We start from the raw sequence: 115343 nt of genomic DNA, 5'->3' as shown, positions 1-115343 counted from the left end.
GGCCCTGCTCTACGCCTCGGTCAGCGTGAGCACGATCGTGGTGAGTGCCGCCGCGGCGCTCGTCGTCGGCCTGGTGTTCGGCACCTACCCCGCCCTGCGGGCGGCACGCCTCTCGCCGATCGAGGCGATCGTCCGCGAGTGAGACGCGCCGCCGGCAATCGCCGGCGATCAGAACGAGAAATAGAAGACGAGATCGACGCCGTAGCGCTCGATGCGCTGCGTGAGCGAGCGGTTGCCGGCACTGAGGCCGTCGCCCTCCGCGACGTTGCCCTGCAGGCGCAGGAAGTCGGCCAGACGGTACTCGAGCAGGAACTGCGACACCTGCTGGTTGCCGAACTGCTGACGGAAGCGCAGGAAGAGATCCTGCGTGACCTGCTGGCCGATCACCACCGCGGGGTTGACGCGGCCCGTCGGATCGGTCGTCTCCACGTCGAACTGGTCGAGGTCGAGCGTGCTGCCGATCGCCTCGGCCAGCGGCGACACCACGAAACCGGCGGCGATGCCACCGGCGCGCTGGGCCAGCGAGTTCTGCTGGCCGGTGCCCAGCTGGTTGAGCGGCTGGTTGAACACGATCAGCGCCAGGATGTCGCCCTCGTCGAGCGGCGGCGTGGACGACAGGGAGAGTTCCGGCTTGCGCGCCGTGCCCTGGATGCGGACGCGCGCCTCGACGCCCTGGATGACTCGCTGCGCGGTCAGGTCGAGGCGCGGGTCGATCTCCTCGTTGCCGCGGAACAGGATCTGGCCGTCGCGCACCAGGTCGAACCGCCGCCCCTGGTACGAGTAGATGCCGCGCACGGTGTTCACCGACCCCAACAGCACGAGCGGCTTGCCCGCCGTCTTGGCGACCCGGAAGTTGCCGCCCAGCGTGGCGTTCAGGTCGCCCACCGAGGCCCGGGCCGCCTCGATGCTCTGCCCCCGCACCACGAGGTTGTCGGGGATGCGCACCTGGATGTTGAGGGCCGTGTCCGCGAACACACTGCTGGCGTCGGCGGCTGCCGCCTTCGCAGCGGCGGCTGGAGCAGCGGCTGGCGCGGCGGCGGGCGCCGCGGGTGATGCGGCGGATGGCGCGGTGGCTGGTGCGGCAGCGGGCGCCGAACCCTCGGCCGCCGGCGGCACGGGCGTGCTGGCCACCGGCCGTCCGGTCGACGGATCGCCAAGTGGGCCGGGCGGCGGCGCGCCGGGCGTTCCCGGCGCCGGCGGTGGCGAGGCCGGCACGGTACCCACGACGAAGGTGTTCTGCCCGTCGACCAGTTGCGGGATGCGATCGTCCTCGCCGAGCAGGTCCGGCACGATCTCGCCGCGCAGGCGCGCGGTGGGAATGCCCTGGTACTCGGCCTGCGTCGCGTAGGCCGAGTCGGTGAACTGCGGCAGGATCTCGTCGAGTTCGAGGCGCCCGTCGGACACCTCGAGGGTGCCCTCGACGACCGGCGCCAGCAGCGTGCCGCTGATGGTGAGATCGGTGTGCAGGTCGAGCAGGCCGAACTCGTTGTCCAGGACGCGGAAGTCCTTGCCCTGCATGCGCAACTTGACGGTGCGCGCCTGCTCGCGACTGAGCCCCAGTTCCCCCTGGACGGTCAGCAGGTCGCCGTTGTCGGTCTCGACCCCGAGTTCGCTGATAACGACGCGCTCCTCCTCGAACGACAGGACGGCATCGAGGTTCTTGTAGGTCACGCCGGTGAGCGGCAGCACGAACGTGCCCTTCATCAGGAACAGCGCGCCCTCGATGTGCGGGTCGCGCCCCGATCCGGTCACGCGGACGTCGATTTGCGCCTGCCCGCCCAGCCTGGTGACCTGCGGTGTGATGCCTTCCGCCAGGGCGAGGTCGATCGGCGTCGAGACGATGGCCACGTCGAGCCGGTCGGCGGCCGTCGACGCGACGTGCTCGTCCGAACGCCCCTCGAGAATGGTGCGAGGGACGACGCCCTTGGCCGTGAGGCGCGCAAAGCCGTCCTTGACGAGTTCGACGTCGACGAGCGCCAGCATGCCGTCGAAGGTCACGCGGCCGCCGACACGCTGCACGTCGATGTTGCGGATGCGTCCCTGCGTGAGGGCGAACGTGCCGTCGGCGAGCGGCCGCTCGCGGGTGCCACCGAGCGTCGCCGTGCCCTCGAGGATCCCGTCGGCCGGCGTGTCCACGGCGGCCAGCAGGAGCACGTCGCCCACGTCCACCGCGGTGGCCTGCACCCGCAGCGACGACTCCGCGTCGTCCTGCAGGCCCACCGTGCCCTCGACGGCGAGACGCTGCGCCCCATTGGCGAGCTCGAGCGCGCCGATCGTCGCCTGCCGCGTCGTGAACACGGCCCGAGCCGTGGTGCCGGGCGCCAGCCCCCAGCGCACGCCATTGCGCGCGATGTCGAGCCGCTCGAGTTGCAGCCGCTGGCGGCTGGCCTCGAGGGCGAGCGCGCCCCTGGCGGCGAGGTCGCGGAGGCCGTCGCTCCCGGTGACGTCGAACCGGACCTGATCCTGCGTGTAGCCGACCGTGCCGTTGGCGACCGGCCACACCTGCCCGGCCACCTGCACCTGCTGCGCGTCCACCGACGCCTGGACGTCGATGCGCTCGACATCGAAGTCGGGCAGGCGCACGGCGTACTGCGCGGTCACCGTGCCCGCGGCGGCCGTATCGCCGTAGGCGACCTGGTCGCCGGCGACGGTGCCGGTGACGAGGAAGTCGGCGCGCGTCCCGGTGATGCGCCCTTCCGTCGTGGCCGCTCCCGTCAACGGCAGGTCGGCGATCCTGGCGAGGTCGACCAGTGAGGTCGCCTCGACCCGGTACGTGAAGTCCGAGGCGTCGTCGGTCCCGATGCCCACGCGGCCACGGCCCGACAGCGTGAACCCGTCGCCGGCGCCCTCGAGACGTGACAGATCGAGCCGTCCCTGGTCGAGCACGACGTCGGCCGAGAGATCGCGGAACGGCACCTTGAAGAGCGTGGGGTGGTCGAGGCTCACCGTTCCGGTCAGGCCCAGCGTGTCGAGCGAGACGGCGCCGACATCGGGCACCGTGACGCGCGCATCGACCGTGCCGTCGAGCGTCCCCGTGGCCGAGGGGGTACCCGTCACGGTTTCGAGCTCGAAGCCCTGCACGCGACCCTTCGCCGCCAGCTCGAGGCGGTCACCGTCCAGGGTGACGTCGTAGGCCATCTCGGGGAGCGACCCGCCGTAGATGGTCGTGTCGGAGAGCGTGCCGGTCGCGGTCACGCGCAGGCCGGCGGCCCCGCGCTGCTCACCGGCCGCGTCGAAGGTGCCGTTGACGACGCCGGCCAGGCGAGCCTCGGTCATGGCCGGCACCTGCAGCGCCGCCCCCAGCCGCTGCACGTCGAGGCCGGCGACGGTGCCGGTCGCCCCGAAGGTGAAGCCGGCCGGCGTGCGCGCGAAGCGCCCCGTGGTGCCGTCGGCGAGCGTGGCGCCCTCGATCGTCGAGGGTGCGAGCGTGACGTCGGCAACCACCGCCGACAGCGGCCCCTTCACGGCATATCGCCCGGCGATCGCGGTCTGCAGCCGGGGCACGCGCAGGGCGGCTGGCAGGTTGCGCAGGTCGACGCCGGCGACACGCCCCGCGAGGTCGAGCGCGAGCTCGCGCTGGCCGCTCCCCGCGACGGCGATGGTCCCGGTGGTGGTCGCGGTCCCCCCGTAGGCGTTGGCTGACGCATCCAGGGTGATGGTGCGGCCGTCGATCCGGCCCTTCGCACGGACGTTGGTCGCCGCGTACCCGTAGGCGCCAGCGCGCGAGCCGCGGAACTCGAACGAGCCGTCGGTCGGGAAGCCCTCGGCGGCCGAGGGGAAGCGCAGGTCGAAGGTCGCCTCGCCGGTGATGCGGCCTGCCGCGTCGCGACTCTTGAGGATCGGCGCGAGCGTGAGGTCGGCCACCGCGAGCTTGCCGGCGACGCCGCGCGTCGGCCCGGTGGTGTCGATCGTGATCGCGCCCCTGGCGGTCCCGGCTTCCGACTGCGTGATGTCCACGTCCAGGCCGAGCGCGTCGAGCGTGCCGGTGACGCCGACGCGCAATCGCGGGTGCAGCGCGAAGTTGGCCGCCGGGACGAGCCTGGCGATCTCGGGCAGCGACACCGGCTGCCCGGCGACCTGCAGGTCGAAGGCCCACGGCGCCGACGGCTGGGCACGGGTCAGCGTGCCGTTCACGCCCAGGGTGGACTCGCCGGTCCGGACCGACAGATCCTGGAAGCGCCAGCCGGTCGGGACGCTGACGAAACGCCCGGCGAGTGCCCGCATGTCGAGGTCGGGCTGACCGGCGCGAAACGTCAGCCGGCGGACGTCGACGCTCAGCTCACGAGGGCTGCTGGCGATGCTGCCCTCGAAGGCGAGCCCCTCGATCCGGCGCGGGATGGCCTGCGACCGCGGCACGCCCACTTCGCGGACGGTGACGCGCCCGTCGGTGACGCGGACGTCGGGGAGCGAGAACGTGGCGCGGGGCTTGTTCGGGTCGGCTGGCGGACGCGGCTTCAGCAGGTGCGCGACGTTCCACCCTTGCGGCGTACGGACGGCGTCGATCTCGGGACGCTCGATGTCGATCCGCTGCACCACCCGGCCCTTCGACAGCAGGTCCCCGAGGCCGTACGAGAGCCGGACCCGGCCGACACGCACGACGGTCGCGCCCTGCTGGTCGAGGGCGACGTCGCGCAACGTGATGCCGCGATAGAGATCTCCCTCGACCGCGCCGATCACGAGGTGGCCCTCGAGTGCCTGGTCGGCCTGGCGCATCGCCAGTCGCCGCAGCCGCTCGCGGAACCAAGCCGTCTGCGTGAGGACCGCAGCCGCGGCCACCAGACCCACGAGCAGGACGGTCAGGACCGCCAGGGCGCGCAGCGCCCGTCGTCCCCGTGTCATGGTCAGAACGCCTGCCCGATGCTGAAGTGGATCCGCCAGCGGCGGGGCTCGGGCTCGCCGTTGACGAGCAGGCCCTCGATGCGCGTGACCTGGTAGCCGAGATCGACACGCACGGGGCCGATGGGGGTGCGATACCGCAGGCCCGGGCCGACGTCCACGCGCAGGTCGTCGAGGTTGATGTCGAAGCTCTCGTACCAGACGTTGCCGGCATCGACGAAGGCCACGACCGAGAGTTGTCCGAACGCCGGGACGCGGAGTTCCCCCGAGCTCTCGAACATCGAGTGGCCGCCGATCGGGTTGCCACTGAACGTGAGCGGGGCGATCTCGAAGCGCCCCCAGCCGCGCAGGCTGGCCGACCCACCCAGGAAGTACCGCTTGAAGAACGGCACGTTGCGCGCCAGCACGCCGTCGGCCTCGATGGTCCCGACGCGCGCCCGTCCCGCCAGGACGAGCGGGCCGAACGTGTGGTACTTGCGCGCCTCCACGGTGTACTCGCGGTAGTTGTAGTCACCGGGCAGCCACTGCCCTGCCTGCTCGACGTGCGCCTGCAGCAGGTAGCCGCTGCGCGCGTCGATCAGGTTGGGCGTGGTGTTCCTGTTCAGGTCGACGGCGAGCGCGATCAGCTGGCCCTTGGCGCGGCCGGTGTTCGGGTTGAGGCCAAGCGCGATCAGGTCGTCGTAGAACGCCGGATCCTCGAGCGCCTGCTCGGAGACGGTGTAGTCCTCGAACTCGTCCACGAAGGTGACCGACAGCGTGGTCAGCGACTGCTTGCGGCGCACCGGATCGCTCCGCTCGCGCTGCTTGGCGAACGTCACCCGTCCGCCCTTGGTCGTCAGCTCGTAGGCCGGCTCGTTGGCGTACCAGTACTGGGCGCCGACGCTCATCGAGATGCCACGCCGGAACAGCGACGGCTCCTCCACGTTGGCGCGGACGCCGCGATCGAGGGACGACCAGCGCAGCGTCGCCTGCGCCGTGCGGGCGCCGCCGAAGAAGTTCAGGTGGCGCAACGTCGTCGTGATGCGCGCCTTCTCCTCGCTGCCGTAGCCGGGCGTCAACGACAGCCGCCGCGGCTTGGCCTGCGTGAGCACCACTTCCACGGGCACGGGCGCGCCGATCGTCCCGTTCGGCTCGGCGTTGACCGAGACGAACTGGAAGATCTCGCGGTTGTACAGGCGCCGCTGGCTGTCGACGACCCGGCTGATGCGGAACTGCTGCCCTTCCTTCATGGACAGCAGCGACTTCACCCGGCCGTCGCTCACGCCGTCGTTGCCCCGGACGGTGATGCGGCCGAAGGTCGAGACCGGGCCCGGCTCCGCGATGACGTACAGGGAGACGTGCCCCGGCTGCGTGCCCTCGCCCTCGAGTACGTTGACCGACGCATACGCGTATCCCCGCTCCTGCAGGACGGCGAGGGTGGCATTGCGGGTGTTGCGGACGTCGCCCTGCACGCGTCGCTGCCCCGCGGCCAGGGACACCCGGCTGCGTACCGCCTCCTGGTCGCGGGGTGCGAGGACCTCGAACCCGAAGGTCTGGACGCTGTCGATGATGACCGGCGGCCCCTGTTCGACCTGCACCCGCAGGTCGACGGCGCGGGCCTTGACGTCCTTGTCGATGTCGACGCGGGTGACCCGGGCCTGCGGCCAGCCCTGATCGGACAGGAACGCGATGATGCGATAGAGGTCGGCCTGCAGTTGCCGTGCGCTGAAGTAGCGGTCCTTGCCGAGGAATGGAATCAACCCGCCGCTTTCGCGGGTCGCCAGGACGCTCGTGATCTGCTTGACGTCCAGCCCTGACACACCGTGTATGTCGAAGCTACGCACCTTGAGGCGGACCTCGCTGGCGCCCTCCTCCTGCGCCGACGCCGGCCCGCAGGCCACCAGCCACGCCAGGCAGCAGGCGCGCAGGCCCCGCCGCAGTGCTCGTCCCGTCACGCGTTCCATGTTGCCTGCGTTGGTACGGCGCCGACAACGTGAACCACAGAAAAAGAAAGGGCGCCCTCACGGACGCCCCAGGTGGTGCACGAAGTCACGGCCCGGCTTATTCGGCCGTGCCTCCCTCGGGAAGACGGCCGCGCCCGCCACGGCTGGCGCGCCCCCCCTTCCGGCCCGCCGCGCGAGCCTCCTCCGAAGTCCATTCGTGCGCGGTGCCCTTCATGTGTGCCGCGCGCCCGCCCTTGCTGGCGATTTCACGCTGCTTTTCCGGGGACATGGATGCGAATCCCCGCCGTTCCTTGCGTCGCGGTTCGCCCTGCTCGCTCATGTTGTCATTGCTCACGGTGAAGCCTCCCCTCAACGACTCGGACGCTCGCGGAAGTGCCTTGCGACCCTGTCGAAAGTCACCCTCACCTCTACAACAACCGTGCCAGCCTGAGGCGGTTTGTCCCACCCCGTCCGTGCGAGAACAGGCGCACTACCGCAAGTTAGGAATCAACAGGGCCTCCCAGGCTCATCCGTGTCTGAAAACCCAACAGTAATTCCTACACAGCCGTTGGCTTTTGCTCAGGTAGTCCCCCGGGCACCAGCAACGCCGACAGCAGCGCCACGGCCGACACGCCCGCCCCCAGGACGAAGGCCCGGTGCAGGCCGAGTGCGAGCGCGACGGGGGTCTGTCCCCCGACCGGGACGGCCGCCGCCACCACGGCCCCCATCACGGCCACCCCGATGGCGCCGCCGATGCTGCGCGTGAACTGCCCCAGCGAGGTGGCCACGCCGAGTTGCTCGCGCGCCACCGTCCCCTGCACGGCCAACAGCAACGACAGCATCGTCATGCCCATGCCGATGCCCATCAGGCCCAGATCGACGCGCATCTTCCACATCGGGCTGTCCAGCCCCACCATCGCCAGGCCGACGAAGCCGACGGTGACGAAGGACAGGCCGCCGATGATGAAGGGCCGGAACCCGAACCTCGGGATCAGCCGCCCCGTGACGATCGAGGTGAGCACCCAACCGAGGAGCAAGGGCGTGAGCACACTTCCGGCCTCGCGCGCCGATCGGCCCAGCGCCGCCTGCACGTACAGCGGCACGAACGCCAGCGCGCCGAAGATGCCGATGCCGAGCAACGTTCCGGTCAGGGTGGTGGTGGCCACCATGCGCTGGCCGAGGAGCGACACCGGCAGCAGCGGGTGCTCGGTGCGCCGCTCGCGGGCCACGAACACGACACCAAGCAGTACGGCGCCGGCATAGAGGGCGCGCACCACGCCGGGTGACAACGTCGCGTCGCGCACGCCGGTCTGGTTCAGGGCGAGCATCAGCGCCGACACGGCGGCCATGAGCAGGGCCGCGCCCACGTAGTCGACGTCTCCCTTGCGCTCGGCGTGCCGGTCGACGAGGTAGGTGCCCACCAGCCAGGCGGCGACCAGGCCGAACGGCAGGTTCATGAAGAAGATCCACCGCCAGGACGCGCTTTCGGTCAGCACCGCGCCGACCAGCGGGCCGGCCACCGACGAGACGCCCCACACGGCGGCGAAGAGCCCCTGGGCCCGGGCGCGCTCCTCGAGGGTGAACATGTCGCCCATGATGACCATGCCGAGCGGCAGCATCCCGCCCGCGCCGATGCCCTGCAGCGCCCGGTAGGCGATCAGTTGCGTCATCGACGTCGCCGCCCCACACAGCATCGACCCGACGATGAACAAGCCGAGCGCGAGGAGGTACGGTCGGCGCCGTCCGTGGACGTCGGCCAGTCGCCCCCACACCGGGGTCGTCACGGTGGACGTGAGCATGTAGCCGGAGAACACCCAGCTGTAGTGCGCCAGGCCACCGAACTGGTCCACCACCGTGGGCATCGCGGTGGCGACGATCGTCGCTTCCATGGCCGCGAGGAAGCTGCCCCCGAGCACGCCGAGGGTGACCAGGAGTCGGCGCGAGGAGCGCAGGCGATGGAGCAAGGACATGTCTAGGGCTCTGGTACGATCGCCCCATGCGTACCGTGCATTGCGTGAAGCTGGGGCGGGAACTGCCGGCGCTCGAGGAAGCCCCGTGGCCGGGACCGCTCGGACAGCGTATCTACGATAGCGTGTCCCAGGAGGCCTGGGACATGTGGGAAGAGCGGATGAAGATGATCCTGAACGAATATCGCCTGATGCCGTGGCAGAAGGAGGCGCAGGATCTGGTGGCCAAGCACATGGAGGAGTACTTCTTCGGAGAGGGCGCGTCCTTGCCTCCGGGGTACACGCCTAGCTCGACGACGTAGGCGTCCCATCGACCACCACGCGCAGCCGACGCGCCGCCGCCTCCAGGGTCGCGATCACGTCGTCTGGCTGCGCGCCCTGGGCGTACACCACCGCGACGCTGGTGCGGCCGCCTCCGGGCCTCAGCTGTTCCCCTCGCTGCGCCAGGACCTCGAGTCCGGTCACCCACGACATCGCGCCGACCTGGTCGACGCCCTCGATGGCCACGAGGCGTCCGGGCTCGGCCGCGTGCAACGCCAGCATCCCGCTCGCAATGGCCTGATGGCCGTAGCGATCGAGCGGACGCCCCAGCGCGTGCGCCAGCAGCGCGTCCTCGAACGTGCAGCGCGTGCGATCGGGCGCCACGACCGGGAGGGCGCGCGCCAGGCGCGCCGACGGCGGTCGCGGCGCCACCGACAGGACCACGATGTCCTGGCCGTCGACGCGACAGGTCGCATGCACCGGGCCATGGTGCAGGCCCAGCGCGAGCGCGGCACGGGCGACGTGGCCAGCCACCACGTGTTGCTCCTCGGGCGGCATGCGGGCCGGGCTCACGAGCAGGCGGCCGGTCGTCGCCGACGGGCCCGTCACGGTGAGTTCCTCGAAGAGCGCGAACACGCGGAGCGCACCGGCTTCGAGCACACCGTCGACGACGACGCCGCGACCCGGCACGATCCCTTCGACGATCAGGTCGCGGGTGGCCGAACTCCCTGCGTCGGCGCCCTCGCCGTCCAGGACCGCGGCCCATGACCGGCGTGCGTCGAGGAAGGCGTCCCACGAGTCGCAGCGCAGCGCGCCGCCCGGCGCGGCGGTGTCGCTGGCCGACACCAGGCACGGGAAGCGCACGCGGGCCAGCAGGCCGAGATCGTCGTCACCACCAGCGGGGACGCCGACAAACCACGGCGTCGGCAGTCCGGCGGCCAGGAATCGGCCACGCATGCGCAGCCGGTCGGCGCAGAGCGCCACGGCCTCGGGTGCGTGGAAGGGCAGGTTGCGGTCACGGGCGACGTGGGCAGCCAGCCACGCTGGACCCGGCCCGATGACGAGGACGCCGTCGATGGTCGCGCCATCGAGAGCGCGTCGCACACGATCGACCTGCGCCGGATCGCGCGCGAAGGACGCCGCAATCGCCCCGTCGCCCAGGGCCGCGGGAAGGGCGTCGACGCGGTCGGACACGATCCGCACGTCGGCCCCGGCCCGGCTGGCCGCCTCGGCGAATGCCTGCACCTCGGCGCCAGTTCCAGCGGTGAACAGCAGGACGGTGCGGCGAGACGCGATCACGGTCCCAGTGTAGCCGCCCGAACTGTCCGGCAGGCAGGCCTCTCCCCGCGCCAACGCGAAGGGCCCGCCGGCATCCGGCCCCCGCCGGATTACACTAGGGGGTTGTGGCTGACACGATGACCATCGCAGAGCCTGTGCGCGCGCCCCGGGTGCTGGTGACGGGCGGATCCGGCTTCCTCGGCATCAACCTGCTGCGCTACCTGCATGCGCGGGGATACGCGACCTCGTCGCTCGACATCGAGCCCTTCGGATACCCCGACATGACGCCGCACGTGCGCGTGGTGCTCGGCGACATCCGGAAGCGCGCCGACGTGGACACCGCGCTCGAGGGCTGCACGCACGTGGTCCATTGCGCCGCGGCGCTGCCGCTCTACTCGCCCGAGGACATCCACACGACCGACGTCGTCGGCACCCGCATCATGCTGGAGGCGTCGCGCGACCATGGCGTCGCGCGGTTCGTCCACATCTCGTCCACGGCCGTCTACGGCATCCCGGACCACCATCCCCTGAAGGAGGATGACGCGCTGCACGGCGTGGGCCCCTACGGGATCGCCAAGGTCGAGGCCGAGGGGGTCGCCGAGAGCTTCCGGAAGGCGGGCATGGTGGTGCCCGTACTGCGGCCCAAGTCGTTCATCGGACCCGAGCGCCTCGGCGTGTTCGCGCTGCTGTACGACTGGGCGCTCGACCAGCGCAACTTCCCGATGATCGGCAACGGGCGCAACCGCTACCAGTTGCTCGACGTCGAGGACCTGTGCGAGGCGATCGTGCGCTGCCTCGAGTTGCCCGTCGAGGCGGTGAACGACACGTTCAACATCGGCGCCAAGGAATTCCTCACCATGCGCGAGGATTACCAGGTGGTGCTCGATCGCGCCGGGTTCGGCAGGAAGATCGTCGGCTTCCCGGCGGCCCCGGCCATCTGGGGCCTGCGGTTCCTCGAGGCGCTCGGGGTATCGCCGCTGTACAAGTGGGTCTACGAGACGGCGTCGAAGGACTCGTTCGTCTCGATCGAGAAGGCCGAGCGCCAGTTGCAGTTCACGCCGAAGTACTCGAACCGCGACGCGCTGCTGCGGAACTTCGAGTGGTACATCGCGCACAAGGATTCGTTCGCGCAGGCCTCGGGCATCTCGCACCGGGTGCCGTGGAAGCAGGGCGCGATCGGGCTGTTGAAGAAGTTCTTCTAGGGATTCGCGGATCGGGTTCCGCGGATCGCGGATCGGAATGCCGGGCGATCGACGCCGCGGCCAGAGGGATACAGATGCCGAAACTGACGATCGAGGGAGTGGGGACGTACGACGTGCCGCAGGGGCAGCGGCTGGTGCTGGCCATCGAGCAGCAGGGCGTGGACATCCTCCACGCCTGCGGCGGCAATGCCCGCTGCACCACCTGCCGCGTCGAGTTCATCGAGGGCGAGCCCTCGACGATGACGCGCGCCGAGAAGGAGAAGCTCGAGCAGAAGGGGCTCACGGGCGTGCGCCTCTCGTGCCAGATCGCCTGCGACCACGACATGACCGTGCGCGCGATCAGCCGCCTGGAAGGCTCCGGCCGCGCCGACGCCGGCGGCCCGCCGGATCCGGCGATCCAGCCGCCGCCGGAGTGGGTGTGAGGCTGGCGGCTCGGTCGTGAGTCATCAGTCATGAGTCATGAGTCATGACCGGCAAGGACTGAAGGGGCAAGGGGCAAGGTAGAAGGACAAAGGAGCCGGATGGCAGTTTCTGCCTCCGGCTCCTCGTCGTTGTGATGGCAGGTCTTGACTCGCCGCCGTAGGTCGGCGACCGGCAGATGGCGTTTTGTGAGGTGGCGCGTTGGCACACGCGCTGCAGAAGGTCTGCGACATGCGACATGACATCCATGATCGCGCCTTCGTGTTTGCCGTGCGCGTCTGCGCACTCAGCGACGATCCGTGGTTCAAGGACATCGTTCGCCGGGCCATCAGCCGACAGCTCGTGGCGTCGGCGACGTCGGTAGGCGCAAACCTGTCGGAAGCCACGGCGGCGCAGTCGAAGCCCGACTTCGTTGCCAAGGTGGCCATCTCGAAAAAGGAAATCGGCGAGGCGCAGTGGTGGCTGCGCCTCGCCGAAGCCGTCGGGGTGTTCGAGAAGCCTGTCCTGCAGGAGCTGCGAGTCGAAGCCACGTCGGTCGGGCAGGTGATCTCCGCGATCTCCCGATCAGCGCGCAGATGACAGCCGGCACCGCCCCTGGGTCTTCTCCCCTTCTCCCCTTGTCCCTTGCCCCTTTCCCCTTTGCTCGTCATGAGTCATGACTCATGAGTCATGACTGTGGCTCCCGCTACTTCACCCCGTGCATCAACCGGTTCAGCACCGGCGACACCGCCAGCAGGATCACGCCCGAGATCACCAGGGCCCAGAAGCCGAACGTGTACCCGCCCAGTGCCGAGGCCGTCGTCATGCCGGTCTCGCCGCTCACGTACCCGGCGAAGATGCCCGACAGGTTGTTGCCGATCCCGGTCGAGAGGAACCACCCGCCCATGCCGAAGCCCACCAGGCGCACCGGCGCGAGCTTGGTGACCATCGAGAGGCCGATCGGCGACAGGCAGAGCTCGCCCACCGACTGGATCACGTAGACCATGAAGAGCGTCCAGAACGGGATCTTGCCGGCAGCGTCGACCAGGCTCGAGAGCGCGAACATCAGCAGCAGGAACGCCAGGCCGTTGAACACCAGGCCGAGGCCGAACTTGCGCGGGATCGACGGGTTCCACTCCCCCAGCTTCACCCACACCCAGGCCACCACCGGCGCCAGGCCGATGATCGCGATCGAGTTGACCGACTGGAACCAGGCGACCGGGAACGTCCAGTCGCCGAACTGCCGGTCGACGATCTTGTCGGCCAGGAAGGTGAACGAGCTGCCCGCCTGCTCGAAGAACATCCAGAACATCACGTTGAAGGCGAAGATGATCAGCATCGCGATCGCCTTGTCGCGCGCCACCGGCCCGTTGCGCACGCCCTCGGCCAGCAGCAGCGCGCACAACCCGACGAACATCGCGGTGAGCACGTACTGCAGCGTCGTGGCGCCCAGTTGCGCCAGCAGCACCCACATCACCGGGATGGCCACCAGGCACCCGACCGCCACGTAGGCCACCGTCTGCACGCCCTCGAGGCCGACGACCGGCGCGCCGATGCCCTGCAACTGCCGGCGCCCGAACCAGAACCACACCAGGCTCACCAGCATGCCCAGGCCCGAGGCGATGAACACGTACTTGTAGGCCGGCATCGCCGCCGTGCCGAACACCTGCTCGGCCAGCCAGCCGGTCAGGACGGGCGCGAGGAAGGCCCCCGCGTTGATGCCCATGTAGAAGATGGTGAAGCCGGAGTCGCGCCGCCCATCCGATTGCGCGTAGAGCTTGCCGACCATCGCGGAGATGTTCGGCTTGAACAGGCCGTTGCCGACGATCACCGTGGCGAGGCCGAACTCGAAGATCCGCGGGTCGGGCACCGCGATCATGAAGAGCCCGCACGCCATGATCACCGCACCGAGCAGGATCGACCGCTGGTAGCCGAGGATCTTGTCGGCCACGTAGCCGCCGAAGATCGCCGCCGCGTAGACCAGTGCGAGGTACGCGCCGTACAGCTGGCTGGCCGGCTCCTCGCCCGTCGGGCTGCCGGCATGGAACTGCGCGACGATGTAGAGGACCAGCGCCCAGCGGATGCCGTAGAAGGCGAAGCGCTCCCAGAACTCCGTCATGAACAGCATCCACAGCGGTCGTGGATGCCCCAGCACCTCGCCGAACGCCGGAATCGGCGCTTCGGCCGAGGTCGAACCCGTGCCTCCGCTCATGCAGGCTCCTTCGTCGCGGCGCAGGTGCCGGTCCGGGCCCGCTCGTATCGCGACATAAGCGACACAAATAGCACAGGTACGCGCGCCATGCCGCCTAGAATGAGCGGATGCCCGTGGCGCCGCCGCCCGCTCCCGATTCGCAGGGTCCCCTTCGTCGCGACGTCCGCCTGCTCGGCGAGTTGCTCGGACACGTCATCCTCGAGCAGGAGGGCCAGGCCCTCTACGACGCCGAAGAGCGCGTGCGCCAGACCTCGCGCGCCGGCGACTTCGACGCCGTCAAGGACCTCGTGGCCGATCTGCCGATCGACGAGCAGGGCCGGCTGGTGCGCGCCTTCTCGCTGTACTTCCAGTTGGCCAACCTCGCCGAGCAGCACCACCGGATCCGTCGGCGCCGGCAGTACGCCGTCGAGCGCCGGGTGGCCGCCGAGTCGCTCGACGCCGCCTTCCAGCAGTTGCAGGCCGCCGGCGTCACGAGCGGGCAGCTGCGCGACGCCTCGCGGCGCGTGTCGCTCGAACTGGTCCTCACCGCGCACCCCACCGAGGCGACGCGGCGCACGGTGCTGACCGCGCAGTTGCAGATCAGCGCGTTGCTGCACCGCCTCGACGACCCGCAGCTGTCCGATCCGGGCCGCCGCGACATCGAGGACGCGCTCGCCGAGCAGATCACGACGCTGTGGCAGACCGACGAGACCCGCGCCAAGCGGCCGCGCGTCGTCGACGAGATCCGCCACGGCCTGTGGTTCTTCGAGCAGAGCCTGTTCGACGTCGCGCCGGCACTGGTCGGCGACTACCGGCGCCGGATCCCGGGCGCGCCCCTGCCGCTCCGCTTCGGCAGCTGGATCGGCGGTGACCAGGACGGCAACCCCAACGCCGGCCCGGCGACACTCCGAGCCGCGGCGCACCGTGCGCGAGAGCTCGTGCTCCGCCGCTACGCCGACGAGGTGCGCGAGCTCGCGCGCACGATGGGTGTCTCGCGCACGCTGGTGGAGGTCAACGAGGCCCTGCTCACCTCCATTGCCGCCGACGAGCAGCGCCTCCCCGGCCTCGGCACCGGCGAGAGCACCGCTTCGGCCGACGACGAGCCGTACCGACGCAAGCTGTGGCTGATGCACCACCGCCTGCTGGCGACGGCGGAGAACCAGCCGGGCGGCTACGGCCACGTCCACGAGTTCGTCGCCGACCTCGAGGTCATCGACGCGTCGCTGCGCGCACATCGCGGCGAGCGCATCGCCAACGGGCGCCTGGCCGCGCTCCGCCGGCGCGTCGAGCTCTTCGGCTTCCACGTCGCCAAGCTCGACGTGCGCGTGCATTGCCGCGACCTGACGGCGCAGGCCGATCGCGTCAAGGAGACCTTGCAGGTGGTGGCCGACCTGCAGCGACAGCACGGCCCCGCGGCGTGCGACACGCTGATCCTGTCGGGCACGACAGGCGCCGAGCCGGTGCTGCAGGCCGTGGAGCTCGCGCGCGGCGCGGGCCTCACGATGTCGATCGTGCCGCTGTTCGAATCCATCGACGACCTGCAGCGCGCCGGCAGCATCGTCGAGGCGCTGGCGACCTCGCCGGAGTACGGCGCGGTACTCGAGGCCAGGCGACGCCGGATGGAGGTGATGGTCGGCTACTCGGACTCGGCCAAGGACGGCGGCTACCTCGCCGCGCAGTGGGAGATCTACCGCGCGCAGGAAGACCTGTCGGCCGTTGCGGCCAGGCATCGCCTCGAGCTGACGATCTTCCACGGTCGCGGCGGCAGCACCGGGCGCGGCGGCGGCCCCACCCACGCCGCGATTCTCGCGCAGCCTGGCGGCCACGCCCGCGGGCGCCTCAAGCTGACCGAACAGGGCGAGACCATCTCGTTCAAGTACGGCCTGCCCGGCCTGGCGTATCGCAACCTCGAGGCGGCGCTCTCGGCGACGCTGCTGTCGGTCTTCCCGAACGTCACGGGGTCGAGTGCGCCCGCCTACGGCCGCGAGCTGATGGCGCAGGCGGCGCGCGCCTCGGAACAGGCGTTCCGCGCGTTCGTATGGCAGAACCCGGCCTTCGTGCCGTTCTTCCGGTCGTTCACGCCCGTCGACGAACTGGCGCTGCTCGAGATCGGTTCGCGGCCGGCACGCCGGCCGTCGGCCGATGCCGAGTACCTGCAGTCGTTGCGGGCGATTCCCTGGGTGTTCTCGTGGACGCAGAACCGGTCGCTGCTGCCGGCGTGGTTCGGGTGCGGGAGCGGCCTGGCGCCGCTGCTGGAGACGCCGCAAGGCCTCGAGCAACTGCGGCGCCTCTATCGCGACTGGCCGTTCTTCCGCTCGATCGTCGAGAACCTGGAGATGACGCTGGCCAAGTCGAGCCTCGAGATCGCCAAGGCCTACCTCGACCTCGTGCCGGAAAGCGCCGATCCCGACGGCCACTTCGCGCGCATCGCCGACGAACACGCGCGCACCACCGACGTCGTGCTGCGCATCGTTGAAGCGGACCGCCTGCTCGATCGGCACCCGGTCGTGCAGCGCACCATCCGCCTGCGCAACCCCTACGTCAACCCGATCAACGCCATGCAGGTGGCTCTGCTGCGCGCGCACCGGGGCGGCGACCCCGACGCCGCGCGCCCGCTGGTGCGGACGATCGCCGGCATCACGGCGGGGTTGCGGAATTCTGGCTGATGAAGCCGGGATCACTGACCGTCGACGTGAACGTCGACGGCCACGAAACGTGCTGTTCGTGGGCGCCGACGTTTACGTCGGCGCTCCGCCATTGCCGGCGTTCCCGGCATCGCGGCATCACTTCCTGGCCGCGGTCACCTTGTCGCCGTCCTTCAGCGTGCGGAGCACCTGGAAGGGGCCTGAGACGACTTCGGTGCCGGGCTCGACGCCGGCCACCTCGATCAGCAGCCCGCCGATGATGCCGGTCTTCACCGGCACGAACCGCGCCGTGCCGTCCTTGACGACGAAGACGCCGGTCGCGTCGTCTTCCCGCCCGGCGAGCTGACGCAGCACCACCGCCTGCAGCGGCACGACGATGGCGTTGGGCCGCTCGTCGGTGAGGATCTCGGCGTCGCAGGTCAGGCCGGGACGCAGGCCGGTGTCGGCATCGGTGATGCGCACGACGACGCGGAACTCGCGCGCCGCGGCCGTCGCAGCGGCGCCGGTCGGCGGTGGCAGCGCGCCGGTACCGATCTCGATGACCTTGCCGCTGAACGTGCGGCCGGGCACGGCGTCGAGCGAGACGGTCGCCGGCTGCCCGAGCTTCAGGCGCATCACGTCGGCCTCGGCGACCTTGATCTCCGCGTTGATGTCGGTGAGGTCGGAGATGGTCATCAGCGTGGTGCCCGGCTGGTTCTGGATGCCGATCACGACCATCTCGCCCTGCCGGACCTGCATGCGCGACACCACACCGTCGATGGGCGAGGTGATCTCGGTCTTCGAGAGGAGGTCGCCGGCGCCGGCGGCCTGGGCGCGCGCCTGCTGCTGACGGCGCTCGGCGGTCCGGATGCTCTCGTCGGCCCGCGCGACCGCCGCCTGGGCGGCGGCCAGCTGCGCCCGGGCGCCATCGGCGGCGGCCTGGGCGGTGTCACGCTCGGCAGCCGAGACGAGCCGTTCCTTGAACAACGCCTCGACGCGCCGCTGGTTCGCCTCCGTCTCGGCGACGCGGGCGCGGGCGGCCTCGATGTCGGCGCGTGCCGCGCGCGCCTGCTCACGAGCCGCCACCTGCTCGGCAGCGAGGGCCTGGACGCCGGCCGTGGCGGCATCGCGCTGGCTGCGCGCCTGCACCGGGTCGAGCCGCGCGAGCACCTGGCCGGCGCGGACCTGGTCGCCTTCCTTCACGCGCAGGTCGTCGATGCGGCCCATCACGCTCGACCCGATGTCGGCGTAGCGATCGGCCACGATCTCGCCCGAGGCGGTCACGAAGGCCTGCAGGCGGGGACGGCGCGTCACGGCGGCCGTGTCCACCTCGATGCCGGCCGGGCCACGACGGGCGACGAGGGCTGCTGCTGCCACGAGCCCCAGCACCAGGGCTCCGATCACGAGGGTGCGTCGACGCATTGCCGGCTTAGGACGCGCACGAGGTCGGGCGAGTCCCGGACCTGGCGCAATCTCCGGCATGATGATGCACCGGGACGCCCCCGTCGGGCGTCAGAGCAGCCACGTGCCCGCGCCCCGTTCCCTCACCCGCCTGCGCAACGCGCTCACGCAGGCTGCCGCCACCGCCCGTGGCAATCCGCTACGGTCGTCGCTCGCGACGCTGGCCGTCGCGACCGCGGTGGCCACCATGCTTCTCACCACCGCGGGGCTGGAGGGCGTGCGCCAGTACGCGCTCGCCGTCGGCGCCCGGACCGTCGGCAGCAACACGTTCGTGGTCGCGCAGGTCGTCGCCGGTCAGTTGAGTCGGCAGGAAGTGGCGGACCGCCTGCGCCGCAATCCGCCCATCCGGCGCGCCGACGCGCGCTACCTCGATCGAGTGGCTCGCGAGGCAATCCTCGTCGCGCCGACGACGCAGCGAGCCGCCGACATCAGCGCCGGCGGGCGCAAGTACGAGGCGGCCAACGTCAACGGGACGACGGCGGAGCTGTCGCGCATCCGCGACCTCGACATCGGCGAGGGCCGCTTCTTCCTCCCCGCCGAGGACCAGCAGGCGGCGCAGGTGGCCGTGATCGGCAACGAAATCGCGACCACGTTGTTCCCGGCATCCGACCCGCTCGGGCAGGTCGTGCGCCTCGGTGGGCGCGGCTTCCGCGTCATCGGCCTGGTGCGTCCGCAGGGCACGGGCGGCGGCGTCTCGCTCGATCGCTACGTGTACATCCCGCTGACCGCGTTCGAGCGCACCTTCGGCGCACCGGCGACGCTGCAGGTCTTCGCCACCGGGCGCAACATTCCCTCCGAGGAAGCCGAGGGCGCGGCGCGTGCCGGCATGCGGGCCCGCCGGCAGCTGCAACCCGGCAGGCCGGACACGTTCGACATCCTCTCCCCCGAGGCCGCCCGGACGTTCGTCCTCCGGCTGTCCGACCGCATCGGCGCGGCCGCCATCCCCATCGCCTTCATGGCCCTGCTCGCCGCGGTCGTCGTGGTGACCAACACGGTGCTGGTGTCGGTGGCGCAGCGGACGCGCGAGATCGGCATCCGCCGGGCGCTCGGCGCCACACGCAGCGAGGTGACGACCGAAGTGGTGGCCGAGGCACTGCTGACGGCGGTGGTCGGCGGGGCCATCGGGCTGGCGGTGGCCTGGGGCGTGCTCTCGCTGGCCGGCCGGCTCGCCGGTCTCGCCCTGCCGGTGCCGCTGACGACCGCGCTGTGGAGCCTGGCCGCGGCGGGCGGCGCGGGCGTGATCGCCGGCTGGTACCCGGCGCGCATCGCCTCACGCATCGACCCGATCGAGGCCCTGCGACAGGAATGAGTCACGCGCGCATGGGCATGTCGCAGCGGCTCCGGCTGTGGCGCGAGATCGTCGGGCTCGCCTTCTCCTCGGTGCGCGCCAACCTGTCGCGGTCGATCCTGGCCAGCGTCGGGATCGTCATCGGCATCGTCACCGTGGTGCTGGTCGCCTCGGTGCTCGCCAACGTGCGCAATCAGGTCGCGCTCCTGTTCCGGGAGCTGGGCACCGAGAACATCTTCGCGTTCCACCTGACGGGCGACCCGTACGCGGCGGCGTCGGAGCGGGAGGCCCAGCGCAAGCCGCTCCAACCCGAGTTCGCGCCGGTCATCGCGCGGCTCGCCCCGTCGGTCCGGGAAGTGGCGGTGCAGGTGATCGTGCCGACGGTGATCGACGGCCGGCCGCTGGTGGCCCGGGCCGGCGGCGCGGAGTCGGACACCGTGCTGGTCGAGGGCGCCTCGCCGAACCTGTACGAGGTGATCGGCGCCGAGTTCGCCGCCGGGCGGCCGTTCACCGAGCTGGAAGACCGCTCGGGCGCCCGGGTGTGCGTGATCGGCGCGAGCCTGTCGCGCGCGCTCTTCGGCGGACGCACGGCGGTCGGGCGCACGCTGCAGCTCTCGGGCGACACTTACACGGTGGTCGGCGAGATCGCGCCGCGCAGGGGCGGGTTCTTCGGCGAGAACCGGCAGGACTCCGTGCTGGCGCTGCCAACCGGCACGGTGAAGCGCCGGTACCCTGGCGTGGATCGGACCGTGCTCTACATCCGGGCGAAGCCGGGCCTGCGCGAAGCGGCGCGTGCCGAGGCCGATTTCGTCCTGCGGCGGCTCCGCGGCCTCGCGCCCGACGCCCCCAACGACTTCAACCTCTCGTCGGCCGACCAGATCATCCGCACGTTCGACCAGGTGAGCGCCGCCATCGGCGCCGTCACGGTCGCGCTGGCGGCCGTGAGCCTGCTCATCGGCGGCATCGGCATCGCCAACGTGATGGTGATCGCGGTGACCGAGCGGACGCGTGAGATCGGCGTGCGCCTCGCGCTCGGCGCGCCCCGATCCGCGGTGCTGCAGCAGTTCCTGGTGGAAGCCGCCGTGCTCTCGGGCATCGGCGGGCTGGCCGGCGTCCTGCTCGCGGTCGGCCTGGGCCTGCTCGCCTCGTTGTTCGTCAGCGGGTTCTCGGCGGTGCCCCCGGGATGGGCGGTCGCGGCGGGGCTGGGCATGTCGATCGGCACCGGCATCCTGGCCGGGTACCTGCCGGCCCGGCGGGCCGCCCGCCTCGATCCCGTCGAGGCCCTGCGCTACGAGTGATTCACGCGCCGGCGCTCACGGATTGGCCGCCGCGGTCGGGTTCACCAACCGCGCCACGAAGCCGCCCACCTCGGTGCCCACGTCCGACGACCAGGCGTGGCCGCCCACCACCTCGTAGGGCTCGACGACGACGAACCGCCCGGCCAGCATGTCGAGATCGGCCTTGAACTTGTCGGCCGTGTAGTACGCGTCGTCGCGGCCGCGCCCGATCAGCACCGCCGGGCACTGCGTCAGCGGTCGCACATGCAGTTCGGGCGGGACGTCGCCACCGAACACGGCGAGGCCGTCGACCCGTCGCGCCCCGAGCACGGCGGCGCGCCAGGCCATCGCCACCCCCTGCGAGTAGCCGATGTACACGAGCGCCTGCGGCTCCCCGGTGTGGTGGATGGCCTCGGTCACGACGCTGCGCACGTAGCGGAGGTTGTCCTCGATGGCGTCCTCCCGATCCTGCGACGTCATCCAGCTGGCCACGACCTGGCGGGAGCGGTCGTAGAAACGGTGCAGCCCCTGGATGCTGACCAGCGTCCAGTTGGCCAGTTCGGGAATCGCCTCGAGCCGTTCGAGATGGGCCTCCGCCGATTCGCCGTACCCGTGGAAGCCGACCGCCATCGGTGCATTGCGAATCGGCCCCAGGTCGGGCGACTCCGGTACGCGCAGGAGGTAGCGGCCGTGAATCGGAGTGACGATGGCGAGATCGCGTGGCGAGGTGGACATCGGAATCGATCGATGCAATACAAGACGCATGCCGACGACGGTGGGCCTCATTTCCGATACACACGGGCTGGTGCGCGCATCGGCGATGCATGCCTTGAACGGGGTCGCGTTGATTTTGCACGCTGGCGACGTCGGCAGTCGCGACGTCCTGATCGAGCTCGGTGCGCTGGCGCCGGTCCACGCGGTCTTCGGCAACGTGGACGACGCGCACACGCCGGGGCTGGAGGCCCACCAGTGGTTGACCGTCGAGGGCTGGCAGGTCCACGTCAGTCACGGCCACGAGCTGCGCCGCCCGGACCCGGAGGCCCTCCTCCATCGCTACCGGGATGCCGGGATCATCGTCTTCGGTCACACCCACCGCGCCCTGGTGCACCGGGCCGGCGGCCGCCTGGTCATCAATCCCGGCGCGGCCGGGCCGAAGCGCTTCGACGTGGTGCCCAGCGTCGCGCGCCTCACCCTCTCGCCTGGCCAGGCCGACGTGGAGATCATCGAGCTGACGTGAGGGGTCGCTCACGGCTCACGCTCACGGCGGCAGCTCGAGCTCCCAGCGCTGGCCTCGGGCGCCCAGTCGCCGAAGGTCGTCGCCTGGCATAGACTGGCCGCCATCCAGGAGAGGACGCGCACATGGCGCAGGACTACGACGTGATCGTGGTGGGCTCGGGTGCGGGCGGCGCGACCGCCGCGCTGGTGCTGGTGAACGCAGGCGCGCGGGTGCTGATGCTCGAGGCCGGCCGCATGCTGACCCCGGCTGCCGATTTCATGTCCCACCAGATGCCGTGGGACTTGAAGTTCCGCGGCGAGGGGCCGCCGGGCAAGTACGACGGGCTCTGGAAGATCAACGAGTACACCGCGCACCTGTACACCAATCCTCGCGAAGACACCTACGACGCGCCGGATCGCTTCCACTGGACACGGCTGCGGGCGGTCGGCGGTCGCACCAACACCTGGGGCCGCTCCTGCTTCCGTCACGGGCCGCTGGACTTCAAGCCGGCGTCGCGACAGGGGTACGGCGACGACTGGCCGCTCGACTACGAGGACCTCGCGCCCTACTACGACAAGGTGGAGCGGTTGGTGGGCATCGCCGGCGAGGCCGACCGGTACACGAACATGCCCGACGGCATCTATGCCGGGCCACCGCACCCGTGGCGCTGCACCGAGCGCGACCTCAAGGCGGCCTGCGACCGGATTGGCGTGCCGGTGCTCAGCGAGCGGACGGCGGCCCTCAGCGTGCCGCACGACGGCCGACCGAAGTGCCACTACTGCTCCGGGTGCGGCCGTGGCTGCCCCGTCGGCGCGCGGTTCAGCACGCTGGACGCGATCGTGCCGAAGCTGCAGGGCCGACCGAACTTCACCCTGCGAACCCATGCCGTGGCGCGTGAGGTCCTGGTCGACGATCGGGGGCGCGCCCGGGGCGTGGCCTTCATCGACGCCCGCACCCGGCAGGACGAGGAGGTGACGGCGCGGGCCGTGGTGCTGGCGGCGAGCACCGTGGAGACCGGCAGGCTGCTCCTCAACTCGCGGTCGCGGCAACACCCCGACGGCCTGGCCAACTCGAGCGGCCGGTTGGGCCATCACCTGATGGACACGATCAAGAGCGGCCCGATGGTCGGCATCCTGCCGACGTGGCGCAACCGGCCGCGGGTGAACGACGACGGCGCCGGTGGCAGTCACGCCACCATCCCGCGCTTCAACTACGGGCGACGCACCGGGTACCACGGCGGCTACTTCATCCTGCTCGGCACCGGCTTCGGCCGCAGCGCCACGGCGGCGCAGGGCATCCCCGGCTACGGCGCGTCGCTCAAGGACGAGATCTACAGCCGCTACGGCAGCGTGCTCTCGCTGCGCGGCTACGGCGAGTGCCTGTCACGCTACGAGAATCGCTTCGAGATCGACCCGGCCCGCACCGACGCGTTCGGGATCCCGCAAGTCCGGTTCACCTGCGGTCACGGCGACAACGAACGCCGGATGATGGACGACATGTACGGGTGGATGGAGCAGATCCTCCGTGCTTGTGGCGCCGAGATCCTGCCCTACGAGAAGCGACTCGAACCGCTCGGCGACGCCACCCACGAATGCGGCACGGCCCGCATGGGGATCGACCCGAAGACCAGCGTGCTGAACCGCTGGGGCCAGGCCCACGACGTGCCCAACCTGTTCGTGACCGACGCCAGCGGGTTCGTGACCAGTCCCGGCACCCACGGCATCACCACCTGGATCATGGCGCTCGCCTGGCGTGCCAGCGAGTACCTGGCCGAGGGCCTGCGGACGGGAGATGTGGGATGACCGACCTCAACCGACGACTCGTGCTCGCGCTCCTCGGCGCCGGGATCGCCCGGGTGCACCTCGAAGCCGCCGCCGGCGCACTGGCGCGCTGGCAACCGTCGCCAGGGCCGTACCAGCCGACCTTCTTCACCGCGGACGAGCACCGCCTGCTCGAGGCGCTCTCCGAGTGCATCATCCCGACGACGCCGCGGTCGCCCGGCGCACGCGCGGCGCGCGTGGCCGAGTTCATCGACCTCGTGGTGGCGCATGGCCCCGGCGCGACGCAGGACGACTGGCGAACCCAACTCGCGGCGTTCGATGCCACGTGCACGCGCACGGCCGGCGGCCCCTTCGCCACGCTCGACGAGGCGGCACGACGACGCGTGCTCGACGCGGTGAGCGCCCGCGAGCGGGCGCTGGACGGCGACGACGTGCGGGCGTTCGCACGCGTCAAGCAGGCCACCATCGACGCCTACTACACGTCGGAGATCGGCTTGCGGCAGGAGCTCGGCTACCTGGGGCCGCAGATGCTCGCGACGTTCCCGGGCTGCCAGCGGCAGGCCTAGGCGGCCGTCACTCGCCGAACAGCGCGGCGCGATCGACGAACCATGCGACGTCGCCGGGGGCGTCGAGCAGCAGCGTCGCTGGCGCATCGGCCAACGGCGAGTCCTCGCCGAGCACCCGCACGAGGGCCTGGTGCTTGTCGATGCCGGCCACCAGCACCAGGATCGTGCGCGCGGCGCGGATGACGCGTGGCGTGATCGTGAGCCGCCATGTGTCCATCGCCGGCACGTGCACGGCGGCGGCGCAGGGGCCGGCAGCGAGGTCGCCCTCGAGCAGGGGCGAGCCCGGGAACAGCGAGGCCGTGTGGGCGTCGGCGCCCATGCCGAGCAGCAGCAGGTCGAAGGTCGGCGCCGGGCGCTCCTGGCGGGCTGCGAGGGCGCGCAGCGCCTCGTCGTAGGCCGACGCCGCCTCGGCAGGCGAACGCTCCCCTTCGAGGCGATGCACCTGCGACGCGGGGATCGGCACGACGTCGAGCAGCGACTCCCGCGCCATGCGGTAGTTGCTCTCCCGGTCGTCGGGCAGCACCGTCCGTTCGTCGCCGAACCACGCGTGGACGTGCGCCCAGCCGTCGAACGGGAGCGCCGCGAGCGCCTGGTACAGCGCCGCGGGCGTGCGCCCGCCGGCCAGCGCCAGGTGCGCCTCGCCCCGCCACGCCATCGCGGCCTCGATCACCGCCAGCACCTCGCTGGCGGCCGCCGCGGCCAGGGCATCGGGCGTCGCGGCCAGGCGCAGCACGGCTCCACGCGGCATGCCGATCGTCGTCACGGGCGGCGCCACTCGCGGCCGTCGCGCTCCAGCAGTTCGTGGGACTCCTCGGGCCCCCAGCTCCCCGACTCGTAGCAGGGCGGCGCCGGCTGCGACTGCCACGCTTCGAGAATGGGCATCACCACCTGCCAGCCGACCTCGGTGCTGTCGGCGCGGTGGAACAGCGTCTGGTCGCCGGTGAGCGCGTCGTACAGCAGCGTCTCGTAGCCGGTCGACGGCGTCTGCGCGAAGGCATCGTCGTACTTGAAGTCCATCGCGACGGTCTCGAGGTCCAGGGCCTGGCCGGGGACCTTGGCATCGACGTGGAGCGTGATGCCCTCCTCCGGCTGGACGCGGATCACCAGCACGTTGCAGTTCAGGCTGCGGACCCCCGTGTCGCGGAACATCATGAACGGCGGCTGCCGGAAGTGGACGGCGATCTCCGACACGCGGCGCGCCAGCCGCTTGCCGGTGCGGAGGTAGAACGGCACGCCGGCCCAGCGCCAGTTCTCGATCTGCAGGCGCAGGGCCACGAAGGTCTCGGTGGTCGACCCGGCCGCCACCCGGTCCTCCTGTGGGTAGCCCTTGACCGGGACGTCCTTGACGCGACCGCTGGCGTACTGCGCCCGCACCACGTCGCGCTGCACCATCGCCCTGGTGAACGGCGCGATGGCCTGCAGCACCTTGAGTCGCTCGTCACGCACGGCATCGGCGTCGAAGGAGATGGGCGGCTCCATCGCGGTGAGGGCCAGCAGCATGAACAGGTGGTTCTGCACCATGTCGCGCAGCGCGCCGGCCGCGTCGTAGTAGCCGCCGCGCGATCCGATGCCGTCCGACTCGGCGACGGTGATCTGCACGTGATCGACGTACCGGCGGTTCCAGATCGGCTCGAAGATGCTGTTGGCGAACCTGAAGATCATCAGGTTCTGCACGGTCTCCTTGCCGAGGTAGTGATCGATTCGGTAGATCTGCCGCTCGTTCAGCACGGCGGCCAGCGCCCGGTTGAGCGCCTGCGCCGACGCCAGGTCGCTGCCGAACGGCTTCTCCACGATCACGCGCCGCCAGCCGCCGGCGGCGGCCTCGTCGAGCAACCCGGCCTGGCCGAGTCCGGCGGCGATCGGCGCGAACAACTGCGGCGGCGTCGCCAGGTAGAACAACGCATTGCCGCCCGTGCCGTGCTCGGCCTGCAGTTCCGCCAGGCGGGCGGCGATGTCGGCGTAGAGCGCCGGCTGCTCGACGTCGCCGACGACCACGCCGATGCGCCCGAGGAACCAGCCACGTTCTTCATCGGTGAGCGGCGTGTCGAGGTGCTCGTCGGCGGTCCGCAACACGTCCTCGGCGAGCGTGCCACCCACGTCGGCCTGGCGGATCACCGCGAGGAAGGCGAACCCGGCGGGCAGGGCGTCGGCCCGCCGCAGGTTGATCAGCGCCGGTACCAGCTTCCGGCGCGTGAGGTCGCCGGAGGCGCCGAACCCGACGAAGACGGCCGGGTCGGCCGGCGTGATGGGTGCGCGACGCGACGGGCCGGTCGTCGGTGTGCTCACTGGTACGTCGCCTCCACCGCCTGCCGCAGCGCCTGCAGGCCGGCGAACACGTCGGGGCCCAGGTGCACGCGCAGGGCGCGCCTCCCCCGTTCCTCGAGGACGCCGAAGTCGCCGCGCGCCTGCGCCGCCTTGACCACGCCGAACGTGAAGTCACGCCCGGGCACCTCGAGATCCTGCGCGTCGTCGCAGGTGATCTGCAGGAACACGCCGGAGTTGGGGCCGCCCTTGTACGCCTGTCCGGTCGAATGCAGGAAGCGCGGCCCGAAGCCGAGGCAGGTGGCCGCGCCCGACTGCGCACGTATCACCGCGCGAATCTCCTGGAGCGCCGCGACGTTGTCGGTGGTCATGTCGATGTAGGCGAGCAGGGCCACGTAGTCGCCGCCGCCGATCCGCTTCAGGTGCGCAGCGATGGCTTCGCCGGGCGTCGCCACCGGGCCGAGGGCGCGGACGTTGGCCTCGTCGGCGAAGATCGCGAGGTCGGCGTCGAGCACCACCGGCGCCTCGGCGGGCAGCGCCCCCTCCTTCTCGAACGCGTCGGTCAGCGCTCGCGTCTTGATCTTGCTCGCCTCGACGTCGGGCTGGTCGAACGGGTTGATGCCGAGGACCGAGCCGGCCACGGCCGTCGCGATCTCCCAACGGAAGAACTCCTGGCCGAGCGCGTACGCGTCGCGCACGTCGATCTGCACGACCGGCTGGCCGGCGCGGTTGAGTTGCTCGACGAACGCGTCCTGCGCAGCCTCGGGCGCCGAGGCGAGGCGCACGTAGACGAACAGCCGGTCGGCGCCGTACGTCGAGGCGTCGCCCTCGGGCTCGAGGTCGACCGGGATGACCGCCGTGCCGTTCTTGCCAGTGGACTCGGCCACCAGTTGCTCGAGCCACGCACCGAGCGGGGCGATGTCGGGCGAGGCGATGATCGTCAGCTTGTCGCGGCCCGCGAGGGCGGCCTCGCCGATGACGATGCCGAGGGCGACGCCCGGGTTGTTGGCGGCATCCTCGCGACGGCACGCATCGGCCATCTGCGCGGCCTCGCCGAGCAGCCGCGCCACGTCGACCCCACCGAGCGCCGCCGGCACCGTGCCGAACGCCGACAGCACCGAGAAGCGGCCGCCCACCGTCGGCTCGCCGAACGCGATGGCCCGGAACCCGTCGCGCTCGGCCACTTTCTGCATCTGCGATCCCGGATCGGTGATCGCCACCACGTGACGGCCGGCCGCCTCGGCGCCGACCACCTGCACCAGGCGGTGGAAGAAGTACGCGAGGAACACGTTGGGCTCGAGCGTGCTGCCCGACTTGCTGGCCACCAGCACGAGCGTCGTGCTGAGGTCGACGGCCTCGTCGAAGCGCTTCACCTGGGCCGGGTCGGTCGAGTCGAGCACGTGCAGTCGCGGCGCCCCCGGCGCCCCGCCGATCACGCGCGACACCACCTCAGGGCCCAGGCTCGATCCGCCCATGCCGAGCAGGAGCACGTCGGTGAAGCCCTCGTCGCGGATGGCCTGCGCCAGCGCGGCGCGCGCCGGCAGCTCCTTGCGCTGCTGCTCGATGACGTCGAGCCAGCCCAGCCACTTCTCCTCGCCGCTGTTGGTCCAGAGCGACGCGTCCTTGGTCCAGAGCCGGGCCACGCGACGCTCGGCCGTCCAGAGTGCGAGCGTGCGGGCAATCGCCTCGGCCAGCGAGCCGGGCTGCAGGGTAAGCGGGGTGGCAGTCACGGCGACCAGTGTAATCCGGCCCGGACGGGACCTCGGGCACCGGGCACCGGGCACCGGGCGCCGGGCGCAGCGCGCCGGACATCGGGCACCGGGCGTAGCCGTCGCCCCTGGGCGACGGGCAGCCAATGCCGCTGAGGCGGCCTCGCACCTCTCGCGGTAGGCTTGCCCATGGCCCTCGAGGAATATCGGCGCAAGCGCGACTTCACGAAGACGCCCGAGCCGGCAGGCGATACGGGCGCCTCGGCCCGGGACGTGCCCGCCCGGTTCTTCTGCGTGCAGAAGCACCTCGCCACGGCGCTGCACTACGACTTCCGCATCGAGCACGAGGGCGTCCTGCTGTCGTGGGCCGTGCCCAAGGGCCCCTCGCTCGATCCCGCGACCAAGCGGCTGGCGATGCACGTCGAGGACCACCCGCTGGAGTACGGCGAGTTCGAGGGCGTGATCCCCGAGGGCTACGGCGCCGGCGTCGTCATGCTCTGGGACGTCGGCACGTGGGAGCCCGAGACCGACGACGTGGACGCCGCCCTGAAGAAGGGCGACCTCAAGATGAAGCTGAATGGCTACAAGTTGAAGGGGTCGTGGGTCCTGGTACGAACCCGGGGATGGGGCGAGCGGAAGGCCGCCAAGGACGACGGGCGGTCCTGGCTGCTCATCAAGCACAAGGACGAGTGGGCCGGCCAGGTCGACATCACCGAGTTCGCCCCGAAGAGCGTGAAGAGCGGCGGATCGTTCCGCGAGATCCTCGCGCAGGACGCGCCCGACGTATGGCTCAGCAACCGCGGCAACACGGGTGACGCGTCACTCGAAACGCTGGCCGAGGTGCTGCGCAAGCTCGACACGATCGAGCCGCTGCCCGGGGACAAGACTCGAGCCGCCGCCAAGGGCACCGCGAGAAAGAAACGCTAGCCAGGCCGTCCGGCTCGGGCTCAGGGCTCAGAGATCACGCTCAATGGGTTCTGAGCCTTGAGCCTGACGCCTTGAGCCTTGGTTCGGCGGTCAGCGTTCAGCGGTCAGCGGTCAGCAATCGCCACCGAAATCCCCACCTTCTTCTCGCCGACGAAGTGCGGGAACACCGCCACCACGCGTCCCTGCGATGCGTCGATGCCGTTGTAGTCGCCGAACGCCGCATCGGCCGTCGTCGTGAAGGGCGCAAGCGGCACCGGCCCCGACGTCCAGGTGCGGCCGCCATCGGCGCTGCGCGCCAGCACGACGCGCGTCTCGGTGCCCGTCGGCCCGACCCGTTCGTGGTAGACCACGTGAAGGTCGCCCGTCGAGGCGTCGAGCGCCAGCCACACGAAGAACTGCGGCACGCCGTTGCCCTGCGCGTCGGCATTCACGCGCACCGGCGTGGTCCACGTGTGGCCCTTGTCCGAAGACGACGAGACGAACACGTCCGGGTCACCATGGCGCGCGTCGACCCACGCGACGTACACCGTGCCACGACGCGGGCCGTCCGAGCCGTCCACCACCGTCACGGGCATGCCGTTGCTGCGCGACAGCGCCGGGATGTCGATGTCCCACCCGCCCGGGATGGCCGACACGAGGCGCTCCTCGCCGAACGTCACGCCGCCGTCGTCGGACCTGTCGATCACCAGGCCTGCCGGCCCCGACCAGGCCACGTACACCTCGCCGTCCGGTCCTGCCGCCGGTACCGCCCCCTCGACCGTGTCATCGTCGTCGAGGCAGGTGCCCTGCCGGTCGGAGATGCGTAGCGGCACCGCGAACGAACGCCCGCCATCGGTGGAGCGCGAGAAATGGATCTCGCTGCGGCAGTCGGCCCTCGTGGTGTTGTACTCGTCGAACCGCGTCCACGCGACGTACACGCTGCCCCGCCGAGGCGAGCGGGCCCCGCGATCGACCCCGGGCCACGGCTTGTCCTCGAACGGCGCGACGGTGTTGCGGTGATCGATGACCGCGATGGGCGCATCCCATCCGCCCGTCGCCGCATCACGACGGCGGACGAAGATGCCGTTGCGGGCCAGCGTCGGCCGGGCCACCCGCAGCCCGTCGAACGCGATGTAGGAGTGATACAGCGTACCGTCCGGCCCGAACGTCACCGCGTCGTCGCCCTGCGTCGCGCGGCGCTCCGGATTGGCCGCCAGTTCCTCGCGCCACGTGCTCCCGCCATCGCGCGACTCGAAAAGCACGTTGCGCACGCGGGTCCCGCCGGGTCTATTGACCTGGTACGCCGACACGACGATGTGGTCGCGGTTGGTGGGGTCGATGGCCACCGAGACCTCCGCGGTGTTCGGGGCATCGGGCCCGGTGACGCGCACGACGCGCACCGCCGGACCCTGCGCCTCGCCGACGACCAGCGTCAGCGCGGCGAGCGTGGCGAGAGTGAGGGAGTGGACGACGAGCCGCACCGGCGCAGGATAGCCGAGTCGCCCGGGTGGAACCGGCGCGCGCCCGTCGGCCAAGGCCGACGGCTACGCGGCTGTTGATGTCCCCGGCGTCCGACGTCCGGTGCCCACGACCGGTGCCCGGTGGCCAGCGTCCGGTGACCGCCGCCCGGACGACCGGTGCCCGCCGCCCGTGCGACCGGAGCTTCGGTGCCCGGCGCCCGGTGCCCGGTGCCCTGTCTTGTATGCTGCCCCCGTGACGGCGCGTCGCGCGGGACTCGTGGGACTGGGGCTGATGGCAGCCGCCGCGTGCCTGCTCTGGCTCCTCACCCCGGAGCCCCTCGTCCTCACGCCCGTGCCGGGCCAGCCGAGGCTCTGGCGCGGCGCGTACCACGTCCACAGCACGCGCTCCGACGGCAGCGGCTCGCCCGACGCGATCGCGACGGCGGCGGCGCGGGCTGGCCTCGACTTCGTGATCCTCACCGACCACGGCGACGCAACGCGCCTTCCCGACCCGCCGCGGGTCGTGGAGGGCGTGCTCCTCATCGACGGCGTCGAGATCAGCACCGACGACGGGCACTACGTCGCACTCGACCTGCCGCGTGCCCCCTACCCGCTGGCGGGCGAGGGGCGCGCCGTGGCCGAGGACGTGCGTCGACTCGGTGGACTGGGCATCCTCGCGCACCCCGACTCGCCGCGCCCGGCGCTCGCCTGGCATGACCCGTCAGTGGATGGCGACGGGTTCGAGTGGATCAACGCCGACAGCACCTGGCGCTCGGCGCCGACGACGTCGCTGCTCGGGCGCCTGGCGGTGTACCCCTTCAACGGCGCAGTGGCGCTCGTCGGCCTGGCGCACTACCCCACCGCCCTGCTGGCCGACCGCGATCGACCGTCGCGGCCGCCACAGCTTGCGCTCGCCGCCGTCGATGCGCACGCCCGCATCGGCTGGAAGCGCGAGGCCGACCCGATGGACGACGGCCGGACGCTGGCGCGGTTTCCCGGATACGTGGCCAGCTTCGGCACCTTCGGCCTGGTCGTGCCGTGGCTCGACGGCGCCCCGACGGGCGATGCGTCGCGCGATGCCCGCGTCGTGCTCGACGCCATCAGGCACCGTGTGGCGTACAGCGCGGTGTTCGGCCTCGCCGACGCCCCATGGCTCGCCCTCGACCTGCTCGAGCCGGCTGATGCGGCCCTGCCTGGGCCGGATGCCCGTGGCGCGGCCCGCCTCCTCGTGCGGCACAACGGCCCGGCAGGCTCGGTGGTGCGCGTGACGCGCAACGGCACACCCTGGCGAGACGTCGCGCCATCGGCGGAGGGCGTGCCGCTGGGGGCCAACGACCCGCCCGGCATCTATCGCGCCCAACTGTGGCGCGCGCCGTCGGGCGGGGGACCTGCCCTGCCGCTGGCCATCAGCCCGGCACGCGGGCACAACCTCCCGGTCGCTCCGAGCGTGCCCCCCGGTGACCGGGACACCGCAGGCGAAGGGACGGCCGTGGCCCTGCGGGGCTGGCACGGCGAGCACGATGCGGCATCTCGCGTCGACGTCGTGGCAGGCGCTGCCGACGCGGTGGTCGCGGCCCGACTGGCGTTGGCACCAGGCGCACGCACCAGCCAGTTCGCGGCGCTCGTCGGCGACCTGGCGAGTCCGCCGCCGTCCGGTGCCGTGCTCGAGCTCGACGTATCGGCCTCGGGCCCCATGCGGCTGTCGGTCCAACTCCGGGAGCCGCGTCCGGGCGAAGGCCTGCGGTGGCGCCATTCGGCCTACGTGGACAGCACCAGGCGCCTCGTCAGGCTGCCGCTGGAGGACTTCCGGCCGATCCGCCCAGCCACCGGCCCGCCGGCCCTCGACCGCCTCCATGCGCTGCTGCTGGTGATGGACACCGTCAACGCGCGCCCCGGCGACGCACGCGCGCTGACGGTGCATGCGGCCCGCTGGACGCGCGGCCGCTAGAATGGACGGAGCGCCCCGCTCCCGCCGGGCGTCCCACACCTCGTATGGAAAAGATCATCGTCCACTCCCATTTCCACACCGGGCATCGGCAGCTCGGCTACCCCGGCAAGTGCAAGTGGGTCCACGGCCACACGTGGCGCGGCACCGTGACGGTGTCGTGCGAAGCCTTCCCGCGCGACGAGCTCGACATGGCGCTCGACTTCGGCGACCTGAAGGCCGTGATGCGGTTCCTCGACCACAAGATGCTCGTGACCGAGCAGGACTCGACGTTCCTGAACTCCGAGCTGTTCGAGCCCGAGGGCGTGGTCCTGCTGAAGGGCAAGGGTCCCAGCGTGGAGAACGTGGCGCTCTACGTCTGGGAGCACGTCGTCGCCCACATCCAGGACAAGTTCCCGGGGCGCGGCATCACCTACACGGTGGAAGTGCTGATCCAGGAGACCGAGAACAACATCTTCGTCGTCGAGAAGACCGCGACGATCTAGAAGCGCCAAGGTCGGGCGCGGTGGCCTCGCCGCGCCGCTGTCGATCACGGCCGCCTGGGACACGCGGGCCTACCTGAACGCGAAGAAGCGGATCCCGAACTGGCAGAACGCCGCGCCGACGAGCGTCATGGCCAGGCCCCAGGTGAGCATGCGGCGGAACAGGAGTGGCGTCTGCTCGCCGGCGGGAAGCGCGGCGATGCAGAGCGCGCCGATGGTCGAGAGCGGCGACACGTCCACGAGCGCCGCGCCGACGTTGATGCTGAGGGCAATCTGCAACGGATCGCCGCCGCCCAGCTTCGCGACGAGCGACGGGATGGCCGGCAGGAACGTCGGATAGACCACCCCCGACGTCGAGCTGTAGGTCGAGATCGCACCAGTCACGAAGGCGATCACGCCGTTGACGCTGGCCGGCGTCGCGATGCGCGCCAGCGCGCCGCTGAACAGGTCGAGGCCGCCCGTGCCCTCGAGCACGCCGATCAGCACGCTGACGCCGCACACCATCACGATCACCGCCCAGGGCACCTGCCGCAGCATCGCGCCGTCCTCGCACGCGCGCAGCAGCACGAGCACCGACGCGGCCGCGAACGCGGCGAGACCCAGGTTCACCTTGAGCCCCACCACGGCGACGACCCACGCCGCGCCCACCGCGAGCGTCAGCCAGTGCTGACGGGTCAACGGCGGTACCTCACCGACGTCGACGCGCGTGTCGTCGCGCAGCAGGCGCGGACCGCCGAAGGCGAGCCACGCGAGCCCGGCGGCGAGCAGGTGGGCGACGAAGTTGGCCGCAAACACCTGCCAGGCGTGTCCCGGCACCCCCGCCTTCACCATCCCGGCCGCCACGATCACGCCCACCGCGCTGAACGGCGACAGGTTGCCCGCGTTGGCGCCGTTGCCGATCATCAGCGCCGCGAGCAGGGGCGAGAGCCCGGCCTGCACGCCCGCCGCCATGCCGACCGGCGCGAGCAGCGCGGATGCGGCGATCGCGCCCGGCCCCATCGCGCTGACCGTGCACGAGAGGCCGAACAGCATCGCGGGCAACCAGCCGGCGCGTCCGCCACACGCGCGCAAGGCGCGCTGGGTGAGCGCCGCCATCGTGCCGTTGGCCTGCGTGATGCCGAACAGGAGCGTCACGCCGAGCAGCGTCACGAACAGCGAGGCCGGGAACACGGCCATCAGCGCGTCGGGCTTCCAGCCTGCGACGTAGACCGCGATCGGCCAGGCCAGCGCCACGGCGAGCACGCCGACGTTGAGCCGCGTGCCGAAGCTCGCCGCCATCACCAGCACGAGGGCGAGCACGGACAGCGCCGCGGGGCTCATCGGCGCGTGTCCACTGGCGGGAGCAGGTGCTTCTGCACCTTGCCGAGCGCCGTCCGCGGCAAGGCGTCGACAACGACGAACGCTCGCGGCACCTTGAAGGAGGCCACCTGCGCGCGCAGGGCGGCCTCGACGGCCGACGTGTCGATGCCCTGGCCCACCAGGTACGCCACCGGCACCTCGCCACGCACCGCGTCGGGCACGCCGACGACGGCGGCCTCGCGTACGCCGGGGAGGGTCGTGAGCACTTCCTCGATTTCGCGCGGGTAGATGTTGAAGCCGCCGGCGATGATGAGATCGCTGCGGCGGCCCTGCAGCGTGATGTAGCCGTCGGCCGCGCGGCACCCGAGGTCGCCCGTGCGAAACCAGCCGTCGACGAAGGCCGCGGCGGTCGCTTCGGGTCGATTCCAGTACCCCGCGCAGACGTTCGGCCCCTGCACCCAGAGTTCGCCGGTCTCGTCGGTGCCGACCGGCGCGCCGCCGTCGTCGAGGATGCGCACGGCCGTCATCGGCAACGGCAGGCCCACGGTGCCCGGTCGGCGTTCCCCCACCAGCGGGTTGCTGACGTTCATCAGCGTCTCGGTCATGCCGTAACGCTCCAGGATGACGTGACCGAAGCGCGCCGCGAACGCCTCGAGGACCTGCGCAGGCAGTGGCGCCGAGCCCGAGACGAAAAGGCGCATCCGCGCGCCAATGGCCTGCGCCTGCGCCGCCGGCGTCTCGAGCAGCCGCACGTACATGGTCGGCACGCCGAAGAAGAGCGTCGGCCGGTACTCCTCGAACCAGCCGACGGCCTTGTCGTGCTCGAAGCGCTCCACGAGTCGCATGTGACAGCCGCTGGCCAGCCAGCACTGCACGCCGTTGCCGAGGCCGTGGACGTGGAACAGCGGCAGCGCGGCCAGATACCGGTCGGCGTGGGTGATGTCCCAGGCCGCGAGCAGCGCGAGCGCGTTGGCGGCGAAGTTGCCCTGGGTGAGCACCGCGCCCTTGGCGACGCCCGTCGTCCCCGACGTGTAGACGAGCGCCGCCGGCGTCGCCGCGTCGGCACGCACGGCGACTCGCTCGGCGGGATGGGTGCCGGCCTCGGCCTCGACCACATCCACATCCCACACCGGCAGGCCCGCGAAGTCGCCGACGCGATCGGCGGTGGTCACGACGGCGCGCGGCGCCGCGTCGGCGAGGATGTGGCCGATCTCGCGGCCGCGGTAGAGCACGTTGATCGGCACCAGGATGACGCCGCGCTTGATCGCGGCGATCCACAGGTCGATGACCGCGGGTCGATTGGGGAGGCAGAACGCCAGCAGATCGCCAGGGGCCACGCCGCGGGCGGCCAGCAGGTGGGCCCATCGGTTGCTGCGCGCCTCGAGGTCGCCGAACGTGAAGGCGCGTCGGACGCCGCCGGCATCGAACTCGAGAGCCGGCGTGTCGGGGCGTCCGAGGAGCGACAGGTCGTATAGGCTCAGCAGCGACATCGAGACCCGAACGATATCGCTCCCGGCGGCATGGCGTCCACGCACGGCGGTCGGGCACGCGCCTCGGGCGGCGCGGCTCGGGAGGCGGGCCGTCCATGTTTTCGCGCGTCGGTGAGGCGCGCGCGTAACGACGCGCCCGTGCCTGAACGCACAAGGCGGCCTCGTGGATTTGGCTCGTGCATTGCCGATGGTTGAGGCGTACCGTCGTGACTCATCCATGGTCATGCGTCGGCCGGCTCCGCTGCGGCAGCGACGCGTCGTGGCGTGCAGGTCGACGGCGTGGCATCCAGCCGCGTCCCGCCTGATCGTCGCCGCCGTGGACGGGTTCCGAGGAGGAACGATGAACCGACGTCTTGGGCGCCTCTGTGTGCTCGCAGCAGTGGTCGTGGTCGCGCCGATGGCCATGGTGGCGCAGGCCCAGCAACCGGCGGCTTCGCCGTGGACGCCCGCCAAGCTGCTGATCTATCGCGAAGAGGTCAAGCCCGGCCACGCGCCAGCGCACGCCGCGAACGAGGCGGCCTGGTCGGCGGCCTTCAGGCAGGCCGATGCCCCGAGTCGCTGGGTGGCGATGACCTCGATGATGGGCCCGGGCGAGGCGTGGTTCCTCTCGGGCTACGAGAGCTACGAGGCGATGCAGAAGGTCGAGGACGGCATGGACGCCGTCGCGACGCTGCGCGCGGCCGACGACAAGTTCTCCGCCCAGGAGAGCGAGCACCTGTCGCGCACGACCGCCATCATGACCGGCTTCCGGCCGGGCCTGAGCTACCAGCCTGCCGTCGACCTGCCGACCATGCGGTACGTGCAGGTGGACGTGGTGCGGGTGAAGCAGGGACACGACCGCGAGTTCCGCATGGCGTGGCGCGCGATGGCCGAGGCCCACGCGAAGGCCAAGATGGACGAGCACTGGTCGGTGTACGAGGTCGAGGCCGGCACCGACGACCTCACGTTCTTCTTCTTCTACCCGAAGCAGTCCCTGGCCGGGATCGACGCGGCAGGCCCGATGCACGGCAGCGACGCGTTCCGCGACGCGGTCGGCGAGAGTGGCCGCATCCAGATGCGCGAGATGTACCAGGCATCCATCTCGTCTTCGATGACTTACGTGTTCAGGATGCGCCCGTCGATGAGCACGGTCAGCAAGCAGTGGCTCGACGCCGACCCGACGTTCTGGACGGTCAAGGCGCCGGAACCGGTGGCCGCCGCGGCCCCGGCGCGCAAGAAGTAGGCAGGTTCCCCTGGGGCCGGCGCCTGCCGGCCCCAGGGCCCGTCACTTGATCTTGAGGCCCGAGGCGAGCATCTTCACGCGCTCTGCCAGGGCCGCGTCGCTGCCGCCGAGCGCCACCATCTGGTCGAAGTGCGCCTGCATCTTCTGCACCCGCGCCTGGTCGTCGGGACCGCAGGGGCACCCCTTCTTGAAGCCGCCGAAGTAGGCCCAGGCCGCGCCCCATCGCGGCATCCACCACTTGGGCGCCAGTTCCGCGGCCTTCTCGAGCGGCGCAATCGCCTTCTCGAACTCCTTCTTGTCCTTCAGCGCCAGGCCGAGCACGGCATACCCCATCGGGTTGGTATAGCCTGCGGTGGCGGTCGCCTTCTGCAACGTGTCGATGCTGCGATCGACCTGCTTGGACTCGTAGAGCACCGCGCCGAGCTCGGTCAGGATGCCGGGGTCGGCCGCATCGAGGGCCGCGGCCTTCTCCATCGCCGCGAGCGCACCGGGCACGTCCTTCTTCTGCTCGCGCAGAATCCGGCCCTGGCCGTAATGCGCCTGGGCGAGCCTGGCGTCGAGGCGGACGGCGTTGCCGTACGCGGCCAGCGCCTGGTCGTACTGCTTGTCCTGTTCGAGCAGCCGCCCGTGCAGGTACTGGGCCTGCGCGTTGTCGGGCAGCGCGGCCGCCGCGGCGGCCGCCGGCGCCTTCGCGTTCTCGAAGTCGTTGACGCGCACGAGCACGTCGGCCAGGCCGAGCAGTGCCTCCGGTTGCCTGGGGTCGATGGCCAGCACCGCCCGGAACTGCTGCGCGGCCTCGGGGAGGCGGCCCTGCTTCTGCTGGATTCGGCCGAGCGCGAGCAGCAAGGCCTTGTCCTGGGGATTGGCCGCGATGGCCGCATACAGGTCGGGCAGCGCCCTGGCCTCGTCGCCCGTCGCGAGGTAGGCGCGACCGCGCACCGCGTACAGGTCCTTCCGGCCGGGCTCGGCATCGAGCGCCGCGGTGGCGGCGGCGATCGTCCCGGCATGATCGCCCTTGGCGCCGAGCACCTGCGCCAGCTGCGCGCTCGTGGCCGCGCGCTTGGGCTCGAGCTCGAGCGCCTTCTTGAGCGGCGCCTCCGCGTCGGCCTGCCGTCCCGCGGCGATCAGCGCCTCGCCCAAGGCGGCATGGACCGCCGCCTGCCCTGGCACCGCCTTGACGGCGGCTTCGCAGGCCGCCACGGCTTCCGGGCTCTTGAGCTTCACGAGCGACTGCGCCCGGATCACGTGCGCCTCCGGGCGGGCGGGGTCGATGGCCAGCACCGCCGCCGCCTGCTCCGCGGCATCGCCGTAGCGCTGGGCCTCGAAGTGGCCGGTGGCCAGTCCCATGTGCGCTCGCGCCTTCTCGGCGCCGGTGAGCGAGGACACCGCCAGGTTGTAGTTCACGAGCGCGCAGTCCCAGTTCTTCTGCGACTCGCAGACGGTCGCGAGCTTGAAGGCGGCCTGCGCTTGCCTGGGATCCAGTTCGATGATCGCCTTCAGGTAGGCCTCGGCCTTCGGCAGGTCGTTGGCGGCGATGAACTTGTCGGCCTCCTCCATCAGCCGCGGGATGTCCTTCGGCTTGAGCTTCGACTTCTCCTGCGCGTCCATGGTGACCGACAGCCCGGCAAGCAGGACCACGGCGCACGCCGGGGTCCACGCGAACATGCGCATGGCGGAACTCCTCTGGTGGGTTGAGGGCCGCATCCTAGCAGAAATCACGGCCCTGTCCGGCACCACGGCCGGCTGCATGTAGACTCTGTCCATGGTCGATGCCGAACTGCTCGAAATCCTCGTGTGCCCCGAGGACAAGACTCCCGTCACCCTGGCCAGCCCCGACACGCTCGCGACGCTCAACGCCCGCATCGCGGCCGGCGGCGTGAAGACCCGCGGCGGTGCGCCAGTGACCGAAGCGGTCACCGAAGGCCTGGTCCGCGCCGACGGCAAGTACCTGTACCCGGTGCGCGAGGACATTCCCGTGATGCTCATCGACGAGGCCATCGCGCTCTGATGGACCGGCGGCGCTTCGTCGCGACCGCCGCGAGCCTCGGCACGGCGGCCGTCACCCCCTCCGTCCTGCCGGCAGCGGCACACGCACAACCGGCTCCCGCCGACGGCGCCGCCGACCGCGCCGCGTGGCTCGCGCGCGTCGACCGCATCTTCCTGCCGGTGCTGCGCGCCCTCGCGCAGGGGCGCCTGCGTGCCACCATGCCGGTGGAGACGGTGCCCGGCGCCACCGGCCGCGAGGCGGTCACGCACCTCGAGGCCGTGGGCCGCACGCTCATGGGCCTGGCGCCGTGGCTCGCCCTCCCGGCGAGCGCCGACGCCGAGGGACGCACCCGGGCCGCCGCGATCGACCTGATTCGCGCCGGCCTCGATCACGGCACCCGCCCCGGCGGTCCCGACCGGCTCAACTTCAACGAAGGCTCACAACCGCTGGTCGACGCGGCCTTCCTGGCCCAGGCCTTCCTGCGCGCGCCGGCGATCTGGACCGGCCTGCCCGAGGCCACCCGCACGCGGTTGGTCGACGCGTTCCGATCGGCACGCGTGATCCTGCCGGGCTTCAACAACTGGCTGTTGTTCGCCGCGACGGTCGAAGCGTTCCTGAAGAAGGCCGGCGACCCGACGTGGGACCGCATGCGCGTCGACTACGCGCTGCGCCAGCACGAGCAGTGGTACAAGGGCGACGGCATCTACGGCGACGGTCCGCAGTTCCACTTCGACTACTACAACGCCTTCGTCATCCAGCCGATGCTCGTCGACGTGCTCGACGCCTGCGCCGACGACCGGCCGGCCTGGCAGGCGATGCGTGAGCCGGTGCTGACGCGGGCGCGGCGGTTCGCCGCCATCCAGGAACGCCTCATCGCTCCTGACGGCTCGTATCCGCCGGTCGGCCGCTCGCTCGCCTATCGCTGCGGCGCGTTCCAGGGGCTCGCGCAGGCGGCGTTGCGCAAGGATCTTCCCGGGGACGTGACACCCGGCCAGGCCCGCGCCGCGCTGTCGGCGGTCATCGCGCGCACGCTGGATGCGCCCGGCACCGTCGACGCCGGCGGCTGGCTCACGCTGGGCCTGTGCGGCCACCAACCCGGCATCGCCGAGACCTACATCTCCACCGGCAGCCTGTACCTCTGCTCGGCCGCGTTCCTGCCCCTCGGACTCCCGGCCAGTGACCCGTTCTGGACCGAGCCGGCGCGCGCCTGGACGGCCAAGCGCGCCTTCGCCGGCGAGCCGATCCCCATCGACAAGGCCATTTCGTAGACGTCGGCCTTGGCCGACGGTCAACGCGCTGGCGCAATGCGCGTCGAGCAGGCTCGACGCCTACGGCCGCTTTGACCCGAGGCTGATCAGGTTCGCCACGATCCGGTACGCGCCCGGCACGCCGTCGGGCAGTTCGCGGAACCAGCTGTAGGCCGAGTACACGTAGTGCCCCTTGCCCAGCCGCGCGTACACCAGGCCGCCCTTCTGCTCGGTGTCCCAGGGGTCGTGGCTCTCCAGCAGCGGCGTGTACTGCGGATCGAAGGTCTGGAAACCGTAGGCGTTCCGCTCCTGGCGCCAGTTGCGGAAGTCGTCAAGCGTGATGCGGTTCGGCGTCGTGAACACCGGGTGCGTCGGCTCGAGGATCGTGACCGGCGCATCCTCGTCGGTCACGCGTGACCCGATCTCGGCCGGGAACGGCGTCAGCTTCTTCTGCGTGTAGACCTCGTGCTGCTCCTGCACGATGAGCGTGCCGCCGTTGCGCACGTAGTCGAGCAGGCGCCCGTGGTTGGCCACGAAGTCGGGCCGCACCTCGGAGGCGCGGACGCCGACCATGATCGTGTCGTAGCGGGCGAGATCACCCGACGCGACGTCGTTGGGCGTGAGCAGCGTGACCGGCACGCCGAGGCGCTTCAGCCCCTCGGGCACCTCGTCGCCCGTGCCCATGATGTAGCCGACGGTGACGGGCGCCACCGTCACGTCCACCAGTCGCAGGTCGAAGCGCGCCGGCTCGTACATCCGGTGCGTCTGGATGTGCGGGTAGGCGATGGTCCGCAGCCGGTGCGCGTACGTGCGTCCGCCCGACACGGCCCTCGCCGTGAACACGTGACTGCCCTGCGCGACGCCCTTCGGCGGCGCGACGGCAAAGGTCGCCGTGGCGCTCTGGCCCGCCTGCTCGATGGTGAAGGCCGCCCTGGCCGGCGTGGCCGTCCAGCCGGAGGGCATGTCGAGCGACACCTCGCCGCTGATCGCCGCAGGCGCCTGGCTGTCGATGCGCACGGTGACCTGGCGCGACGCACCCACCGACGACAGGGCCACGACGTCCAGGCCGGGGGTGACCTGCACCGACAGCGCCGGCACGACCTCGAGGTTGCGCCGCAGTTCGCCGCGCACCGGATCGACGATGCGGAACTGCACGGGCACGGTGACCTCGACGGGCGTGCCCGCCACGGTGATCGTGGTGCGACCGCTGGCGACCGCGGGCGCGAACGGCATGTGGCGCGGCGCGTCGGCCGGCCAGGCGAACACGTCGCCCCGCGCTGGCGCCTCGAGCCAGTACGGCTGCGTGATGCGCGCATCCGCTGCCGCCGTCACGGCGAACGACGCCTCGACGCTCGGCTGCTCACGAAGGAAGCGCGCCATGAAGCCGCGTCCCGTGAACTGCGGCGCCTCGGCGAGCGGCGCCTGCGTCCAGCCGATCGGCAGCGTGAGCGTCGGCGGCGCCACCGTGACGGTGAGATCCGGCGCCGCGGGCACGAATGCGCGGACGCTGACGCTGACCTGCCCGCCCGGCGTCACCGTTTCGCTGGTCGCCAACGCCTCGACATGCACGCCCGACGCATGGACCAACGCGTCCTCCCACTGGCGAATCTCCTGATCCAGCAGGAAGGCGGCCTCCGCTCTCGCCGCCTCCGGCGCCGACAGCGTGGCAAGGGCCGCACGCGCCTCGCGCGCCGCAGTCAGGCCCCGCGCCAGCACCGGCAGCAGCGTCGTCGGCTGCCGCACGTCGACACGCGAGAGCGCTTCGCTGGCCGAGGACGCCATGACGCCGAGTGGCGCGGCGATCGCCCCGTCGGGGAGGCCGGCCAGTCGGGCCAGCCCGGCGATCGACGTGTCGATGCCGTCGAACACCGACTGCTCGCGCTCGACGCGCGGCACCCACGACTCGACCAGGCGCAGGCCCGTGGTCTGCGGGCCATGCAGCTGCGCGCCGCCCATCTCCTGCGTCTTGTGCTGTGACCGGCCTTCCGCGGCGATCTGCGCGTACGTCCGGCCGAGCGCCGGATCGAACACGCCCGTCTGGAGCGTGAGCGTCGGTGGCTCCGGCTGGTTGGGTCCGAACCGCATGCCCACGTAGAGCTTTTTCACCTGCCACGGCCGCAGCCCTTCCGCGATCTGCTCGGGGAACTGCGCAGGGTCGGCCGCCGCCTTGACGGCAATGGGCGTGAGCGCGCCCGCGAGCTGGTGGTTCCCGTGCCCGTCGGCCGAGGTGCCCGAGAACCGTGACGCGACGACGAGCGGCCGGTAGGTGCGCAGGACGCGCACCATGTCACCGAGCGGCACGTCGCGCCCGCCCCACTTGCGCTCGGTCTCCGGCATGTTGACCGTGTAGCCGAAGTCGACGACGCGCGTGAAGAACTGCTCGCCGCCGTCGAGGGCTCGCGCCTGCAGCAGCTCCTCCGTGCGGATGACGCCGAGCGCCTCGTAGAACTCGGGGCCGAGGACGTTCTGCCCGCCCTCGCCGCGATTCAGGGAAAGGTACGCCACCCGCGCGTGGTCGCCACGCGCCAGCCGCGCGATGAGCGCGCTGTCCTCATCGTCGGGGTGCGCGCCGGTGTGCATCGCGCTGGCGGTCGTGGTGAGCCGCTGCAGCTTCTGGATCAGGCCGGCCGCGCCCTCCCTGTACGGCGACCGGACCTGGGCCTGCAGGGAGATGAGGGAGAGGGCCGCGACGAGGCCCGCCACGGCGAGGCGTGTGCGCATGCTGCGATGGTAATTTGAAATTCGAAATTTGAAATTCTCGAGGCGACGGCCTTCGGCCTGTCGCCCTCGCGGCATATCGAGCGGCGAAGGGCAAAGCCCGAGCCGCCGGGAATTTCAAATGTCACATTTCCAATTGCGCGCGGAAGTCGCGGACGGCGCGCAGCACGACGTCCTGCTCGATGAGGAACGCGTCGTGCCCGTGCGGCGATTCGAGCCAGAACAGCTCACCCGCTGGCAGGTCGCGGGCCAGGCCGCGCATTTCGTCGGGCAGGTACAAGACGTCGCTGTCGATGCCGACCACCAGCGCTGGCTGGTGGAGGCGCGCGAGAGCCGCCTGCACGCCACCGCGTCCCCGGCCGACGTCATGCGAGTCGAGCACGTGCGTGAGGGTGACGTACGCCCGCGCGTCGAAGCGATCGACGAGCTTCTCGCCGTGCCGGTGCAGCCAGCGGGTCACCGACGGCGCCGAGGCGTCGTGCCGACCGGCGCCGAAGCGCGCCTCGAAGGCCTGCGCGCTCCGGTAGGAGATCATGCCCATCATCCGAGCCGCGGCCAGTCCCTTCGCCGCACGGCCGTGCGGCCACTCCGGGTCGGCAAAGATGGCCTGCCGCTGCACCTCGGCCAGGGCCATCGCCCAGGGCGCGTGCACGGCGGGCGCCGCGAGCACCGCGATGGCCTCGACCATCCCGGGGTACAGCAGCGCCCACTCCAGCGCCTGCATGCCGCCCATCGACCCGCCGATCACCAGGCGCAACCGACGCACGCCGAGCGCCTCGAGCAACTGGCGCTGCACGTGCACGACGTCGCGGATCGTCACGGCCGGCGCCTCGGGCTGCCTGCCGAACACCGCGTCCCATTCCGGGGTCCCCGGCCCGGTCGATCCGTAGCAGCTGCCGAGGACGTTGCTGCAGACGACGTAATCGCGTGACGGATCGAGGGCACCGTGCGGGCCGATGAGGCCTCCCCACCAGTCCGACACGTCCGACGAGCCCGTCAGCGCGTGACACACGAGGACCGCGTTGTCACCGCCGGGCGCCAGGGTCCCCCACGTGTGGTACGCGACCGACACGCGCGGCAGCACCACGCCCGACTCGAGCGTGACCGGCGCCGGCAGCAGGTGCTGCCGGCGGTCGCTGGTCACGGCGGCGTTCACGGTCGGGCCCTAGCCCCGCACCTGCGCGAAGGCTTGCGCGAAGTCGGCCTTGATGTCCTCGATGTGCTCGATGCCCACCGAGACGCGAATCAGGTCCGGCGTCACGCCGCTGGCCAGCTGCTCGGCCTCCGAGAGCTGCTGGTGCGTCGTGGTGTTGGGGTGGATGACCAGCGTCTTGGCGTCGCCGACGTTGGCCAGGTGGCTCGCCAGCTTGACCGAGTCGATGAACTTCCGGCCGGCGTCGCGCCCGCCCTTGATTCCGAAGGACAGCATCGCGCCGAAGCCGTGGGTGAGGTACTGCCTGGCGAGCGCGTGGCTCGGGTGCTCGGCCAGGCCCGGGTAGTTGACCCATTCCACGCCGTCCTGCTGCTTCAGCCACGTCGCCAGTTCCAGCGCGTTGTCGGCGTGGCGCTGCACGCGCAGCGACAGCGTCTCGAGCCCCTGCAGGAACAGGAACGAGTTGAAGGGGCTGACCGACGGACCGAAGTCGCGCAGGCCCTCGACGCGCGCGCGGATGATGAAGGCGATGTTGCCGAACGGGCCATTGACGCCGAAGGGCTCCGTGAAGACGAGGCCGTGGTAGCCCGGCGCCGGGTCGGTGAACAGCGGGAACTTGCCCGATGCCCAGTCGAACTTGCCCGCGTCGACGATCACGCCGCCGATCGAGGTGCCGTGGCCGCCGATCCACTTGGTGGCCGAGGCGACGACGATGTCGGCGCCGTGGTCGATCGGCCGGCAGATGTAGCCGGCGCACCCGAAGGTGTTGTCGACGATCAGCGGGATGCCGTTGTCGTGCGCCAGCCTGGCGAGCGCCGCCAGATCGGGCACGTTGTAGCGCGGGTTGCCGATCGACTCGACGTAGAGCGCCTTGGTCTTGTCGTCGATGGCCCTGGCAAAGCCCTCCACGCCGTCGCCGTCGACGAACTTCACGCCGATGCCGAGCCGCGGCAGCGCCACCTTGAACTGGTTGTAGGTGCCGCCGTACAGGTAGCTGGTCGAGACGATGTTGTCGCCCGCCTGCGCGATCGTCGAGATCGCGAGGAACTGCGCCGCCTGCCCGCTGCTGGTGGCCAGGGCCGCCACGCCGCCCTCGAGCGCCGCCACGCGCTGCTCGAAGACGTCGGTGGTCGGGTTCATGATGCGCGTGTAGATGTTGCCGAATTCCTGCAGCGCGAAGAGGCGGGCGCCGTGATCGGCGTCGTTGAACGTGTACGAGGAGGTCTGGTAGATCGGCACCGCGCGGGCATTGGTCCCGGGGGCGGGTTGCTGGCCGGCGTGCACCTGCAGCGTCTCGAAGCGGTACTGGCTCATGAATCGATCCTCACGCGCACGGTGGCGCGGCTGGCCGTCGGCTGGCGGGTGACCCGCCCGGGACGGGGTCGGGTCTGAAACGGCGCGGGTGGGCGGGGCCTACCCGGACGCTCCGGCCCGGACGACTGCCTGCATGGCACGACAGGAGACCCGGGTGACGGAGCCCATGTCTCCCAGTATCTGGAGCGGCCCGAGGCTCAGCAAGGTGGCCGCGCGTCATAGCGCCGCCGCTCCCTGTCCCTGTAATCGCAATCGGTCCCCCGAACCCGACACGGCCCGCGCCAGCGTGCCGGACGGGCACAACTCAGCGGTGACTGGCGTATCGTGAAGCCGTCATCATGCCATCTCCTCGCACCGCCGAGCACCTGCGCCTGGAAGCCGCACTCAGCCGCGACAACCATTGGCGGCGCTGGGGGCCCTATGTCAGTGACCGCGCCTGGGGCACGGTGCGCGAGGACTACAGCCGCGACGGCGACGCGTGGCACTACTTCCCGCACGACCACGCGCGCTCGCGCGCCTATCGCTGGAACGAGGACGGCATCGGGGGCCTGAGCGACCGCCGCCAGGAGATCTGCCTGGCCCTCGCCTTCTGGAACGGCGCGGATCCGATCCTCAAGGAACGGTTCTTCGGCCTGACGGGCCCCGAGGGCAATCACGGCGAGGATCCCAAGGAGTACTACTTCTACCTCGACTCGACGCCGACCCACTCGTACATGCGGATGCTCTACAAGTATCCGCAGCGTGCCTTTCCCTACGACCAGCTCGTGGCCCGCAACCGCGAGCGCAGCCGCGACGAGCCGGAGTTCGAGCTCATCGACACGGGCATCTTCGACGACCACCGGTACTTCGACATCACCATCGAGTACGCCAAGGCCGACGAGGAGGACGTCCTGCTGCAGGTCACCGTGGTGAACCGCGGGCCGGACGCCGCACCGATCCACGTGCTGCCCACCCTGTGGTTCCGCAACACCTGGTCGTGGCGCCTCGGGGCGCACAAGCCGTCGCTGCACGCGCTGCCGTCGACGGGCCCCGTCGCGGCGCTGCGCGCCGACACGCGGCACTACGGCGCCCGCTACGCGATCTTCGAGGGGCGCCCTCCGCTGCTCTTCTGCGACAACGAGACCAACACGCGACGCCTGTACGGCGACCCCGACGGCCCGAGTTGCCCCAAGGACGGCATCAACGACTACGTGGTCGGTGGCGCGACGGCGGCCGTCAACGGCGCGGGGATGGGGACCAAGGCCGCCGCTCACTACGTGCTCGACGTGCCGGCCGGCGGCAGCCGCGTCGTCCGCGTGCGCTTCACCCCGACGCCACCGTCGCCGACGACCTTCGACGACTTCGACGGCGTGCTCGCGACGCGCCTGGCCGAGGCCGACGCGTTCTACGCGACGGTGATCCCCGCACACCTGTCGCCGGACGAGGCGCGGGTGATGCGGCAGGCCCTGGGCGGCATGCTCTGGAGCAAGCAGTTCTACCACTACGACGTGAAGACCTGGCGCGAGGGCGATCCCGCCCAGCCGCCGCCACCGCGCGGCGGCCGGCGCGACGCGCGCAACAGCGAGTGGACGCACCTGTACAACGACGACGTCATCTCGATGCCGGACAAGTGGGAGTACCCCTGGTACGCCGCCTGGGATCTCGCCTTCCACTGCGTCCCGCTGGCGCTGGTCGACAGCGACTTCGCCAAGCGCCAGCTGCTGCTGATGCTGCGCGAGTGGTACATGCACCCGAATGGCCAGGTGCCGGCCTACGAGTGGAACTTCAGCGACGTCAACCCGCCGGTCCACGCCTGGGCGGCCTGGCAGGTCTACTGCCTGGAGCGCGATCGCACCGGCACCGGCGACCTGGCCTTCCTCGAGCGCGTCTTCCACAAGCTGCTGCTCAACTTCACGTGGTGGGTGAACCGCAAGGACGAGGGCGGCAACAACGTCTTCGAGGGCGGCTTCCTCGGCCTGGACAACATCGGGGTCTTCGACCGCTCGCAGCCCTTGCCCGGTGGCATCTACCTCGAACAGTCCGACGGCACCAGCTGGATGGCGATGTACTCGCTGAACCTGCTGACCATCGCACTGGAGCTGGCGCGCCACGATGCGGCCTACGAGGACGTGGCGAGCAAGTTCTGGGAGCACTTCCTGTTCATCAGCTACGCGATGGCGCACCAGGAACAGGGCGAGGACGTCAACCTGTGGGACGAGGAGGACGGCTTCTTCTACGACATCCTGCGGCTCGGGCGCGGGCAGTACCAGCGCGTCCGGATCCGGTCGATGGTCGGCCTCATCCCGCTGTTCGCCGTGGCGACACTCGAGGCGCGGGATCTCGAGACCTTGCCGGCGTTCCGCCGCCGGATGCGCTGGTTCCTCGAGCACCGGCCCGAGTTCGCCGCCAGCATCGCCCTGATGCACGTGCCGGGGCAGCAGGCCCGCCTCCTGCTGTCGCTGGTCTCACCCGACCGGCTGTCGCGTGTGCTCGGGTACATGCTCGACGAGCGCGAGTTCCTCTCGCCGTTCGGCGTCCGCGCCCTCTCGCGCTACCACGAGCAGCATCCCTTCTCGGTCATCGTCGGCGGCGTCGAGCACCGCGTCGACTACGAGCCCGGCGAGTCGTGCACCCCGCTGTTCGGCGGCAACTCCAACTGGCGGGGACCGATCTGGTTCCCGGTCAACTTCCTGCTGATCGAGTCGCTGCGTACGTTGCACCACTACCTCGGGCCCGAGTACCGCGTCGAATGCCCGACCGGCTCCGGCCGGCACCTGACGCTGGCCGAAGTGGCCGACGACATCGCGCGCCGGCTCACGAGCCTCTTCATGCCCGGGCAGGACGGGCGGCGTCCCGTGTTCGGGGCCGAGGACCGCTTCGCCCGCGATCCGCTCTGGCACGACCTCGTGCCGTTCCACGAGTACTTCCACGCCGACACCGGCAAGGGCATCGGCGCCAGTCACCAGACCGGCTGGACGGGCCTGGTGGCGAGCCTGTTACACAAGAAGCCGGTGGCAATCTGAAATTGGACATCTGAAATTCTCGTGGGGCGCGGCTGCGCCGCCGCCCCTCGGGATGTGTCGAGCGGCAAGGCCGACAGGCCAGCCGCCGATCAATTTCGAATGTCGAATTTCAAACTGTCGGCAGGCGTAGCGTGAAGGTCGTCTCACCCGGACAACTGGCGACCGTCACCGTACCGCCGTGGCGCACGACGATGGCACGGACGATGGAGAGACCGAGCCCGCTGCCCTGGCGCGTCGCGGCGCGCGAGGGGTCGGCCTTGTAGAACCGATCGAACACGTGCGCGAGGTGCTCGGTCGGGATGCCCGGCCCGGTATCGCTCACGGTCACGACGATCGCCTCCGCCGTGGCGCTGGCCGCCATGCGCACCGTGCCGCCCGACGGGGTGTAGCGCAGCGCGTTGGCCACGAGGTTGTCGATGGCCTGCTCGAGGCGGTGCGGGTCGCCGTAGGCCTGGTCGGCCGACTCGTCCACCGCGATCGCCAGCGCGACGCCCGCGTCGGCCGCGACCGGCTCGTTGCGCCGGGCCACCTGCTCGAGGAGCCGGCCGACGGCAAAGACGCGCATCTCGAAGTCGCCGACGCCGTTCTCGAGGCGCGCGACGTCGAGCAGGTCCGCGACCAGCCGCTCCAGCCGTCGGGTCTCGCGCTCCAGCGTCGCGAAGTATCGGGTGCGCCGGTCGTCGTCTGCCGCGATTTCCGGCATCTGCAACGTCTCGATGAACCCCCGCATCGCGGTCAGCGGCGTCTTCAGCTCGTGTGACACGTCGGCCAGCATCTGCCGCCGCAACTGGTCGACGCGCCTGAGCGCCTCGTCGCGCTCCACCAACTGCTCGCCCATGCGGTTGAAGGCCCGCGCGACCCGCGCGACCTCGTCGCCACCCGTTTCGCACGCGCGCGCCTTGAGGTCGCCTTCGCGCATCGCCTCGGCCGCCGCCTCGAGGGCCGACAGCTTCCGGCGGGCCGGCGTGACGACGAACCATGCGGCCGCCACCGAGCCGCCGAGGAGCAGGAGGAGGCCCGACCAGGAGAGGAAGCGACCGGCCTCGTGCAGCAGTCCGCGGGACTCGAACATGAGCACCGCGAGGCCGCGCAGCTGCCCGTTGACGTGGATCGGCGCCGTCACCATCGGGCCGACCTCGCTCTCGACATGCCGACGGGGCGGCGACGGGAGCAACTGGCGCGCGAAGGTCAGCTGCTCGGGCGGCATGGGCGCCTCGGGAGCGCCCGCGACGGTCCCGTCGGTCATCACGGCGTACAGCAACGGCCAGTCGGGGTACTGCTCGCGCTGCAGGCGCTTGAGGTCCACTCGTCCCCCACGCTCGAGGGCCGTCGAGTACTCGAGCGCCAGTTCCTGCACCACCCCGTGCGGGGAACGGTGCGGGTCGCGCGACAGGTTGCGCCACTGGTACGTGAAGAGCAGACCCTGGACGAGCGAGATGCCGATCACCAGCACGACGAAGCTGACACCGATGCGCCAGTACAGGCTGCGCCACCAGGCCACGGCAGAGTGTCCCATCACCACAAGCTCACCACGCAAGTGTGGAGAAAGTGTGGCGGCACCAACGATCGTTGGTGTCGATCCATCCGCCACGAGTAGGCATCGTCCTACGCGTTGGGGCCGGGTGCACGGACTTCCCCACCCCTTGGGGGATTTCCGACAGCGCTCGCGGCGCGGTCGGCGGACATGGCGCGCGATTTCGGCCCTCCCGACGTGGCACGCATCGTGCTCCAGTGACTGGCGTGCTTACCGCACGCCTTCTTCTCGTGTCGCAGGCCCCCGAGGCCGGACACACCTGCCCGCGCGGGGCGTTCAGGCTCGCGTCATCGCGCGTTCAACTGCACCAATCGTTCCTCTCGACACGTAGTTCATCTCACTGAGCCAGGGCACCCTGCCCATCCCCCGCCGCGCCGACCGCCATCGGCGCGCGGGGACCACTTCTCAGTGCGTCTGCAGTTGCTCCGCCAGTCGATCGAGCCCCAGCAGCGCCGGGTTGCGTCGCTGTGCCTCGCGGCAGGCCCGCAGCGCCAACGCTCGTCGCCCGAGGCGACCGAGCGCCTCGGCCTCGGCCATGTGCCAGAGATCCTCGCGCAGCAGGCTGCGCTCGGCGCGCAGCACCCCGAGGAAGCGCAACGCCTTGTCGGGATCGACCGCGAGGAAGGAGTCCCAGAAGGCCCAGGCCCGCGACTCGCTCACCAGGGCCTTGAGTTGCGGAGCGATCGACGATAGTCGCTCGACGTACGTGTGGTCGCGTCGCACGCAGGCCGCCCCGTGCGCGCCGATGGCCGCGCGCCGCGCCTCGTCGGCGAGCACCCGCGACACGACGGCCGCCGGTGACTCGTCGCGATCGATCGTCACGAGGTGCTCACCGGGCGTGAAGAGTGCCGCGGCCTCCTCGGCCTGATCGGTGATCACGGTGCACCCGCAGGCCATCGCCTCGAACACCCGCATGTTGAGGCTGGCGCGGCCGTGCGCGCGGGTGACGTTGAGCGTGACGCGTGCCCGCTGGTAGATGTCGCGCAGCCGGTCGCGCTCGGGCACGAAGCCCCGGTAGCTCGCCGCGAGCACCGGGTCGGTCGTCCACGCGGCCTCGTCGTAGCCGTAGATGGCCAGGCCGTGCGGCGCCACGGCCCTGAGGGCCGCCATCCGTTCCGGCGTCGGACCTCCCGAGAACACGACCGGCAGGTCCCGCAGGCCATCGCCGGGCGGGGGAAAGAACATCGCCTCGTTGACGGCCATCGGCAGGTACTCGGCGGCCACCCCGTAGCGCTGCAGGTCGGCCAGCGCCTGCCGATCCCAGCAGAAGACGCGCACGTCGGCTCGCTGGGCACGCGCGACCCACGGCGCGGTCGCGGCGTCGACGGGCCGGTCGAACGGCACCCCGAAGTCGTAGAAGAAGCAGGCGACCGGGGCGCGCGCGGCATCGGCCAGCGTCCAGGAGTCACCGGGGACCTCCCGCAGGAAGGGCGGGACGATGGCCTCGATGCCGTAGCTGAGGACGAGGTCGGGCGCAAAGGCCCGCACCTGCTCGTCGACGCGCCCGAGCGCTTCCCGATAGGCGTCGGGGCCACGCGCCGCGGTTCCCTGCTGCAACGCGTCGAAGTCGATCCAGTGGACGACATGGCCCAGACGGCGGGCCGCCTCGGCCAGGTCGAAGGCCACGTACCGGGCGAAGCTCCGCTGCCGGATCGAGACGACCATCTTCATGGGGTGGATCCTGGCGCGGTGCCACGCGCGGGCAAAGTGGTGTACAACACGAAGGATGTGCGTGCGGGAGCGATCCCGGGCGGATTATTCGCGCTCGACCGTTCGCGTGCAAGGCCCCATCCCGGATCCTTCGACCTCATAACCGATGACCCCGACCCTTCTCGTCCTGGCTGCCGGCATGGGCAGCCGCTACGGCGGCCTCAAGCAACTCGACCCCATGGGTCCGCACGGCGAGACCGTGATGGACTACGCCATCTTCGATGCGCTGCGCGCCGGCTTCGGGAAGGTCGTCTTCGTCATCCGCCGCGACTTCGAACAGGACTTCAGGCAGCAGGTCCTGTCGCGCTACGAAGGGCGCATCGACGCCGCCTACTGCTTCCAGGACATGGACGAGTTGCCCGGCGGCTTCACCCGTCCGGCCGACCGCACCAAGCCCTGGGGCACGACCCACGCGATCCTGGCGGCGCGCGACGTGATCACGACGCCATTTGCCGCGATCAACGCCGACGACTTCTACGGCCAGCACTCCTACCAGGTGCTGCACGACTTCCTCGCCGACCCGGCGCGGCAGCAGGACCCGACCCGGTACGCGATGGTCGGCTTCACGCTGCGCACCACGCTGTCGCCGCACGGCACGGTGGCGCGCGGCGTCTGCGTCACCGACGCGCAGGGCCACCTGGCGTCGATCCGCGAACTCACCAAGGTCCTGCCGGTCGGCGACCACGTGGAGAACCAGGACGGGACGGTGCCGCCCGAGCGACTCACGGGGCAGGAACCGGTCTCGATGAACATGTGGGGCTTCACGCCGGCGCTGTTCCCGCAGATCGAGGCGGTCTTCGAGGAGTTCCTGGCGCGCGACGGGCAGGACCTCAAGTCGGAGTGCTACATCCCGGCGACCGTCGACGTGCTGATCAACCGGGGCCAGTGCGTGGTGGAGGTGCTGCCGACCACGAGCCGCTGGTTCGGGGTCACCTACCGCGAGGACAAGCCCGGCGTCGTCGCCGCCATGGCCGATCTGGCGTCCAGCGGCGCCTACCCCGCGCCCCTCTTCGGCTGACGGATGGCGCAGGCACCGCCACGCGACCTGCGCGCCCTCGGCGCGCGGTTCCAGATCCTCGGAACCCAGGTCGCCGCCGCGCCCTACGGCAGCGGCCACATCAACGAGACGTACGCGGCCACCTACGATCAGGCCGGCACGCCGGTGCGCTACATCCACCAGCGCATCAACGGCCACGTGTTCCGCGAGCCCGAACGGCTCATGGACAACGTGGCCCGCGTGCTCACCCACGCCGCGACCCGCCTGGCCCACCTGCCCGACGCGTCGCGCCGCGCCCTCACGCTCGTGCCGGCGCGCGACGGCCGGCCCTTCGTCGTCGACGCTGACGGCGCGGTGTGGCGCACGTACCTGTTCATCGAGCGCACGCGCACCTACGACATCGTCGAGACACCGCAGCAGGCCGAGGCGGCGGCGCGGGCATTCGGCGCCTTCCAGGCCCAGGTCGCCGACCTGCCGGGCGAGCGCCTGCACGACACGATCCCCGACTTCCACCACACGCGGCGACGCTTCGACGCCTTCGTGCGCGCGGTCGACGGCGACCCGTGCAATCGCGCGCAGGGCTGCCGCGAGCTGATCGACCAGCTCCTGGCGCACGAGGCCGATGCCGACCGCCTGCTCGCCGCCGCGGCCGCGGGCGACATCCCCGAGCGGGTCACCCACAACGACACGAAGATCAACAACGTGATGATCGACGTCGCCTCCGGCGAGGCGCTCTGCGTCGTCGATCTCGACACGACGATGCCGGGGTTGGCGCCCATCGACTTCGGCGACATGGTGCGCACGGCGACCAATGCCGCCGCCGAGGACGAGCCCGACGCGTCGCGCGTGGCGTCGCGGCCAGAGATGTTCGAGGCGCTCGTGCGCGGATACCTCTCGTCGGCGGGCGACTTCCTCCGTCCTGCCGAGGTCGCCTGGCTGGCGTTCGCGGGCCAGTTGCTGGCGTTCGAGCAGGCGATCCGGTTCCTGGCCGACCACCTCCAGGGCGATACGTACTACCGCGTCCATCGCCAGCACCACAACCTCGAACGGGCCCGCGCCCAGGTGGCCCTGATGACCTCGATCGAGCGCCAGCGGGACGCGTACGAAGCCGTCGTGCGTCGCTACGCGCGGGGGTAGGCAGGGACCGGGCACCGGGCACCGGGGACCGGGCACCGGACGTCACCGACGGTGTTCGTCATGCGGCCTTGTCAGTCGGCCTTCGTCATTCGGCCTTCGGCCTTCGATCCTTTGTCTTGTACCTTCTACCCTTCTACCCTTCTACCCTTCTACCCTGAGCCCTGAGCCCTGAGCCCTGAGCCCTGAGCCCTCAGCCTGCCGCATTCCAGGCATCGCGGCTCACTCGATCCTCCACCTCACCGGCGTCGCCCAGGCCTGCCAGAGCGCGTCGAGGCGCGCCGCATCGGGAGCGCCGTCGAACACCACGAAGCGGTAACGGAGCCGGAAGGGCTCGCCGGGGCGCAGCGTCAACGCGCCCGCCTGCTGCGGCGCGAAGTTCAGGAAGGGCTCGGTGGGATGGATGCGGACCGGCTGCGGTGACTGCACGTTGTCGGGGTGCGACAGCATGGCGATGCCTGCCCGCTGCCCGTCGACGAGCCCGCCCATCGCCATCCACGTCGCCCGGGTGCCATGCCCTGTGGTGCGGGTACGTCCCGCCGACGTGATGACGGCGGCCTTGTCGGCCCCGTCCCAGTCGTGGCGACCGCGGACACCGACGCCGCCGTAGCGGTAGGGTGGCAGGTCGAGCGGCAGCCCGCCGGTGAGCGCTTGCGTGATCTCGACGTCGAAGACGTGCCACGGTCGGTCGGACGTCGGCCACGCATAGGCGATCACGCGCCAGTCCTCGAGCAGCACCGTCGTCGGCGTCGGGGCCGAGAGGTCCATGTAGCGATGCCGCGTGTCGAAGCCGGCGGTGAGCGGCCCCGACCACGTGCGGCTCAGGCGCTCGAACTCCACGGCGCCGGTCCTGTCGGCCATGTTCCAGAAGTCGGGCGAGCGTCCGTCGAAGCGGGTGCGCGTCCACGCCGCCCAGATGCCGTGATGGTGACGATGATTGGGGGGATAGTCCTCGGTGACGCGACGCCCGGAGGGCGTGGTGACGGGATGGATGTAGCCGCCACGCGTGAACACCTCGTCCACACCACGTGGCAGGGGCCCTGGCTCCCCGACGTACGTGAAGGCCGGCCGGCCGTCGACGGCGACCCTGACGTGCGACACGTCGCGCGTCGCCGTGACCCGATCGGCCCGCGCCGGCCGCATCGCGGGTTCGATGCGGAACACGGTCGTCGTGCCGGCACGCAGCCGCGGCAGCAGGATCCAGGCCTCGCGATAGGGCCCGATCTGCAGCGGCACGACCTCGCCATCGTCTTCCCGACGCAATTGCAGGTCGGCGCCGCGCACCCGGGGCGGCAGTTGGACCTGCGCCCACGCCTCGGCCCGGTCGACCTCGCCGGCGTCGACGATCAGCCGCGGCAGCGTCGACGAGGGCGTCGTCGGCTGCGCGAGCGGCGTGGCGAGGGCGCCCAGGGCGACCACGATCGCGGCCCACAGGATGCGCATGGCCGGCAGCGTAGCGCACCCGCTTGTCCAGCAATTCGGGGAATCCTGCTCACGGGGGCCGGCCCACCGGCCCCGGGGGTCAGGTGGGCCGCCCAACGCTCGCCTCGGCGCAGGACCGGTGCTGTCTGCCGTCCGAGGACGCGGGCCGGGGCTTGGCCCTCCGTGCCCGGCACGCGTGACCTCCCGTTTGTCCCCAGATGATGCAAACGAGCAAAGTGGCCGAACCACTTCAAGAATCCGGAGCGGCCCGATCCAATCCGCCGAAGATCCCGACCGCCGCGTCGCCCGCGGGCTGAACTCATGCATTTGCATTAGCCGCCACGCGCGGGTCAACTACCTGCCAGACAACGAGTTAACGATTCCGGGTCATTTTGGACACTTGTTACAGACGAGTGGCGTAAAGGTTGCACCATCAACGGTCGCTGTCTGTACAACCCCCTATTCGGAGGTGTGAGTGACCCCTGTTCGAACCCTTCTAGCTCGAGGCCTGGCCATCGTGATGGCGGCAGCAATGACGCTGCTTCCCGCGAATGTCTCGGCGCAAGCCCTGTACGGCACGATTGCCGGTACGGTCGTCGATGACTCTGGCGCTGCCATCCCTGGCGCCACCGTCACGGTCATCAACCAGGGCACTGGTCTCGAGGTCTCCGGTGTGACCGACGAGACTGGCGCCTATGCGATCCGCAACCTGCAGCCCGGCACCTACACGGTGAAGGCCTCCCTGCAGGGCTTCAAGGAGTACATCCAGACCGGCCTGCCGGTGGCGCAGAACGAGACGTCGCGTGTGGACGCGAAGCTCGAGGTCGGCGCGCTGACCGAGTCGGTGACGGTCACGACCGAGGCGGCCCTCCTGAAGACGGACAAGGCCGACGTGTCGGTGAACCTCAAGCCGGCCGACGTGGTCAACCTCCCGCTGAACCAGTACCGCAACTACCAGGGCCTGATGAACCTGGTGCCCGGCGCGACGCCGGTCGGTTTCCAGAACGCGCAGACCGACACGCCGGGCCGCGCGCTGACGACCAACGTCAACGGCACCAACCGCAACAACAACGTGACCCGTATCGACGGCGCGGCCTCCATCAACGTGTGGCTGCCGCACCACGTGGGCTACGTGGCGCCGGTGGAGACGATCGAGACGGTCAACATCTCGACCAACTCGTTCGACGCCAGCCAGGGCATGACGGGCGGCGCGGCGGTCTCGGTGGCCACCAAGTCGGGCACCAACGAGCTCCGCGGCTCGGCCTTCTACTTCCGCAACCAGGATGAGTTCAACGCGCGTCAGGCCTACTTCTCGGCGGCCGACAACCCGAACTCCAGCGTCGACATCCTCGGCGGCACGGTGGGTGGCCCGATCAAGAAGAACCGCCTGTTCTACTTCGGCGGCTGGGAGCGCAACCTCGAGAAGAACTCGCGCATCGACATCTACACGGTGCCGACCGCGCGGATGCGCAACGGCGACTTCAGCGAGGTGCTCGCGTTCAACCCGAACTTCCGCCTGTACGACCCGAACACGGGCGACCCCGCCACCGGCGCGGGCCGTACCGAGTTTGCCAATGCGCAGATCCCGATGGAGCGCATGTCGACGCAGTCGCGCGCCATCCAGGCGCTCTACCCGCTGCCGAACGCGACCGGTACCAACAACGGCACGCAGAACAACTACGAGATCGCCCGCTTCCCCGAGGCCAAGCGCGACAACCTCGACTTCAAGGTCAACTGGAACCGCACGGCGGCCAACCAGATCTGGGGCAAGTACTCGACCATGATCGCCTCGGTGCAGGACCTGTTCTACCTGCCGTTCGAGGAAGCCGGTGGCGGCGACACGACCGTGAAGGTGTGGTCGGTCGGCCAGACCTACACGATCACCCCGACCCTCATCTGGGACGCCACGTTCGGCTACAACAACATGACGCACCAGTCGCAGGGGCCTGACTTCGGCACCAACTACGGCCTCGACGTGTTCCGCATCCCCGGCACCAACAACGCCGGCGTGACGGGCCCCGGTTCGACGGGCGAGTACCTCGACTACTACTCGGGCATGCCGGCCTTCAACCCCGGTGTGTCGACGCTCGGCAACAACGCCGGCTGGACGCCGGTGACGCGTGACGAGGTCAACTACACGTTCTCGACCAACGTGACCAAGGTCGCGGGCAAGCACGAGATCCGCTCGGGCTTCGACTACGTCAAGCTCGGCCTCGACCACTGGCAGCCGGAGATCAACAACCCGCGCGGCAACTTCAACTTCGGCGGCGGCATCACCGGCGTGCCCGGCTATGCCACGCTGGCGTGGAACAACTACGCGGCGTTCCAGCTCGGCCTGATGAGCGACTTCGGCAAGTCGGTGCAGTTCGAGAAGATGACGGGTCGCGAGAACCAGTTCGGCGTGTACATCAACGACCGCTGGCAGGTGAACGACAAGCTGACGGTCAACGCCGGTCTGCGTTACGAGTACTACCCGCTCATGAGCCGTGAGAGCCGCGGCATCGAGCAGCTCGACCTGAGCACCTTCACCGTGCGCCTCGGTGGCGTCGGTGGCAACCCTGAAGAGCTCAACGGTCTCAACCCGTCGAAGGGCCTGTTCGCGCCGCGCCTCGGCGCTGCCTACCGCCTGAACGACGACACGGTGCTGCGCGCCGGCTACGGCCGTACGTTCAACCCGATGCCGTGGTCGCGCCCGATGCGCGGCTTCTACCCGCTGACGATCGCCTACACCGGCGCCGGCCCGAACGGGTTCATCCCCTACGGCTCGCTCGCCAACGGCATCCCGGGCGCCCCGAACCCCGACGTGGCCAGCGGCAACGTGCCGCTCCCGCGCGGCGTCGACATGCGCTCGCCCGAGGCCGGCAACATCGAGCGCGGCACGATCGACTCCTGGAACGTGTTCATCGAGCGCCGCCTCCCCGGTGACCTCTCGCTGAGCACGGGCTACGTGGGCACCGCCACCAACAACGGCTACGCCGACCTGAACCTGAACTGGGCCGAGTCCGGCGGCAACGTCAACCGCCAGTACTTCACCCAGGCGGGCAACGCCAGCATCCTGTCGTGGGGGTCGCGCACCAAGGCGCGCTACCACTCGCTGCAGATGGCCCTGAACCGCCCGTTCAAGAACGGCCTGCTCCTCAAGGGCGCCTACACCTTCTCGAAGGCGCTCAACGAGACCGACGACGACGGCTGGGTGGGCCTGACGTGGAACCAGCCCTCGCAGATCGCCCGCAACTACGCGCGCGCCGGCTACGACCGTCCGCACATGCTCCAGATGGGCTTCGTGTACGAGCTGCCCTTCTTCAAGGATCAGGGCGGCGCCCTGTACACGCTCCTCGGCGCGTGGCAGGTCAACGGCATCGCGTCGTGGGTCTCGGGCACGCCGTTCTCGGTGGGCGGTGACAACGGCCTGCTCCAGCAGGTCGGCGGCTTCCAGTCGGCCCAGGTGACGGGCGAGCTCAAGGGTGGCTTCGGTACGGCCGGCCCGAACGAGCCGTGGTACGACCCGTCGCAGTTCAGCCAGCCCGGCAACCGCTGGGGCAACTCGGGCCGCAACGCCTTCCGCGGACCCGCGAACTGGAACCTCGACTTCTCGCTCTTCAAGGCGTTCCCGATCGGCCGCTACCGCATGGAGTTCCGTGCGGAGTCGACCAACGTGTTCAACCACACGCAGTGGGGGAACCCGGTCACCGGCCTGACCGACCCGAACTTCATGCGCATCCGTTCGCTCGCCCGCAACCCGCGGCGCGTGCAGCTCGGCCTGCGCTTCGCGTTCTAAATGGGTAGGGCCGGCTCTCCGAGCCGGCCGTCCCACCAAGCTCTGACGTCTCCCCACGCGGGGTGACTTCGCCCCGGTACCCGAGAGGGTGCCGGGGCGTTTTTCTTGTAGCGGTCCAAGGGAACAGGGACGAGGGGACGAGTCACGAGGGCGGCCAGGGACAAGGGAGGAGAGAGCAAGGGACGAGGGACGTCCGTCCTGAGGCCGAGCGACATGGAGCGCGACGTGGTGAGGGAGGAGGGGCAGGCGCACAGCGCCCCATCACTACCGACCGCCCTGGGCACCCAGCACCGCAGCTCCCAGTTCCCGGCCGCATCCATGCTGTAATGCCGTCGTGGCCGTCCTCCCGTTCGCCCCCCTGCTGCTGGCCGGCACGCTGGCCCTGCAGGCGCCCGCGGACTGGCGCAGCGTGCCCCTCGACAGCTACCCTCCCGACGCACGCACCCAGATCGGCGCCGCCCGCGACGCCGTGGCGGCCAGGCCAGCCGATGCAACCGCCGTCGGCGAACTGGCGCTGGTGCTGCACGCCTGGGAACAGTACGAACTCGCCGCGCAGGCATACGCCGAGGCGCAGCGGCTCGCCCCGGACGACGTGACATGGTGGGCGCTCTCGGGCGTGCTCGCCACCCGCATGGGCCGTCACGACACGGCGGTCACCGCGTATGCCCGCGCCGCAGCGCTCTCCCCCACCCCGCTCCTGCTGTTGCGGTACGCCGACGCGCTGCTCGAGCAGGCGCGGCTCGAAGAGGCACGCAAGGCCTACGAACGCGCCGTGCAGATGGCCGAAGCCGAGCCTGCCGCGCGTTATGGCCTCGGCCGCGTCGCGGTGGCATCGGGCGACCCGACACGTGCGCGCGCCGAGTTCGAGCGGGCGGTGGCGCTGGTGCCGACGTTCGGCGCCGCCCATTACGCGCTGGCCCTGCTCCAGCGCAAGGCCGGCGAGATGGACGCGGCGCGGGTCTCGATCGCCCGTCAGCAGCAATGCCTGGCGTGCTGGCCGATGCCACCCGACCCCTACTCGGCTCGCCTGGCGTCGGTGCGCACCGACGCGTCGGCGCTCCTGCAGCGGGGCATCGACGAAGCCTCACGCGCAGATGCCGCCCCGGCCATCGTCCTGCACGAGGAGGCGGTGGCGAAGAACCCCGACCTCCTGCAAGCACGCGTGAACCTGATCACGCTCTACGGACGGACCGGCAACCTGCCGAAGGCCGAGTCGCACTACCAGGCGGTGGTCGCCAGCGGCACGCAGCTCGCCGAGGCGCATCACGCCTTCGGCCTCGCGCTGCTCGCGCTGAAGGAACCGGCGCGGGCGCAGGCCATCCTGCGGCTGGCCATCGCGGCCAATCCGCAGGATGCCGAGGCCCACAACGCTCTCGGGCTGATTGCCGAGACCACCGGCCAGGCGGCAGAGGCAGAGGCCGGATACCGGGCCGCTGCGGCGGCCATGCCGCGACAACGCGGCTTCCACTTCAACCTCGCGCGCGCGCTCGTCAGCCGCGGCCAACTCGACGAGGCCCTCGCGGTGCTGGTGCCACTGGCCTCACCCGACGATGCGGAGAGCGTGCGGTACGTCTACGCCGCGAGCGCGGTCCTTGCTCGCAAGGGCGACGCCGCGGGCGCGCGCCGCCTCGGCGAGGACGCCCTGGCGCGGGCCCGTCGGCACGGGCAGGCCGACCTGGCCGCGGCCATCGAGCGCGACCTTCAGAGGCTCAAGTGAAGCGCACCGTGCTCCTGCCCACGCTGGTCATCGTCGCCTCGGTCGGCGGCGGGCTGGCGCTGTCGGGCCAACAGCCAGGCAGCCCCCGGTTCGAGGACGTGGCCGAGGCCACCGGCCTGCGCTTCGTGCACGACAACGGCGCGCGTGGCGACTACTGGCTCACCGAGATCATGGGCGCTGGTGCCGCGCTGTTCGACTACGACGATGACGGCGACCTCGACGTGTTCCTGGTGCAGGGTGCGCCGGGGACGGCGCAGGACCGGGCACCGGCTGCGGGGACCGGGAATCTGACGCCAGGCACCGCGTCGCGGGCACCTGAGCCCGCGACGTCGCGCCTGTTCCGGAACGACCTGGAGAAGCCGGGGGGCACCCTGCGGTTCACCGACGTGACCGCGCAGGCCGGCGTCGGGCTCGTGGCGCAGGGCATGGGCACCGCGGTAGGCGACTACGACGGCGACGGCGATGTCGACCTGTACGTGACGACCTACGGCGACAACGTGCTGTACAGGAACGAGGGCCAGGGCCGCTTCCGCGACGTGACGCAGGAGGCCGGCGCGAACGACCCGCGCTGGAGCACGGCGGCCGCCTTCGTCGACTACGACCGCGACGGCGACCTCGACCTGTTCGTGGGCAACTACGTGGATTTCACGCCGGCCGGCAACAAGCCGTGCATGGAGGCGGCTGGGCTGCGCGATTACTGTGCGCCCGTGGCGTACCGGCCAGTGCCGGATCGGCTGCTGCGCAACCGTGGCAACGGCACCTTCGAGGACGTCACCGCCGCGGCCGGCCTCACCCGGGCCGACGGCAACGCGCTCGGCGTCGCGGTGAGCGACTTCGACGCCGACGGCTGGCCTGACATCTACGTCGCCAACGACGCCACCCCGAACCAGCTCTGGATCAACCGGCACGATGGCACGTTCGAGGACCTCGGGCCGCTGTCGGGGACCGCGTACAACGCCGCGGGGCGCCCGGAGGGCAGCATGGGCATCGCCGCCGGCGACTACGACCGTGACGGCGACGACGACCTGGTGGTGACCAACATCATCGGCGAGACGTTCGTCCTCTACGAGAACGACGGCACCGGCGCCTTCGAGGATCGAAGGGCGGCCGTCGGCCTGTCGTCGGCCACGGCGATGATGACCGGCTTCGGGGCCGACTGGTTCGACGCCGACAACGACGGGTGGCTCGAGTTGTTCATCGCCAACGGCGCGGTGAACCTGATCCCGTCGCTGCGCGCGACGCCCAACCCGTTCAGGCAGCGCAACCAGTTGTTCACCACGAGGCCCGCGGCCAGCGTCGCGGCCAAGGCCGCTGGCCGGGCGCCCGCGCCGCCCGTCCGCCTCACGGAGCTGACGACCCAGGCAGGACCGGGCCTCGAACTCGTGGAGGTGAGCCGCGGCGCGGCCTTCGGCGACATCGACCTCGATGGGCGCGTGGACGTGCTGGTGACCAACAACGGCGGGCCGGTCCGGCTGCTGCGCAACGTCTCCAGCGCGACCGGCCACTGGCTGCGGTTGTCGTTGGCGGCGGCAACCGGCAATCGGCGCGCGCTCGGCGCGTCGGTACGCGTCGACCTCCCTGGCGCGCCGCCGGTCGTGCGCCGGGTGCGTTCGGGCGGCAGCTACCTGTCTTCCTCGGACACCCGACTGCACATCGGACTCGGCTCCGCGACCGGCCCCGTCGACGCCACGATCACCTGGCCGGACGGGGTGACCCAGAGGGTCGCGGGCCTGACCGTCGATCGAGAGCATGTCATCCGGCGCCCGTAAGTGGTGCGGTCGGCAAGACTCTACAGGACAAAGCGTCACATCCAGCGACGAACACCTCGCTCGAGGCGTACGCTGGCGCGAGCCCGGCGGGCGTTTTCGCGGATAATCGCGGGCCAATGCCGACCCGCCGCCAGTTCCTCGCGACCGTCCCCGCCATCGCCGCCGCCGAGCGCGGGCGCGCCGCGCGTGGCCAGTCACAGCCGGCCACGTCCGTCGCCCAGCCGGCCGCGCCTGCGTGGTTGGGGTCGATCAGCGCCGACATCATGCGGCTCGTCGAGGCGAGCCTGGCCACCAGCCGAGGCTGGGATCGGCTCGCGGAACTTTGCGACACCTTCGGCAGCCGACTCACCGGCTCGCGCAACCTGGAACTCGCCATCGACTGGGCCGCCGAGGCGATGCGTCGCGACGGCCTCGATCGCGTCAGGCTGCAACCCACCAGGGCCCCGCATTGGGTACGCGGAGACGAGTCGCTCGAGCTCGTGACGCCTGCCCCGTCTCCTCTGGTGATGCTCGGCCTCGGGGGCAGTGTCGGCACGCCCGGCGACGGCATCACGGCACCGCTGCTCGTGGTGCGGAGCTTCGACGAGCTGAACGCCCGCGCCGCCGAGGCCAGGGGTCGCATCGTGCTGTTCGACGTGCCCTTCACGTCCTACGGGCAGACGGTGGCCTACCGGGCGATCGGCCCGAGCCAGGCCGCCCGACACGGGGCCGTGGCCGCGCTCGTGCGCTCGGTCGGCCCCATCGGCCTGCGCACGCCCCACACCGGCGCGTTGACCTACCAGGCCGGCGTCCCGCAGATCCCCGCCGCAGCCATTCCCGTGGAGGACGCCCAGCGCCTGTCGCGCCTGCTCGCCCGCTCGGTGCCCGTGACGCTCCGGCTGCGCATGGCGGCACGGACGCTGCCAGATGCCGACTCGGCCAACGTGATCGGCGAGATCACCGGGCGTGAGCGCCCCGAGGAGGTCGTGCTGCTCGGGGGCCATTTCGACTCGTGGGACCCGGCTGGCGGCGCCTCCGACGACGGCGTCGGCTGCATCGTCACCTGGGAAGCCGCGCGGCTGATGGCCCAGCTCGGGATGCGGCCCCGGCGCACCGTGCGCGTCGTGCTGTTCACCAACGAGGAGAACGGGCTGCGCGGCGGCCTGGCCTATCGCGACGGCTTCGCGGCCGACGCCGGCGCCCACGTGCTCGCACTGGAGTCGGACATCGGCGTGTTCGAGCCCATGCGACTCGGGTTCACCGGCAACGACCGGGCGCGCCAGATGATGGCCGACGTGGTGGATCTCCTCCGCCCCATCGGCTTCCCGCCGCTGGGACCCGGCGGCGGCGGCGCCGACATCGGGCCCATCGCGCAGCTCGGGCAGACGCCGACCATGGCGCTCTCGGGCGATGCGTCGAAGTACTTCGTGATCCACCACACGCCCGCCGACACGGTCGAGCGCATCGACCCGCGCGAGGTCGCCAAGGCGGCGGCGGGCATCGCCGCGGTCGCCTGGGCGGCGGCGGAGATGGAGACGCCACTGCCGCGCTAGGCCACGCGCATCGGACGCCCGGCGCCCGGTGCCCGATCCCCGGCGCCCGATCCCCGGTGCCCGGTGCCCGGACGATGGTATGTTGGCCAACGGAGGGTTTCTCGTGACGCAGAACGTCGTGGCACGCTTGGCCAGCGGGCTCGTGGGGGCGCTGGCGCTGGCCGGCGTGGTGGTGACGGCGCAGCAGAAGGCGCCGACGATCGTGGTCTACAAGACGCCGACGTGCGGGTGCTGCACCAAGTGGGTCGAGCACCTGCAGGCCGCCGGCTTCACGGTGCAGACGCAGCACCGTGACGACCTGACCATCATCAGGCAGACGCACAAGGTGCCGCCGACGGCGACCTCGTGCCACACCGCGCTCGTCGGACCGTACGTGGTCGAAGGACACGTGCCGGCCGCCGACGTGAAGCGCATGCTCGCCGAGCAGCCGAAGATCAAGGGCATCGCCGTCGCCGGCATGCCGGTCGGCTCGCCGGGCATGGAAGGCCCGGCGCCGCAGAAGTACGACACGGTGGCCTTCACCGAGGCCGGCAAGATCACCGTGTTCGCAAAGCACTAGGTAGGGCGCGGTCTCCGACCGCGCCGTTGGCACACGGCCCACGGCTCAAGGCTCAAGGCTCAGAAGGCATTCCGACTTCGCTCCGGATGCCATCTGAGCCCTCGCCTGCCCTCGCGCCCCCCGTCGGACAACTCGCCAAGCGCCGCCGGCGCAGATGGCGAGTCTTCAAGTCCGACGGCTACGTCCGTCGGCATCCATCAGGATGCTCCCTGAGCCCTGAGCCGTGAGCCTTTGAGCCCTATTTGAACGCCGCGCGCAGCTGCGCGATCGCCTTGGGCACTGCCGTCTCGGCCGGCGCCTTCCCCTCGAACTCCAGCGACACGTAGCCGCGGTACTGCTGCGCGGCGAGGATCCTGGCAATCCGCGTGTAGTCGATGTCGAGCGAGTACCACTCGCCGCCGCCCTCATACGTCTTGGCCTGCACGAAGACCGTCTTGGGGGCAATCTTCTCGAACTGCGCGTACTGGTCGTCGAGGAAGTTGCCCGTGTCGGCCAGCACGCCGAGCCACGGCGAGTTCACCGCGTCGACGATCCGCATCAGGCCGTCGGCGGTGCGCGCCAGGCCCCAGTGGTTCTCGAGGGCGAGGACCACGCCGAGCTTCTCGGCGGTGGGCAGCAGCTTCTCGATCGACTCGATGCACCAGGCGAAGCCCTGGTCCTCGGTCACGCCCGGCAGCACCGGCTCGATGCCGCGGTTCTTCATCAGGTCGTCGAACGACTTGGTGGTGTTCCAGCGGCCCGTGTTGAGGCGCAGGCACGGAATGCCCATCGCGTAGGCCAGCTCCATGCACTTGACCGTGTGGTCGATGTTCTTCTGGCGCTCGGCGGCGTCGGGGAACACGAAGCCCTGGTGGATCGACAGCGCGATGAGGTCGATGCCGTTGACGAAGGCGTGCTTCTTCAGCGACTGCAGGTAGGCGTTGTCCTCGCGCGGCATCTGCCGGTGCAGGAGGTCGACGCCCTCGACGCCCACCGCGGCGGCGTGCTCGATCACCTTCTCGAGCGGGTATGGCTGGTCGGCCGGACGGAAGTGCCAGTACGAGTACGACGACACACCGAGCTTGACGCGCCCGGGCCCCTTGCCGAGGCTGGCCGGCGCCTGCGCGCCAGCGGTGGACGTGAACGGGAGGGCCGCAGCAGCCGCGGCCGTGCCAGCGGCGCCGAGCAGGGCGCGACGTGAGAGGGACATGCGAGTGGAACTCCTTCGGGGAACGGCCTTGGGCCTTGGGCCATCGGCCTTCGGCCTTCGGAACGCGCGAGTAGGCGCCGAGCTTCAGCTCGACGCGTCCGTTGACCATCGACCTGGGTCGAAGGCTACATCTTAAGGGCAGCCGCCCGCTCGATGGCGGCGATGACCGCGTCGACCTCGGCGTCGGTGGTCGGGCGTCCCACGCTGATGCGCAGGTTGGTCAGGCCGGGCGCGCGACCGATGGCGGTGAGCACGTGCGACGCTTCGCCGGTCGCCGACGTGCAGGCCGAACTCGTCGACACGCACACGTCGTCGCCCAGCGCCGCGAGGAGCGCGTCGCCGGCAGGCCCCGCGAGGCTGACGTTCAGGTTGTTGGGCAGCCGCGCGTCAGGCATCGCGACGGGGTCGGGCCCGTTGAGCAGCACATCGGGGAACGCCGCGCGCAGCGCCATCCACAGTCGGTCGCGGAGAGCCTGTTGCGTGCGCCGGTCGTGCTCGAGGTCCTCGACCGCGAGGGCTACGGCCTCGGCCAGGCCGACGATGCCGGGGACGTTGAGGGTGCCACTCCGGAGGCCGCCTTCGTGCCCGCCGCCGTCCAGTTGTGGCGCCAGCGCACAGGGCGTGCGCACGTAGAGCGCGCCGACGCCCTTCGGGCCATACATCTTGTGCCCGCTCATCGAGAGCAGGTCCACCTGCAGCGACCGCACGTCCACCGGCAGCTTGCCGAACGACTGCGTCGCGTCGGTGTGGAACAGCACGCCGCGCGCCCGACAGAGCGCGCCGATCGCGGCCAGGTCGTGCACCACGCCGATCTCGTTGTTGGCGTGCATCAGCGACACGAGGATCGTGTCGGGGCGCAACGCCGCCTCGACCGCGTCCACCGACAGCCGGCCGTCGGTGGCCACCGGCAGGATCGTCAGGTCGATGCCCTCGTCGCGCAGCGCCTTGCAGGCGTTGAGCACGCACTTGTGCTCGGTCGCGGCGGTCACGACGTGGCGACCACGCTGCCGGCAGATGCGGGCCACGCCCTTGATGGCGAGGTTGTTCGACTCGGTGGAGCCGGAGGTGAAGACGATCTCGCGCGGCGAGGCCGCCCCCACGGCGGTGGCAATCCGCTGGCGCGCCTGCTCCACGGCGGCGCGGGCCTGCAGGCCGACGCGATGGCTGGTGCTCGCCGGGTTGCCGAACACCTCCATGAAGTAGGGCGCCATGGCGCCGAACACACGGGGATCGACGGGCGTCGTCGCGTGGTAGTCGAGGTAGATGGGTGCTGCTGGCATGGCCGACCGACAGGGTCAGTCCGGATTCTCCCCTACTCTTCGCCCCACGGCCAACCCTGCCGGGGGCCTATGACGCTCGGCTAGGGCCAGCTGACCACGACGTCGCTGAAAACCTGCCCGTTCACGCCCACCCACCGGAGCGTGGCCTTGCCCTCGGCCATGCGCAGTAGATCGTCGGACCGCGCCGTGAAGCGCGACGCATCGCCCGAGCGCTCGCCGTCGAGCGGGCTCGCCGCGAGTTCGAGTCGCACCGTGCGGCCGCTGGTCTCGACATCCACGAGCACCACGGGCTGCGCGATGCGCTGTCCGGGCTGCCCCTCGGCGTCCAGGATGTACACGGTCAGCTCGCCGGTGTCGGGCACCAACACGACCTCCGCATGGGCCACGTGTGCGCCCAGGGGCACGATCTTGCCGCCGTGCGGCGGCTGGTCGGCGTGGGTCTCGGTCTCCTCGAAGACCTTCGCGGTCGCCTCCTCCAGGGCCTTGGGCGCCACCGGCGCCTCCGCGGTCGAAGCAGCGTCGGGCTCGGACGCGGGCTCCGACGAGCAGGCAGCCACGCTGCCAGCGACCACCAGGGCGAGCAGCACCCGGCGCACGGGCCAGGCAGGGACGGTCATGAGCATCTCCTTCCGACTCACAGGGCAACGGCGTGGTCCCCGACCGTGCCGATCTCGCGGGACGCAGGCGATCCCGCCCGAGGGGCTCGCCTTACAGGTCTGTCGTGTCACTGACGACTCTGCGCGACGCATCGCGGCCGACGCCGCGCCGTGGGGCGCACGCCCTGCCTCGATGCACGATGCGCACCACCGACAGGATTGTAGCCACCAGGCCGCGAGGCGCTAGCCCACGTACTGGCGCAGGAGGCGATCGATGGTGATCGCGGGGTCGCGGCACCAGCCGGTGTGCGCCGGCGAGGTCTGGATGACGGTGCTGCGCGGCGCGACCAGCCAGTGGAAGCGCTGCCGCGGCGGCAGCTCGCCGATCGGGCCGGCATCGTCGTGTCCGCGGGCCACCGCCTCGAACGCCGCCAGGTGACTCCGCACGGCCTCGAGGTCGACGCCAGGGGAGAGGGCCAGCAGGCGCGCCTCGTCGAGGGCGATGCGCGTGTCGAGGAAGCGCAGCGTCGGGCACGAGACGATCACTCCCGCGTTGACGAACTCCTCGCGCGCGACGAGCGGCACGACGCGGATCACCGCGTAGTCATACGCGTGGCCGTCGCGCACGGGCCGCCTCCTCGACGAAGGGCCGGGCGCCCTCGACCCGGGTCCGCAGGTACGACGCATACGCGGCCCGCTCCTGGGCGGCGCCGTCGGGCGGCAGCCACGCGTCGGGGACGAGCGAGGCCACCGCGGCGATGGCATCGGGCGTGAGCCGCGGCGCCAGCCGGGCATCGGCCCCCGCGAGGTCGGAGGCCCGCGGCAGCAGCACGTGCTCCTTGATGCGCGTGAAGGGGTCGTCGACGCGCGCCGCGAAGTCGGCGGCGTCCGTCCCGTGATGGAAGTACAGGCACGCGCCGTGGTCGATGAGCCACGCCCGGCGGTGCCACATCAGCAGGTTGGTGTTGCGGGCGGTGCGATCGACGTTGCTGGTGTAGGCGTCGAACCACACGATCTCCGACGCCAGCGCGGCATCGAGGCGATCGGCGACCGGGTCGAAGCCGACGGCGCCCGGCAGGTAGTCGAGCGCGAGGTTGAGGCCGGCACTGGCCCGGATCAGCTCCTGGATCTCCGGGTCGGGCTCGGTGCGCGCCAGGTCGGGGTCGAGATCGACGAACACGAGCTCGGGAACGGGCAGGCCCAGGGTTCGCGCGACTTCGCCGGCCACCAGCTCGGCGACGAGCGCCCGCGCCCCCTGCCCCGCCCCGCGGAACTTGAGCACGTACAGCCCGTCATCGTCGGCCTCGACGATGGCCGGCAACGACCCGCCCTCACGGAGCGGCGTCACATAGCGGGTGACGCGGACGGTTCGGAGAGACAGCATCGGAAATTTCAGAATTGCAGGGATTTCAGAATTTCAGGAGCAGAGTCAGCAGGTCGATCCGCTGACCCTGCCAATGAAATTGTGAAAGTCTGAAATTGTGAAATGCCGCGCCCTCTACCTGGCTTCCGCGTCCTTCTTCTCGTTGAACATCACGGCGAAGAGGGCCAGGACGAGGGCAGCGAAGGCGGCCGGCACGACCCAGATGGCCGGCCAGTTGTGGCTGGCCGCGCCGAGTTCGTACATGCCGAGCACGCGGCCGAAGACCAGCGAGCCGATGAACATGCCGGCGCCGAGCGTGACGAACGCGATGAAGCCCTGCGCCGCACCACGCAGGTGCCCGGGCGCCTTCTTGTCGACGTAGATCTGGCCGGTGACGAAGAAGAAGTCGTAGCACACGCCGTGCAGCAGGATGCCGATGTAGAGCATCCACATCCCGGCGTCGGCATTGCCGAACGCGAAGAGCGTGTAGCGCACGACCCAGGCAGCCATGCCGACGATCAGCATCCACTTGACGCCGAGCCGCGCGAAGAAGAACGGCATCAGCAGCATGAAGCCGATCTCGGACCACTGCCCGAGCGTCATCTTGGCGGCGACGGCCGGGACGCCGATCTCGCTGAGGAACGTGCCGGCCAGCCCGTAGTAGAACTGCAGCGGGATGCAGATGAGGAACGAGCCGATCACGAAGATCGCGAACGAGCGTTCCTTCATCAGCGCGAGCGCGTCGAGGCCGAGGATGTTGCGCAACGTCGCCGCGCCGGTCGCGGTGGGCGGCGTGTGCGGCAGCGCGAAGCTGTAGAGGCCCAGCAGCGCCGACGAGACCGCCGCGACGCGGAACATGCCGGCGCTGGTCCCGAAGCCCATCAGCCCGATCACCGAGCCGGCGACGATCCAGCCGATGGTGCCGAGCACGCGGACCGCCGGGAACTCCTTGCCCGGGTCGGTCATCTGCCGGAACGACAGCGAGTTGGCCAGCGCCAGCGTCGGCATGTAGCAGAGCGTGTACACCAGCAGGACCCCGTAGAACGAGGTGAAGTCGGTGAGCGTCGAGACGTAGAACAACAGCGCCGCGCCGACCAGGTGCAGCACCGCGAGGATCTTCTCGGTGGCGAAGTAGCGGTCGGCGACCATCCCGACGAAGAACGGCGACACGATGGCCGCCAGCGCGGTGGCGCCGTACGCGAGGCCGATCTCCCCGCCGCTGAACTTCAGGACCTCATTGAGGTACGGCCCCATCGTGACGTACCACGTACCCCACACGAAGTACGTGAGGAACATCAGGATGGAGAGCTTGACGCGGGTGGCGGTGGGCATCTACTTCAGGTCCTTGATCCGGATGTTGCGGAACTCGACGAGGTCGCCGTGGTCCTGCAGCACGATGTGGCCGCGCGCCGCCTTGCCGTACATCGGCCACACCTTGAACTTGCTCTCGGCCACCATCTTCGTCCACTCGGGGCTGCCGAATTCGTAGGTGACCACCTTCGTGCCGTTCAGCCAGTGCTCGACGTGGTTGCCATGGACGACGATCTTCGCGGTGTTCCACTCGCCGGCCGGCTTGCTGACGGCAGCGCTCGGCGCGATCAGGTCGTAGTTGGCGCCGGCGAGACGGTCGGGCCCGTTCTTGGCGTCGGGGTGCCGCTCGTTGTCGAGAATCTGGTACTCGGGACCGCTCCAGTACGGCGCGTCCCCCTGCGTGACCACGCGGTACATGATCCCGCTGTTGCCGCCGACGGCGATCCGGTAGTCGAGCTCGAGCTCGAAGCTGCCGTACTGCCCCACGGTCATCAGGTCGCCGCCCTTGTCGGTGCGGGCGAGGATGCCGTCCTTGACGGTCCAGCCGGCCGGCGGCGCCTCGCTCTTGAACGAGCGCCAGCCCGCCAGGGTCTTGCCGTCGAACAGCGGCGTCCAGCCATCCTTGCCGGCCGGTTGCGCGATCGCCGAAGCGCCCATCGCCAGCGTGGCGACGAACGCGAGGATTCCCATACGCGTCATCGAACGAACTCCTCGGAGCACGGGCAGAGTGCAGGCGCCGTGTGGGCGCCATGGTATCCGGCTTTGGGCCGGCAGGACAGGGATGGCGGGAGGATCAGGCCGCAGGTGGGGTGGCCTGCACCGGCGGGACCGTCGGCGAGGGCCGCGCGGCACTGGCCGTCGTCGGCACGGCGGCCGCGTCGGTGCCGCCCTCGTACTGACAGGCCGGCACGGCCACGCCGCTGAGCGCCACGAACAGCAGCGCACGCGCCGCCCTACGGCGCGGCGCGGCCGCTGCAATTCGAAATTCGAAATTCGAAATGCTCAATCGACTCGACCTCTTCGCGGTCGAGTGGCCTCCCGTCTCAGGAGGCCACCGACCCACGAATTTCAAATTTCCAATCTCAAATTGCCGGCGTCAGTTGGTCGCCTGCCCCGGCATCGGCACCGGCGGCGTGGCGATCGGGCCCAGTTGCAGCGTCGCCGGCATCAGCGACTCGGTCGAGGCCATCGCCTCGTCCCAGGTGATGGCCTTGCCGCTGTAGGCCGACATCCGGCCCATGATCGCGGTCATCGTCGAATCGACGGTGTAGGGCAGCTCGTTGACGTGGACACCACCGCGGATGGCCTTGATCAGGTCGATGTGCTCCTGCACGTACGGGCTGATCGGATCCTTGTCGCCCTTCCAGGTGGTGGCGCCGGCGATCTCGTACTTGTCGCACTGCGCCGTGCCCTTGGTGCCGACCAGGGCCTCGGAGACGCTGTTGGCGCAGTTGTCGATCTGACGGCACATGCTGAGCATGTGTGACCCGTCGGGGTACTCGTAGTCGACCGCGAAGTGGTCGAAGATGTGGCCGTACGCCTTGTCGGTGCGGACCTGGCGGCCGCCCATCGCCATCGCCTTCACCGGGTGCCCCTGCTTGGCCCAGTTGATGACGTCGAGGTTGTGGATGTGCTGCTCGACGATGTGGTCACCGGAGAGCCAGGTGAAGTACAGCCAGTTGCGGACCTGCCATTCCATGTCGGACCAGGCCGGCTGCCGGTCACGCTTCCACAGGAAGCCCTGGTTCCAGTAGGCCCGCATCGCCACGATGTCGCCGATCGCGCCGCCGTGGACGCGCTTCATCGTCTCGATGTAACCCTGTTGATGGTGCCGCTGGAGCCCCGTGACCACCGAGAGCTTCTTGGCGTTGGCCTGTGCCGACAGCGCCATCACCTTCTTGATGCCGGGCGTGTCCACCGCCACCGGCTTCTCGCAGAAGACATGCTTGCCGGCGGCAAGCGCCGCCTCCAGATGGCTCGGGCGGAATCCCGGAGGCGAGGCCAGGATCACGTAGTTCACCTCCGGGTGCGCGACCACCTTCTGGTAGCCGTCGAAGCCCGTGAACACGTGCTCCGGCTTCACCGCCGCGCGCGCGCCGTATTGCTGCGACAGGCGCTTGAGCGCCTGCTCGCTGCGATCCCCGAACATGTCGGCCACGGCCACCAGGCGCACGCCGGTCTCGTGCCCCTTGAACACGTCGGCCACCGCGCCCGACCCGCGCCCGCCGGCGCCGATCAGGCCGATGCGGATCTCGTCGCTGCCTTGCGCGTGCGCCCCGGGGATCACGCCCCAGCCAGACGCCAGGCCGCTGCCCACGGCCGCAGCCGTCGTCGTCTTCAGGAAATCGCGTCGGGTCGAACCGGTTTGCTCTGACATCTCGATACCTCGTTGGCCATCTGCGGCCTCTGTAGGCGTCGAGCTTCAGCTCGACGCTCACCGTGCGGGCATCACCGACCGTCGACCTGAAGGTCGACGGCTACGACGCGGGCCCACATTACTTCTGCGTTCGGCGTTGAACGTTAGACGTCAAACGTCAACCGTCAACGGTCCCCGCTCTCCTTGATCACCTGGCTCTTGATCCCCTTCAGGTTCGGCTGCTCCTCGAGCGCGCGCACCACGCGGAAGCCGACGTGGTCGGCGTCGGTGTGCCAGTAGATGCTCTGGGGGACCTGCGGATCGCGCTGGCTCCAGTCCTCGTGCGACGGCTGGCGGTTGGCGTAGCGGAGCTTGTCGGCGCCCTCGATGAACGAGCCGCCGCGGGTGGGGTGCGGGTACCGCTTGTCGGTCGGGATCGCCACCGGCTGCGTCGCCTTGGCGCCCCACTCGGCGTAGCGGTTCTCCGCGTACATGTCGAGCACCCACTCGGCGACGTTGCCGAGCATGTCGTGCAGGCCGAACGCATTGGGCGCCTTGGTGCCGACCTTGTGCGGCGTTTCCTTGGCGTTGCCCGAGTGCCAGGCCTGCTCCTCGAGGTTCGCGGGCTTCGCACCCGTGTCGCCGGCGCGGGCCGCATACTCCCACTCGGCTTCGGTCGGCAGCCGGTACGCCTTGCCCGTCACCTTCGAGAGCCAGCGGCAGTACTCCATCGCCGCGTGCTGCGTCATCGCCAGAGCGGGCATCTTGCCCTTGCCGTAGCCCTTGGCCTCGTCGCCGTAGGCGCGCGACGGCTTGGTGACCGCATCGACCGCATCGCCCGCGCCGCCATCACCGGTGCGCGCACCGGTGTTGCCGACGAACGCGAACTGGTCGTACTCGTCCCAGGTCACTTCCGTCTTGCCGATCCAGAACGGCTTGAGGGTGACCTCCACCTGCGGTCCCTCGTCGGCATCGCGGCCGGCTTCGGAGGCGGGACTGCCCATGAGGAACGTGCCGCCGGGCACCGCCACCATCTCGAAGGTCACGCTGCTGTTCGGGATGGTCTCGGTGTACGAGGCGGGGGGAGTGGATTTCGGCGCAGGCTGCGCCATCAGCGCGGCGGCACCTGCTGACAGGAGGGCCGACAGCACCACTCCTGCCTTGGGTAACCCGCCCCGCCGCCATGAAGGAAGACGATGAGGAAACACGATGAGGCGGAGTGTATCGCCAAGCTGCGGCGAAGGAAAGCAAAAGGGCGGAGCGACATGTGTCGCCCCGCCCTCGATAGCCTGCAGGCTGCTGGCTGCAGCCTGCCTGCGTCAGCCGTCTAGAACTCTCGAGGGCGTCCCACGGACGCCTTCGAGTGAGCGTGTTGACTGAGGCCGCCGTGGCGGCCGGAGGTCAACTTAGAAGAGCACCCGCACGCCGAGCTGCACGTCGCGACGGTTGCCGTCCTTCGACGTGATGCGGCCGAACGTGCCGCTGAGCGGGTTGGCGTCGATGCCGCCCAGGTTCGGGTGGTTCAGGAAGTTGAAGCACTCCGCACGGAGCTGCAGCTTGCGGTTGCCGCCCATGTTGAAGTTCTTGAACAGGGCGATGTCCCACTGCATCTCGCCCGGGTTGTAGTAGGCGTTGCGCGGCGAGTTGCCGAACGTGCCGTTGGCCGGGCGGACGAAGACGCTGGTGTCGAGCGCCTCGGTGCCGGGACCGGTGTAGAGCTGGAAGTTCGTGCTCGACGGTCCGGTCTGGCTCCACGGCTGGCCGAAGCCCGCGTCGCCGACGCCGGCGATGTCCTGGGCGCTCTGGCCGACCGTGAACGGCGTGCCCGAGCGCATGAAGGTCGCGCCCGAGATCTGCCAGCCACCGAGCAGGTTGCCCATCAGCGTGGTCTGGTCACGGAAGATCGGCAGGTCGTAGATGTAGTAGAAGTTCAGGATCTGCCGGCGGTCGAAGCTCGACGGCCCCCAGAAGATCGTGTCGTCGTAGGTGTTCCACAGCACGTTGCGCTTGTCCGAGCCGTTGTCCTCCGACTTGGACAGCGTGTACGCGAAGCCCACCTTCAGGCCGTTCGTGTAGCGGCGGTCGGCCGAGATCTGCAGCGAGTTGTAGATCGAGCGGCCCGCGTTCTCCGACAGGCGGATGACGCCGTACCCCTTGTAGGGACGGAGCGCGGCGATGTTGACGCCCGGGTTCTGGTACAGCGTGCCGAGCGGCAGCTGGTTGATGTTGCGCTCGCGCTGCAGGTACAGGCCGCGACGCCCGACGTAGGTCACGTCGAGGATGAACCCGAACGGAATCTCGCGCTGCACGCCCGCCGACCAGATGTACGAGGTCGGGTGCTTGAACACGAGGTCCTGCGCGGTGGCGCCAATCGGCAGGTTGCTGGCGCTCACGCCCACGCCGCCCGGATTGTCGGCGATGCCGTTGGCCACGGTGGCCTGCGGCTGGAACGGCACGTTGCCGCCGAGCAGCGTCGAGTCGTTCAGCGTCACGCGGTTGTGGAACATGCCGAGGCTGGCGCGCATGACCGTCTTGTCGTTCCACTGGTAGGTGGCGCCGAAGCGCGGCTCGAAGACGTTCTTGTGCGTCTCGGAGAAGCCGCGGTCGTAGCCCTGGAACAGGCGGAGCACCGCCGGGTCGTTGGCGATGACCGACTGCTGGCCCTCACCGAGGAAGCCCTCGCCGGGCAGGATCATGCCGTTGTAGCGGACGCCGCCCGAGAGCGTGCCATTGGCCGGGTTGACCGTCGGCGCGAACGCCGGGTTGTAGGCGCTCTCGGCGAACGTCGCGATGTTGTTGGTCGTCGAGTACCAGGGCGGCCAGTACACGTAGCGGAACCCGCCTTCGACCGTCAGCTTGGCCGTCGGGCGCCACGAGTCCTGCACGAAGGCGTCGACCGCGAGCGCACGCCACTTGGTCAGGTTGCGCTGGCCGAGCTCGGCGTAGTTCGAGAACAGGCCCATCGCCACGTTGGCCACGCCCACGCCGGTGCCGCCAGCGCGCCCGTCGAGGAACTCGAAGCGGCCGTTCTGGTTGTTGGTCGAGCCGGGGATGGCGCTGACGTTGATCTGGTCGAAGTCGTCCTGGCCCGAGTACTCGAACTGCACGCCGGCCTTGAACGTGTGACGGCCGCGCACGTACGTGCTCACGTCCTGCCACGTGTGGATCGGGCCCGACGAGAACGCCGGGTACGGACCACCGTCGATCTCCGAGAAGTTGCTGATCGACACCGTCGGAATCTTGTCGACGATCTCCTTCTCCTGGAAGATGTACGGGTAGTTGATGCCCGAGTTGCTGCGCTTGTAGAGGCCCGTCTCGGTGAACACGTTGATGAACACGTCGTCACGCGAGAACGTGTAGCTGAACTCGTTCACCCAGTTGCTCTTGATGCTCGAGGTCCAGCTCGCGGTCTGCGTGAAGTTCGGGCGCTCCCAGTCGGTGCGCGCAAACGGGAACGAGCCGCGGAACGCGTCGACCGCCACCCAGTTGGAGCGCGAGAAGCGGTAGGCGAACTGGTTGCCGGCGTTCGGACGGAAGTCGAGGCGGATGTTGTCCTTGCGCTGATCCTGCGGGTTCTCGCTGTTCTGGATCAGGTTGGCCGAGCCCTGGCGGAAGCCGGGCGTCGGCTGCGGGTAGGTGTTGAGGATCGCCAGCCCGTTGGCCGAGAGGCGGTTGGCCGGGATGATGTTGCCCGGGAACGGCTGGCCCGTCAGCGGGTCGATGATCGCGATTGCGGCGCGGAAGCCGTTGTTCGGATCGAGCAGCTCGCTGAAGTCGCCCTGGCGCATCTTGAGCGTCGGCACCGTCGCGGTGTTGGTCGCCACCTGGAAGAAGTTCACCCACTCCTGCGCGCCGAAGAAGAACAGGCGGTTCTTCAGGATCGGGCCGCCCACCGAGTAGCCGTACTGCTTGAAGTCGAACGGCGCCGGGCCGCTGTTCTCGACCGGGTTGGTCGAGCGGTTGCGGGCCCAGGTGTTGGCCTGCAGCGACTCGTCGCGGTAGAAGAACGAGGCGTTGCCGCTGAAGCGGTTGCTGCCGCTCTTGGTCACGAAGCGGATCTGGCCGCCGCTGGCGCGCCCGTACTCCGGCATGTAGTTGCCGGTCAGCACCTGCACTTCCTGCAGCGCGTCGACGTTCTGCACGCCGACGATCGCGCCCGCCGAGCGGGTGCGGATGGCCGTCGCGCCGTCCACCGTGATGTTGTTCTCGTCCGAGCGGCTGCCGTTGATGTTGAAGCCGCCGTTGGAGAGGCTGGAGAAGCCGTAGTTGTTGAAGGAGCCGCCGCTCACGCCGGCCTTCAGGCCCGCCACGCCGATCGGGTTGCGACCGTTGAAGGAGAGCTGCTCGATGTCCTTGGCCTCGACCGTCTTGCGGAGGGCCACGTCGGTCTGCAGCCGGGCCGCTTCCGCGACCACGGTGACCTCTTCGGACAGTTCGCCGGTCTCGAGCGTGAAGTCGAGGGTCTGGCGACCGGCCGCGTCGGCCTGCACGCCCGTGCGGCTCGCCTTCTTGAAGCCCTGCAGTTCCGCGCTGATGTTGTACTGCCCCGGCAGCAGCGTCGAGAACGTGTAGAAGCCGGATTCGTCGGACACCGCGGTGTCGACGACGCCACTGGCGATGTTGGTGGCCGTCACCGTGACGCCGGGCATCACTCCGCCCTGTTGGTCACGAACGGTGCCGGAGATGGCCGAGCGTTCGAACTGCGCGAACGCGGGCGTACCGGCGAGCAGCAGCACGGCAACCGCCAACAGGCGTTGCAGGCTCCTCCCCACGTGGACCTTCCCCATAAGTGCGTTCCTTCCTTCGTGTGTGTTGCCGGAGCCTGCGCCCCGACCTGCCCGCCTGGCACTGCACCTGCCGTCCCTGCGCCCCAGCGGCGCCGTGCCGGGGACGGCCGTAACTGCCTCGCGCGCCGGGCATCCACCGCGCGTCGCAGAACTCGCAATCGCCACCGCCCGACCGGGCAAGCGACGACCTCCCTGATCACCGTCTAGTTGTCTCGCCACTCCATGACGCACCTCCGGCAGACACCGTCCCCGTTGCGGCCGAATCGGGGGCCGCCCCGGGGGGCGCCTGACGCCTTCAAACTGCCTGCATGCAGGGGCATGGAGCGAGGAAAACCTCAAAGGGTTTAACACAGCCACTCTGCGCGGTCAAGGCGAGTAGCGCACCAGTGGTCCCACATTGACCCAGAAGTGGACTAACCAATTTGGCGCCAAGTTGCGCCGTATACCCTCTCTGTAGTACTTCTCCCGGTGCAAACGCACACCCCCGACAGGGCCGAGTGGTTCGACCAGTGCTCCCGGTCACACCCCGTGCGGCCACGCGTCACAACCGGGCCCGCCCGCGGCCCCACGGAGGTCCGATGCCCGACCGACGACAATTCCTGCACGCCGCCGGCGCCACTGCCGTCGCCGCCACCCTGCCCGCCCGCAGCTACGCCCGCATCCTCGGCGCCAACGACCGCGTCCGCGTCGGCATCGTCGGCTTCTCCGACCGCTGCCGCGGCAGCCTGATCCCCGCCTTCCAGCAGCACGCCGCCGGCATGAACTTCGAGCTCGTCGCCGTCTCCGACCTCTGGAGCCTGCGCCGGGAGGCCGGCAGCGCCGCGCTCCAGAAGCTCGGACAGTCTTCACCGATCGTGTGTCGGAACAACGACGAGCTCTACGCCCGCAAGGACGTCGACGCCGTGATCGTCGCCACCGCCGACTTCCAGCACGCGCAGCACGGGGTCGAGGCAGTTCGCGCCGGCCGCGACGCCTACGTCGAGAAGCCGATGGCCAACACCATGGAGGACGCGCGCGCCCTCCGCAAGGCGGTCAAGGACACCGGCAAGATCGTCCAGATCGGCACGCAGCGCCGCAGCGCGAAGAACTACCAGCAGGCCTACGAGTACCTCAAGTCCGGCAAGTTCGGCGACATCGTCGCCGTCGAGATGACCTGGAACGTCAACCAGCCCGGACGCTGGCGGCGCCCCGGCCTGGTCGACAAGCTGCGCCAGGAGGACACCGACTGGACGCGCTGGCAGCTCAATCGCCCCAAGGAAGCCTTCGACCCGCGCAAGTACCTCGAGTTCCGGCTGTTCTGGCCGTACTCCTCAGGCATTCCCGATCAGTGGCTCGTGCACCAGATCGACACCGTCCACTGGTTCACCGGCTACCCGCGGCCGCGCAGCGTCGTCGCCAACGGCGGCATCTACCTGTGGCGCGACGGGCGCCGCAACTGGGACACGTTCACCGGCGTGTACGACTACGGCCCGCTCGACGACACGACCAAGGGCTTCCAGGTGATCTACAGCTCGCGCATGACCAACGCCGCTGGCGACGTGAAGGAGTACTACTACTCCAACGGCGGCATGCTCGATCTGGACAAGAACACCGTGACCGACACCGGTGGCCTGAAGGAGAACCACGCCAAGGCCATGGGCATGAAGGCCAACCTCCTGCCCTCGATGTCGATCGCCGAGGCCGCCGCCATGCAGACCGGTGCCGACACCGGCGCCGACGACGCGACGTCGGCCAACATGAAGAACTGGATGGAGTGCGTGCGCAGCCGCAAGACGCCCAACGCCAGCGTCGAGGCCGGCTACAGCCACTCGGTGGCGCTGTGCATGACGATCGCCGCCATCCAGACGGGCCAGCGGATCACGTTCGACGACGCCACGCAGGAGGTCGTCGTCGGTGGACAAGGAGTCAGCAGTGCAGCGCGACGCTAGGTACACGACGGGCACCGGGCAACGGGTTCCGGGCACCGGGTCCACACGCACGCAACGGACCGCCACGATGGCCCTCGTCGGCGCCCTCGCGTTGGGAGGCATCGCCGTGAGCGCACAGGCGCCGAAGGTGGCCATCAGGAGTCTGCCGGCGGAGAAGAAGGTGGAGGTCACCGTGGACGGCAAGCCGTTCACCACCTACATGTGGCCCGACACGCTGGAGAAGCCGGTGCTGTACCCGATCAGCACCGCGGCGGGCACGGTGATCACCCGCGGCTTCCCGACGCTTCCGGGCGAACGAACGGATCACCCGCACCACGTCGGCTTGTGGTTCAACTACGGCGACGTCGACGGCTTCGACTTCTGGAACAACTCCGACGCGATCAAGCCGGATCAGAAGCCGAAGATGGGGTCGGTCAAGCACCGCGAGGTGGTCAAGGCCGAGAGCAAGGGCGACCACGCCACCCTGCAGGTGAAGGCCGACTGGGTGTCGGGCGACGGCAAGACGCGCCTGCACGAGACGACGACGTTCACCTTCCGCGCGGCCGCCGGCGGCGTGCGGATGATCGACCGCGTGACGACGCTGGCGGCGGCCAGGGGCACCGGCACGGTGAAGCTGACCGACAACAAGGAAGGCACGCTCGGCCTGCGCGTCATCAGGGCCCTCGAGGATCCGGACGAGAAGGGCAACACCGCCGCCGGCTCCACCGGCAAGTACCTCTCCAGCGAGGGCAAGGTCGGCAAGGACGTGTGGGGCACCCGCGGCACGTGGACCAAACTCAGTGGCCAGGTCGACGGCAAGGACGTGACCGTCGCCATCATCGACAGCCCCGGCAACCCGGGGTACCCCACGTACTGGCACGCCCGCGGGTACGGCCTGTTCGCGGCCAATCCGCTCGGCCAGGCCGCGCTCAGCAACAACAAGGACACGCTGAACTTCTCCATCAGCGAAGGCAAGCCGGCCACCTTCAGGTACCGCATCCTCGTGCTCGACGCCAACCCGACGGCCGAGCAGATGCAGAAGTACGCGGCCGGCTGGGCTGCGACCAGCAACGGCTCCTGAGCGTCGAACGAAGCAGGAACCCGGAAGGCAGGGGCCCGTTGGTCCTCAACAGGCCCTGCCGAAGACCGGCCCGGTCTTGCCCTGACCGAAGGCGAAGGGCACAGCGGCCCAGCCCGCCCACTCCGGCGCGGGCGCCGATGGCAAGCTGGGCCTACCGTCGCGGGTAGGCGCTGTCCTACACTGTGTGACTGCAGGCCACCCGGCCGCGCACTTCGAGGACGCACGAACGATGGTGAATGCACGGATGGTGGGCGCCGCCTGTCTGGCGCTCGTGATGGCGGCTGGCACAGGGTCGACGATCGCGCTGGCGCAGGCCGCCAAGAAGAAGACCGCGAGCAAGGCCAAGGGCGCCGATGGCCCGGTCCCGACGCCGGAGGAAGTGGCGTCGGCCGAGGACATCTACAAGACCAAGTGCGCCGTCTGCCACACGCTCGACGGCAACTCGCCCATCGTGAACATGAACTTCGCCGACGGCGAGTGGCGGCACGGTTCGAGCGTGAAGGACGTGATCAACACGATCACCAACGGCGTGCAGGGCACGGCCATGATGCCCTTCAAGACGCAGTTCAGCCCTGGCGAGATCGCCGCCCTCGCCCGCAAGGTCCGCGGCTTCGACCCGAAGCTGAAATAGGGCCACAGGGCCCGGTAGGGCGGCGTGTCCCACGCCGCCGTGAGTCGATAGCGGCGCGGTGGACACCGCGCCCTACCTTCCCTACATCTCGAACGCAATCACCGTGTCGTACTCGTCGCGCGCCGACGGGTCGAGCGTGAGCAGCACCGTTCCATCGGGCTGGACGGCAAAGCGCGCCGGCGCGCCGCCCTTGAGGTACGCGGCACGTTTCGGGGTGCCGCCGAGCGACGGGATGGCGAGCGCCTCGTCCTGCCACTCGAGCACGTGGACGTACACGGTGCTTCCCTTCTTCGTCGTCACGCCCCACGATCGCGGCGCCACCGGACCCTGACGAGTGCCGTAGATCGACGCGCCGTAGGTCTTCAGCCAGGCGCCGATCTGCTCGAGCCGCTCGACGTGCTCCGGCTGGATCCGGCCATCGGGCATGGGGCCGACGTTGAGGAGGAAGTTCGCGCCCGCGCCCGACGCGCGCACCAGGTACTGCACCAGTTCCTTCGTGCTCTTGTGCCGCCGATCCTGCAGGTTGAAGCCCCACGCGCCGTTGATGGTCTCGCAGGTCTCCTTGGGCAGCGCCCCGATGGCGGTGGTGTTGAACCCGGCCGTGTTGGCGCCAGGCAGGTCCTTCTCGAACATCTGGAAATCCTCGCCCGGGAACGGCAGCTGGTGGTGATTGCTGCCGACGAGCGCGGCCGGCTGGAGCCTGTGAATCAGCTGGTAGGTGCGCGCCAGCTTCCAGTCCTCGCCGGCCTTGTCCCACTGCCCGTCGAACCAGATGCCGCCGATGGGGCCGTACTGCGTGAGCAGCTCGGTGAGCTGCGTGTCCATGTACCGCAGGTAGGCGTCGAAGTCGCCCTTCTCGGGACGCTCGCTGTCGCGTCCGGTGCGGCCGCGCGGGAAGTAGTCGGGGTGATGCCAGTCGAGTTGCGAGTGGTAGAAGAAGACCTTGATGCCTTCCTTGCGCGCCTCGTCCACGAGCATCCGGATCACGTCCTTGCCGTAGGGCGTGCGCTCGACGATGTCGTAGTCGGACACCTTCGAGTCGAACATCGCGAAGCCGTCGTGGTGCTTGCTGGTGATGGTGATGTACTTCATGCCCGCCGCCCTGGCGATGCGCACCCATTCGGCGGCGTCGTAGCGGATCGGGTTGAAGAAGGCCGGCAGCTTCTCGTAGGTCTTCGCGGGGATGCGCTGGTTGTTCATCACCCACTCGCCGTCGCCGAGCACGCTGTAGACGCCCCAGTGGATGAACAGCCCGAACCGCGCGTTCTCGAACCACTGGCGCGCCTCGAGGTTCTCCCTCGTCGGGGTGTACTGGTACGACGTCTTCCGGTTGACGTCCTCGCCCTCGGGCGGTTGCGCGAGGGCGGTGACGGGGGCCAGCGCCAGGACGGCGGCTGCGACGGCCAGGATGCGGACGCTCATGCGCCCTATGGTAGTCGTGATCGTCAGGTAGGGCCGCCGTGAGACGACAGCGGCGCGGTGGGACACCGCGCCCTACCTCTTTCCCAGTTGCTGGAGGATGAAGGCGTACTCGAGCGCCACCTGCTCGAGGCGCGTGAAGCGACCGGACCGGCCGCCGTGCCCGGCTTCCATGTTGACCCGGAACAGCACCGGCGACGACGACGTGTCGAGCGTGCGCAGCTTCGCCACGTACTTGGCCGGCTCCCAGTACTGCACCTGCGAGTCCCACAGGCCGGTCGTCACGAGCATCGCGGGATAGGCCTTCTTCTGCAGCTGATCGTAGGGCGAGTACGACAGCATGTAGTCGTAGAACTCCTTCTTCTTCGGGTTGCCCCACTCGTCGAACTCGTTGGTGGTGAGCGGAATCGACTCGTCCAGCATCGTCGTCACGACGTCGACGAAGGGCACGTGCGACACGATGCCGCGATAGCGCTCGGGCGCGAGGTTGGCCACCGCGCCCATCAGCAGGCCGCCGGCGCTGCCGCCCATCGCGAAGACCTTGTCGGCCGCGGCGTACTTTCGGGCCACGAGCGCCTCGGTCACGTCCACGAAGTCGGTGAAGGTGTTCTTCTTCTTGAGCAGCTTGCCGTCCTCGTACCAGTGCCGGCCGAGTTCCTGGCCGCCACGGATGTGCGCGATGGCCATCACGAAGCCGCGGTCGAGCAGGCTCAGCCAGTCGGTGCGGAACGCGGGATCCGACGAGATGCCGTACGAGCCGTACGCGTACAGGTACAGCGGCGCGGAGCCGTCGCGCGGCGTCTCCTTGCGGTACACGATCGACACCGGCACCTTGACGCCGTCGCGGGCCGGCACCCAGATGCGCTCGGTGGCGTAGCGCGCCTTGTCGAAACCGCCGAGGACGGGGGTCTCCTTGACGAGCGTGCGCGCGCCGGTCGTCATGTCGAGGTCGTAGATCGTGCTCGGCGTGGTCAGCGACGTGTACGAGTAGCGCAGGACCGTGGTGTTGGCCTCGCGGTTGACGCCGAGGCCCATCACGTAGGCGGGCTCGTCTGACGCGACGTCACGGGACGCCCCCGCCGCGTCGAGGATGCGCAGCCGCTGCAGGCCGTCGCGCCGCTCCCCCACCACCACGTAGCGGTCGAAGGGCTCGACGCCCGACACGAACACGTCGTCGCGATGTGGCACGAGGTCCTTCCACTGGTCGCGCTGGCCGATGGCAGCGTCGGTGGCCTCGACGACGCGGAAGTTCTTCGCCTTGTAGTTGGTGCGGATGATCCAGTGCGTGCCGACGTGATCGGCGTCGTACTCGAAGTCGCGCTCGCGAGGCACGAGCACGCGGAAGGCGGCCGTCGGCTGGTCGGCCGGGATGCAACGCGCCTCGCTCGACACCGTGCTGCTGACGCCGATGCAGAGGAACCGGTCGTCCTTGGTGCGGCTGACGCCCATGTAGAAGCTGTCGTCGGGCTCCTCGTACACCAGGACGTCGGTGGACGGGTCGGTGCCCACGACGTGCCGCTTGACGCGCTTGGAGAGCAGCGTCTTCGGGTCGATCTCGACGTAGAAGACGGTCTTGTTGTCGGCCGCCCACGCGACGTTGCCCGAGGTGCCGGTGATCTTCTCCGGCAGCAGCGCCCCGGTCGCGATGTCCTTGAACTGGATGACGTACTGGCGCCGCCCCACCGTGTCGGTCGAATAGGCGAGCCGCGCGTTGTCGAGCGACACGTCCCACTGGCCGAGCGAGAAGTACTGGTGCCCCTCGGCGAGCGCGTTCTGGTCCACCAGCACCTGCTCGGCGCCCCCGGCGACCGGCCGACGGACGTTGACCGCGTAGTCCTTGCCGGCCACGAATCGGCTGGAATACAGGAAGCCGCGCATCCGCCAGGCCGGCTGCTCGTCGTCCTGCTTGTAGCGCCCCTTCAGTTCCTCGAACAGCTGCGCGCGAAGCGCCTTCACCGGGGCCATGACGGCCTCGGTGTAGGCGTTCTCGGCCTCCAGGTGCTTCAGCAACTCGGGCGACTTGCGGGTGTCGTCGCGCAGCCAGTAGTACGGATCGACACGGTCGCCGTTGGGCGAGGCGACGGTGTGCGGCTTCTGCGCCGCGACCGGCGGCGTCGGCGTCTGGGCCATCAGGGGCGCGGTGGCGGCGACGAGGGCCGCGCTGACGAGAAGGGAGAGGCGGGGTTCCATGGGCTGAGGTTCGGTTCGTCGCCGTCGACCTTGGTCGACGGTCAGTGATGTTCCCGGAGACGGTCGGCAGCTCGAACCACGTCGAGGCGATGGGGAGGCCGCCCAGGCGGCCTCCCCATTCCTACCCTACACGTTGCAGAGCTGGACCGCCTCGCGCAATGACGTGAGCGGGTCGCGCGTCGGGATGAACTCGTGGGCGAAGTATCCCTGGTAGCCCTTGTCGACCACCCACTTGGCAATCGTCTTCCACTGCAGTTCCTGGGTGTCGTCCAGTTCGTTGCGCCCGGGCACGCCGCCCGTGTGCAGGTGCGCGATGTACTCCCAGTTCTCGCCCATGGTCCGGAGGATGTCCCCCTCCATGATCTGCATGTGGTAGATGTCGTAGAGCAGCTTGATGCGCGGCGACCCGACCCGCTTGCAGATGTCCACGCCGTACGCGGTGTGATCGCCGATGTAGTCCTTGTGGTTGACCTTGCTGTTGAGCAGTTCGACCACCACGGTCACGCCCTCGGCCTCGGCCACCGGCTTGATCCGATTGAGGCAGGCGACGCTGTTGGCCTTGGCCTCCTCGAGATCCTGCCCGCGGCGATTGCCGAAGAACGTGATCACGTTGGGGACGCCGGCCTTGGCTGCCTTCGGGATCATCTCGGTGAGCGAGGCGACGATGCCGTCGTGGAACTTCGTGTTGTTGATGCCGTCCGGGATGGACCGCACCGCCGGGAAGCCCGTCGAACACACCAGGCCGAAGTCGCGCTTGGCGATGGTCCACTCCTCCTCGGTGAGGAGGTCGACGGCGGGCAGCCCCATCTCGGCGCACGCCTTGAAGAACTCCGGCAGCGGAATCTTGTTGTAGCACCAGCGGCAGACCGACTGCTTCAGGCGGCCGGAGCCGGGCTTGGCCGCTTGCGCGCCGGCCACGGCCGGCAGCGCCGCGCCTGCGGCGGTCAGCGCGGCGGCGCCGAGGAGTTCACGACGGGTGACGTCGGACATGGGACGAGGTCTCCTTGAATGGGCGGATTGTACACGCTGGGCCTTGGGGCCGGGGCCTTGGGCCTTGGTTCTTCAGCCTTCGACCTTCCGGCATCGCAGCATTCCCGGCATCGCAGCATTCAGCTGGTGAGCGCGGCCCGACCGCGCTCACCAACTATGCATGGTGCCGTCAAGCTTCCGGTTCACCGGCAGGTACGCCGGATCGTACGGGTACTGCGCGGCCAGCGCCTCGTCGATGTCCACGCCCAGGCCGGGGGCGTCGCCGGGGTGCATGAAGCCGTCGCGGTACGAGTACTCGTGCGGGAAGACGACGTCGGTCTCGGCGTTGTGCGGCATGTGCTCCTGGATGCCGAAGTTGTGCACGCTGAGGTCGAAGTGCAGCGCCGCCGCCATGCACACCGGGCTCAGGTCGGTCGCGCCGTGGCTGCCGGTGCGCACCTGGTACAACTCGGCGAGCGCCGCGATCTTGCGCAGGTGCGAGATCCCGCCCGCGTGCACCACCGTCGTCCGCACGTAGTCGATCAGTTGCTCCTGAATCAGCTGCTGGCAGTCGAAGATCGCGTTGAACACCTCGCCCACCGCGATCGGCGTCACGGTGTGCTGCCGGATCAGCCGGAAGGCGTCCTGCTGCTCGGCAGGCGTCGGATCCTCCATCCAGAACAGGTGATACGGCTCGAGGGACCGCCCGGCACGGGCCGCCTCGATCGGGGTCAGCCGGTGGTGCACGTCGTGCAACAGGTCGATCTCGTCGCCGAACTCGGCGCGGATCCGCTCGAACAGGCGCGGGATGAACGTCAGGTAGGCCTCGGTGCTCCAGCGGTGCTCCGACACCCCGCCCTTCTCCGCCGGCTCGTACGGACGATCGCCCTTGGCGACCCCGTACGTGCTGTGCAGGCCGGGAATGCCAGACTGCACGCGGATGGCGGTGTAGCCGAGGTCCAGGTGATGCGCGACGGCCTTGACGGCCTGGTCGACGTCGGTGCCGTTGGCGTGGCAGTACACCCGCACCGCCTCGCGAGAGGCGCCACCGAGCAGCTGGTACACGGGCAGGTTCGCCACCTTGCCCTTGATGTCCCAGAGCGCCGTGTCGACGGCCGCAATCGCGCTCATGGTGACCGGGCCGCGCCGCCAGTAGGCGCCCTTGTACAGGAACTGCCAGATGTCCTCGATGCGCCGCGCATCGCGGCCGATCAGCAGTGGCGCGACGTGGTCGGTCAGGTAGCTCGCCACCGCGAGCTCACGGCCGTTGAGGGTGGCATCGCCGAGCCCGTGGACGCCGTCCTCGGTCACGATCTTCAGCGTGACGAAGTTGCGCCCCGGGCAGGTGACGATGACGCGAGCGTCGACGATCTTCATGGTCGTGGCGCGTCGACCTGAAGGTCGACGCCTACAGCTGTTCGTAGCGGTCGACCTTCAGGTCGACCGACTGAGGTCGCCCGTCCTACCGCTGCACTCGTCCGCTGCCGTCGCCCTTCACGAGGCGCTCGACCTCGTCGACGGTGACGCGGTTGAAGTCGCCGGGGATGGTCTGCTTGAGCGCGCTCGCGGCGACGGCGAACCGCAGCGCGTCGATCGGCGACTTGCCCGAGACCAGGCCGTAGATCAGCCCGCCGGCAAAGCTGTCGCCGCCGCCGATGCGGTCCACGAGCCGCACCTCGTAGTGCTGGCTGCGCTGGAAGTCACCGGTCGCCTTCTCGTAGATGCAGGCACTCCAGCCGTTGTCGCTGGCCGAGTGGCTCTCGCGCAGCGTGATGGCGATCAGCTGGCAGTCGAACGTCTCGGCAACCTCCGCGGCCGTCGCCTTGTACGCCTCGAGGTTCAGCTCGCCGGTCGTGACGTCGGTGCCGTGCACGTCGAACCCCAGCACGGACTGGATGTCCTCCTCGTTGGCGATGACGACGTCCACCCACTCCATGAGCGGGCGCATCACCGACTGCGCCTTCTTCTCGGACCACAGCTTCTTGCGGAAGTTGAGGTCCATGCTCACGGTGGCGCCCGCCGCCTTGGCCGCCTGCAGCGCCTCCTTCGTGCACGCCGCGGCGTCGTCACCGAGCGCCGGGGTGATGCCGGTGCAGTGGAACCACTTCGCGCCCTCGAGGATCGGGCCCCAGTTCACCGTGCCGGGCTTCAGTTCGGCGATGGCCGAGCGGGCGCGGTCGTAGATGACCTGCGAGGCACGCTGGCTCGCCGAGCTCTCGGCGTAGTAGACGCCGATGCGATCGCCGCCGCGCAGGATGTGCTCGGTGCGCACGCCCTCGGCGCGCAGCGCCTTCACGGCGGCCTCGCCGATCGCATGCGACGGCAGGCGCGTGACGTAGTGGCTCTCGCACCCGAACGCCGCCAGGCTGACGGCGACGTTGGCCTCGCCGCCGCCGAAGGTGGCGACGAACTGCTGGGTCTGGAGGAAGCGCTCGAACCCCGGGGGGCTGAGGCGGAGCATGATTTCGCCGAAGCAGACAGTCTTGATCATGGTCTCGGGGGCGGCCTTCGGCAGTCGGCCGTCGGCCCGCTGATTTCGCGTAGCCGTCGACCTTCAGGTCGACGGTCAGCGTCGCGCCGAAGCTCGACGCCTACACCTTCCTTGCAGCCGCCACGCTCTCGACCACGGTGCGGGCGTTCTCGGCGATCTGCGCGAAGTCGTTGGCGGCGAGCGCCTTGGCGTCCACCAGGTTGCTGCCGACGCCGACCGCGCAGGCGCCGGCCCTGATCCAGTCGCCGGCGTTGGTGAGCGTGACGCCGCCGGTCGGCATCAGCTTCACCTGCGGCAGCGGCGCCTTGACGTCCTTGATGTAGCCGGGCCCGAGCGTCGTCGCCGGGAAGACCTTGACGACGTCGGCGCCGGCCTGCCAGGCGGTGAGGATCTCGGTGGGCGTGAAGCAGCCGGGCATCACCGCGACGTCGTAGCGATGCGCCAGCTCGATGGTCGGCAGGCTGAGCACGGGCGAGACGAGATACGTCGCGCCGGCGAGGATCACCTGGCGGGCCGTCTCGGGATCGAGCACCGTGCCGGCGCCGAGCTGGAAGCCGGCGGGCAGGTCCTTCGCCAACTGCTCGATCAGGCCGACGGCACCCGGCACGGTCATGGTCACTTCCATGGCCGTGACGCCGCCCTCGATCAGGGCATCGACCACGTTGCGCAGCTTGCCGGCATCCTTGAGGCGGATGACGGCCACCACGCCGCTCTGCTCGATCGCGCGGACCACGTCGGTCCGACTCATGCCACGCCTTCCTTTCCGGGGGCCGGCAGTTCCAGCGTCGCCGGCGTCATCTTCGGCACCAGCAGGTGGACCACGCCGAGTGCCAGGAGGTACAGGGTGCCGGCCGCGACGAAGATCGGCACGTAGTTGTTGCCCGAGGCATCGAGCCACACGCCGACGGCAATCTGCATGATCGCGCCGCCGCAGGCACCCATCATGCCGCCGAAGCCGATGACGCTACCGACGGCGCGCCGCGGGAACATGTCGCTCACCAGCGTGTAGACGTTGGCGCTCCACGCCTGGTGACCGGCGGCGGCCACGCTCACCAGCAGCACCGAGGTCCAGAGCGAGTCGGCCTGGGCCGCGAAGACGATCGGGGTGACGCTGATGGCGAAGATCAGCATCGTGAGCTTGCGCGCGGCGTTGACCGTGTAGCCCTTCTGGATCAACTTCGAGCTCACGTAGCCGCCGGCGACACTGCCGAAGTCGGCGATCAGGTAGATCGTCGCCAACGGCAGCATCGCGCCCTTGATGTCGACCTTGTGCACCTTCAGCAGGAAGTCGGGCAGCCAGGTGAGGTAGAGCCACCACACCGGGTCGGTCATGAACTTGGCGACCGCGTAGGCCCACACCTGCCGGCGCGGGTTGAGGATGATCGCGACGACGAGGCCGCCGACGAAGAACGAGACGGCGACGAGCCTGGCGCTGAAGAACGTGGCCGCCACCGTGCCGCTCACGAAGCATACCGCGGCGACGATCCCGGCCAGCAGGAGGCCGGGCACCTTGTAGGCGGCGCTGTCGGGTGGGTCGCTCTCGATCAGCGCCAGTTCGGCCGCGTTGACGTGCGGGTGCTGGCGCGGCGACTTGTACTGCCAGAGCCACACGCCCAGCCACACGAAGCCCACCGCGCCCGTGCCGAAGAAGGCCCAGTACCAGCCGTAGCGGAACAGGATGATCGGCACGACGATCGGCGTGAGCAGCGCACCGATGTTCGTGCCGGCATTGAAGAGCCCCGTCGCCAGCGCCCGCTCCTTCTGCGGGAACCACTCGGCGATGCTGCGCACCGAGCCGGGGAAGATCGCCGCTTCGCCGATGCCGAGCAGCACGCGGCACAGCGCGAAGCCGGCCACCGAGGCCGACATGGTCAGCCCCAGCGCCCCGAAGGCGCCCTGCACGGCGCTGCCGATTTCGGGCGCCTCGGCGTGCAGCATCGCTGCGACGCTCCACAGGCAGATGGCGATGGCCAGCCCGCGACGGGTGCCGATGCGGTCGATCATCCAGCCCGAGGCCAGCATGCCGACCATGTAGGCGACCTGGAAGAAGAAGTTGATGTACCCGAACTCGGTGTTGGTCCAGCCGAATTCCTGGGTGAGGGGCGCCTTGAGGACCGCCAGGACGTTGCGGTCGATGTAGTTGATCGTCGCGGCGAAGAACAGCAGCGCGCAGATCACCCACCGGACGCGCGTGGCCGCGCCTGCCGTGGTGGGGGGAGCGGCACCGTGGGACAGGGCGGCGTCAGCCTGGGCCATGCAAGTCTCCGGTCCGACGCTACTGGTTCACGCCGCTGGCGAGGAAGCCGCCGTCGACGACGAGCACCTCGCCGGTGACGAAGGAGGCGGCCGGCGACGCCAGGTACACGGCCGCGCCGGCGAGCTCGGGGATGCTGCCGAACCGCTTCATCGGTGTCCGCATCAGGAACTCCTTGCCGCGACCGGTGCCGTCGAGCAGTTGCGCGTTGAGGTCGGTACGGAACACGCCCGGGGCGACGGCGTTCACGGTCACGCCGTGCGGCGCCCATTCGATGGCGAGCGACTTGGTGAGCGAGGCCACCGCCGCCTTGCTCGCGGCGTAGGCCGCCACCTCGTACAGCGCGACGAACGAGGACAGCGAGGCGATGTTGATGATGCGTCCCCACTTGCGCTCGATCATCGAGGGACCGAACACCTGGCAGGCGCGGAGCGTGCCCGTGAGGTTGGTCTCGAGGATGGCGGCCCAGTCGGCCTCGTCGACCTCGAGCGTCGGCGAGCGCTTGGTCCGTCCGGCGCAGTTGATCAGGATGTCGGTCGGGCCGAGTTGCGTGGCCACGCCGTCGCGCAAGGCGACCAGCGATGCGCGGTCGGCGACGTCCACGGCGATGCGGGCGCTGCGGCGGCCCATGCCCTCGATCTCGGCGGCGGCCTCGTCCACCAGCCCCTGCCGGCGGCCAGTGGCCACCACGTCCGCGCCGGCCTCCGCCAGGCCGCGCGCCATGGCGCGGCCGATGCCCGACGTGCCGCCGATCACCACGGCGACACGGCCACTCAAATCGAATCCCTGGAACATGTGCAGTCCGTCGCTCCGTCAGGCTCGCCGTGGGTGACGGCGCGCGTGAAGCGCCCGGTCGTCGGACGAGCAGGTGTTGGGCCCGCAAAACCTATCAGGCAGGCCCCGCGAAATCAAGGAAGGTCCCCCACCTGCGCCCTAGCCCGCGGCGGCGACCACCACGGGCGGAGGGGCGGCGGCCTCGTCGCCGAAGCCGGCCTCCGACGCCTGCCGGTCGCGGGCCCGCGACAGGTGCGCATCCATCGCCCGACGCGCCCGCTCCGGATCGCGCGAGCGCAGGGCCTGATAGATGCCGCGGTGCAGTTCCGCCGCCTCCTTGAGGTCGGTCCCCTGCTCGGCCGTGCGGCGTCGATGCTCGTAGAAGATCTCCGACACCATCTCCACCAGCGAGGCGAGGATCGGGTTGCCGGCGGCCGCGGCCACCGCGCGGTGGAACCGGATGTCGTGCACCAGGAAGGCCTGCGGGTCGTCCATCGACGCGTACATGCCGGTGATCTCCTCGGAGATCGACGCCAGCTGATCGCCGGTGGCGCGCTCGGCCGCCAGGCCCGCCACGCCGACTTCGAGCACGCGTCGCGCCTCGAACATCTCGTCGCGCGTGAACCCGTGCAGCGCCGCCAGGAAGCTGAGGGGCTCGCTGCCGAGCGTCGGCGGGCCGCCACGGATGAACGTGCCCGCGCCGTGGCGCGACTGCACCACGCCCATGGCCGAGAGCGCGCGCAACCCGGCGCGCACGCTGGGGCGGCTCACCCCGACGCGGAGGGCCAGTTCGCGCTCGGCCGGCAGCCGGTCACCCGGCCGCAGCGCTCCACGCTCGATGAGCTCACGGACGTGCGCGACGACGAGTTCCGCGGCTACGCCCTCGAACGGTTTCTTGGAGGTGCGTTGCTTCTCTGTGGTCATACCAGTATCCCGGATGACACGTGCTGGTTGTTGGCCAGCGCACGCTATCACCCGCCACCGGGCGTGTCAATTGTCAACACAGCGACCCAGTCGGCCTGCGCAGGTCCTGCCGCCCGCTCCCGTCGTCGGCGGCCGATTTTCTGAAGCGAGGCGCTGCCAGACCGCAAAGGTATGACCAATCTGCATCGATCCGAAAGTTCGGAAGGGAAACAACAAGAACATGGACGTGGCAGGGGCGTGAGCTGGACTCGACGATCCCCGATCCGCGATCTCTGATCCCCGATCCCCGAAACGATCAACGCCCGGCCATCCGTGAGGACGACCGGGCGCTGACAGGTGAACGGGGGACCTGCCCCCGACTCCCGACTCCCGACTCCCGACTCCCGACTCCCGATTCCCGACTCCCGATTCCCGACTCTACAGCGTCGCCACCGCCGTCCAGACGTTGCCGTTGCGGTGGCTGGCCAGCACGGCGTCGATGATCGCGTTGGCGCGCCAGCCGTCCTCGAACGAGGCGAAATGGGCCGGCCGCTCCGACATCGGCTTGCCTTCGGCGATGTGCTCGTAGACGGCCTTGAGCACGTTGCGGAACGCGTCGGGCCAGGCCTCCTGGTGGCCGCCCGGCAGCTTGGCCAGGCCAGCGACGTCGGGGTCCATCAGTGACGGATCCTTCTGGAGGATCACGTTGCCCTTGCTGCGGTTGCCGATCCAGAGCTCGTTCTGCTGCTCCTGATGCCACCGCAGCGACGCCTGGCTGCCGCTGATCTCGAGCCAGAGGTCGTTCTTGTGACCGGCGTGCACCTGTCCGACCGTGAAGGCGCCCTTGGCGCCGTTCTCGAAGCGCACCAGCACCGAGCACAGGTCCTCGACCTTGATGTCCACCGGCTCGTACTGGTCGTCGGCTCCGGCCTGCGCGAAGGCGATGCGCGCCCCGACCGGCTTCTTGCGCACCGGGATGACGGTGGTCAGGTCCGACAGGACGTGCGTGATCCGCAGGCCCGAGACGTGCTGCGCCAGGTCGCACCAGTGCGACCCGATGTCGCCCATCGCCGACGACTCGCCGCCCTTGTCGGGCTCGAGCCGCCAGCTGTAGTCGGTCTCGTACAGCAGCCAGTCCTGCAGGTAGGCGCCGTGGATGAAGCGCGGCAGGCCGATCTCGCCCTTGGCGATCATCGTGCGCGCCTGCTGCACCAGCGGGTTGCCGCGGTAGTTGAACGTGACCGCGTGCACCACGCCCTTCGCGGTGGCCGCGTCGAGCAGTTCCCGGGCCTGCGCCGAGGTCATGGCCAGCGGCTTGTCCGACACGATGTGCTTGCCGGCCGCGATCGCCGCCATGTTCACCGGGTGGTGCATGTAGTTGGGCGTCGCGTTGTGCACCACCTGGATGTCGGGGTCGGCCAGCAGGTCCTGGTAGTTCCCGTACGACTTGGGCACGCCCAGCGCCTGGGCCTTGGACCGCGCCAGTTCCTCGTTGAAGTCGGCGATCGCCACGACGTCCACGAACCCCAGCCGCCGCACCGCCTCCAGGTGGTGGGGTCCGATGAACCCCGCCCCGACCAGACCCATCCCGATTCGCTTCACAGGCATCTCCTCACCGGTTGTACGACTTCAGAATTTCAGAATTGCAGAATTTCAGAATTGCAGAATTTCAGAATTGCACGAAGGTCGAGAGGTACTGAAATTCTGCAATTCTGCAATTCCGCAATTCACAGGTTCCCCGTCCGCATCTGTTCCTTCACGTAGTCCATGGCGCGCCAGCAGAGCGCCATGATCATCCACGTCGGGTTCTGGCAGCTCGCCGACACGAAGATGCTGCCGTCGACCACGAACAGGTTCCTGATGTCGTGCGTCTGGCCGAACGAGTTGGTCACCGAGGTCTTCGGGTCGGTCCCCATGCGGGCCGTGCCCATCTCGTGGATCGACCAGCCCTCGGTGAGGATGTTGCGCCGCACGACGATGTCGGTGGCCCCGGCGGCACGAAGCATCTCCTCGGCCGTGTCGGCCATGTCGGCCGCCATCTTCTTCTCGTTGTCGCTGAAGGTGTAGTCGAACTTCAGCACCGGGATGCCCCACGCGTCCTTGACCTCGGGATCGAGGAAGACGCGGTTCTCCTTGCGGGCCAGCACCTCGCCGAAGCCGCCGTAGTTGACGCGCGCCGGGTAGTTGGCGCGGACCGTCTTCTTGAAGGCGGCGCCGAAGCCCGGCGTCTCGGCGGCGTTGGCCGGGAACTCCGCCGCGCCGCTCGCGCCCTGGAAGCCGTAGCCCCGGATGAAGTCGGGGTGCTTGTCGGTGACGTTGCGGAACCTGACGATGTACGTGCTCTGCGGCCGGCCATCGTCGTTGGTCGGGGCGGTGCCGACGCGCGACGGCAGGATCCCGCTCGCGCCCGGCCCCATCACGTGCTCGCAGAAGTAGTGGCCCACGACGCCCGACGAGTTGGCCGTGCCGTTGGCGCGGGTCGCCGACTTGCTGTTCAGCAGCAGCCGTGTCGACTCGAGGCACGAGGCGGCCAGGATGACGATCCGGCCGCGGAAGTCCATGACCTCCTTCGTGTTCTTGTCGATCACCCGCACGCCGGTCGCCTTGTTGGTGCGGTCGTCGACGAGCACCTCCGACACGACCGAGTCGGTGCGCACGACGAGGTTGCCCGTGTCGCGCGCCGGGAAGATCAGCGCCGCCGGCGAGTGGAACGCCGCGTTCAGGTCGCAGCCGCGACCGCAGCGACCCCGGCCCATGCACCGGGCGCGATACTTGTTGTTCAGCACGCCGTCGGTGGTCACGCCGGCGCGACCGGCGATCAGCTTGCGGCCCATCTTCGCGATGGCGCGCTGCACCTGCACCTCGCCGCAATTGAGCTTGAGCGGCCGCTGGAACAGGCCATCGGGCAGGTGCGGGATGCCTTCCTTGGTACCCGTGATGCCGAGCAGCGTGTCGACCGTGTCGTAGTAGGGCGAGATGTCGGCGTACGAGATCGGCCAGTCCTCGCCGAAGCCGTCGTGGCTCTTCGCCTTGAGGTCGAGGTCGGAGAAGCGCAGCGACACGCGGCCCCACAGGTTCGTCTTGCCGCCGAGCACGCGGGCCCGCACCCACGCGTACGGCGTGCCGGTGATCGGGTGCTCCTTCTCGTTGACGATCCAGTCCTTCGTGAAGTGATTGCCCGAGTAGGCCATCACCTTCTTGTACTTCTGCATCTCGGGCGTGAGCCCGTACGGCCGGTCGAGCGTGCGGTACTCGGCGGCCTGCAGCGCGAACTCGCCGACCGGCAGGCGGTGCCGACGGAGGTCCTTGTACGGCCACTCCATCGTCTTGTACTCCTTCTGCGGATCGAGCATGCGCCCGGCCTCGAGAAGGAGCACCTTGATGCCCGCCTGCGCGAGCTGGAAGGCGGCCATGCCGCCGGCGGCGCCGGAGCCGACGACGATCGCGTCGAAGGGCTCCTTGCCCGGCGTGACGGGGGCCGAGGGCTGGAGGTCGTGCATGTGCATGGGTCAGGCCTTCGCCTGGGCCTTCTGGCCGCAGTGGGGACAGTCCTTGCCGTCCTCGGTGAGGCAACCCACGAACTCCGGCAGGTACTGGTTGCCCTTGTACTGCAGGTCCTGCTGGATGCCGATCTCCGAGGTGTAGTAGCCGCGGATGGTGGCGTCCTTGGCCGACCTGAAGAACTGCTCCACGGGGGTGGTCGGCTGCGCCTCGTTGGCGCTGATGGCGGTGAGCAGCGCCTCGACCTGCGCGGCCTGCAGCTTGACGAACGGCACCTTGTGCGCGGCCACCGCGGCGGCGTCGAGCGCCGCCAGGCCAGAGGTCCAGGCGGCCTGCAGCGCGGCGTCCGACTCCGACAGCAGCAGGTCGATGTAATCGGCGACGCGCGCGGCGCGGGCGCCCGGCGAGTGCGCGTCGGTGGGGATGATGGCCTCGGTCAGGGCGTCGACCGTGGCGTACTGCGCGGGCGTGAGGGCCTTGAGCTTCGGCGCGGCCTTGGTGCGCTGCAGCGCCTCGAAGGCGAGCACGCCCTCGTCCGACAGTACCGGCAGCATCGCGATCGTGCCGACGCTGGTGCCGACCGCCTTGAGCAGCGAGCGCCGGCTCAGGCCGGCTCCGGGATCGTTCATCTCGTTCATCACATGCCTTCCGGTTGCAGGGACACGCTGGTGCCGGTGCGTGCCGATTCGTACAGGGCCTCCACCAGCGCCACGCTGCGCCGTCCCTCCCGGGCGTCGCACGCCGGCCGACGACCGGCCCCCAGGGCATCGACGAAGTCCTCGACGACGCGGCGGTGGGGAGACGCATCGGCGACGACCGCCGTCGACGCGCTCTTGGTCGCACTGGTGAGCGTCGTGCCGTCGACGTGTCCGCTCTTGAGGTCCCATCCGGCGATGCGGTCGTGCTCGAGGATCAGGGTGCCCTCGGTCCCGGTGATCTCGACGCGGCGAGGATAGCCCGGGTACGCCGCGGTGGTCGCCTGGAACGTGCCGATCGCGCCCGAGGCGAAGGCCAGCGAGGCCACCAGCGTGTCCTCGACGCGGATGTCGTGCAGCACGGTGGCGGCACGCGCCTGCACGCTGGCGACGTCGCCCAGCAGGAACAGCAGCAGATCGACGGTGTGGATGGCCTGGTTGATGAGGGCGCCGCCGCCGTCGAGCGACGGGGTGCCGCGCCAGGGCGCCGACCGGTAGTACTCCGGTGCTCGGTACCACTTGACGCGGGCGTCGACCAGCAGCACGCGCCCGAGTCGGCCTGCCGCGATCGCGTCGCGCGCCTCGACGAACGCCGGCGTGCACCGGTCCTGGTAGAAGACACCGAGCTTCACGCCGGCACGCTCGACCGCCGCGATGGCAGTGTCGACGCGCTCGACGGTGATGTCGAGCGGCTTCTCGGTGAGCACGTGACACCCGCGCGATGCGGCGAGCGCGATCTCGTCGGCGTGCACGCCCGACGGACTGCCGATGCAGACCAGGTCGATCGCGTGCGCATCGAGCAGCGCGGCCAGCGAGGGCGCCGCGGCCAGCGCGTACCGCTCGGCAAGCGCGCCGACCTTGGCGGCGTTGGATCCGCACACCGCCACCGCCTCGAGCCCGGGCACCTCGGCCACGGCCCGGATGTGCGTGTCGCTGATGTTGCCGCCGCCGGTGAACCCGACCCGCAGGATCACCCTCGTCCCCCCTGCTGCGCTGTCACAGAAGGCGAGGATATGTCAGGGCCGCGTCGGGGGACAAACATCGGGAATCGGGAATCGGGAGTCGGGAGTCGGGAGTCGGGAGTCGGGAATCGGGATCGGGAGTCGGGCGGCGTGGCGGCCCCCGAACGGCCTTCGTCATTCGGCCGTCGGCCTTCGTTGTAGCCGTCGGCCTTGGCCGACGGGCAGGACCGCCCTCGGCCGCGATCTGACTGCCGGCCAGGGCCGGCCGCTACATCGCTGAGCCGTGCGCCGTAAGCATTGAGCCTACTTCTTCACCCACTCGAACACGGCGCGCTGACTCTGCAGCTTCGCCTGGAGGGCGGTCGGCGACACCGCCTGCACGGGGATGTCGGCGTCGATGGCCATCCTCGCGGCCACGCCGGCGGCCTGGCCGATGATCATGTACTGCGGCTCCATGCGGAGCGTCGAGTACGCCACGTGGCTGGCCGAGAAGGCCACCGGCACCAGCAGGTTGGTGGCCTGGGTCCGCTTGGGCAGCATCACCCGGTAGGGGATCTGATAGGGCGTCACCGACACCTGCATGTCGCCCTCGTTCTCGGCGAACCCCTCGGCGTTGACGATGCGCTGGATGTTGTGCGAGTCGCTGTTGTACGAGCCCATCCCGATGACGTCGGGCTTGCGCAGGTCGGTCTGGATGTCCTTCTGCGAGACGACGAACTCCCCCACCATGCGGCGCGCCTCCCGCACGTAGAGCTGGTGCGGCCAGTGGCCGGTGTCGACGAACTCGTCCTTGCACAGTCCCCAGGGCGCCATTGCCGCGTGCAATGCGGCAGGCACCTGCGGGTCGTGCTGCAGGAAGTACAGGAAGCCCTGCACGTAGTCCACGTGCGCCTGCCAGATGCGGGCGCGGGTGGCGTAGTCGCCGTCGGCGTATCCGTAGTTGCCGCCGATGTAGTCGGTCGAGAAGGCGCCGTTGTTGTTGGTGTCGGTCTTGCCGTTCGGGAGCGGGTCGGGCTTCATCACGTCCCAGAGCGACCACGGCTGCTTCAGGCGCCCGCGCGGATCGCCCTTCTGCACCTGCGCCTCCGGGGCGAGCGCGGCCTCGCGCTTGACCGCGTCCATCGCGGCAAGCATCTTCGCCAGCAGCGCGTACCGGGCTGGCGAGTAGCCGGCCGGCTTCGGAAACGGCACGCGGTTGTCGGCCCGCTGCGTCATGCACACCCGGAAGTTGTAGGCCTGCAGCTTCGTGTCGGCGCTGCCCGCCGGGGCCTTCGGCTCCCCCGAGATCTCGGGCAGGAGGCGCCCGGTCTCGTCGCGCGCCGGGACCGACACCTGGAACTGGTGCAGGGGCGTGCGGTCGCGGACGCCGGCCAGCGACTCGCCGTACTGCTCGACGCCCTCACGGCCGAAGGTGTAGCTCACACCTGCCTGCGCCATCAGATCGCCTTCGTAGGTCGAGTCGACGAAGACCTTCGCGCGGAACTCGGCGCCGTTCTCCAGCCGGATGGCCGTCACCTGCGTCCCCTCCTTCGTGACGCCCGTCTTCTCCACCAGCCGGTGCCGGTAGAAGACCTGCACCCCGGCCTCTGCCGCCCACTCGCGGAAGATGGCCTCGGCGACGTGCGGCTCGAGGTACCACTGGATCGGCGTGCCGTACTTCTTCCCGGCGCGTTCGTAGTACTCGAGCGCGTAGCCGCCGATCACCTCCTTCTTGCCGAAGTCGGTCCAGCCGAGGCCGCCCGACACCATGCCACCGAGGTGATCGCGCGGCTCGAGCAGCGCCACCTTTGCGCCCTCGCGTGCCGCGGCAATGGCCGTGACGACCCCGCCGGCGGTTCCGCCGTACACGACGACGTCGAAAGAACGCGGCTGGGCCGTGGCGGTGGCGACGAGTCCCAGCGTGGCGACAAGGGCGAGGGCAATGGCACTACGCATGGCAATTTGAAAGTTGAAATTCGAAATTCTTGGGGGGCGCGGCTGCGCCGCCGACCCTCGGGATCTGGCGCGCGGCACGGCCGACAGGCCGGCCGCCGATCAATTTGAAATGTCGAATCTCAAATTGCGCGTCACTTGGTCACCGTCAGCGTCGTCGCCGTCGCCAGGCCGTGCTTGTGGAGCCAGAGGCCGGCCAGCGCCGGCCACGTGCCGATCGGGCCTTCCTTCTCCCCGAGGCCGAAGCCGTGTCGACCGCCCTCGTAGAGGTGGAGCTCGACCTCGACGCCGGCTTTCCGCATCGCCTGCACGAACAGCAGGCTGTTCTCCGGCGGCACGCCCGTGTCGCCCGTGGTGTGCACGAGGAACACCGGCGGGGTCTGCGCGGTGACGCGACGCTCCGACGACATCTCGGCCATCTGCGCCGCCGTCGCCTCGGCGCCGAGCAGGTTGGTCCGCGAGCCCTTGTGCACCCAGGCGTCCTCGGTGAACGTGATCACCGGATAGATGAGGATGGCCGCGTCCGGACGGCTGCTCACACGATCGATCGGGTCACTTGCCGACGCGTCGCCCGACGTGAACTGGGTGGCCGCGGTGCTGGCCAGGTGCCCGCCGGCCGAGAACCCGAGGATGCCCACCCGGCCGTCCAGCCCCCAGTCCTTTGCATGAGCCCGCACGTACCGGATGGCGCGCAGCGCGTCAGACAGCGGCGCGGGATGACGGTAGGGAGAGACGCGGTAGCGCGCGACGAAGGCCGTGATGCCCACCGTGTTCAGCCAGCGCGCGATGGGCTCGCCCTCGTGCGCGGCGCGACCACGATAGCCACCGCCCGGCAGCACGACGAACGCCGCGCCGGTGGCGGTACCCGGCGCGGGCTGGTACACCGTCAGGGCCGGCGTGTCCTCCGGGCCGGCGCCCGTGGCGAGGGGCGCCGCGGACGGCCACAGCCGGATCTCGGTGCCCGTCGGCGGGAGTTGAGCGTGGGCGGTTCCGGACATCAGGAGGAGCAGACAAGCACACACGAGTCGACGCATACGCCTCGCCAATCGGAATCGACCGCAGTCGGACACGGCCGGCTGGGACAGCCGGCCCTGCCCCACATCATTGTCGCGGCGTGTTATAGCATGCAGCCCGTCCAGCGTCCGATTCCCGGTTCCCGATCCGCGACCCGTGATTCCCGGTGCCCGGCACCCGGTGCCCGGCGCCCGTCCTGTTTATGACCTACCTCCTCGGCATCGACGTCGGCACGGGCGGCACCCGTGCCCTGATCCTCGACGAGTCCGGCGTCGTCATCGCGTCGGCCACCGCCGACCACGCACCGTTCGCCTCGCCGCGCACCGGCTGGGCCGAGCAGGATCCCGACGACTGGTGGCGGGCCTGCCGGCAGGCCGTGCCGCGTGCCCTGCAGGACGCGGGGCTGCAGCCTTCCGACATCGCCGCCATCGGCCTGAGCGGCCAGATGCACGGCGCCACGCTCCTCGACGGGGCGGGAGCGGTGGTGCGTCCGGCGCTGATCTGGTGCGACCAGCGCACGCAGGCCGAGTGCGACGAGTTGACGACGCGCATCGGCGCCGACCAGTTGATCGCCTGGACCAGCAACCCGGCGCTGACGGGGTTCACGCTGCCCAAGCTGCTCTGGGTGCGTCGCACCGAGCCCGACGCCTGGGCACGCGTGCGACACGTCCTGCTGCCGAAGGACTACATCCGGTACAAGCTGACCGGGGGGTTGGCGACCGACGTCGCCGATGCCTCGGGCACGCTGCTGTTCGACGTCGCACGGCGCCGGTGGTCGAGCGAGATGCTGGCCGCCACCGATCTCGGCGCCAGCCTGCTGCCCGAGGCGATGGAAGGGCCGCAGGTCACCGGATCGCTGACGGCCGCCGGGGCCGAGGCCGTGGGCCTGGTGGCTGGCATTCCGGTCGTGGCCGGGGGCGGCGACCAGGCGGCGGGCGCCGTCGGGATGGGAATCGTCCGCGCCGGCGCGGTGAGCGCGACGATCGGCACGTCGGGCGTCGTGTTCGCGGCCACCGATCGCCCGGCCCTCGACCCGAAAGGACGCGTGCACACGTTCTGTCACGCGGTGCCCGGGCGCTGGCACGTGATGGGCGTCACGCAGGCGGCCGGCCTGTCGCTCCGCTGGTTCCGCGACCGGTTCGGCTCCGGTCCCGACGATGGTCGCGATCCGTACGAACGGCTGACCGACGAGGCGATGGCGGCCCCGGCCGGCGCCGACGGCGTGCTCTGGGCGCCATACCTGATGGGTGAGCGCACCCCACATCTGGACGCCGATGCGCGCGCCGCCCTGGTGGGGCTCGCCGCGTCGCACACGCGGGGACACGTCATCCGCGCCATCCTCGAAGGCGTGGCCTTCAGCCTGCAGGACAGCTTCACGATCCTGCGAGAGATGCAGGTACCTGTCGAGGGCATCCGCCTGGGCGGCGGGGGGGCCCGGTCGCCCCTGTGGCGGCAGGTGCAGGCCGACGTCTACGGTCAGGCCGTGCAGACGGTGGCTGCCGAAGAGGGCGCGGCGTACGGCGCCGGCCTCCTCGCCGGCGTCGGTGCGGGCGTGTGGCCCGACGTCGACACCGCCTGCCAACGCGTCGTCCGCGTGACCAGCGAGGTCGAGCCGGGCGAGGCGCAGCCCGTGTTGGCCAGGCAGTACGAGGCGTACCGGGTGCTGTATCCGGCGTTGAAGCAGGTGCGCGACGCGCTCGAGGTCAAGCGGTAGGGCGGGGTGTCCCACCCCGCCGCGCCCTCCCGGCGCGCAGACGCGTCAAAGCAGCATGCGCACCCTGACGACCCGTGTCCTTCTCGCCGCGGCGCTCGCCGTGCTGACCACCACCATGCCCGACGCCCAGGCTCCGGCCTCGCTCTACGACCTCTCCACCACCACCCTCGACGGCAAGCCCGCCCCGCTGTCGGCCTACAAGGGCACCGTGACCCTCGTGGTGAACACCGCCAGCCAGTGCGGCTACACCCCGCAGTACGCAGGCCTTCAGAAGCTGCACGACCAGCTGAAGGGCCAGGGCTTCTCGGTCCTCGGCTTCCCGAGCAACGACTTCGGCGGGCAGGAACCGGGCAGCGCGCAGGAGATTGCCACGTTCTGCCAGCGCAACTACGGGGTGAGCTTCCCGATGTTCAGCAAGGTCGTCACCAGGGCCGGGCAGGGCCAGTCGCCGGTGTACGCCTTCCTCGGCGCATCGGGACAGTTGCCCGGCTGGAACTTCTCGAAGTATCTCGTCGGCAAGGACGGCAAGGTGAAGGCCTTCTTCCCCAGCGCAGTGACGCCCGACGACCCGGCGCTGCGCAAGGCGATTGCCGACGCGTTGGCGTCCTGACCCCGGCCGGGCCCCGGGGGCGCAGTTTGCCCCGGAGTGGGACCAAGTCGCGCAGTGATCTACACTGCAGCGCGAAACTCGTTCGGGCCGGGTCAGCGCGACCCGGCCGACCTCCCTCCAGGAGACGCCTGCAGTGTCCGACGCCTACACGCCGCAACCCGCCCACAAGTTCTCGTTCGGCCTCTGGACCATCAGCAACCGGGGCCGCGACCCCTTCGGTGAGCCGGTGCGCGAGCCGTTGGCTCCCAACGACGCCGTCGCGATGCTTGGCGAGGTCGGCGCGTGGGGCGTGAACCTGCACGACAACGACCTCGTGCCGATCGACGCCACCCCGAGCGAGCGCGACCGCATCGTCCGCGAGTTCAAGGCGGCGATGCAGCAGCACGGGGTGGTCTGCCCGATGGCGACGGTGAGCCTGTTCACCGATCCCGTCTTCCGCGACGGCGCCTTCACGGCCAACGACCCGCAGGTCCGCGCCTACGCGGTGCAGAAGACGATGAGCGCGATGGATCTCGGCGCCGAGCTCGGCGCGAACATCTTCGTGCTCTGGGGCGGTCGCGAGGGCACCGAAACCGACGCGTGCCGGCGCGGCGACGACGCGGTCAAGCGCCTCAGGGAGGCGGTGGACTTCCTCTGCGAGTACAACATCGCGCAGGGTTACCAGTACAGGTTCGCGCTCGAGGCCAAGCCGAACGAGCCGCGTGGCGACATCTACATGGCCACGACCGGCAATTACCTCGGTTTCATCCCGACCCTGGCCCATCCGGAGATGGTCGGCGTGAATCCGGAGGTCGCTCACGAGACGATGGCGGGCCTGAACTTCACGCACGCGGTCGCCCAGGCGTGGGAGGCCGGCAAGCTGTTCCACATCGACCTGAACGACCAGAATCCCGGCCGCTACGACCAGGACTTCCGCTTCGGCGCCGCGAACCTGCGTGGGGCGTTCTTCCTGGTGAAGTTCCTCGAGGACGTGGGCTACGACGGGCCGCGCCACTTCGACGCGCACGCCTACCGCACCGAGGACTACGAGGGCGTCAAGGACTTCGCCCGCGGGTGCATGCGGACCTACCTGATCATGAAGGAGAAGGCGGCGCGCTGGAACGCCGACGCCGAGATCCAGGCCATCGTCAAGGAGGCCCACGGCGACAACGCGACGGTGGGCACGTTCAGCGCCGACGCCGCGCGCGCGCTCGCCAACCGGGCCTTCGACCGCAAGGCGATCGCCAGCAAGGGCCTCGCCTACGAGCGCCTCGATCAGCTGACCAACGAGATCATCCTCGGCGTGCGATGAATTTGAAATTTGAAGTTTGAAATTCTCACGGGCGCGCGGCTCTCGCCGCGCTGCCCCTTCGAGATATCGCGAGCGAGCAAGGCCGAGAGGCCAAGCCGCCCCGATTTCAAATGTCACATTTCAAATTGCCACCTCTCGTCACAGGGTCAGCGATAGGCCACCCAGCACGCTGACCGTGGTCCCGCGGTCGTCCGGAAAGGCGATGGCGCCCTGCAGCATCAGCAGGCGCGCCTCGCCGCGGATCGACAGCCGTCCCATGAAGCCTCGGCTCGCCGGCGCGAGGCGCCAGCGCAGTCCGGCGCCCCCGAAGTACGTCCAGCCGTTCTCCGCCGTCGTGCGGGGTTCATCGAGCTGCCGCAAGTACCCGCCGCCGCCGAAGACGTACGGCGCGAGCCGCCCTTCCCAGCGATAGTGCACCGACACGTCAGCGGTCGCTTGCGTGAGTCTCGAGGTGGCCGTCACGTCCGGGGCACCCTCGGTGTCGGCAGAAATCGCGACCGCGAAGTCCGGGCGCGCGTAGCTCGCGGCCCCCTCGACCCACACCGCGCGCCACACCCGCACGCCGACCCGCCCCTCGACAAGGGGCGCCGATCGCTGCGTGGTCGTGGTGGCAAACAGCGCCGTCTGGCCGCTGGTCGGCACGGAGTTGGTCAACATCAGGGCATCCCTGCTGCCCAGCTCGATGCTGCCGAACAGGCCGCCGAGCGCGCTCAGCTCGACGCGTGACGCTCGAGGCGTCGGCGCCATGGCCGTCCCGCCCGGGTCCTGCGCATACGCAGGCGCGGCGCACAGTGCGAGCCCGAGGCATGTCCCGACGACGCCCCTGGCGAGGCGCGTCGATACGCGCCGCGTGGGGAATGCCGGTGACGCACCGCCGACCGCCAACTGCGGCCTGCCGACCGACTCCCGGCTCCCGACTCCCGACTCCCGCTTCCCGCTCACTTGGCCACCACGTCGATCGTGATGCTCGGCACGTTGCCACCCTTGGGCACGAAGATCGCCTTGTCCGAGAACGCCACGCGGAAGTTGGCATCGACGCGCGGCCCGTCGATGAAGCTGGTCACGTCGGCGTCGTCGAGCGGCTCGACGCGCAGCACCACCGGCCCGGGCTCGATGCCCGCCAGCACGAAGCCGCCGCTCTCGTCGAGCGTGAAGCCGCCGACGAGCGCGCCCGTGCGCAGGTGCATCGCCACGACGTGCGCGCCGTACACCCCGAGCCCGCCCTTGACGACGCGCCCCGAGATGCTGCCCGTCGCGGCGCGGAAGCCGGCGTCGGGGTAGATGTCCGAGATGCCGGCGATGTCGTCGGGCAGCAGGCGGCGGCCATCGACGTTGCCGGGGGCGAAGGCGATCGGGAACATCACCGCGCCGGCCGAGAGCACGCGTCGTCCCGAGCCGACCTGCTCGGTCTCGCCGAGCGCCGAATGCCCGAGCCCGACGAGATGACCGACCTCGTGGGTGGCGATCGATTCGAGGTCGAAGCGCCCGGCCTGCCCTGTCGGGGCGACCGACCAGGGGAAGGCCGCGTTGAAGAACACGTCGGCCTCGAGAAGGGTGCCCGTGGCGACGTCGATCGTGTAGCTGGTTGCGCCGAGCGTGCGATCGAGTTCCGGCCGGCTCGCGAAGGCGAGCTGGGTGACGCCGTCGTTGTCGGCGAGGTCCCGGTCGGTGACGCCGCCGCTCGCGAAGCGGATGCTCGCGCTCGGCACGCCTTCCCACGTGGCGAACGAGCGGGCCACCGTCTCGCGGAACTCGGCGCCGGTCACCGTCGCCGTACCGCGCGACCCGACCACGTAGGTCACCGGCGCGGCGTCGGGCCACTTCAGCACCAGCGAGCGCGTCCCGATGGTGTAGCCGAACTTCAGGTAGGCCGACGTCGGCGCCGCGGCAGCGAGGGCGATGAGCGCGACCAGCGCGGCATGGACGCGGGAAGGTCTCACGGCTGTCCCCCGGCGAGCAGCGTGCGGACCTGCGCCTCGATCTCCTCGATCGGGCGCGGCAGCCTGGCGACGTCACCGCGTGGTCCGGCCGTCGTCGCCGGCGCGAGCACGCGCAGCCCGCCGTCGGGTCCGGCGGTCACGCGCAGTGCGCCCTGGTACAGGCCGACGACGCTGTAACCGCCGCGCGGGTGTGCGACCAGAAACCAGGCGTAGCGCTCGCCGTCGGCCACCGCCGGCACGCCCGGCACGCGGGTCTCGGTCGTGCCGAGCCTGCCGCCGGCGAGCCGCACGTAGACCGGGCCGTCGACCTCGCCTTTCCAGGCCGCCGCCGCACCGCGCACGAGCACCATGCGCTCGGCGCCGTCCGGCCCGGCCACCACGCGCACGTCCTCGATGGTGCCGTCCACGATGAGGTCTGCCGCCTCGACGAGTTGGGCCAGGGTGAGTGGCACCACCACGGAAGCCGCGGGATGGCTCCAGGCGAGGGGGGCCATCGACAGCACCATCCCCAACAGCACGCCCCACCCCGCTCGGATCAGGTGTCGTCGCATCAGTCGCGTGTCCTCACGTCTGCGCCGCGCCGGCCGCGGCCACCTCGAGCACGGCACGCGCGGCCCGCGCCGACGCTCCGCTCCCACCGAGCGCTTGCACGACGCCGGCCAGGTCGACGCGCATGCGGTCGGCATAGACCGTGTCCCGAAGGATCCGCAGCGTCTCGTCGCAGACCCGATCGGCCGTGAAATCGTCCTGAATCAGTTCCGGCACGATCCGGCGGCCGGCAATCAGGTTCACCATGCCGAAGGTGTCGACCTTGACGAACGGGCGACCGAGCCGATACGTGAGTGGCGACAAGCGATACACGATGACCATCGGCTTGCCATGCAGCGCGGTCTGCACGGTGGCCGTGCCCGAGGCGGTGATCACCGCGTCGCTGGCGGCGAGCACCGCGTCGGTGTCGCCGGCATGCAACCCGATCGGCAGGTGGCTGCGGCGCGCGGGCTCGAACAGCTCGTCGGGCAGTCCGGGCGCGCGGGCGACCAGGAACTGCAGGTCGGGCTCGGCCTCGCGCAGCCGCCCGCAGGCCTCGAGCAGCGTCGGCAGCGTGCTGGCGACCTCGTTGCGGCGGCTCCCCGGCAGGAGCGCGATGGTGCGCGCGTCGTGCGACAGGCCGTGCTGCGTGAGCAACGGGTCGCGTCCCAGGTGCCTGTCGATGAGGTCGATGAGCGGGTGCCCGACGAACTCCACCGGCACGCCGGCCTGTTCGTAGAGCGGCTGCTCGAACGGGAAGATGACCAGGACGCGGTCGGCAAACCGCTTGATCACCTGCATGCGGCCCGGCCGCCAGGCCCAGAGTTGCGGCCCGATGTAGTACACGACGGGGATGCCGCGCGCGTGCAGCGCCTGGCCGAGGCGGAAGTTGAAGTCAGCGAAGTCGATGGCGACGAACACGTCGGGCCGACGCCGGATCGCCTGGTCGACGAGGTGGCGATACATGCGCCAGGTGCGCGGCAGCGTGCGCAGCACCTCGGACAGCCCGGTCACGGCCAGCCCCTCGTACGACCCGAGGAGCTGCCCGCCGGCCGCCGCCAGGCGCGGCCCGCCGAAGCCGAACACCTCGACGCCGGGGGCCTGGGCGCGCAGCGCCGAGGCCAGGGCGCCAGCGTACAGGTCGCCCGAGGGCTCCCCGCAGGAGATCATCACGCCGGGCACGGCCGGCTAGCGTCCTGGCGCCAGGGCAGGCGCGGCGCCCTTGCGGCGCAGCGACGGGCTGGTCAGGTCGACGTCCGCCAGCGGCAGGACCTCGACGTTGTCGATGCCGACGGCCTCGAGCTGCGGCAGCACCTGGCGCGCGTCGCCGACCAGCACGATCGACAGCCGCCCCGGTTTGATGAACTGCCGCGACACGCGCTGGATGTCGTCGCTGGTGACCGCGTTCACCCGGTCCCGGTAGGTCTCGAGGTCCTTGACGTCGAGGTCGTAGAACAGCAGGTTCAGCACCTGCAGCGCGATCTCGTCGGGCGTCTCGATGCTGAGCGGGAAGCTGCCAGCCAGGTAGGCCTGCGCGCCCATCAGCTCACGATCGCCGACCGGCTCGCGGACCAGCCGCCAGAACTCGTCGATGGCCAACCGGAGCGCCTCGCCGGTCGTTGACGTCTGCGTGTCGGTCTCGGCGATGATCGATCCGGCCTGCTTGAACGCGTCCATGTCGGCCGACGCCCCGTAGGTCAGCCCCTTCTCGGACCGCAGCACGTTCTGGAGCCGGTTGGCGCCCTCGCCGCCGAGGATCTTGGTGGCGAGGTTGAGCGACATGTAGTCCTCGTGCTTGCGCGGGATGGCGACGTGCCCGGCGCGGATCTCGGTCTGCACCGCGTTGGGACGATCGACGAGCACCACGCGCCGCGTCGGCTCGGGCACCTCGCTGACGGTGATGGCCGGCGGGTCGTGCGGCGCCCACTTGCCGAACGCGCGCTCCACCCCGGCAAAGGCCTCCTCCACGCTGACGTCGCCGACCACCGCGATCATCGCGTTGTTGGGCGAGAACCACGCCTTGTGGAACGCCACCAGGTCGTCGCGCGTGATGCTGCGCAGCGAGTCGGGCGTGCCGTTGCCGGGCAGTCCGTAGGGATGGAAGCCGTAGACGAGGCGGTCGATGACCGCGTCGGCGACGAACTCGGGGTCCTGCATGTTGACCCCCATCGCCGAGAGGGCCTGCTCGCGGACGCGGTCGAGTTCCTCCTGCGGGAACGAGGGCGCCTGCACCACCTCGGACACGAGGTCGAGCGCGAGGTCGAAGCTGTCCTTGAGGACCAGGATGTTGACGTACGAGAGGTCGGTGCCCGCGCCCGATCCGAGCGCGCCGCCGACGTAGTCTATGGTGTCGGAGATCTGCTCGGACGATCGCGTCTTCGTGCCCTGGTCGAGCAGCGCGCCGACCATCGCCGCGACGCCGGGCTTGCCCACCGGATCCTGCGCCGACCCGGCCTTGACCAGCAGGCGGAGGCTCACGGCCGGCTGCTCGTTCTGCGACACGACCACCACGCGGAGGCCGTTGGACAGCGTGCGGATCTCGTACGGCGGGATCTTGATGTCGCGGGCCGCGAGCGGGCGCGGCGGACGCTCCTGCGCGCACAGCGGCGAGCTGACGGCGACCAGGACGGCAATCGCCCCGATGAAGAGGGCCTGCAGGGACTGCCGCATCACTGGCCACCTCCGGAGCGCTGGCCCCGCGGCATCACCGTGAGCACCATGCGGCTCTGCGGCGTGAAATAGGTCTTCGCGACGCGCTGGACGTCGGCGGCGGTCATCTTCTGGAAGATGTCGAACTCGCCGTCGGCGGTCCCGACGTCGCCCTTGTGCAGCACCACGGCATGGGCGAGGACGCCGGCCTTCTGCTGCACGGTCTGGCGTCCGAGCACGTAGTCGCGGGCGAACTGGTTCTTGCTCCGCTGCAGCTCGCGCTCGCTGATCGGTTCCTTCACCAGCTTGTCCATCTCCTCGATGAGCGCCGAGGCCACCTGCTCCGGCGTGCGGCCGGGCGCGACGATCGCGACGGCGTAGAACAGGTTGGGATGCTCGATCAGGTTGGCCTGACCGAAGGCCGAGAGCGCCAGGCGTTCCTTGTAGACCAGTCGCTGGTAGATGCGCGAACTGGTGCCGTCGGAGAGGACCTTGGCGGCGATGTGCAGCGGGTACGAGTCGGGATTGCCGTCGTAGGTGATCGGGTAGGCGACCACCACGGCCGGCAACGGCCAGTCTTCCTCGATCGTCACCCGCAGTTCCCTGGTGCGGGCCGGCTCGGCGGGGATGTTGCGCGGCACCGTGCCGGTCGGCTTCTCGACCTTGCTGAACTCCTTCTCCACCAGCTGCCGGGCGATGGCGGGGTCGAAGTCGCCGGCGATCACCAGCAGGGCGTTGTCGGGCCGGTAGTACGTGCGGTGGAACTCGCGCACGTCGTCGATGCTCGCCGCCTCGAGGTCGGCCATGCTGCCGATCACGGGGTGCTTGTAGGGGTGCGTGGTGAACGCCTTGTCGTAGATGATCTCCGACAACCGGCCGTACGGCTGGTTCTCGACCCGCTGCCGCCGCTCTTCCTTGACGACCTCGCGCTCGGTCTTGAAGGTCGACTCCTCGACGCGCAGCGAGGCCATGCGATCGGCCTCGAGCCACAGCGTGAGCGGCAGGTACTGCGCCGGCACCGTCTGCCAGAACACCGTGGTGTCCTCGGTGGTGTAGGCATTGCTCTGCCCGCCCACCGACGCGATGTACGAGGTGTGCGCCTCGGGCTGCACGTTGCGGCTGCCCTTGAACATCATGTGCTCGAACAGGTGCGCGAAGCCGGTGCGGCCCGGCTTCTCGTCCTTGGAACCCACGTGGTACCAGAGGGTCACGTGCACGATCGGCGTCGAGTGATCCTCGAGCAGGATGACCCGCAGCCCGTTGGGCAGCGTGTAGTCGTCGAACTTGAATGCCGGGGGCCGAACCGAGGTGGCCTGGGTCGGCGTCACGAACGCCCCGGCCACGACGCAGGCGGCCAGCGCGGCGGCCGCAACGGGCCGAACGAGCATGCGTGTCATTGTCCCAATTATGCAGGCAGTGTGCCTGCCCTCCACAGGATTGGGACGATCAGGCGTCGCCGGTGGCCTCAGCCCCTGCAGCGGCCGGTTCCTGCCGGCCTTCGAGCGCCTCGAGCCGACGCTGCAGGTCGGCCACCTGCTTGCGCAGCGCCGGCAGGGTCCGGAACACCGCCGACGACTTGAGCCAGTCGCGGTTGTCGATCGCCGGATAACCGGACACGAACGCCTTGTCGGGCAGCGAGTTCGGGATGCCCGTCTGCGCGGTGGCGCGCACGCCCTTGCCGATCGTCAGGTGCCCGGCAACCCCGACCTGTCCCGCCAGGACCGTCCCCGCCCCCACGGTGGTGCTGCCGGCGATGCCCACCTGCGACACGAGGATCACCCGCTCGCCCAGTTCGACGCCATGCCCGATCTGCACCAGGTTGTCGATCTTGGTGCCGGCCCCGATGACCGTGGCCCCGATCGGCGGCCGGTCGATCGCCGTCGACACACCGATCTCCACGTCGTCGCCCACCACCACCGTGCCGACCTGCGGGATCTTGAGCATCGTCCCGGTCGCGTCGGCCGCGAACCCGAAGCCGTCGCTGCCGATGACCGCATGGTCCTGCACCACGACCCGGTGCCCGAGCGTGACGCGCTCGCGGATGCTCACGTGCGGGTGCAGGAGGCAGTCGTCACCCAGCACGGCGCCTTCCCCGACCGTCGCATGCGCCCGGACCACCGTGCGCGCCCCGAGGACCGCCCCGGCGCCGATCCACGCGTAAGGCCCGATCGACACGTCCTCCCCCAGCACGACGCCCGCCTCGACGACCGCCGTCGGGTGCACGCCGACCGGCGGAGCCGGCTGCGGGTGCAGCAGGCCCAGGGCCCGCGCGAACGCGACGTAGGGCTCCCCGGTGCGGAGGGCGGCCACGCCTTCGGGCACGGGCACGCCCTCGGCGGCAATCACCGCCGAGGCCTGCGTCGTCGCGAGGGTGCGGGCGTACCGCGGGTTCGAAAAGAAGGAGACCTCGCCCGGACCGGCGGTCTCCAGGGAGGCTACCCGGGTGATCGACAGGTCGCCGTCCCCTTCGAGGCGGCAGCCCAGATGCTCGGCGAGGTCGCGCAACGTCACGCTGCGCAGTGTAGCCGAGGGATGGGATGGCGCCGAGGGCGTCAGGCGCGCGCCGGGACCATGCGCGCCACGAACAACGGGAGATCCTCGAGCCGCAGCCGCATGGCGATGTCCAGGACGATGGGCTCGCGCGCGTCGCCGGGCAGGTCGAGCGCGCCGCGCAGTTCCGACAAGGCCGGCGTCGGCGCCATGTGCCAGATCACCGCGCGCAGGCCGTGGCGGGCGCCGCGCCACGAGAGATAGCGCGCCACGACGAAGAAGCCGAGGAAGTACGCCAGCACGTTGGGTCCGGGCAGTAGCGCCAGCGCCCCCGAGGCGACGAACAGGATCGTCGTGGTGACCAGCCACAGCAGGTGCCGGTCGCCGTCCTTGCGCAGGGAGGTGCGCATCACCTGCAGCGCCTGCTCGCCCGGCACGTCGTCGGGATGGTGCAGCCGGGCCTGCGTGTGCTTGCGGAGGTGCCAGAGGAGGCGCTGCTCGTTGATGTGCTCCGCGGCGCCGCGCAGGGTGCGCTGCTGCAGGCGTCCCCACCACGTCGGCGCGTCAGGCAGGTCCTCTCCGCGGGCCCGACGACGACGCTCCTGCTCGGCTTCGGCCAGCATGTGGCGGAACCGGTCGGCGAGCCGGCGGAACAGTCCGCGCTCGACGTCCGGCTCGAGGGGTTCGGCGTCCTCGGCGGGTTCGCAGTAGGGCTCGAGCCGGCCCGCGGCAATCGGGATCAGATAGACGTCGAACATCGTGCGTCGCGCAGTTCCTACGATAGCACCCGGTCCAGACGTGACCACGACGCGACGCGTCATGCGAGTGCCGCGAGGCTGCGGACGAGATCGGGCGGCGGGCGCGGGCGCCGGGCAGCGGACCTCGGGCAGCGTGCGCCGGGCGCGCCGGGCACCGGGCAGCGGACCTCGGGCGCCAGAGCAGGGCCACCGCGGCAGCTGACCGGCCCAGGGACCGATCCGGCTCGCGCCTGCTACGCTGCCTCGATGATGTCCACGTCACTGGTCTGGCTGACCTTGTGCCTTGCCGCCCTCCAGGGCGTCGCTCCGCTGCGCCTGGACCTGCGCGTCTTCCGCGGGACCGTCGAGGTCACCCGCGACACCGCGGTGACGGTGTATCCGACCGGCGTGCGGACCGGCGGTGTGGCGGCGCCCCTGGTTCCCTCAGGCGAGCGCCGCGCCACGCTGGCCGCCGGACAGTACGACTTGCAGCTGCTGCAGCAGCGGGACGGCGCGGTGTCGGGGATCGCCTGGACGACGCTGCGGTTGCTCGTGGACTACCCCGGCGAGGGCGGGCACCACCTCGAAGTGATCAACTTCGACAAGACCTACGGCGCGGTGCAGGTGCGGCACGCGGGTGCGGGATGGTCGGTGAGGCTGCTGCGCCGCGACGGCGCCGAGGTCGCGCGTGGCGTGCCGGGCGACGGTTATCAACTGCTCGTCGCGCCTGCCGGCACCTACGACATCGCCATCGTGGGACCACAGCCCGGCCGGATCCACGACGTCGAGGTGAAGCCGAACCTCACGGCGGTCAGGAGTTTCTGACGGGTAGCCCGTCGGCAGTCGGCAGTGGCGCGAAACGGCTAGTCGGCAGAGGGACGCGGGGCGCGCTTGCGCTGCGGCCCGCGCGGTCCCCTCGGCTGGGAGAGATCGGGTTTGCCGGCGGCTTCCCAGGCGCCGATGATGTGCGCCGCCACGGCCGCGATGGCCTGGTTCACCCGCTGCTCGAGGATGGGCGCGGCTCCGGCCTCTGCAAATCGCGTGAAGTAGGCCTCGTCGTAGAGGTCGCCCGTACCGATCGCCTGCCGGTCGGCCTCGAGGACCCTGGTGGCCAGCGCCGCACCCTCGATGAGCGTGGCGAACGTCGCGTCGCGAGGCGAGGCGATCGGCGCGACGGCCGTCGGCGCGATGCGCAGCGTCGGCTTCATCCGGGCGAACAACTCGGTCTCGAAGCGACTGTGGATGCCGTGCTGTCCCGTCACCTGCCCGTCGTAGTTGACCACCGCGTGGAAGGGCACGTGCGCGTCGCCGACGTAGTGGCTCAACACGGAGGCGAAGAACACCGCGTTGTCGACGGCATAGCCGGGGCCGTCGGGTCGCGCCAGTTCCTCGAAGGTGCGGCGCAGGCGGCCGTGGATCTCCGACACCCGCCACGGCAGGGTCCCCTCGCGATGCACTTTCTCCGGTCCGAACTTCGCGATGGCTTCGTCGTAGCCACGCGGCAGGGCCTCGAACGGGCTCGGCCCGTAGGCGTCCAGGTCGAGGAAGTGGCGCGGTGGCTCGTCCTCGACGCCGACGTTGCGCCAGAGGTCGGGGTCGATGGCGTGCTCGATGAACGCCGTCCGCTGCCGCTCGAACAGTTCCCGGAGGCCCGGCGGCAACAGCGCGATGACGCGATCGGCGATGAACTTGTGGGCCTCGAATCCCCACGCCGAGGATTCGGAGGGAGTCGACAGGACGAGCAACAGGGGCAGCGCCCAGAGGGCGACGCGCAGGCGAGCACACATCACCCGCACATTGTAGGGGCTGACAGAGGCCCCGGCTCGCTGAGCCTTCTCGTCGGCCTTCGGCCTTCGGCCATTGTCTCGAGCCGTGAGCCCCCTTCCGCATCCCCGGCATCGCGGCATTCGCTAGAATGCCACCCGCATGTCCCGCTTCAGCCCCGACGAGATCGACCGCGTGGCCGCCCTCGCCCAACTCCGCCTGTCCGACGAGCTCCGCGACCGCCTTGCCGCCGACCTCGCGCAGATCCTCGACTACGTGGATCGCCTGCAGGCCGTCCCCACCGACGGCGTCCCGCTCACGTCGCACATCGTCGAGGGCGCGGGTGACCTCCGGCCCGACCAGCCCCGCCCGTCGCTGAGCGTGCACGAGGCGCTGGCCAACGCCACCGACGCCAACGAGAAGGCCGGCCTGTTCCGGGTACCGCGGGTGATTGGCGCATGAGCGCCCTCGACATGCGCCCGGCAGGCGCGCTGGCTGCCACCGAGGCGGCGCTCGCGGCGGTGACCGCCGCCGCGCCGTTGAACGCGGTGCTGGCGACCACGGAGGCCCGAGCTCGCGCCAGGGCCGCCGCGATCGACGCCTTGCCCGCCGCCGAACGTGAGGCGCTGCCACTGGCCGGCGTGCCGATCGCGCTCAAGGACAACATCTGCGCGCGCGGCACGCGCACCACGGCGGGCTCGCGCATCCTCGAGCAGTTCGTCGCCCCCTACGACGCCACGGTCGTCGAGCGGCTCGACGCGGCCGGCGCGGTCATCGTCGCCAAGTGCAATTGCGACGAGTTCGCGATGGGCTCGTCCAACGAGAACTCGGCGTACGGCGCCGTCCGCAACCCGTGGGCGCACGACCGCACGCCCGGCGGATCGAGCGGCGGGTCGGCCGCCGTCGTGGCCGCAGGCGTGGTGCCCGTGGCGCTCGGATCGGACACGGGCGGGTCGATCCGCCAGCCGGCCTCCTTCTGCGGCATCGTCGGCCTCAAGCCGACGTACGGGCGGGTGTCACGCTACGGCCTCATCGCCTACGGATCCTCGCTCGACCAGATCGGTCCGCTGACCCGCACGGTGCGCGAGGCGGGCCACGTGCTGGCGGCGATTGCCGGCCCCGACCCGCGCGACGCGACCACCGTGCATGCCCCGGCCTTCGAGGTGCCCGGACCGGAGGCCCCGCTTCAGGGCCTGCGGGTCGGCGTGCCGCGTGCGCTGCTGGCCTCCGGTGTCGACGACGACGTCCGCCATGCGGTGGAGCAAGCGCTGGCCACGATGGTGGCCGGCGGCGCCGTGCTGCACGACATCGAGCTGCCGCACGCCGAGTACGCGATCCCCACGTACTACCTCGTGGCGACGGCCGAAGCCAGCGCCAACCTCGCGCGTTACGACGGGG

General features: G+C 70.2%; 90 protein-coding genes (2 of these 90 running past the window's edge). 34 read left to right on the top strand and 56 right to left on the bottom strand.

From position 1 onward, the window contains the following. Nucleotides 1-142, top strand: the 3' end of a protein-coding gene (locus TBR22_RS10175) for an ABC transporter permease (RefSeq protein WP_239492868.1). It extends 1097 nt beyond the left edge of the window; 142 of the gene's 1239 nt are visible here — the last part of the coding sequence; its start codon lies beyond the left edge, outside the window; it ends in the stop codon at nucleotides 140-142. A gap of 26 nt (nucleotides 143-168) precedes the next feature. On the opposite strand, the gene TBR22_RS10170 is transcribed toward TBR22_RS10175, so the two are convergent. The 4 genes from TBR22_RS10170 to TBR22_RS10155 all read right to left on the bottom strand — a co-directional run bounded on the left by TBR22_RS10170 (nucleotide 169) and on the right by TBR22_RS10155 (nucleotide 8728). Beyond that, nucleotides 169-4839 (bottom strand): translocation/assembly module TamB domain-containing protein, encoded by a 4671-nt coding sequence (locus TBR22_RS10170; protein ID WP_239492867.1) that lies wholly within the window; start codon nucleotides 4837-4839, stop codon nucleotides 169-171. A 2-nt stretch (nucleotides 4840-4841) separates the two neighbouring features. Next, nucleotides 4842-6770, bottom strand: coding sequence for an outer membrane protein assembly factor (locus TBR22_RS10165; protein ID WP_239492866.1), 1929 nt, complete (start codon nucleotides 6768-6770; stop codon nucleotides 4842-4844). A 106-nt stretch (nucleotides 6771-6876) separates the two neighbouring features. Further along, nucleotides 6877-7098 (bottom strand): KGG domain-containing protein, encoded by a 222-nt coding sequence (locus tag TBR22_RS10160; RefSeq protein ID WP_370651506.1) that lies wholly within the window; start codon nucleotides 7096-7098, stop codon nucleotides 6877-6879. 217 nt (nucleotides 7099-7315) lie between these two features. Further along, nucleotides 7316-8728 carry an MDR family MFS transporter gene (locus TBR22_RS10155; RefSeq protein ID WP_239492864.1) on the bottom strand — a complete coding sequence of 471 codons (1413 nt, stop codon included), beginning with the start codon at nucleotides 8726-8728 and terminating at the stop codon, nucleotides 7316-7318. A 26-nt stretch (nucleotides 8729-8754) separates the two neighbouring features. On the opposite strand from TBR22_RS10155, the gene TBR22_RS10150 reads away from it, so the two are divergent. Beyond that, nucleotides 8755-9027, top strand: coding sequence for an oxidative damage protection protein (locus tag TBR22_RS10150; RefSeq protein WP_239492863.1), 273 nt, complete (start codon nucleotides 8755-8757; stop codon nucleotides 9025-9027). Here TBR22_RS10150 and TBR22_RS10145 read toward each other — a convergent pair. Then, nucleotides 9011-10285, bottom strand: a complete 1275-nt coding sequence (locus TBR22_RS10145) for an ATP-grasp domain-containing protein (RefSeq protein WP_239492862.1) — start codon at nucleotides 10283-10285, stop codon at nucleotides 9011-9013. The two genes, TBR22_RS10150 and TBR22_RS10145, sit on opposite strands and share 17 nt — an antisense overlap. 116 nt (nucleotides 10286-10401) lie before the next feature. On the opposite strand from TBR22_RS10145, the gene TBR22_RS10140 reads away from it, so the two are divergent. The 3 genes from TBR22_RS10140 to TBR22_RS10130 all read left to right on the top strand — a co-directional run bounded on the left by TBR22_RS10140 (nucleotide 10402) and on the right by TBR22_RS10130 (nucleotide 12465). Then, nucleotides 10402-11466: an NAD(P)-dependent oxidoreductase gene (locus tag TBR22_RS10140; protein ID WP_239492861.1), complete on the top strand. Its 1065-nt coding sequence runs from the start codon at nucleotides 10402-10404 to the stop codon at nucleotides 11464-11466. A gap of 74 nt (nucleotides 11467-11540) precedes the next feature. Then, the gene (locus TBR22_RS10135; protein ID WP_239492860.1) at nucleotides 11541-11888 is read left to right on the top strand and encodes a 2Fe-2S iron-sulfur cluster-binding protein; all 348 of its coding nucleotides are present in this window, start codon (nucleotides 11541-11543) and stop codon (nucleotides 11886-11888) included. 199 nt (nucleotides 11889-12087) lie between these two features. Beyond that, nucleotides 12088-12465 (top strand): four helix bundle protein, encoded by a 378-nt coding sequence (locus TBR22_RS10130; protein ID WP_239492859.1) that lies wholly within the window; start codon nucleotides 12088-12090, stop codon nucleotides 12463-12465. Nucleotides 12466-12571: 106 nt separating this feature from the next. On the opposite strand, the gene TBR22_RS10125 is transcribed toward TBR22_RS10130, so the two are convergent. Beyond that, complete coding sequence (locus TBR22_RS10125) at nucleotides 12572-14077, bottom strand: peptide MFS transporter (RefSeq protein ID WP_239492858.1); 1506 nt, start codon at nucleotides 14075-14077, stop codon at nucleotides 12572-12574. A 107-nt stretch (nucleotides 14078-14184) separates the two neighbouring features. On the opposite strand from TBR22_RS10125, the gene TBR22_RS10120 reads away from it, so the two are divergent. Next, complete coding sequence (locus TBR22_RS10120) at nucleotides 14185-16722, top strand: phosphoenolpyruvate carboxylase (RefSeq protein WP_239492857.1); 2538 nt, start codon at nucleotides 14185-14187, stop codon at nucleotides 16720-16722. Between the two features lie 117 nt (nucleotides 16723-16839). On the opposite strand, the gene TBR22_RS10115 is transcribed toward TBR22_RS10120, so the two are convergent. Further along, nucleotides 16840-18102 carry an efflux RND transporter periplasmic adaptor subunit gene (locus TBR22_RS10115; protein ID WP_239492856.1) on the bottom strand — a complete coding sequence of 421 codons (1263 nt, stop codon included), beginning with the start codon at nucleotides 18100-18102 and terminating at the stop codon, nucleotides 16840-16842. A 103-nt stretch (nucleotides 18103-18205) separates the two neighbouring features. Between TBR22_RS10115 and TBR22_RS10110 the strand changes: the two genes are divergently transcribed. Beyond that, nucleotides 18206-19450: an ABC transporter permease gene (locus tag TBR22_RS10110; protein ID WP_239492855.1), complete on the top strand. Its 1245-nt coding sequence runs from the start codon at nucleotides 18206-18208 to the stop codon at nucleotides 19448-19450. Beyond that, nucleotides 19447-20727: an ABC transporter permease gene (locus TBR22_RS10105; RefSeq protein WP_239492854.1), complete on the top strand. Its 1281-nt coding sequence runs from the start codon at nucleotides 19447-19449 to the stop codon at nucleotides 20725-20727. The genes TBR22_RS10110 and TBR22_RS10105 overlap by 4 nt, the downstream gene beginning before the upstream one ends. A gap of 15 nt (nucleotides 20728-20742) precedes the next feature. Here the strand turns inward: TBR22_RS10105 and TBR22_RS10100 are convergent, their stop codons facing one another. Next, nucleotides 20743-21441 (bottom strand): alpha/beta hydrolase, encoded by a 699-nt coding sequence (locus TBR22_RS10100; protein WP_239492853.1) that lies wholly within the window; start codon nucleotides 21439-21441, stop codon nucleotides 20743-20745. Nucleotides 21442-21469: 28 nt separating this feature from the next. Here TBR22_RS10100 and TBR22_RS10095 point away from each other — a divergent pair, with 28 nt between their 5' ends. The 3 genes from TBR22_RS10095 (at nucleotide 21470) to TBR22_RS10085 (ending at nucleotide 24269) form a co-directional block, all read left to right on the top strand. Further along, nucleotides 21470-21943: a metallophosphoesterase gene (locus TBR22_RS10095; RefSeq protein WP_239492852.1), complete on the top strand. Its 474-nt coding sequence runs from the start codon at nucleotides 21470-21472 to the stop codon at nucleotides 21941-21943. 122 nt (nucleotides 21944-22065) lie between these two features. After that, a complete protein-coding gene (locus tag TBR22_RS10090) occupies nucleotides 22066-23724 on the top strand; it encodes a GMC family oxidoreductase (protein WP_239492851.1) in 1659 nt (552 codons plus the stop codon). After that, entirely contained in the window at nucleotides 23721-24269 is a 549-nt protein-coding gene (locus tag TBR22_RS10085; RefSeq protein ID WP_239492850.1) for a gluconate 2-dehydrogenase subunit 3 family protein, read from the top strand. The genes TBR22_RS10090 and TBR22_RS10085 overlap by 4 nt, the downstream gene beginning before the upstream one ends. Nucleotides 24270-24276: 7 nt before the next feature. Here TBR22_RS10085 and pgl read toward each other — a convergent pair whose 3' ends face one another. Genes pgl through TBR22_RS10070 form a run of 3 tightly spaced genes read right to left on the bottom strand, consistent with a single transcriptional unit; the run spans nucleotide 24277 to nucleotide 28261 of the window. Further along, nucleotides 24277-25032 (bottom strand): 6-phosphogluconolactonase, encoded by a 756-nt coding sequence (pgl, locus tag TBR22_RS10080; protein WP_239492849.1) that lies wholly within the window; start codon nucleotides 25030-25032, stop codon nucleotides 24277-24279. Further along, the gene (gene zwf / locus TBR22_RS10075) at nucleotides 25029-26555 is read right to left on the bottom strand and encodes a glucose-6-phosphate dehydrogenase (RefSeq protein WP_239492848.1); all 1527 of its coding nucleotides are present in this window, start codon (nucleotides 26553-26555) and stop codon (nucleotides 25029-25031) included. The genes pgl and zwf overlap by 4 nt, the downstream gene beginning before the upstream one ends. Then, nucleotides 26552-28261, bottom strand: a complete 1710-nt coding sequence (locus TBR22_RS10070; protein ID WP_239492847.1) for a bifunctional transaldolase/phosoglucose isomerase — start codon at nucleotides 28259-28261, stop codon at nucleotides 26552-26554. The genes zwf and TBR22_RS10070 overlap by 4 nt, the downstream gene beginning before the upstream one ends. 168 nt (nucleotides 28262-28429) lie before the next feature. Here TBR22_RS10070 and TBR22_RS10065 point away from each other — a divergent pair, with 168 nt between their 5' ends. Next, nucleotides 28430-29167, top strand: coding sequence for a DNA polymerase ligase N-terminal domain-containing protein (locus TBR22_RS10065; RefSeq protein ID WP_239492846.1), 738 nt, complete (start codon nucleotides 28430-28432; stop codon nucleotides 29165-29167). 104 nt (nucleotides 29168-29271) lie between these two features. On the opposite strand, the gene TBR22_RS10060 is transcribed toward TBR22_RS10065, so the two are convergent. After that, entirely contained in the window at nucleotides 29272-30627 is a 1356-nt protein-coding gene (locus tag TBR22_RS10060) for a sialidase family protein (RefSeq protein WP_239492845.1), read from the bottom strand. Nucleotides 30628-30859: 232 nt separating this feature from the next. Between TBR22_RS10060 and TBR22_RS10055 the strand changes: the two genes are divergently transcribed. Then, on the top strand, nucleotides 30860-32554 hold the full coding sequence (locus TBR22_RS10055; protein WP_239492844.1) for a PHP domain-containing protein: 1695 nt from the start codon (nucleotides 30860-30862) through the stop codon (nucleotides 32552-32554). A 44-nt stretch (nucleotides 32555-32598) separates the two neighbouring features. After that, on the top strand, nucleotides 32599-33036 hold the full coding sequence (locus TBR22_RS10050; RefSeq protein ID WP_239492843.1) for a 6-carboxytetrahydropterin synthase: 438 nt from the start codon (nucleotides 32599-32601) through the stop codon (nucleotides 33034-33036). 69 nt (nucleotides 33037-33105) lie between these two features. Here TBR22_RS10050 and TBR22_RS10045 read toward each other — a convergent pair whose 3' ends face one another. Together TBR22_RS10045 and TBR22_RS10040 are read right to left on the bottom strand one after the other, a co-directional pair. After that, nucleotides 33106-34353, bottom strand: a complete 1248-nt coding sequence (locus TBR22_RS10045) for an SLC13 family permease (protein WP_239492842.1) — start codon at nucleotides 34351-34353, stop codon at nucleotides 33106-33108. Further along, complete coding sequence (locus TBR22_RS10040) at nucleotides 34350-35822, bottom strand: class I adenylate-forming enzyme family protein (RefSeq protein WP_239492841.1); 1473 nt, start codon at nucleotides 35820-35822, stop codon at nucleotides 34350-34352. The genes TBR22_RS10045 and TBR22_RS10040 overlap by 4 nt, the downstream gene beginning before the upstream one ends. 340 nt (nucleotides 35823-36162) lie before the next feature. Between TBR22_RS10040 and TBR22_RS10035 the strand changes: the two genes are divergently transcribed. After that, nucleotides 36163-37044 carry a hypothetical protein gene (locus tag TBR22_RS10035; protein ID WP_239492840.1) on the top strand — a complete coding sequence of 294 codons (882 nt, stop codon included), beginning with the start codon at nucleotides 36163-36165 and terminating at the stop codon, nucleotides 37042-37044. 42 nt (nucleotides 37045-37086) lie between these two features. Here the strand turns inward: TBR22_RS10035 and TBR22_RS10030 are convergent, their stop codons facing one another. After that, entirely contained in the window at nucleotides 37087-38715 is a 1629-nt protein-coding gene (locus TBR22_RS10030) for a lipopolysaccharide assembly protein LapB (RefSeq protein WP_239492839.1), read from the bottom strand. 91 nt (nucleotides 38716-38806) lie between these two features. On the opposite strand from TBR22_RS10030, the gene TBR22_RS10025 reads away from it, so the two are divergent. Continuing rightward, complete coding sequence (locus TBR22_RS10025; protein ID WP_239492838.1) at nucleotides 38807-39052, top strand: Trm112 family protein; 246 nt, start codon at nucleotides 38807-38809, stop codon at nucleotides 39050-39052. Next, nucleotides 39052-40299: a DUF2264 domain-containing protein gene (locus tag TBR22_RS10020; protein ID WP_239492837.1), complete on the top strand. Its 1248-nt coding sequence runs from the start codon at nucleotides 39052-39054 to the stop codon at nucleotides 40297-40299. The genes TBR22_RS10025 and TBR22_RS10020 overlap by 1 nt, the downstream gene beginning before the upstream one ends. Nucleotides 40300-40359: 60 nt before the next feature. Here the strand turns inward: TBR22_RS10020 and TBR22_RS10015 are convergent, their stop codons facing one another. From TBR22_RS10015 to TBR22_RS10005, 3 genes are all read right to left on the bottom strand, one after another. After that, entirely contained in the window at nucleotides 40360-42999 is a 2640-nt protein-coding gene (locus TBR22_RS10015) for a PIG-L family deacetylase (RefSeq protein ID WP_239492836.1), read from the bottom strand. Between the two features lie 121 nt (nucleotides 43000-43120). Further along, nucleotides 43121-44152 carry a homoserine O-acetyltransferase gene (metX, locus tag TBR22_RS10010; protein ID WP_239492835.1) on the bottom strand — a complete coding sequence of 344 codons (1032 nt, stop codon included), beginning with the start codon at nucleotides 44150-44152 and terminating at the stop codon, nucleotides 43121-43123. 9 nt (nucleotides 44153-44161) lie between these two features. Then, nucleotides 44162-45463 (bottom strand): O-acetylhomoserine aminocarboxypropyltransferase/cysteine synthase family protein, encoded by a 1302-nt coding sequence (locus tag TBR22_RS10005; RefSeq protein WP_239492834.1) that lies wholly within the window; start codon nucleotides 45461-45463, stop codon nucleotides 44162-44164. A gap of 338 nt (nucleotides 45464-45801) precedes the next feature. On the opposite strand from TBR22_RS10005, the gene TBR22_RS10000 reads away from it, so the two are divergent. After that, entirely contained in the window at nucleotides 45802-48465 is a 2664-nt protein-coding gene (locus TBR22_RS10000; protein WP_239492833.1) for a hypothetical protein, read from the top strand. Nucleotides 48466-48574: 109 nt separating this feature from the next. Here TBR22_RS10000 and TBR22_RS09995 read toward each other — a convergent pair whose 3' ends face one another. After that, nucleotides 48575-49981 carry a cell wall metabolism sensor histidine kinase WalK gene (locus TBR22_RS09995; RefSeq protein WP_239492832.1) on the bottom strand — a complete coding sequence of 469 codons (1407 nt, stop codon included), beginning with the start codon at nucleotides 49979-49981 and terminating at the stop codon, nucleotides 48575-48577. 423 nt (nucleotides 49982-50404) lie between these two features. Next, nucleotides 50405-51670, bottom strand: a complete 1266-nt coding sequence (locus TBR22_RS09990) for a glycosyltransferase (protein ID WP_239492831.1) — start codon at nucleotides 51668-51670, stop codon at nucleotides 50405-50407. A 145-nt stretch (nucleotides 51671-51815) separates the two neighbouring features. On the opposite strand from TBR22_RS09990, the gene TBR22_RS09985 reads away from it, so the two are divergent. Next, nucleotides 51816-52727, top strand: a complete 912-nt coding sequence (locus tag TBR22_RS09985) for a hypothetical protein (protein ID WP_239492830.1) — start codon at nucleotides 51816-51818, stop codon at nucleotides 52725-52727. Between the two features lie 3 nt (nucleotides 52728-52730). Beyond that, nucleotides 52731-53843 carry a phosphotransferase gene (locus tag TBR22_RS09980; RefSeq protein WP_239492829.1) on the top strand — a complete coding sequence of 371 codons (1113 nt, stop codon included), beginning with the start codon at nucleotides 52731-52733 and terminating at the stop codon, nucleotides 53841-53843. A gap of 219 nt (nucleotides 53844-54062) precedes the next feature. Here TBR22_RS09980 and TBR22_RS09975 read toward each other — a convergent pair whose 3' ends face one another. Further along, nucleotides 54063-55283: a PmoA family protein gene (locus TBR22_RS09975; protein ID WP_239492828.1), complete on the bottom strand. Its 1221-nt coding sequence runs from the start codon at nucleotides 55281-55283 to the stop codon at nucleotides 54063-54065. Nucleotides 55284-55794: 511 nt separating this feature from the next. Here TBR22_RS09975 and TBR22_RS09970 point away from each other — a divergent pair. From TBR22_RS09970 to TBR22_RS09950, 5 genes are all read left to right on the top strand, one after another. Next, the gene (locus TBR22_RS09970) at nucleotides 55795-59040 is read left to right on the top strand and encodes a TonB-dependent receptor (RefSeq protein WP_239492827.1); all 3246 of its coding nucleotides are present in this window, start codon (nucleotides 55795-55797) and stop codon (nucleotides 59038-59040) included. Between the two features lie 334 nt (nucleotides 59041-59374). Beyond that, the gene (locus TBR22_RS09965) at nucleotides 59375-60757 is read left to right on the top strand and encodes a tetratricopeptide repeat protein (protein ID WP_239492826.1); all 1383 of its coding nucleotides are present in this window, start codon (nucleotides 59375-59377) and stop codon (nucleotides 60755-60757) included. Then, nucleotides 60754-62526, top strand: coding sequence for a CRTAC1 family protein (locus TBR22_RS09960; protein WP_239492825.1), 1773 nt, complete (start codon nucleotides 60754-60756; stop codon nucleotides 62524-62526). The genes TBR22_RS09965 and TBR22_RS09960 overlap by 4 nt, the downstream gene beginning before the upstream one ends. A gap of 116 nt (nucleotides 62527-62642) precedes the next feature. Further along, nucleotides 62643-64058: a M28 family peptidase gene (locus TBR22_RS09955; protein ID WP_239492824.1), complete on the top strand. Its 1416-nt coding sequence runs from the start codon at nucleotides 62643-62645 to the stop codon at nucleotides 64056-64058. A 103-nt stretch (nucleotides 64059-64161) separates the two neighbouring features. Beyond that, nucleotides 64162-64617: a DUF411 domain-containing protein gene (locus TBR22_RS09950; protein WP_239492823.1), complete on the top strand. Its 456-nt coding sequence runs from the start codon at nucleotides 64162-64164 to the stop codon at nucleotides 64615-64617. A gap of 238 nt (nucleotides 64618-64855) precedes the next feature. Here TBR22_RS09950 and TBR22_RS09945 read toward each other — a convergent pair whose 3' ends face one another. The 11 genes from TBR22_RS09945 to TBR22_RS09895 all read right to left on the bottom strand — a co-directional run bounded on the left by TBR22_RS09945 (nucleotide 64856) and on the right by TBR22_RS09895 (nucleotide 77499). Continuing rightward, on the bottom strand, nucleotides 64856-65806 hold the full coding sequence (locus TBR22_RS09945) for a sugar phosphate isomerase/epimerase (protein ID WP_239492822.1): 951 nt from the start codon (nucleotides 65804-65806) through the stop codon (nucleotides 64856-64858). Between the two features lie 125 nt (nucleotides 65807-65931). After that, nucleotides 65932-67086, bottom strand: coding sequence for a cysteine desulfurase family protein (locus tag TBR22_RS09940; protein WP_239492821.1), 1155 nt, complete (start codon nucleotides 67084-67086; stop codon nucleotides 65932-65934). Nucleotides 67087-67166: 80 nt separating this feature from the next. Continuing rightward, entirely contained in the window at nucleotides 67167-67703 is a 537-nt protein-coding gene (locus TBR22_RS09935) for a hypothetical protein (RefSeq protein WP_239492820.1), read from the bottom strand. 222 nt (nucleotides 67704-67925) lie between these two features. Next, nucleotides 67926-68309 (bottom strand): DUF3037 domain-containing protein, encoded by a 384-nt coding sequence (locus TBR22_RS09930; protein ID WP_239492819.1) that lies wholly within the window; start codon nucleotides 68307-68309, stop codon nucleotides 67926-67928. Continuing rightward, nucleotides 68287-69066, bottom strand: coding sequence for a HipA family kinase (locus TBR22_RS09925; RefSeq protein WP_239492818.1), 780 nt, complete (start codon nucleotides 69064-69066; stop codon nucleotides 68287-68289). Before TBR22_RS09925 ends, TBR22_RS09930 begins: the two co-directional genes overlap by 23 nt. A 114-nt stretch (nucleotides 69067-69180) precedes the next feature. Further along, nucleotides 69181-70377, bottom strand: a complete 1197-nt coding sequence (locus tag TBR22_RS09920; protein WP_239492817.1) for a nucleoside permease — start codon at nucleotides 70375-70377, stop codon at nucleotides 69181-69183. Continuing rightward, nucleotides 70378-71055, bottom strand: coding sequence for a DUF1080 domain-containing protein (locus TBR22_RS09915; protein ID WP_239492816.1), 678 nt, complete (start codon nucleotides 71053-71055; stop codon nucleotides 70378-70380). Between the two features lie 94 nt (nucleotides 71056-71149). Then, nucleotides 71150-71287, bottom strand: a complete 138-nt coding sequence (locus tag TBR22_RS09910; protein ID WP_239492815.1) for a hypothetical protein — start codon at nucleotides 71285-71287, stop codon at nucleotides 71150-71152. Between the two features lie 165 nt (nucleotides 71288-71452). Further along, on the bottom strand, nucleotides 71453-72733 hold the full coding sequence (locus TBR22_RS09905; protein ID WP_239492814.1) for a Gfo/Idh/MocA family protein: 1281 nt from the start codon (nucleotides 72731-72733) through the stop codon (nucleotides 71453-71455). 164 nt (nucleotides 72734-72897) lie between these two features. After that, nucleotides 72898-73863, bottom strand: a complete 966-nt coding sequence (locus TBR22_RS09900) for an SUMF1/EgtB/PvdO family nonheme iron enzyme (RefSeq protein ID WP_239492813.1) — start codon at nucleotides 73861-73863, stop codon at nucleotides 72898-72900. 255 nt (nucleotides 73864-74118) lie between these two features. Next, on the bottom strand, nucleotides 74119-77499 hold the full coding sequence (locus TBR22_RS09895; RefSeq protein WP_239492812.1) for a carboxypeptidase regulatory-like domain-containing protein: 3381 nt from the start codon (nucleotides 77497-77499) through the stop codon (nucleotides 74119-74121). A 578-nt stretch (nucleotides 77500-78077) separates the two neighbouring features. On the opposite strand from TBR22_RS09895, the gene TBR22_RS09890 reads away from it, so the two are divergent. The 3 genes from TBR22_RS09890 to TBR22_RS09880 all read left to right on the top strand — a co-directional run bounded on the left by TBR22_RS09890 (nucleotide 78078) and on the right by TBR22_RS09880 (nucleotide 81118). Beyond that, complete coding sequence (locus TBR22_RS09890) at nucleotides 78078-79427, top strand: Gfo/Idh/MocA family protein (protein WP_239492811.1); 1350 nt, start codon at nucleotides 78078-78080, stop codon at nucleotides 79425-79427. Continuing rightward, on the top strand, nucleotides 79411-80487 hold the full coding sequence (locus tag TBR22_RS09885) for a PmoA family protein (RefSeq protein WP_239492810.1): 1077 nt from the start codon (nucleotides 79411-79413) through the stop codon (nucleotides 80485-80487). The genes TBR22_RS09890 and TBR22_RS09885 overlap by 17 nt, the downstream gene beginning before the upstream one ends. A 229-nt stretch (nucleotides 80488-80716) precedes the next feature. Then, nucleotides 80717-81118 (top strand): cytochrome c, encoded by a 402-nt coding sequence (locus tag TBR22_RS09880; RefSeq protein WP_239492809.1) that lies wholly within the window; start codon nucleotides 80717-80719, stop codon nucleotides 81116-81118. Between the two features lie 81 nt (nucleotides 81119-81199). Here TBR22_RS09880 and TBR22_RS09875 read toward each other — a convergent pair whose 3' ends face one another. The 15 genes from TBR22_RS09875 to TBR22_RS09805 all read right to left on the bottom strand — a co-directional run bounded on the left by TBR22_RS09875 (nucleotide 81200) and on the right by TBR22_RS09805 (nucleotide 100206). Next, nucleotides 81200-82540, bottom strand: a complete 1341-nt coding sequence (locus TBR22_RS09875) for an alpha-L-fucosidase (protein WP_239492808.1) — start codon at nucleotides 82538-82540, stop codon at nucleotides 81200-81202. 72 nt (nucleotides 82541-82612) lie between these two features. Next, entirely contained in the window at nucleotides 82613-84727 is a 2115-nt protein-coding gene (locus TBR22_RS09870) for a S9 family peptidase (protein ID WP_239492807.1), read from the bottom strand. Between the two features lie 126 nt (nucleotides 84728-84853). Then, entirely contained in the window at nucleotides 84854-85717 is an 864-nt protein-coding gene (locus TBR22_RS09865; RefSeq protein WP_239492806.1) for a hydroxypyruvate isomerase family protein, read from the bottom strand. Nucleotides 85718-85864: 147 nt separating this feature from the next. Further along, nucleotides 85865-87073, bottom strand: coding sequence for a D-mannonate dehydratase ManD (gene manD / locus TBR22_RS09860; RefSeq protein WP_239492805.1), 1209 nt, complete (start codon nucleotides 87071-87073; stop codon nucleotides 85865-85867). Nucleotides 87074-87158: 85 nt separating this feature from the next. After that, on the bottom strand, nucleotides 87159-88187 hold the full coding sequence (locus TBR22_RS09855) for a sugar kinase (protein ID WP_239492804.1): 1029 nt from the start codon (nucleotides 88185-88187) through the stop codon (nucleotides 87159-87161). 100 nt (nucleotides 88188-88287) lie between these two features. Then, nucleotides 88288-88935 carry a bifunctional 4-hydroxy-2-oxoglutarate aldolase/2-dehydro-3-deoxy-phosphogluconate aldolase gene (locus tag TBR22_RS09850; RefSeq protein ID WP_239492803.1) on the bottom strand — a complete coding sequence of 216 codons (648 nt, stop codon included), beginning with the start codon at nucleotides 88933-88935 and terminating at the stop codon, nucleotides 88288-88290. Beyond that, nucleotides 88932-90443 carry an MFS transporter gene (locus TBR22_RS09845; RefSeq protein ID WP_239492802.1) on the bottom strand — a complete coding sequence of 504 codons (1512 nt, stop codon included), beginning with the start codon at nucleotides 90441-90443 and terminating at the stop codon, nucleotides 88932-88934. The genes TBR22_RS09850 and TBR22_RS09845 overlap by 4 nt, the downstream gene beginning before the upstream one ends. Before the next feature lie 19 nt (nucleotides 90444-90462). After that, a complete protein-coding gene (locus tag TBR22_RS09840; RefSeq protein ID WP_239492801.1) occupies nucleotides 90463-91236 on the bottom strand; it encodes an SDR family NAD(P)-dependent oxidoreductase in 774 nt (257 codons plus the stop codon). Nucleotides 91237-91374: 138 nt separating this feature from the next. Beyond that, the gene (locus tag TBR22_RS09835) at nucleotides 91375-92139 is read right to left on the bottom strand and encodes a FadR/GntR family transcriptional regulator (protein WP_239492800.1); all 765 of its coding nucleotides are present in this window, start codon (nucleotides 92137-92139) and stop codon (nucleotides 91375-91377) included. Between the two features lie 417 nt (nucleotides 92140-92556). Further along, nucleotides 92557-93720: a Gfo/Idh/MocA family protein gene (locus TBR22_RS09830; RefSeq protein WP_239492799.1), complete on the bottom strand. Its 1164-nt coding sequence runs from the start codon at nucleotides 93718-93720 to the stop codon at nucleotides 92557-92559. Nucleotides 93721-93845: 125 nt separating this feature from the next. Continuing rightward, nucleotides 93846-95624 carry a GMC oxidoreductase gene (locus TBR22_RS09825; RefSeq protein WP_239492798.1) on the bottom strand — a complete coding sequence of 593 codons (1779 nt, stop codon included), beginning with the start codon at nucleotides 95622-95624 and terminating at the stop codon, nucleotides 93846-93848. Nucleotides 95625-95627: 3 nt separating this feature from the next. Then, nucleotides 95628-96257 carry a gluconate 2-dehydrogenase subunit 3 family protein gene (locus tag TBR22_RS09820; protein ID WP_239492797.1) on the bottom strand — a complete coding sequence of 210 codons (630 nt, stop codon included), beginning with the start codon at nucleotides 96255-96257 and terminating at the stop codon, nucleotides 95628-95630. After that, the gene (locus TBR22_RS09815; protein WP_239492796.1) at nucleotides 96257-97288 is read right to left on the bottom strand and encodes a Gfo/Idh/MocA family protein; all 1032 of its coding nucleotides are present in this window, start codon (nucleotides 97286-97288) and stop codon (nucleotides 96257-96259) included. Before TBR22_RS09815 ends, TBR22_RS09820 begins: the two co-directional genes overlap by 1 nt. 291 nt (nucleotides 97289-97579) lie before the next feature. After that, nucleotides 97580-99211: an FAD-dependent oxidoreductase gene (locus tag TBR22_RS09810; RefSeq protein WP_239492795.1), complete on the bottom strand. Its 1632-nt coding sequence runs from the start codon at nucleotides 99209-99211 to the stop codon at nucleotides 97580-97582. Nucleotides 99212-99342: 131 nt separating this feature from the next. Then, nucleotides 99343-100206 carry an alpha/beta hydrolase gene (locus TBR22_RS09805; protein WP_239492794.1) on the bottom strand — a complete coding sequence of 288 codons (864 nt, stop codon included), beginning with the start codon at nucleotides 100204-100206 and terminating at the stop codon, nucleotides 99343-99345. A 218-nt stretch (nucleotides 100207-100424) separates the two neighbouring features. Here TBR22_RS09805 and xylB point away from each other — a divergent pair, with 218 nt between their 5' ends. The 3 genes from xylB (at nucleotide 100425) to xylA (ending at nucleotide 103837) form a co-directional block, all read left to right on the top strand. Continuing rightward, complete coding sequence (xylB, locus tag TBR22_RS09800; protein WP_239492793.1) at nucleotides 100425-101936, top strand: xylulokinase; 1512 nt, start codon at nucleotides 100425-100427, stop codon at nucleotides 101934-101936. 115 nt (nucleotides 101937-102051) lie between these two features. Then, complete coding sequence (locus TBR22_RS09795; protein ID WP_370651505.1) at nucleotides 102052-102546, top strand: glutathione peroxidase; 495 nt, start codon at nucleotides 102052-102054, stop codon at nucleotides 102544-102546. A gap of 133 nt (nucleotides 102547-102679) precedes the next feature. Further along, complete coding sequence (gene xylA / locus TBR22_RS09790; protein WP_239492791.1) at nucleotides 102680-103837, top strand: xylose isomerase; 1158 nt, start codon at nucleotides 102680-102682, stop codon at nucleotides 103835-103837. Between the two features lie 138 nt (nucleotides 103838-103975). On the opposite strand, the gene TBR22_RS09785 is transcribed toward xylA, so the two are convergent. The 8 genes from TBR22_RS09785 to TBR22_RS09750 form a co-directional block, all read right to left on the bottom strand. Further along, on the bottom strand, nucleotides 103976-104584 hold the full coding sequence (locus TBR22_RS09785) for a hypothetical protein (RefSeq protein ID WP_239492790.1): 609 nt from the start codon (nucleotides 104582-104584) through the stop codon (nucleotides 103976-103978). A 191-nt stretch (nucleotides 104585-104775) separates the two neighbouring features. Next, complete coding sequence (locus TBR22_RS09780) at nucleotides 104776-105777, bottom strand: matrixin family metalloprotease (protein ID WP_239492789.1); 1002 nt, start codon at nucleotides 105775-105777, stop codon at nucleotides 104776-104778. Then, nucleotides 105774-106328 (bottom strand): hypothetical protein, encoded by a 555-nt coding sequence (locus TBR22_RS09775; RefSeq protein WP_239492788.1) that lies wholly within the window; start codon nucleotides 106326-106328, stop codon nucleotides 105774-105776. The genes TBR22_RS09780 and TBR22_RS09775 overlap by 4 nt, the downstream gene beginning before the upstream one ends. A gap of 13 nt (nucleotides 106329-106341) precedes the next feature. Further along, nucleotides 106342-107487: a lipid-A-disaccharide synthase gene (gene lpxB / locus TBR22_RS09770; protein WP_239492787.1), complete on the bottom strand. Its 1146-nt coding sequence runs from the start codon at nucleotides 107485-107487 to the stop codon at nucleotides 106342-106344. 6 nt (nucleotides 107488-107493) lie between these two features. Beyond that, nucleotides 107494-108975 carry a pitrilysin family protein gene (locus tag TBR22_RS09765; RefSeq protein ID WP_239492786.1) on the bottom strand — a complete coding sequence of 494 codons (1482 nt, stop codon included), beginning with the start codon at nucleotides 108973-108975 and terminating at the stop codon, nucleotides 107494-107496. Further along, nucleotides 108975-110342 (bottom strand): pitrilysin family protein, encoded by a 1368-nt coding sequence (locus tag TBR22_RS09760; protein WP_239492785.1) that lies wholly within the window; start codon nucleotides 110340-110342, stop codon nucleotides 108975-108977. Before TBR22_RS09760 ends, TBR22_RS09765 begins: the two co-directional genes overlap by 1 nt. Before the next feature lie 58 nt (nucleotides 110343-110400). Then, nucleotides 110401-111465, bottom strand: coding sequence for a UDP-3-O-(3-hydroxymyristoyl)glucosamine N-acyltransferase (gene lpxD / locus TBR22_RS09755; protein ID WP_239492784.1), 1065 nt, complete (start codon nucleotides 111463-111465; stop codon nucleotides 110401-110403). Between the two features lie 41 nt (nucleotides 111466-111506). Next, complete coding sequence (locus TBR22_RS09750; RefSeq protein ID WP_239492783.1) at nucleotides 111507-112202, bottom strand: hypothetical protein; 696 nt, start codon at nucleotides 112200-112202, stop codon at nucleotides 111507-111509. Between the two features lie 246 nt (nucleotides 112203-112448). On the opposite strand from TBR22_RS09750, the gene TBR22_RS09745 reads away from it, so the two are divergent. Then, nucleotides 112449-113006 (top strand): hypothetical protein, encoded by a 558-nt coding sequence (locus TBR22_RS09745; RefSeq protein ID WP_239492782.1) that lies wholly within the window; start codon nucleotides 112449-112451, stop codon nucleotides 113004-113006. A gap of 38 nt (nucleotides 113007-113044) precedes the next feature. Here the strand turns inward: TBR22_RS09745 and TBR22_RS09740 are convergent, their stop codons facing one another. Beyond that, nucleotides 113045-113971, bottom strand: a complete 927-nt coding sequence (locus TBR22_RS09740; RefSeq protein ID WP_239492781.1) for a hypothetical protein — start codon at nucleotides 113969-113971, stop codon at nucleotides 113045-113047. Nucleotides 113972-114107: 136 nt separating this feature from the next. On the opposite strand from TBR22_RS09740, the gene gatC reads away from it, so the two are divergent. Further along, nucleotides 114108-114407 carry an Asp-tRNA(Asn)/Glu-tRNA(Gln) amidotransferase subunit GatC gene (gatC, locus tag TBR22_RS09735; RefSeq protein WP_239492780.1) on the top strand — a complete coding sequence of 100 codons (300 nt, stop codon included), beginning with the start codon at nucleotides 114108-114110 and terminating at the stop codon, nucleotides 114405-114407. Next, nucleotides 114404-115343 carry the 5' portion of an Asp-tRNA(Asn)/Glu-tRNA(Gln) amidotransferase subunit GatA gene (gatA, locus tag TBR22_RS09730; RefSeq protein WP_239492779.1) on the top strand. The gene runs 482 nt beyond the window's last position, so only the first 940 of its 1422 coding nucleotides appear in the window; it begins with the start codon at nucleotides 114404-114406; its stop codon lies off the right edge, out of view. The genes gatC and gatA overlap by 4 nt, the downstream gene beginning before the upstream one ends.

It is taken from the genome of Luteitalea sp. TBR-22 (assembly GCF_016865485.1).
Classification (GTDB): domain Bacteria; phylum Acidobacteriota; class Vicinamibacteria; order Vicinamibacterales; family Vicinamibacteraceae; genus Luteitalea.
Note: the sequence above shows the minus strand (reverse complement) of the source record. Positions and strands in the feature narration are given on the sequence as shown.

Excerpts from the sequence above, each read along its gene's own strand:
- TBR22_RS10170 (WP_239492867.1), bottom strand. The coding sequence starts at position 4,839 with ATGACACGGGGACGACGGGCGCTGCGCGCCCTGGCGGTCCTGACCGTC.
- TBR22_RS10160 (WP_370651506.1), bottom strand. The coding sequence starts at position 7,098 with ATGAGCGAGCAGGGCGAACCGCGACGCAAGGAACGGCGGGGATTCGCA.
- TBR22_RS10155 (WP_239492864.1), bottom strand. The coding sequence starts at position 8,728 with ATGTCCTTGCTCCATCGCCTGCGCTCCTCGCGCCGACTCCTGGTCACC.
- TBR22_RS10150 (WP_239492863.1), top strand. The coding sequence starts at position 8,755 with ATGCGTACCGTGCATTGCGTGAAGCTGGGGCGGGAACTGCCGGCGCTC.
- TBR22_RS10140 (WP_239492861.1), top strand. The coding sequence starts at position 10,402 with ATGACCATCGCAGAGCCTGTGCGCGCGCCCCGGGTGCTGGTGACGGGC.
- TBR22_RS10135 (WP_239492860.1), top strand. The coding sequence starts at position 11,541 with ATGCCGAAACTGACGATCGAGGGAGTGGGGACGTACGACGTGCCGCAG.
- TBR22_RS10125 (WP_239492858.1), bottom strand. The coding sequence starts at position 14,077 with ATGAGCGGAGGCACGGGTTCGACCTCGGCCGAAGCGCCGATTCCGGCG.
- TBR22_RS10120 (WP_239492857.1), top strand. The coding sequence starts at position 14,185 with ATGCCCGTGGCGCCGCCGCCCGCTCCCGATTCGCAGGGTCCCCTTCGT.
- TBR22_RS10115 (WP_239492856.1), bottom strand. The coding sequence starts at position 18,102 with ATGCGTCGACGCACCCTCGTGATCGGAGCCCTGGTGCTGGGGCTCGTG.
- TBR22_RS10105 (WP_239492854.1), top strand. The coding sequence starts at position 19,447 with ATGAGTCACGCGCGCATGGGCATGTCGCAGCGGCTCCGGCTGTGGCGC.
- TBR22_RS10100 (WP_239492853.1), bottom strand. The coding sequence starts at position 21,441 with ATGTCCACCTCGCCACGCGATCTCGCCATCGTCACTCCGATTCACGGC.
- TBR22_RS10095 (WP_239492852.1), top strand. The coding sequence starts at position 21,470 with ATGCCGACGACGGTGGGCCTCATTTCCGATACACACGGGCTGGTGCGC.
- TBR22_RS10090 (WP_239492851.1), top strand. The coding sequence starts at position 22,066 with ATGGCGCAGGACTACGACGTGATCGTGGTGGGCTCGGGTGCGGGCGGC.
- TBR22_RS10085 (WP_239492850.1), top strand. The coding sequence starts at position 23,721 with ATGACCGACCTCAACCGACGACTCGTGCTCGCGCTCCTCGGCGCCGGG.
- TBR22_RS10065 (WP_239492846.1), top strand. The coding sequence starts at position 28,430 with ATGGCCCTCGAGGAATATCGGCGCAAGCGCGACTTCACGAAGACGCCC.
- TBR22_RS10050 (WP_239492843.1), top strand. The coding sequence starts at position 32,599 with ATGGAAAAGATCATCGTCCACTCCCATTTCCACACCGGGCATCGGCAG.
- TBR22_RS10045 (WP_239492842.1), bottom strand. The coding sequence starts at position 34,353 with ATGAGCCCCGCGGCGCTGTCCGTGCTCGCCCTCGTGCTGGTGATGGCG.
- TBR22_RS10040 (WP_239492841.1), bottom strand. The coding sequence starts at position 35,822 with ATGTCGCTGCTGAGCCTATACGACCTGTCGCTCCTCGGACGCCCCGAC.
- TBR22_RS10035 (WP_239492840.1), top strand. The coding sequence starts at position 36,163 with ATGAACCGACGTCTTGGGCGCCTCTGTGTGCTCGCAGCAGTGGTCGTG.
- TBR22_RS10030 (WP_239492839.1), bottom strand. The coding sequence starts at position 38,715 with ATGCGCATGTTCGCGTGGACCCCGGCGTGCGCCGTGGTCCTGCTTGCC.
- TBR22_RS10025 (WP_239492838.1), top strand. The coding sequence starts at position 38,807 with ATGGTCGATGCCGAACTGCTCGAAATCCTCGTGTGCCCCGAGGACAAG.
- TBR22_RS10020 (WP_239492837.1), top strand. The coding sequence starts at position 39,052 with ATGGACCGGCGGCGCTTCGTCGCGACCGCCGCGAGCCTCGGCACGGCG.
- TBR22_RS10015 (WP_239492836.1), bottom strand. The coding sequence starts at position 42,999 with ATGCGCACACGCCTCGCCGTGGCGGGCCTCGTCGCGGCCCTCTCCCTC.
- TBR22_RS10005 (WP_239492834.1), bottom strand. The coding sequence starts at position 45,463 with ATGAGCCAGTACCGCTTCGAGACGCTGCAGGTGCACGCCGGCCAGCAA.
- TBR22_RS10000 (WP_239492833.1), top strand. The coding sequence starts at position 45,802 with ATGCCATCTCCTCGCACCGCCGAGCACCTGCGCCTGGAAGCCGCACTC.
- TBR22_RS09995 (WP_239492832.1), bottom strand. The coding sequence starts at position 49,981 with ATGGGACACTCTGCCGTGGCCTGGTGGCGCAGCCTGTACTGGCGCATC.
- TBR22_RS09990 (WP_239492831.1), bottom strand. The coding sequence starts at position 51,670 with ATGAAGATGGTCGTCTCGATCCGGCAGCGGAGCTTCGCCCGGTACGTG.
- TBR22_RS09985 (WP_239492830.1), top strand. The coding sequence starts at position 51,816 with ATGACCCCGACCCTTCTCGTCCTGGCTGCCGGCATGGGCAGCCGCTAC.
- TBR22_RS09980 (WP_239492829.1), top strand. The coding sequence starts at position 52,731 with ATGGCGCAGGCACCGCCACGCGACCTGCGCGCCCTCGGCGCGCGGTTC.
- TBR22_RS09975 (WP_239492828.1), bottom strand. The coding sequence starts at position 55,283 with ATGCGCATCCTGTGGGCCGCGATCGTGGTCGCCCTGGGCGCCCTCGCC.
- TBR22_RS09970 (WP_239492827.1), top strand. The coding sequence starts at position 55,795 with ATGACGCTGCTTCCCGCGAATGTCTCGGCGCAAGCCCTGTACGGCACG.
- TBR22_RS09955 (WP_239492824.1), top strand. The coding sequence starts at position 62,643 with ATGCCGACCCGCCGCCAGTTCCTCGCGACCGTCCCCGCCATCGCCGCC.
- TBR22_RS09945 (WP_239492822.1), bottom strand. The coding sequence starts at position 65,806 with ATGTCCCTCTCACGTCGCGCCCTGCTCGGCGCCGCTGGCACGGCCGCG.
- TBR22_RS09940 (WP_239492821.1), bottom strand. The coding sequence starts at position 67,086 with ATGCCAGCAGCACCCATCTACCTCGACTACCACGCGACGACGCCCGTC.
- TBR22_RS09935 (WP_239492820.1), bottom strand. The coding sequence starts at position 67,703 with ATGACCGTCCCTGCCTGGCCCGTGCGCCGGGTGCTGCTCGCCCTGGTG.
- TBR22_RS09925 (WP_239492818.1), bottom strand. The coding sequence starts at position 69,066 with ATGCTGTCTCTCCGAACCGTCCGCGTCACCCGCTATGTGACGCCGCTC.
- TBR22_RS09920 (WP_239492817.1), bottom strand. The coding sequence starts at position 70,377 with ATGCCCACCGCCACCCGCGTCAAGCTCTCCATCCTGATGTTCCTCACG.
- TBR22_RS09915 (WP_239492816.1), bottom strand. The coding sequence starts at position 71,055 with ATGACGCGTATGGGAATCCTCGCGTTCGTCGCCACGCTGGCGATGGGC.
- TBR22_RS09905 (WP_239492814.1), bottom strand. The coding sequence starts at position 72,733 with ATGTCAGAGCAAACCGGTTCGACCCGACGCGATTTCCTGAAGACGACG.
- TBR22_RS09895 (WP_239492812.1), bottom strand. The coding sequence starts at position 77,499 with ATGGGGAAGGTCCACGTGGGGAGGAGCCTGCAACGCCTGTTGGCGGTT.
- TBR22_RS09890 (WP_239492811.1), top strand. The coding sequence starts at position 78,078 with ATGCCCGACCGACGACAATTCCTGCACGCCGCCGGCGCCACTGCCGTC.
- TBR22_RS09880 (WP_239492809.1), top strand. The coding sequence starts at position 80,717 with ATGGTGAATGCACGGATGGTGGGCGCCGCCTGTCTGGCGCTCGTGATG.
- TBR22_RS09875 (WP_239492808.1), bottom strand. The coding sequence starts at position 82,540 with ATGAGCGTCCGCATCCTGGCCGTCGCAGCCGCCGTCCTGGCGCTGGCC.
- TBR22_RS09870 (WP_239492807.1), bottom strand. The coding sequence starts at position 84,727 with ATGGAACCCCGCCTCTCCCTTCTCGTCAGCGCGGCCCTCGTCGCCGCC.
- TBR22_RS09865 (WP_239492806.1), bottom strand. The coding sequence starts at position 85,717 with ATGTCCGACGTCACCCGTCGTGAACTCCTCGGCGCCGCCGCGCTGACC.
- manD (WP_239492805.1), bottom strand. The coding sequence starts at position 87,073 with ATGAAGATCGTCGACGCTCGCGTCATCGTCACCTGCCCGGGGCGCAAC.
- TBR22_RS09855 (WP_239492804.1), bottom strand. The coding sequence starts at position 88,187 with ATGATCAAGACTGTCTGCTTCGGCGAAATCATGCTCCGCCTCAGCCCC.
- TBR22_RS09850 (WP_239492803.1), bottom strand. The coding sequence starts at position 88,935 with ATGAGTCGGACCGACGTGGTCCGCGCGATCGAGCAGAGCGGCGTGGTG.
- TBR22_RS09845 (WP_239492802.1), bottom strand. The coding sequence starts at position 90,443 with ATGGCCCAGGCTGACGCCGCCCTGTCCCACGGTGCCGCTCCCCCCACC.
- TBR22_RS09840 (WP_239492801.1), bottom strand. The coding sequence starts at position 91,236 with ATGTTCCAGGGATTCGATTTGAGTGGCCGTGTCGCCGTGGTGATCGGC.
- TBR22_RS09835 (WP_239492800.1), bottom strand. The coding sequence starts at position 92,139 with ATGACCACAGAGAAGCAACGCACCTCCAAGAAACCGTTCGAGGGCGTA.
- TBR22_RS09825 (WP_239492798.1), bottom strand. The coding sequence starts at position 95,624 with ATGCACATGCACGACCTCCAGCCCTCGGCCCCCGTCACGCCGGGCAAG.
- TBR22_RS09820 (WP_239492797.1), bottom strand. The coding sequence starts at position 96,257 with ATGAACGAGATGAACGATCCCGGAGCCGGCCTGAGCCGGCGCTCGCTG.
- TBR22_RS09810 (WP_239492795.1), bottom strand. The coding sequence starts at position 99,211 with ATGCGTAGTGCCATTGCCCTCGCCCTTGTCGCCACGCTGGGACTCGTC.
- TBR22_RS09805 (WP_239492794.1), bottom strand. The coding sequence starts at position 100,206 with ATGTCCGGAACCGCCCACGCTCAACTCCCGCCGACGGGCACCGAGATC.
- xylB (WP_239492793.1), top strand. The coding sequence starts at position 100,425 with ATGACCTACCTCCTCGGCATCGACGTCGGCACGGGCGGCACCCGTGCC.
- TBR22_RS09795 (WP_370651505.1), top strand. The coding sequence starts at position 102,052 with ATGCCCGACGCCCAGGCTCCGGCCTCGCTCTACGACCTCTCCACCACC.
- TBR22_RS09785 (WP_239492790.1), bottom strand. The coding sequence starts at position 104,584 with ATGGCGCCGACGCCTCGAGCGTCACGCGTCGAGCTGAGCGCGCTCGGC.
- TBR22_RS09775 (WP_239492788.1), bottom strand. The coding sequence starts at position 106,328 with ATGCGACGACACCTGATCCGAGCGGGGTGGGGCGTGCTGTTGGGGATG.
- TBR22_RS09765 (WP_239492786.1), bottom strand. The coding sequence starts at position 108,975 with ATGCGGCAGTCCCTGCAGGCCCTCTTCATCGGGGCGATTGCCGTCCTG.
- TBR22_RS09760 (WP_239492785.1), bottom strand. The coding sequence starts at position 110,342 with ATGCTCGTTCGGCCCGTTGCGGCCGCCGCGCTGGCCGCCTGCGTCGTG.
- TBR22_RS09750 (WP_239492783.1), bottom strand. The coding sequence starts at position 112,202 with ATGTTCGACGTCTATCTGATCCCGATTGCCGCGGGCCGGCTCGAGCCC.
- TBR22_RS09745 (WP_239492782.1), top strand. The coding sequence starts at position 112,449 with ATGATGTCCACGTCACTGGTCTGGCTGACCTTGTGCCTTGCCGCCCTC.
- gatC (WP_239492780.1), top strand. The coding sequence starts at position 114,108 with ATGTCCCGCTTCAGCCCCGACGAGATCGACCGCGTGGCCGCCCTCGCC.